This window comes from Leptolyngbya boryana PCC 6306 (assembly GCF_000353285.1).
Taxonomy (GTDB): domain Bacteria; phylum Cyanobacteriota; class Cyanobacteriia; order Leptolyngbyales; family Leptolyngbyaceae; genus Leptolyngbya; species Leptolyngbya boryana.
Map to the genome: position 1 here is coordinate 4076749 of NZ_KB731324.1, position 115343 is coordinate 4192091.

Here is a 115343-nt window from a genome sequence, read left to right on the forward strand (position 1 = left end):
TGGGGAATATGCAGAAGCCCTTGAAAACTATGAAGAAGCACTGAAACTCGAAGAAGATTCTAACGATCGTAGCTACATTCTCTACAACATGGGCTTGATCTACGCCAGCAATGGGGATCACGACAGAGCTTTGACCCTATACCACGAAGCGATTGATGAAAATCCTCGCCTGCCTCAAGCTTTGAATAACATTGCAGTGATTTATCACTATTTGGGCGAGAAAGCCAAAGAAGAAGGCAACGACGACGAAGGCGACAAATTCTTTGATCAAGCCGCAGACTACTGGAAGCGGGCAATTCTACAAGCTCCGAACAACTATATCGAAGCTCAGAACTGGCTAAAAACAACCGGTCGATCGGGGATGGATGTATACTTCTAAGCGATTTAGTTTGAGAGAGTTTGTATGATCGATCGCGAACAGGTTCAAAAAGTCGCGCATTTAGCTCGCCTAGAATTGACTCCTGAAGAAGAGGGGAAATTTACAACCCAGTTGAACGATATTCTCGACTACTTTGAGCAGTTGAGTGAATTGGATGTCAGTGATGTATCACCCACCACACGCGCGATCGATGTCTCGAATGTCGTTCGAGTCGATCGGCTTCAACCCTATACTGATCGCGAAACCATTCTCGAAGGTGCACCCGATCGCGATGGCGATTTCTTCAAAGTGCCAAAGATTGTCACTGGAGACTGAATCTTCTTAAAGATTTGATTCACGTCACTTTCCATTTAGACAGATTAGTGCTTTCCTTACAAGGATAGATTGCCCTTGTGAAGTCCTAGGAGAAATCATGTCGCGTCCAATCATTCTCGGCATTGTGGGAGATAGTGCAGCAGGCAAAACCACACTGACACGCGGGATTGCTCAGGTGTTGGGTGAGGAAAACGTAACGACAATTTGTACGGACGACTATCACAAGTACGATCGTACCCAACGTGCCCAGATTGGAATTACAGCCTTGCATCCTGACTGTAATCACTTGGATATCATGCAGCAGCATTTATCGCTGCTGCGATCAGGGCAGCCGATTCTGAAGCCGAATTACAGCCATAAGACGGGAACCTTTGAAGCCCCAACTTATATCAAGCCGAGCAAGTTTGTCATTGTAGAAGGACTGCTTGGATATTCAACTCGGGTGGCAAGAGACGCTTACGATGTGAAAGTTTATCTTGCTCCACCCGAAACGTTACGAGCACAGTGGAAAGTTAAGCGAGATACGCAAAAGCGGGGCTACACAGAAGAACAGGTTTTAGAAGAGTTGCAGAAGCGAGAGCCAGATTCTGAAGCTTACATTCGTCCGCAGCGAAGCTGGTCAGATTTAGTCGTGAGTTTTTGCCCATCGACAACGGATTCAAATGGACAATTGGATGTGAAATTAGTGCTGCGTCCGACGATCCCTCATCCTGAGTTAACGCGGGTCGTTGGAGAAGATTCTCCCACGCAATCGGCGATTCGGCTAGGACTCGATCGCGATATGGGTAAGCCTGTCGATGTCTTGGAAATCGATGGACATGCCACGAAGGATCAAGTTGTGCATCTAGAGCGCTTTATCTGTGATGAGCTGCCAGCATTATCGAATGTTTGTAATCCGACAAGCGATACGGAATTAGGAAAAGTTTCAGGAACAACAGGGGAGATGATTCAGAGCTACCCGTTAGCTATGACACAGTTGTTGATTGTGTATCACATGCTGAAAGCAACGAAAGCGATCTAGAGTAGTGAGTCTGTTTTTGGGCGTTCGATTTCGCCTTCGCTATAGCCCAAGTCATAAAAACTAGCAGCCTGTGGATCATGCTCAGGGGGCTGCTTTGAGCGCCCTGACCAAGCATCTTCTTTGCCTCGATCGAACCATTCCTGGTGCGGGTGTGGGGAAGTGTTGCTTTCCATCAGAAAATTCACTCCGAAGCGATCTGATGCCCTCATTCTAATGATTCAATTGGCTGTAGAGTCCGGATTCTGTACAAATTGCATTTAACGGCTGATCCCACTCATCGATCGCGAACTCATCCACAACTGCAAAATCAAATAGAATGCCGATCGCCTTTTTCTCGCGCCATTCTGGTTGACTGAATAGGCGATCGTAAAATCCCCCACCATATCCCAATCGGTAGCCCTTTCGATCGCACATCACACAAGGGACAAGGATTAAATCTACTTCTGAAACATTAATTTGAGGACTATCGGGATCAGGTTCCTGAATGCCAAACTTGCCCGATCGTAGATTGCCAGCAACATGCCAAAAGAGAGACTGATCCACACAGCGCGGGAGTCCCCAAATTTTCGGCAGCGTCAGCAATTCGCTTAAATCAGGTTCTTGGCGGAAGCTGCAATACGAGAGAATCGTTTGGCTCGATCGCACTAGCTCTGAAATTTTGAGATGTTCAACGATCTCGTGACTTTTTGATTTCCACTCCACTTGAGAGAGAGAAAGACGCTTCTGAAGATAGATTTTTCTTAAGTCTGATTTATTCATTTTTACGCTTTCTTGCTATTTTCACTGTGCCTTAATCTCAGTAGATATGATCGCGAGTATCAGCTTGATCGCGAATTGTGCGCCATGAACATGCTTGACCCAACCCTTGAATTTCAGAAGTTACAGAATCAGTTGCGCGATCGCTGGCGCAATGTAGTTGAGTTTGACACGAGTGATGCGGATATCATCGTCATTCCGTCGCTAAGTATTGATCAGCATGAACTGCTCAAAATTGAAGGTTTTTTGCATTATGAAGAACGACTGCTCTTTTCGCTGATTCGATTGCGAAATCCTCGGACTCGGTTGGTTTATGTGACTTCGCAACCGATTCATCCGAGTGTCGTCGATTATTATCTTCAGCTATTACCTGGTATTCCATTTTCCCATGCGCGCGATCGCTTGCTGTTGCTTTCGACTTATGATTCATCAACGAAACCTCTGACTGAGAAAATTCTGGATCGACCGCGTTTACTCGATCGGATTCGACAAGCAGTAAACCCAGAGCGGGCATACATGATTTGCTACAACTCGACAGCGTGTGAGAGGGATTTGTCGGTGCAGTTAGGCATTCCGTTGTATGCACTTGATCCGACCCTTCTGCACTGGGGAACCAAGAGCGGCAGTCGGCAGATTTTTGCCGAAAGTGGCATTCCTTTTCCAGACGGCAGTGATTTAGTTTGGAATGCAAAAGATCTAGCGGTTGCCACCGCTGAGTTATGGGAACGCAATCCCGAATTAAAACGAGTTGTGATTAAGCTGAATGAAGGATTTTCAGGAGAAGGAAATGCAATTTTAGATCTGCGACAATTAGGAGAAGTGAAGCCTGGAACCATTTCGCATCAGCAGCGAGTGGCAAAGATTTACGATCACTTTGCTCATCTCAAATTCGAGGCGAAGTCGGAAACTTGGGAAAATTATGGGGGTCGAATTTCAGAACTCGGCGCGATCGCAGAAGCCTTTATCGAAGGAGACCATAAGTTTTCGCCAAGTGTGCAGGGTCGCGTCACACCCGATGGAGAAATCGAAATCCTCTCGACTCACGACCAGATTTTGAATGGACAAATCTATCTCGGCTGTCGTTTTCCGGCAGATGAAGCGTACCGAATGAGCATTCAGGATTTGAGCTTGCACGTGGGGCGGACGTTAGCCGCAAAAGGAGCACTGGAGCGATTCGGCGTGGATTTTGTCGCAGTACGCGAGGAAGAAGGATGGAAAGTTTATGCGATCGAGATCAATCTCCGAAAAGGCGGTACAACTCACCCATTCATGACGCTGAAATTTTTGACCAACGGGCGTTATGACCTTTCAAGTGGCTTATTTTATAGCCAACAGGGACGACCCAAATACTATATGGCAACGGATAATTTACAGAAATCGCAATACCGGGGATTATTACCCAATGATTTGATGGATATCATTGCGTATCACGAATTGCACTTCGATACGAGTACAGAAACGGGAACAGTGTTTCACCTGATGGGATGTCTGTCTGAATTTGGGAAATTGGGGTTGACCAGCATTGGCAATTCTCCGCAGCAGGCAGAGGATTTGTATCGACGAGTCGTGAAAGCGATCGACGATGAAACGAAAACCTCAGACTATTCCCATCTCACCTCATCGTCGATCGCTTCAATGCGTTGGAATAGCGGCTATTGAAGCATTTTCGCACTTCAGAAATTCGGTGAGTTTGTTGAGAAACAAGATGCCACGATAACAATGCTGCACATTACTCAAAAATCAGGGTCGTGAGACTTTCACTGACTCTTTCCAAAGCTAGCTATGATCTGTAGAACACAGGAGTGGTATTTCACGTCATGACGATGGAGCCAGTTACAACAGCACCAATCGCTTTGCAGACACAACCCATTGCGGAACTGTTGCAAGCGCGTCTGAGAGTAGAGGTGTTAGAGATTAAAGCATTGTGCGATCGTCACCGCATTGCAGAATTTGGGGTGTTTGGATCGGTACTGCGAGATGACTTTCGAGTGACAGGCAACGATCCGAGTGATGTCGATGTTTTAGTGGTGTTTGAAAGAGGTTATCGGCTGTCTTGGAGAGCTTGGCAGAATTTGCAAACTGAGTTGGAGCAGTTGTTTGGGCGGAAAGTGGATTTAGTCCGAAAAGAGCTTTTGACAAATCCTTATCGTCGAGCAGAAATTTTACGCACCTGTCAGATCATTTATGCAAAGTCATGATCGTGATGCTGCGGCACTTTGGGATATAGCTGAAGCAATTCGAGAGATTCAACAGTTTATGGCTGGAGTCTCTGAGATGGAATATCTAGAGACACTATGGTTACGTCGTGTAGTTGAGCGCAATTTTGAAATTTTAGGTGAGGCGGCTCGTCGGGTTTCACCTGAGTTTCAACGGGCACATCCTGACGTAGATTGGGGGAATATGATCGGATTACGGAATATTATTGCTCATCGCTACGAACAGGTTGATCATGAAATTCTGTGGGACATTATGAATACGGTCTTGCCGGAGGTTCTTGTAAACGTAGAGCGTTTTTTGTCGGAATTGCCGGGGCAGTCATCTTAAAGTTTTCTATTGCATTTTTGCGATCGTACGCAAAATCTAGCCTTGTAATTGCACTTTAGCTTTTAACATTTAGTGAACAAACTGATTTGATAGCCGCTACTCAGCAGCAATGTGCCACAATTCTCCTGTATACCTGTGGGGCGAGGACTCTTAGGATGTCGATCTCAAAAATGATGCAGTCTAAAATCACTCGATCGCTGATTACATCGACAGTGATTGGAACTTTAATCGCATTAGCATCACCTGTCAAAGCAGGCGTGCTGGATGACGTATTCATTCGTCCCGGTGTTGATGAAGCCGATTTTGGAGCTTGTGCGCGGGATTTAACGCGTGGAAAAGTCGAAGCTCAAATTGCTGCGGATGCCTGTGCAAAAGCGATCCGTCCCAAAGATTTGGGGATTTGTGTCGATCGTATTACCCGCAATGAAGTGTCCGCCGAGGATGCACTCTCAGTCTGTCGGCAAGTCCGCCGCCCAGTAGAAGCTTCGACCTGTGTTGTCGATATTCGTCGTCGCGCGCCGCAAACTGCTTTGGTCAATGTCTTAAATGGCTGCCGTCAAAGTTTGCTCCCTGCTCGGTTTTCTAATTGTGTCGTCGATTTGAGTCGAGACTTGAAATTGACCACCGAGCAATCGATCTCGGCTTGCATCAGCGCGAGTGATATTACCCGCGATTTGCAGCCGACCGTTTTACCCGGTGCAACGAATACTTCGCCAGTCACATTACCTGCACCCGTTACTCCCTCTCCGGCGCAGCCCTCTCCTGGCGGCAGTACGCCTGCTCCACCCGCAACAACTCCGGGAACTGTGACACCTCAGCGATTCTAAGGTACACTCGGAACTCAGCAGAATTTTTAGCGTGGGTTCCGAGATAATGAATATCCCTCAACTTCTGGCAGAAGAACTCTCACTGCGATCGTTTCAGATTAGCAATGCACTCGAACTGTTTGCAGAAGGGGCAACGGTTCCGTTTATTGCACGGTATCGCAAAGAGCGAACTGGCGAAATGGACGAGGTGCAGTTGCGGGATTTGTTCGATCGCTTTACCTATCTCACCGAATTAGAAGAGCGCAAGAAAACCATTCTCGACTCGATCGAGTCTCAAGGCAAACTCACGGAAGAATTGAAGCTCAAGATCGAAGCCTGTTTGCAGAAGAATGAACTAGAAGATTTGTATCTGCCATATCGTCCGAAGCGCAGAACAAGAGCGACGATCGCACGCGAGAAAGGCTTAGGTGAGTTGGCTGTTTTTATCGCTGCTTTGAATCAGCCCAACGCATCTGTCGCATCCTTAGAAGACGAAGCAAAGCGGTATTTATCTGAAGAAAAAGGCGTTAAAACCATCGAGGAAGCTTTGCAAGGAGCTTCGGATATCTTGGCGGAAGAAGTTGCCGAGAAGGCTGAATTTCGGGCGTATCTGCGCGAGTTTTTCTTGGAGTCTGGAATCTTTGTGTCGCGGATCAAAGATGACTATCCTGAGGGCAGTACAAAGTTTGAAATGTACCGCAACTATCAAGCGAAGATTACTAAGATTGCACCTCATAACCTACTCGCTCTATACCGTGGAGAGGCAGAAGGAATTCTGAGCTTTGATCTCAGCTTTGATGAGGATTCGGTACAGCAGTATCTAGAGTCAGAAACGATTCGGACAAAGGCAAAACCTGTTCGAGAATTTTATCAATCGATGCTCAAAGATGCGTTCAATCGCTTGATGAAAACTTCGATCATTTCAGAAGTACGATCGCAGAAAAAACAAGAAGCCGATATCGAATCGATTAAAACCTTTGAAACTAATTTGCGCGAGTTACTGCTTTCGGCTCCGGCTGGAATGAAGCCAACGCTCGCCGTCGATCCGGGTTTCCGAACAGGCTGCAAAGTTTCAGTCCTGGATCAAACGGGTCAATTTCTCAAATACGAAGCAATCTTTCCACACACTGGGGCTGAGAAGCGCAAGCAAGCAGCCGTGTCTTTGAAGAAGTTGATTGAGCAATATCAAATTGAACTCATTGCGATCGGAAATGGAACTGCGAGCCGCGAAACTGATGAATTTGTCGCAGAAGTTTTAACGACTTTAGAACGCAAGCCGATTAAAGTGATTGTGAATGAATCCGGTGCTTCAATTTATTCAGCAAGTCCAGTTGCGATCGCAGAGTTTCCCGAACTTGATATCACCGTCAGAGGCGCAATTAGCATTGGACGGCGTTTACAAGATCCGTTAGCAGAATTAGTCAAGATTGATCCAAAATCGATCGGAGTCGGACAGTATCAACATGATGTGGATCAAAAGCTACTGAAGAAAAAGCTAGATGAAACGGTTGAAAGTTGCGTAAACTATGTCGGAGTTGACCTCAATACAGCATCGAAAGAGCTATTAATGTTTGTTTCTGGTGTGAGTTCAACGGTTGCAAATAATATTGTGAACTATCGCAATCAGAATGGTGCGTTCAAAGATCGTAAATCATTGCTCAAAGTCCCAAAATTGGGTGCAAAAACCTTTGAACAAGCTGCGGGTTTTCTGAGAATTCGCGACGGTAAAAATCCATTAGACAATACTGCCGTTCACCCAGAAAGCTACGCAATTTTAGAAGCGATCGCTAAAGATCTCAACGTCCCTCTGACTCAAACGGCGCAGATCGCAGCGCAACTTAAAGCGAATTTAAAGAAGTATGTGACAGACGCGATCGGAGAACCGACACTGCGCGACATCGTTGCAGAACTAGAAAAACCTGGACGTGATCCGCGTGCTGAATTTAAGTACGCAACCTTCAAAGAAGGCATCAAAGAAATTTCAGATCTCCGAGTCGGCATGGAACTCGAAGGAATTGTCACCAATGTGGCGAATTTTGGAGCATTTGTTGATATCGGTGTGCATCAGGACGGCTTGATTCACGTGTCGCAAATGAGCGATCGCTTTGTCAGCGATCCGAATCAAATTGTGAAAGTTGGACAGGTTGTAAAAGTGCGCGTTTTAGAAGTGAATGAAGCACTGAAACGAATCAGTTTATCAATGAAGTCAGAAGAACAATCGGGTTCAAAAGCCTCTCAAGCAGTGAAGACCTCAGGACAGAAACAACCCGAACGAAGAACCCCAGAAAAATCGAAATCGCAGCAAAAGCCAGCGTCGTTAGATGATTTGAAGTCAAAGTTTGGTAAGAAGGCTTAGAGAATATTTTGCAGGTAATCGTTGAGACCCATTCACCCATACCGAAATGGGATGCTAGGGCTAACCGTGCGGAGCCTTTTGGAAAAGACTGGATCGCTCAAATCTCTGTTTAGTCTGGTTTATCTGTATATCTGAGATTTTTGAATGCCAAGACATCATGCGTCGCAATTAAGACATGATTTGGCATTCAGATTCGCCGATCGCAATTTCCGGGTCATCTGAGAGTCCGTCAGTATAATATGTTGTCATTTTAACTTCTGTCATGGAGGTTTCTATTGAGATACAGCGATGCGAATCTCACGCTTCATCATCTCGTTGCAGTTCAAGCGGAATGTCAGCCTAGCTCAATCGCGCTTCGATCTGTCTACGAACCTCCGCAATCTGGCTTAACCTATGAAGCCCTCCACAGTCAGATTACAAAAGTTACCCACATCCTCACAGCTCACGGGATTCAGCCCAACGATCGGATTGCAGTTGTGCTACCCAATGGGACGGAAATGGCAGTTGTTTTTCTCGCGATCGCGAGTTGTGCTACCTGTGCGCCGCTGAATCCAAATTATCAACGTGCAGAATTTGATTTCTATTTAGACGACTTGCAAGCAAAAGCACTGATCATTCTCGCCGGACAACCCTCACCCGCACGTTCGAGCGCCCAGGCTCGCAACATTCCAATTCTCGACCTCATTCCAACCTCAGCAGGACAATTTGAGATAGAAGGTCACGCAGTGTGTGATGGACATCCTGAGTTTGCAAAACCTGATGATGTCGCACTGATCCTGCACACCTCAGGCACAACCTCTCGTCCAAAAATGGTTCCTCTCACCCATCGCAACCTATGGACTTCTGCCAACAATGTGGCGACAACTTTGGAATTAACGCCAAGTGATCGCTGTCTGAGTTTAATGCCCCTGTTTCACATTCATGGATTGGTCGGCGTATTACTTGCGTCGATCGCAGCAGGTGGGCAAGTGATTTGTACACCGGGATTTCAAGCCACTCGATTTTTTGACTGGTTTGAAACTTTTCAGCCGACTTGGTACAGTGCAGTTCCTACTATTCATCAAGCCATTTTGGCTCAAGCCGAACAACAGCGCGATCGACTTGAGCATTCGGCTCTGCGTTTGATTCGTTCTTCTTCTGCTGCACTCCCCACTCAGGTCAAAAATTTACTAGAAACAACCTTTCAGGTTCCTGTCATCGAAGCGTATGGCATGACCGAAGCAGCCCATCAAATGACCAGTAATCTGCTGTCACCTAGCGATCGTAAAGCTGGCTCGGTCGGAAAAGCGATCGGGCTAGAGGTTGCGATCATGGATGAAACAGGACAATTGCTTCAACCGAGTGCGATCGGGGAAGTTGTGATTCGAGGTGCAAATGTCACATCTGGATATGAACAGAATCCAGATGCGACAGCAAAAGCATTTACGCAGGGATGGTTTAGAACTGGAGATCAAGGATACTTCGACTCTGATGGTTTTTTATTCCTGCAAGGACGCTTAAAAGAAATCATCAATCGCGGCGGAGAAAAGATTGCACCCTTAGAAATTGATGCCGTGCTGATGGACATTCCAGAAGTCTTTCAAGCTGTGACATTTGCAGTTCCGCATCCGACTCTGGGTGAAGATGTTGCAGCCGCAGTCGTCCTACATCCGGGAGCCAATTTGAGTGCAGTAGAGATTCGCAAAATCTTGTTCCAAAAGGTTGCAGATTTCAAAGTTCCAAGTCAAGTCGTGATGGTCGATGCTATTCCTACAGGCGCAACTGGAAAGCTACAACGGATCGGGTTGTTTGAAAAGCTCGTTGATCAATTGAAACCTGTGTTTGTCGCTCCTCAAACTGAGTCTGAGCAGAAACTTGCTGCTATTTGGGCTGAAGTTTTAGGAACGGACTGTAACATCGGACGACACGACAATTTCTTTGCCTTAGGAGGAGATTCACTCAAAGCAACTCAAATCATCGTGCGGATTACTCAGATCTTCGAGATTGAGATGCCATTGGTCGCCTTATTTCAATCTCCAACTCTCATGGAGCAAGCGGAAAGAATTGATGCCTTATGTGCGGAGTCTAGCACGCTAATGTCGCTGTTCAATCAATTGCAGGATCGACCAGAAGCGGAACGCCTAGCACTAATCGAGAACCTATCATTGTAAAAGTCCCAGACCTATGAAAGATCTTGCCCAACGCCTTGCCAACCTATCTCCCGCACAGCGCACGCTCCTGCAACAAAAACTTCAGCAACAGGAACAGAGCGCTAAACCTGCAACTATTCCCCATCGCGATCCAGCACAGCCCATTCCACTTTCGTTCACACAGCAGCGATTGTGGTTCTTGGCACAGTTAGAGCCAGAGAGTCCGGTATATAACATTGCTGATGCGGTGCGAGTGCAAGGACAGTTGAACGTTGAGGTGTTGCAACAGGCATTAAGCGCGATCGCACAACGGCACGAAATTCTACGAACCACAATTGGACTGAACAATGGCGAACCTGTGCAGATTGTATGCGACCCCGCGATCGAGTTTGCTGAAATTGATTTGCGATCTCAGCTTGAGTCTGAGCGGGAAATTGCCTGCCAACAGCACATTCAGCAAGTGATCTGCCAACCGTTTGATCTGGCTGAAAAACCGTTATGGCGAATGGTTTTACTGCGGCTCGATCAAGCTGAATCTGTGCTTTTACTTGTTCAGCATCATTTGATCTCTGATGGGTGGTCAGTCGGGATTTTTTGGCAAGAGTTGGGTGAACTCTACGAAGCACTTTTACATCAATATCCCTCATCGCTTGCTGAATTACCGATTCAGTATGGAGATTTTGCAGTCTGGCAACACCAGCAATTTGAAACGGGAAAATTGCGATCGCAGTTTGAGTATTGGACAAAGCAATTGGGTGGAACAATTCCAATGTTGGAGCTACCCACAGATCACGCCCGTCCAGCCGTGCAAACCTTCACAGGCGCACACTACCGTTTCACAGTGCCAGAGGCGTTAACCACAACATTGATTCAACTCGCGCAGCAAGAGCAAGCCACTTTGTTTATGGTACTCTTAGCAGCGTTTAACACGTTACTTTATCGCTATACGCAGCAAGAAGACCTTTGGATTGGAACCCCGATCGCGAATCGAAATCGGATCGAGACTGAACCCTTGATTGGTTTTTTTGCCAATACGCTCGTGCTGAGATCAGATCTGAGTGGGCAACCGACGTTTCGCACTTTGGTCAAACGCGTGCGAGACATGGCATTAGATGCTTACAGCCATCAGAATTTTCCGTTTGAGAAACTAGTACAAGCTTTGCAGCCTGAGCGGAGTCTAAGTCAAAATCCTCTGTTCCAAACGATGTTTGCACTGCGAAACCTACCCGAAAAAGTGCAACCTCTTTCTGGACTGGAATTGCACCCCATGTCTCTAGACAGAGAGATCGCTAAGTTTGATCTGACATTGGAAATGAGCCAAGTCGATCGACAGTTACAGGCAAAGTTTGAGTACAACACAGACTTATTTGCGCCAGAAACGATCGAGCGCATGAGCGGGCATTTACTCACATTACTTTCCGGGATTGTTCAGAATTGCGATCGCACGTTATCAGAACTGCCTTTACTCACAGAAACCGAACGGTATCAGTCTTTAATCGAATGGAATAAGACTGAGAGCGATTATCCAGATTGTTGTATCCATCAATTATTTGAAGCTCAAGTTGAGAAAACACCCGATGCGATCGCCGTTGAATTTGAAGCTCAAACTCTGACCTATCGAGAACTCAATCAACGCGCCAATCAACTTGCCCATCACTTGCAACTCTTGGGAGTGGTTCCGAATCAATTTGTCGGATTGTGTGTCGATCGCTCACTCGACATGATTGTTGGAATGCTAGGAATTCTCAAAGCAGGGGGAGCTTATGTGCCGCTCGATCCAACTTATCCGCGATCGCGACTCGCTTTAATGTTAGAGGACGCACAACTCTCGATTTTAGTCACGCAATCTTGGCACGTTGAAGCTTTTGATGCGTATCCCGTTCACCTTATTTGCCTCGATCAACCCCGTGAGATTCTGAGTTCAGACAATCTTAGAGTCACGACAGCCACAGCTGATCGAGCCTACCTCCTCTATACATCTGGCTCAACTGGAAAGCCTAAAGGAGCCGTTATTGCTCATCAATCTCTGGTCAATGCAGTTTGGGCAGGACAGAGATTTTTTTCCCTCACTCCCAACGATACTTGGGTCGCAGTTGCGTCTTTTTGCTTTGATGTAGCTGCTTTTGAACTGTACTCGCCTTTAATTGCAGGCGCAAAACTCGTCATTGCTGCACAAGATGTCGTGCGAGATGGCAAGCGTCTTGCTGCATTAATGCAGTCGAGCGGGGCAACGATCGCAAATTTTACGCCTGCAACCTGGCAAATCTTACTTGGATCTCAATGGCAGAGCCAGCCTCACTTGAAAATCCTCTGTGGTGGAGAAGCCTTATCTAAAGATCTCGCGAGTCGTCTTCTCGCTCAGAGTGATTGTGTTTGGAATCTCTACGGCCCAACCGAAACCACCATTTATTCCACCCTCTATCGAGTGAGAACGGCTGAAAAATCACCTGCAATTGGTCGCCCGATCGCGAATACGCAGCTCTATGTTCTTGATCGACATTTACAACCGTTGCCGATTGGCGTTCCTGGTGAACTGCACATTGGTGGGGATGGCTTAGCGATCGCTTATCTTAATCGTCCAGATCTCACCACGGAACGGTTTATTCCCATTCCACCCAGTTTGCAAGACATTGCCAAAGGAACCCGATTATACAAAACGGGCGATCTAGTGCGGTACCTCCCGGACGGCAATGTTGAGTACTTAGGTCGGATCGATCATCAGGTGAAAATTCGCGGATTTCGGATCGAGCTAGGTGAGATTGAATCTGTACTCATGGAGCAAGACGCAGTACAAATCGCTGTCGCAATCGTACGAGAAGATCAAGCTCACGAAAAAACGCTCGTTGCCTACGTCGGACTTGCTCAGCCTGTGGATGTCGCTGAGTTGCGATCGTTTCTGAAATCAAAGTTACCGGATTACATGATCCCGAACGCGATCGTGGTTCTCGACACCTTGCCGCTCACTCCGACGGGGAAAATTGATCGGCGATCGCTTCCGGCTCCAACGAAGCAGCTAGAGAGTGATGCCGCTTTACCACGCACGCCGATCGAAGCCAAGCTTGCAGAGATCTGGCAACAGGTACTTGGACTCAGAGAAATCAGCGTCAATGATAATTTCTTTGAGTTAGGAGGACACTCCTTGATGGCGACTCGAATCATCACCCGCATTGATGCTGAGTTGCAAATCAATTTGCCGCTCCGTTGCTTGTTTGAATCACCGACGATCGCAGAGCTAGCGATCGCCATCACTCAACAGCAGCTTGAAACATTAGAGGACGAAGAGTTACTTCAACTGCTCAATCTACTTGAGGACGGATCTGATGCGGTCAACTGATTTACTCAACCAGCGATTGGCGCAACTCTCGCCCGAAAAACGTGCCTTACTTGAAGCACAGCTTCTCAAAAAACAGCAAAAACCTGCGAGTCCTCAAATTCCAAAGCGATCGCAGCAATCCCCCTGTGCGCTTTCTTTTGCTCAACAACGGCTCTGGTTTCTCGCGCAACTGCAACCGGAGAGTGCGATTTACAATATTCCGATCGCACTTCACTTTCCATCTGAACTAGATCTTTCTGCCCTACAGCAAGCGCTCAATACGATCGTGGAGCGTCATGAAGTCCTCCGTACCACATTTGATCTGATTGCAGATGAACCTGTTCAGGTGATTCATCCGCCGCGTCCTGTAAATCTCGTCATCATTGATTTGGAGCAGAAAAGTGAACTTCAGCGATCGTTGACTCGAGCGGCTCAGCAATCATTTGATCTGCGTCAGGATTTGATGCTCAAAGTTACGCTATTTCGTCTTCCCGATGGTGAACAAGCTTTACTCTTATTGCTCCATCACATTGCTTCAGATGGTTGGTCAGGGAACATTCTCCTGCGCGAAATCGATGCCTACTATACTGCGTTTACAGCGGGTAATCCGATCTCACTCCCTAGACTGCCGATCCAATATGCTGATTTTGCTCAATGGCAAAGACAATGGCTCAGCGGCGACGTTTTAACCCAACAGCTTGATTACTGGAAGCAACGCTTAGCCGGAGAATTGCCCGTTCTAGAACTTTCCAACTGTTTTACAAAGGCAACCCCAAGTTGTTCAACAGTTCAAACTGATGCAGGTGAAAGATATTCTCTAACTCTCTCCAAAACACTCACTCAAGCCATTCAGCAATTCGCGCAGCAAGAAAAAGTAACTCTATTTATGATGTTACTAACTGCTTTCAAAACATTGCTATACCGCTATACTCAGCAAGAAGATATGCTGATTGGCTCTGCGATCGCGAATCGGAAATGGGTTGATGTTGAAGGCTTAATTGGTTTTTTCGTCAATACACTTGTCCTTCGGACAGATTTGAGCGGTCAACCCACATTTCGATCGCTCTTGAGTCGAGTGCGTGATGTTGTTCTCTCTGCTTACGAACATCAAGATTTGCCCTTTGAGAAGCTCGTTGAAGAACTGCAACCAGAACGCCGCTTGAATCAGAATCCTTTAGTTCAAGTCATGTTTGTGCTGCAAAATGCATCTGATTCGTCTCTGAGCATTGCCAATTCAACTCCGATTTTGATCGACACGGCAACGGCTAAATTCGATCTGGTGCTGTCTTGTACCGAAAACACTCAAGGATTAAAAGTTTCATGGCTCTATCGCACAGAGGTTTTTGAACGCAGCACGATCGAACAAATAAGCCAGCACTTTGAAATTCTTCTCAATGGAATCATCGAAGCACCGGATCAGTCGATCGCAACACTCCCAATTCTTACACTTTCTGAAAAACAGCAGTTCCTAGACTGGAATCAAACCCATACAGACTATCCTCGAACGACTTGCATTCATCAACAGTTTGAAGCTCAAGTCGAACAAACTCCTGACGCGATCGCACTCGTCATGGACGAGCAGCGCTACAGCTATCGCGAACTTAATCAGCAAGCGAATCAACTTGCACACTATTTGAGAACTTTAGACGTTCAACCTAATCAAGCGATCGCAGTTCACTTAGAGCGATCGCCCAAGCTGATCATTGCGCTGCTGGCAATTCTCAAAGCAGGAGGGGCTTATCTCCCACTCGATCCCACTTATCCAGTCGATCGCCTGAGCTACATGCTCGAAGATACCCAAGCTCGCATTCTTCTGCATGAGAGTAAATCAATCTTTCCGGCAGCATTCTCGAACTGCCAAGTGATCAATCTTGATGCGCTCCAGCTAGAGAACATTCCGGAGAATCTCGCTCCTGTCAATACTGCACAGGATTTGGCTTACATCCTTTACACCTCTGGTTCTACTGGCAATCCCAAAGGTGTGATGGTTCCACATCGTGCAGTCATGCGATTAGTCCTGAATACGAATTATGTCGATTTACAAGCTTCAGATGTGATCGCTCAGGTTTCAAATTGTTCGTTTGATGCCGCTACGTTTGAAATCTGGGGTGCTTTACTCAATGGCACAACCCTCGCGATCGTACCCAAAGCTGTTCTTCTCTCGCCTAACGAATTTGCAGCAGCATTGCAGACTCACTCGATTCGAGTGTTGTTTCTCACCACTGCATTGTTTCATCAACTCGCTCAGCATGTTCCTACTGCATTCCAAACTCTGCGATATCTACTTGTAGGTGGAGAAGTAACTGATCCACAGTGGGTCAATCAAGTGTTCGAGTGCGGCGCACCTGAGCAATTTTTACATGTGTATGGACCGACGGAAAACACGACTTTTTCTTCCTGGTATCGCGTTGAGCAAGTTTCCTCAACGCTGCCAATTGGTCGCCCGATCGCAAATACGCAAATCTTTTTACTCGATCGCCATCTTCAACCCGTTCCAGTTGGGATTCCCGGTGAAATTTGTCTCGCGGGAGATGGATTAGCATTGGGCTATCTCCATCGTCCCGATGCTTCACAGTTTGTTTCGACTCAAATTGATGGAGTTCCAGCCCAACTGTATCGAACGGGCGATCGAGCGCGCTATCTGCCGAATGGCAATCTAGACTTTTTAGGACGATTCGACCATCAAATTAAGCTGCGGGGATTTCGGATCGAGTTGGGGGAAATTGAGACAGCACTCAGACAGCATCCTGATGTGCAAGATGCGATCGTTGTCATCGAGCACACTGACACTCAAGACAAATCCTTGCAGGCTTATCTCACATCTACGCAAGTGATTGCTCCGAAAGCATTACGGCAGTTTCTTCAACAAACTCTGCCCGATTATATGCTGCCACAGGCATTCCATGTTCTAGAAGCTTTCCCACTCACCCCCAATGGTAAAGTCGATCGCGCGAAACTCCACCATTTCAAGTCATCTGAAAACCTTTCTGATAGTGCAAATCCGAATTTAGTCACCAGTCCTTTAGAAACACAACTGCTCCAGATTTGGCAGAGCGTTTCAGGAATGCAGTCACTTAGCACAGATGATAATTTCTTTGAGATTGGCGGTCACTCGCTCTTAGCTGTGCGGCTTCAAAGCGCGATCGAACAACTGATCGGCAGAAAACTCCCCTTATTTGCCGTATTTCAAGCGCCAACAGTCAAGCAAATGGCGCAGCGATTAGAGCAAGAGCAAATCAAGCTTGATGCTGCCCAAACTCAACTGCGATCGCTATTTTGGTATTCTCAGCATCCGACTGAAGCCGCTGCACTCACTCAGCATCTTGGAGCAGATCAACCTTTGATTTATCTAGATACTGGACTATTGGAGGTTCTAGAACCTGCCGAACACATTCGCGATCGAGCAAAGCTTTGTCTTGCGGAACTCAAAAGACTTCAGCCTCAAGGCCCCTATCTACTAGGGGGGTTTTGTATGGGCGGGTTGGTCGCGTTTGAAACAGCCCTCCAACTTCAAGCTCAAGGCGAGGAAGTTGCATTCCTCGCGTTAGCAGAAAGCTGGTTAGCTTCACAGATGCAACGCCAGAGACCCAAACCTCTCCCAGAACTGCCTGTGATTCGGACGCTGTACTTCCATTCTCAGAAATTAATCGGGTTGAAGCCGTCTGATCGGCTCGACTATGTTGTGAACGAGATTAAGCGAGTTCCTTCTCTCATCGATCGCCTGCTTGCCTCAATCAAGCGGGTGTTCAAGCCAGAGTCGCCAGCACAGCAGGCACAACGAGAATGGATGTTTCGAGGAGGGGAGGCTGTTCACAGTTATATTCCATCCTGCGCTTATCCGGGTCGGATCTATTTCTACTTCAGTCAGATCACAGATGAATCTAAGTCACTGATTGAACAATCTGGGTGGGAAAAGTTTGTCTCTGATCAGATTGAAGTTGAGGTGTTTGCCGGAGATCATCATAGTATTATGCGAGAACCTGATGTGCAAAGGCTGGCAGAAGCGATTAAAGCGACGATCGATTCACTCGAGCTTACTTAGAGGGTTTTATACTCTTGAAACATCCTCTTAAAAGATCTTTTAAAGGTATAAATTGAGTATTGATAGGCTTTTCGACTGCTATCAATACTCAATTTCCCTCGGTCAGGATCAAGTTGAAAACCCCTCTCAAGAAAGATTTACCCTCTATCTTGGGAGGATGAATCTTTTTGTTCAAATCAATCATGATGAGAGCGAAAATAGTTGATTCAGAGAAATACATGCAGGGCAGTTTAGTTACGCCTCCGTCGGCGCAAGTGTTACTACCAGACGAGATCGAGGCAGATGTCAAAAGCAATCCATACTATAAAGCTGAAAAGACGTTAAGCAATTTGATCGAAGTTGAGAACTTAGATCAACGATTGAACTTATTTGATTCTCAAGTTCGGTACTTTGAAACTGCGCTCAATTCAGCAATCAAAGAAGCCTATCAGCAATCACAAAGTAGCGATGCGGCGCATCTATTTTTGCAGCGCGTTCTCTATCGAATTAATCGCTTAAATTTATTCTGGTATGACGACTTAACGCATTATACAAACGAGCGATCGCTCTATCTCCAAAAAATTCGCAATCAGATCGAAACGGCTTGGCAAGACTGGGAATTAGCACACCTTAGTGTTGAGGCGTACCACGATATTGATATCAAACAGGCATTGCTCGATCGCTATGCTGCCGATCTCGATCCGACCTTATCAGAAGATGCACTCTACCTGCGTAAGCACATGCCCTTTGAAGGGTATCGCTATCTCCTAGCGATCACTTCTTTTGATGGCTTAGTCGAAGCAAGTCGGCTCTCCCGGATTCTTGGGGGTGCTGCCAACGAAGTGCAAGCAACTTTAACCAAGGTATTACTGGAAGAGTACGGGAATGGTCGTCTCGCTCGCAAGCATTCGACTTTCTTTGCACAAATGATGACTGAGTTGCGCTTGAGTACTCAGCCTGAAGTTTACTTTGATCTCGTTCCGTGGCAAGCACTCGCAACCACGAATCACAACTTTCTCCTGACCGAGTGTAAGCGGCATTTTCTCAGATACAACGGTGGATTAGCCTACTTTGAAGTAGCAGGTCCTTCAGCGTATCGAAACTATCTCGCAGCAGCACAGCGGTTAGAGCTATCCGATGGTGCAATGGGATATTGGGATCTCCATATCCGAGAAGATGAACGGCACGGACGCTGGATGATCGAAAACGTGACGTTGCCGCTTGTAGACATGTACCCCGAACAAGCATGGCAGCTAGTCTTGGGATACGACCAAGAGAAATTGATGGGCGATCGAGCGGGAGCAGCGATCGTCAACACAATTCGCCATGGGGTTCAAACAGCGTCACTTCCCACCATTTGATAGGGAGCGGATCTAGGAGTTAGTCAAATTGAGAAAGATAGAGGGATAGGGAGATAGGGAGATGGGAAGCAAGAACCACTTCTACCTTTCTCCCTATGCCCCTATTCCCCTATCTCCCCACCATTTTTCACAGCAATTTGCAACAAACGAGGATAATATCTTGACTGGAACACTTATACGCAATATCACAGCACCCGAAGTCTTCTTCTGTCCTGAAGAGTCTCATTTTTATTCGCATTGTCTAGAGCGATTGGTTTTTTCTCAATGTACAGACTGCGATTTGATTGTTGAATTTGGTGCAGGTGATGGCAGTCCGGTAATTAATTCATTGATGCGATCGCACTTCCAGAGTGAGATTCATGGGTTTGAATTAAACTCAGCAGCTTATGAGGTTGCCAAATCTAGAGTTGATCAATGTAACTTGCAGGACAAGTACATTTTGCACAATCAGTCTTTCTTTGACTTTGCTTCAACAGATGCAAACTATTTGATTGCGAACCCGCCTTACATCCCCGCTCCTGACAACAAGATTCGGATGCCTTTACTGCATGGCGGAACAGATGGTGCAACCATTACCAATCGATTGCTCACTTTAGACTATCCAAACGTGATGCTATTGATATCGAGCTATTCAAACCCAATCGAAACATTACAATGGGCAGCAGGCCAAGGCTATACCGTTGCAGATTTTATGGTCACTCCGTTAAAGTTTGGCTGCTATAGTTCTGAGCCAAAAGTGAAAAAGTGGATTGGACAACTACGCGAGCAAGGACAAGCCTTCTATTCTCAAAATATTTACTTCCTCGCAGGCGTATTGTTCAAGCATTCCAGCTTTGGAACTCCCGATCTCTCCAACGAACTCATGCAAGTCATGACCGCGCTCTAACCATCACGGCGATTTAAACAGCAAAAAACTCCGAGTTTTGGAAGAGACCCGGAGTTTCTTACTGTTCTGAACCAAACCTAGAAGCCAGCAAAGTTATAGCCAACTCCAAGCATAATGCCAACGGCTGCTTGTCCTGTTACAGAAGCATTCACTGCAGCAGTCGCTGTGAACTGAGAAGAAATGGGAACATCAACCCCACCCGTCAACAGCAGTCCAACACTGCCGCGATCGCCTGTTGAAATTGCTGCACCCACACCCAAATAAGGAGCCGCTGAAAATCCTAATCCCTCTGTCGGACCCTCGCCAAAGCTAAAGTCATAGGTCACAGGAATCAAAATTGCAACATCATCATTAAACAGGACAGAGGGGCGAACTGAGAAATTGCGAGTCAAGCCAATTTTGCTAATGACAGCAAAGCTTCCTTGCCCTAGCGAAATATCACCATCGCCAATCCCAATGTTGCCACCAACTCCAACATAGCTCGAACCTGAGCGAGTCGCTCGACCCGGAACGAATTCTTGAGTCGGAATCGTAGTGGGTGTTGGTGTTGTCGTTCCTGGCGTACTATCCGGCGTAATCGGGGTTGTACCGGGGGTTGTGCTAGGGGTTGTCGTATCTGGCGTAACTGGGGTTGTGCCAGGGGTGAAGGTATCTGGCGTAGTCGGGGTTGTCGTGTTCGGTGTGATCGGGGTTGTATTTTGCGGAGTGACAGGCGTTGTATTGCTCGGTGTCACATCTGCGGGGTTGGTTTCAGTCCCAGAAGGTGTACTTCCGGGCACTGCACGACCCGGAGCGATTTCACTGGGAGTAGAAGGTGTCGTTTGAGCGACGGTGAGTCGCCCCGTTTGTAGATCCGCCAATTCATTCACGTCGATCGACGGTTGACCTAAGAGAGCAGCCCCGTTCGAGGTGACCGGCTTTTCATTAGCATTCGCCTTGAGTTCGCCTGAAAAAAATGCGATCGAGATAAACGTCAGTGGTAAAAGCAGTTTGAGTTTTAAGGAAGTCATAGTCGAATGGAAACATCTATATGTGTGTTCAGGCAGTATCTATGCCTGCCATTCGAGCGTAATCATTGCACTATGAAATCACGTCCTTCTCAAGGCTCAGGGAGTCTCTATCTGAGGTGCGATTTTTCTGTTGTCACGATTTTAGGCGAGTTGCAAAGTTTTGCGATCGCGTTGGTGATAAAGTTCGAGCTTTCAGAATTGCCGCTGCCAAAAACGCATAGGACAACATTCCAACTAACGCTAATAAAATCTCACTCACGCTTCCCATGACATTCCAAAGTGCATGTAGCGCCGAAGCCGTGAAATATCCAATCAATAAAATCAGCCCACTCTGCCGAGGCTTCAATACCGCAAGTCCAATAAAATAGCCGAAATATCCGCTATACGCCATATGCCCCGAAATCGAACCGAGCAATCTTGGGATCAAAACTTGTAAGCCTCGAAGCTGATCCCATCCGCCTTCTTGTCCGAGTTGCAGAGAGGTCGATTCGATCATTCCGGGCACATACTGCCCTAACGTTTCTACCAGGGTAAATCCAACTGCCGAAGCCGCCCCTAAAAGAATTCCATCCAATGGCTCCCAAATTCCAACGCGATCGTTCCAAGGCGCAGGCAAAAATCGCCCGATCGCAAACAAAACTGCGATCGGAATCACTTTCAGCAATTCTTCCATCAACCCTGCACCAAAGAACATGCGGATAAACAGCGTCAACGGATTAATCAATTCTCCAGGCGCGGTCACTTGTCCAGGTAAGACCGATCTAAAAAATTCTGCAAACAGTAGCAGCACTGGACTCCGCAGTAAGAAGTAAGTGCCCATTGCCGCAATCACCATCACCCACCACGGTTTTCGCTTTCCACATAGTCGATAGACGAAGTACAGTCCAACGAGTGCAATGTATCCCGCTAACAAGCGATTGAACAAAATCGGTTGTCCAACAGCAACAAATAGCGACACCACAAATCCGATTGTGACAATACCCGGAACTAAGAACGCCTTGCTGGTTAAATCTCGTCCGGTTGAAACAATTGGGAAAAGCTGCGTCAACGTGACTGATTCACGAGCGGGCGGGACGACTGCACCGCGTTCCGTTACCGCCGCACGACTAGTATTGAAATCTGCTAGATATTCAAAAATATATTCAGGTCCATCGTTTCCCAATGAAATACGATCGCCCGATCGCAAAATTTGGCATCCCCGCAATCGCTTGCCGTTCAGGTAAGTTCCATTCGAGCTATTGAGATCGCAGACCCACCAGGTCGGGCGGTCTGCATCTTCGATTTGTTCTGAAGGACGAACCTCTGCATGACGACGCGAGACCGACCCAAATAAAACTGGATCGACGGCAATTTGGCAACGAGGATCGCGTCCGATCACAGTCGTGTCGTCGATCGACAAAGCGTGAACAATTAATTTTGGATCAGAACTATTGCCGATCGACAGTTGTCGGAGGCAAGCTATGGGACTAATTTCGCCCGTCATAGAAGGGAGTGGAACAAGGGGTGTTCGCTAGAGAAAAATAGGAGATAAATGAAATTGTAGGTAGAACTCTAGCGCAACATTCTATACCTATCTTCAGGGATCTATCACGTTTAGCTAGAACAAACAGGAAATCCCTAAAAATCTTTAAAATTACTGATTATTTGCTCTCGCATCTGCGACCGCTGCTAGAAAGCAAATGACAGTTAACGGCGCACTGACTGCCAAAATGATACCTGTAACCAGCGTGCCGTATTCAGGATTACCTGAAGTCAGTTCAAAAACGCAGCCCACTGCTGCGATCGCCGCAACACAAGAACCGCCTAGCAGAATGCCGCTCTTAGGAGTCATGATCATAATATCAATTCCTTAAATGATTAAAAAACCGCCAGAATTGACTGACGGTAACAACCATTATCCGATGTGGCGGACATCGCTTGCCGAGAAGCCGCGTTTTTTCAATTCTTGATTCAGCGCAATTTGATTTTCCACGCGATCGACAAACAATACGCCATTCAAGTGATCGATTTCATGTTGAATCGCGCGAGACAATAATCCATCCGCTTGCAAGGTTCGCATCCGACCCGTTTCATCTTTGAAAGACACTTCGATCATTTCAGAACGTTCGACATCCAGATAAACACCCGGAATGCTGAGACAGCCTTCTTGACCAGAACAGGTTTCTTTACCGAATTTCTTAATCACCGGATTAATCAAGACCAGCGGCACAGCTTCAGGTTTATCGGGGTCGATATCAATGACAACGATTTGCTTGTGGATACCAACTTGCGGTGCAGCCAACCCGATCCCATCCTCGCTATACATCGTTTGCAGCATTTGGCGCACGATCGTACGGATTTCATCGTCTACCTTAGCGACTCGTTTTGCAGGCTGACGCAACACGCGATCGCCCATATGGTGCATCTGTAAGGGCGGATTTTCTAACTTTTTCTTCTCAACTAGAACTGAGGAGGGCATGGGATGTTTCACCTAAAAATCTGATCGAAGGTCGGAGTGATTCCGTGTTGGTTCTATTTTAGCGTCAGTTTGATGAATTTGCTGGCTTGGGTGTGCGCAAGTTCATCTCGCTAAAATCCCCCAAAACTAGGAAGTTTCAGTTGAAAACATCTCGCATCCCACGGCAATTTCGGATGCCCGATTCAATTGAGCAGGCTACAAGGGTCTTCGCACTGAAAGAGAGACATGGCGCGATGCGGTTCTTCACAAAGTTAGAGTATTTGCTGCGGGAAACGTTTTTAGGATTGCGACGTGGAGGCTGGATGAATTGGGCAGCGGTCAGTATGGTGACTGTGCTGCTGTTTTTGTTCGGAATGAGTTTACAGGCTTCTTGGCAACTAGAGAGTTTATTAACTCAGTTTGGTAGCCAGCTTGAAGTGTCAGCCTATCTCGAAACCGGGGTGTCAGCAGATGTGTTGCGATCGACTGTTGAGAGATTTCCTGAAGTTGCGTCAGTTGAGGATGTGACGAAGGAAGAAGCTTGGAGCCGATTGGTAAAAGAACTCGGCTTATCGAATTTGCGAGATGCAACGCAGCAGCTTGAAGGCAACCCACTGGTCGATGAATTGAAAGTGAAAGCGAGATCGTCGGACGTGGTTCCGGTTCTAGCCGAGAAATTAAAAAAAGTTCGCGGAGTCGATGAAGTGCAGTACGTGAGTGAAGCCGTGCAGCGGATTGCTCAACTCAACACCGGATTTAATCGAGTCAGTACGGCGATCGTGGGACTACTCACTGCAACTGCGATCGCCGTGATCAATACGACGATTCGATTTATCGTGGTCGCACGTCGGAAAGAAATCGAGATTATGCAATTAGTTGGCGCAACTCGAAGCTGGATTTATTTGCCATTTTTGGCGCAGGGAGTCGCATTTGGGATTTTTGGCTCGGCGATCGCATTTGCTCTAATTCAAGCCATTCAAAAACTGATTCGCAATCAACTGAGTGGACAAGCTGAGTTTGTCCAATTTCTGACGACGGGAGCCACTCGACCGATCGATTTAATTGCGCTACCTTTAATTTTGCTGACGTTTGGTGGACTCGTTGGACTCCTAGGTAGTATCTTCGCGGTGCGGCGATTTGCAAAAATTTAGGAGCGATTGAATGAAGTCTCAATGGGACTGTTTGCTGGAAAATCTAGGCAGTTGGCATGGATCATTTACTAGATTTTCGCCATCTGGGGAGTTGATTGAAGACGTTCCTTCGATCGTGTCTTTCACGGGACTCAATGACAATCAAACGATGCGGCAAATTGTCCGCCTAGAGCCAGCAAACCAGCCCGTGAGCGAGAAAGTTCTGGAATACAGTTCTCTCGGTCGAAATATTCTGTTCTTTGAGAACGGAGCGTTTTCGCTCGGCTCCATTCAGCGCGCGCCCTTTTCCGAATTTGGGGCAGAGTTGGGATTGATTCATGGCGATCGTCGATTGCGCTTAGTTCAACTCTTTGACAAACAATCGCAGCTTTCTGGACTGACGCTGATTCGCGAAAAGCTTGCAGAATCCGAGACTCCAGAACGTCCGCCCCTTCAAGTTGAAGATTTGATCGGAACTTGGAAAGGCGAAGCAACGACGATTTATCCAGATTGGCGATCTCCTGATACTTACACAACAGATTTGAAGGTTTGGCGAGACGGCGATCGCTTGAATCAAGAATTACAGTTCGGGCGCACGATCACAACCAGTGCCTTAATTGAAGGAACGATTCTCAAGTTTGACAGTGGCAGTCAGATTGTCATGCTCCCTGATGGAGCTTCTTCCAATTGCCCAACCGAAGTGAAGTCAGGATATCCCTTTGTTTTAGAAGTAGGTTGGTTATTGCAGCCCGATCTGCGTCAGCGTTTGATGCGAAGCTACAGCCATAAAGGGGAATGGGTCAGCCTCACCTTAGTCACAGAGCAGAAAATTAGCTGATAATTGAAGAAACTCTAAAAACAGTTATGGCACTTACCGTTAAGGATTTAGAAGTACTCCAGAAGCACTGCCCTGACTATCGAATGGAGCTAGTGAATGGAGAAATTATTGTTATGAGTCCTTCAGGTTACGAATCTGATGAAGTTGCAGCCGAAATGATCCGGCAGCTTGGCAATTGGGTCAGACCCAGAAAACTCGGAAGAGTTACAGCTTCGAGTGCGGGTTTTACCCTGCCGAATTCTGACACCCGCGCTCCAGACGCTTCATTTGTTCAAGCCGAGCGATTACGCCGCAGTCCTCAGAAATTTGCTGAAATCACTCCCGATCTCACCGTCGAAGTCAAATCGCCAAGTGATAGTGTTTCAGGACTCAGAAAAAAAATCGATGACTTTCTCAACCTCGGAACTAGAGTCGGACTCTTGATCAATCCCGAAAAAGAATGGGTTGAAATTCGTCGCAGTAATCAAGAAGCGATCGTCCTTCACAATGGCGATATCATCACCGTCCCCGAACTTCTCCCCGGTTGGGAAGTCAAAGTCGAAGATCTTTGGTCACCCAAATTTGATTAAATCGCTGGATTAAATCAGCGAACACTCTCTCTCCAAAGCCTGCCGCAACAGATCCTTGTAGCCGCGATTATTAATCACATAAGCGCCAAATCGTTCTAGATGCGGATTCATCATCTGAGCATCAAATAACACAAAATTCCGCGCTCTCAAGTGTTCAACCAGCTTCACCATCGCCACTTTCGAGCCATCTGGAATCCGAAAAAACATCGACTCCCCAATAAACGCCCCTCTCAGAGCTAAGCCTAAAATTCCGCCTGCTAACTTGCCATCTTGCCAAGTTTCAAAGCTATGCGCCCATCCCTCCTGATGGAGCGTCCAATAGATTTCTTTCAAATCATTAGAAATCCAAGTCGTTTCGCGATTGGCACATCCCTCTACGACTTCCATAAATGCTTTGTTAATCTCAACTGTGAAGCGATTCTGATTCAATACCCGCCGCAGCGACTTGGGATATCTAAATTGATCGTCGAGGGGAATTAGAGTCCGTTCGCGGCTGGTATACCAAGCTAAATCTTTACCTGACTCATCAGACATTAAAAAATAGCCTTGAGCATAGCCTTCGAGAATCGAGGACACATCGACTTGCATAACCTGGCTCCGGGGAGGCTTTGAAATAAAGAATCTACGATATAGTTTGAATTATCTTGTTAGTCTGGGGAACGCACAATGGTCGAACCCATTCCACCAATCACATTACCGCCTGCAAAACATCCGGAGCAGGAGGCGGTTTGGCTACAAGCGAAATTGCAACAGTGGCTCGATGAAGAGTTTCTTCCAGAACCCGCAAATCATCGAATTGCAGAACGCGCCGCTCAAATTTATATGCGTCAACGCATGGAAGACGAAAACGATCTCGGATCGCTGGTGATCGCGATTATTTCAGAGATGCAGGCGTATGATTTTTCTGACAGTTTTTATGGTGAATTTGCGATCGCCAACGCAGTGAGTGATCTGTTAATGGATAGCTTAGGCATCGATCGCTGTTGCGGACAATAGAATTTCGGATTTTGGACTGCAAGCCTGTGATCTTACGACATCCAAAATCCAAACTCTAAACTCGTCTTACCAACTTGACTTAACCACACCCGGCAACAATCCCGCGTGTGCCATTTCGCGAATGCAGTGGCGTGACAGCCCGAAATCACGATAAACGCCTCTCGGACGACCGGTTGCCCAGCAGCGATTCCGCACCCGAACTTTTGCACTGTTGCGGGGAAGCTGTTGAATTTTGCGGTGAATCTCCAGCTTTTCAGATTGAGACGTAGCTGCCGCAAACTGCTCTTTCAAAGCTGCACGCTTTTCGGCGTACTTCTCAACGAGACGTTCGCGCTTTCTCTCGCGCTCAACCATGCTCTTCTTAGCCATGAATGAATTTTGAACCCTTTGATAAAAGACACTATTTTTGATTCTACTCAATAATGCTCGTTTCTAGTGAGTCAATTTCTAGATAAATTCGCAACCTTCTTCGCGGGCTGCCCAACATGGGCGGAAGGGCAGATATCGACGAGAACACAGCGATCGCATTGCGGACTGCGCGCATTACAAACGGCACGCCCATGATAAACCAAGCGGATCGACCAATTCTCCCAATCGGGTTGGGGTAATAGTTTCATCAAATCCTGCTCAATTTTGACGGGTTCTGTATGTTTGGTTAACCCGAATCGATACGATAATCGCTTCACGTGGGTATCGACCGTTACGCCCAGATTTACACCAAAGGCATGAGCCGAAACCACGTTTGCCGTTTTGCGGGCAACCCCAGGCAGGCTCGTCAAATCTTTCATGGAGCGCGGAACTTCTCCCCCGAATTTTTCCATGATCATTTGACAAGCTGCTTGGATATTTTTGGCTTTGTTGCGATAAAAGCCCGTCGATCGCACTAAGGTTTCTAACTCAGAAACGTCAGCGCCTGCCAATGCCGCCGCATCAGGAAAACGGCGAAACAAGGCAGGCGTTACGGTATTGACTCGTTCATCGGTGCATTGAGCCGCAAGGATCGTTGCTACCATCAGTTGAACCGGAGTTTCATAATCTAAAGTACAAGGAGCTTCTGGGTAAAGCTGTTTGAGCCGCGCCAGAATTTCTAAGGCTCGTTGTTTTTTTGCGGAAATTCGACTTGTCACTGTGGAATGAGATTCACCGTGTCACGGATGATCAGAAAAACGCCTAATCCCAGTAATAGCACTAATCCGGTCTGCATTACGCCGTCTTGGATTTTGGAAGGAACGGGTTTTCCTCGCAGTCCTTCGACGAGCAGAAACGCCAGTTGACCGCCATCTAATGCAGGCAGAGGCAAGATGTTAATAATCGCCAAGTTAATGCTGATCAGAGCCGTGAAGTTGAACAAACTCGCAAAATCGGTTTGGGCAATTCTCGCTCCGGTTGCCACGATCGCGACTGGTCCTGCGACTTGCTCAGCGGTATTTCTAAAATTGCTCAGGAGTTGTCCAAATCCGCCAACGGTCAAGACCACAATGCGCTGAAACTCATTTGATGCCATTGTGAAAACCGCGATCGGGTTAGACGGATGTTTGTAATAAACAACCTTCCCGTTCGGCTGCGTCTTGAAATGCGGCTGTAATTTGACTCCAATTTTGCCTTTCCCGCTTTCATCTTTGGGAGTCAAAGTGACGTTAACGGGCTGTCCTTTCCGCTCGATCGAGAGTTGCAGTGGTGTTCCTGGACTCGATTCGATCGTTTGCCGCAACGTATTCATTGCCGTTTCCGATGCACCGAGAGGCTTGCCATTAATAGCGGTGACGACATCCCCGTTTTGCACACCTGCTGCGGCTGCAACACCTTCAGCGATCGCTTCTGGCACGATTACGCCAGGATTGTAGTCGATCGTCGGCAGTCCGACGAATGCCATCTGTCCGACCAGGATGAAATACGCAAAAACGAGGTTTGCGATTACCCCTGCGCTGATCACAATTGCGCGATCGAGCACCGGACGATTTTTTAACAAATTCGGATCATTGGGCGGAATAGTGCTGTCTGGATCATCATCGGGAAAGCCAACAAATCCGCCCAGTGGCAAAGCCCTGAGTGCATATTCTGTCTGCTCGCCTTGATATTTCCACAGAATCGGACCAAATCCGATCGAGAATCGATTCGCGTAGATACCTTGAAGTCTTGCTGCAAGGAAGTGACCGAGTTCATGAACAAAAATCAGAACCGCTAAAAGAAGGATTACCGCCAGAACAGACATAAGCAGTGAGATTAAGCCACGATGAGATACGTTCTCTCTATTCTAAAGGGTTAATCTTGTCGTCATGGAGTCTGCGTCAAGAAATCCGATAAAAGGAGTAGATGAGTCATGCAAAAGAATCGCGATCGTACGTCTCCCCCATCTCCCCACTCCCCGCAAAATCAATAATCCCCCCTTCTCAACACCCTGCCTTCCGACCATCCGGCATCGTTGCTTGGCAGAAGTTGGTAAACTCAAGCTGAATGCCGTTCAGTCGCACCTTGTCTAGATTTGCTTGGGAAAAATTGGTTCGAGTGAGATTTGCATAACTGAGATTTCCATCACTGAGATCGGCTTTGGTTAAGTTTGCCTCCGTCAGGTTCGCATGAGTGAGATTTGCACCCTTCAGATTGGCTTCACTTAGGTTGGCTCGATTCAAGACCGCATGACTTAGGTCTGCACCGCTGAAGTCAATGCCTTGCAAATTTAATCCGCTTAAATTGACTCCTTTGAGATTGACTCCACGTAATTTCAATCCTTGCATTTGGATGCTTTGGAAGTTACTGTGTGCGAGATCGGCTCGACTCAGATCCGCTCCGCGTAGATTCGCTCCTGTTAGCTCTACGCCGATCAGTTTGGCATCGCGAAGATCAGCCATGAATAGGTTACTTCCTCGCAATTGACTTTGCTCAATGCGGCTATGGGTCAGCGTCGATCGCATTAAATTCGCTGCATTCAAATTACTTTCAGTCAAACGAATGCCGCTGAGGTAAGCATGACTTAAATCCGCTTGGCTGAGATTTGTTTTTTGAAAAATAGCGTTACGTAAATCCGTTGCTCGAAGATTCGATCGCTGTAAGTTTGCTGCGACAAAACTCGCATTCTTCAAATCACTGATGAAAAAGCTGGTTCGATTTAACTGTGCTGAATCTAAGATTGCATCCGTGATCAGTGCATCTTCCAGCGTCGCTCGTTCTAGATTGGCTCCAGTAAGATTTGCATTTCTCAAATCTGCTCCATTGAGATTTGCGCCTGCTAAATCTACTTTTTGTAAATCCGTAACTTCTCTAGGACGATTGATCAATTGATGTACTAACCGCCATTTCTCAGCTAAGACCGTACGATCGCTAAATCTAACTTGCTTAAGCTGCGCACCTTCGAGATGAGCCTTATCTAAATCAGCATCTTCTAAGTTGGCACCTCGCAGGTCAGCATTCGTGAGATTTGCTTGATTGAGAAATGCACCCCGAAGATCGCCATCCCGTAAATTCGCACCTCGGAGATTTGCCCCTTGTAACTGTGCGCCTCGCAGATAAAAGCCTCGTAAATCCGCATTTTCTAGGTTGCATCCAGCACATTGCCGAGTTTCTTTTAACTGTTTGATATGTTCTGGTTTTGCTGCCATAGCGGATGTACAGAGCATTGCAAAACCAATCAGAGCCAGGAGCATTGTTTTCATCGTATATTTACTCAAAAATGCTTGAATTTGAGTGCCCAGAGCTACCATGTTACTGTGGATAAACTTGACCAGAACAAAGTTCTAAAAACTGATCATGCAGGATATTCTTCGCCTTCTTAGTGCTGGTTTGTGGATGGCTGCGATGCAGGTCGCCTTGTCTTTTCCGGCAATTGCACTTCAAGATAAACTGAAAGACTTTGATTACTGGTCAAATCTATGTGGGTTACTTGCCGATTCAGAAAAGTATGAGGAAGCTTTAGCTGCTTGTGAACAAGCGATCGTACTCCGTCCAAAAGATGCTGGAATTTGGGCAGAGCATAGCAATGTCTTGTTAAAGCTGAAAAAATATCCTGATGCGATCGCATCTGCCGATCGCGCTTTAAAGTTTGACCCAAAAATATCCCTCGCGATGACCTATCGATGTATGGCGTTTTCAGCGTTAAATCGCCAGGATGAAGGACTTGATAACTGTAACCAAGCGCTCAAAGTCGATGGAAACTGGGGACGCAAATCACCTTATCTAGCTTGGTTAAATCGCGGCATGATTTTGAGCAAGCAAGGGCAATTTGAGCAAGCTCTGAATGCTTACGATCGCACATTACTGCTAGAAGAAAAAGATTCAATTACTTTGGCATATCGCTGTGAAACATTAACGCAGTTGAAACGCTACGAAGATGCGGTTATCTCTTGTCAAACTGCTTTAGCTGGAAATGGACGTTGGGGAGATAAGAGTCCTGCATTTGCTTGGTATCATGCGGGAAATGCCTATCGGTTATCGAATCAGTTGACTTCTGCGATCGCGGCTTTTGATCAAGCGATTAAGTTTGATGCAAATGATGCCTTAACTTGGAATGCTCAAGCTCTGGTTTTAGAAGAGTTAGATCGAACTGCTGAAGCACTCACATCTTACAATCGAGCGATTCAACTGAAAGAGAAATTATCAGTGGCATTGGTCGGACGCTGTGCCATGTTGAATCGCTTGCGACAGTTTAAAGAAGCATTGACAGCCTGTGATCAAGCGATTCAGGGAGATGGACGGTGGGGACGATGGGGCGCAGCTCAAGCTTGGGATCAGCGTGGACAAGCTTTGTTGAATTTAGGACAAGCAGAAGAAGCATTAGCATCAGCAAATCGAGCCGTTGGGATTGCTCCAACCTATGCAGAAGCTTGGAGCAATCGTAGTGTTGCACTGTGGGTTCTACAGCGATATCCAGAAGCGATCGCGGCGACTCAAGAAGCGATTCGGCTCGATCCAACTTATGTCTCGGCTTGGTTTAATCGAGCAACGATTCTCAGAGCAACCAAAAATTATGCAGATGCCGTCATAGCATACGATCAAGTTTTGAAATTAAATCCGCGCCACGTTTCTGCTTGGGCAAATCGAAGTGCCGTACTCTGGCATTTGAGACAGTATGAACAAGCTTTAGATTCAGCCGATCGCGCGATCGCATTAGATTCGCAATTCATTCCATCTTGGTTTAATCGTGCGATCGCACTTACTGCGATGAACAAGTACAGAGATGCAATTGTAGCTTACGACCGAGTGTTGAAGCTCAATCCGAAAAGTGCAGAAGCAATGACGGGGAAAGGTGTTGCATTGTGGAATTTGAAACAATATCCAGAGGCACAGGCAACTTTGCAAGCTTCGTTGAAATTAAATCCGAATCAAGCGATCGCGCAATCGACTTTAAAGTTGGTGATTGCAGAAGAGCAACGAGCTAAGCAACCGAAAGTTTGTGTTGATAAAAGTAAACCTTGCGAGCCAAATCAAGCTCTTGATCCGTCATTGCCGAAGTTCTCTTCTCCGTAACTTCTTCGTGACAAGAAATCTTTCGTCTTCAAGATTTTTGGAATCTAACGGAATTTTCAGTTCTCAATCAACTCGGCAGATCGATATTTCGATCGCGAAATTTAAGTATAAATAAGAACACTCATAATTTACGGCAGTAACCAGTAGGCTTAGGAAGCATTTCCTAGAAATTGCGAGTTCTTAAGAGCTTACATGACTTGGGGGTATTTACAATTTAGTAACAACCTAATCATCATGCTACCAACGTTTTATTCTCTCTGGCATAGGCTGAAGGTATGTAATCTTAGCTTACTTATTATTATTGCTATTGCTATCAGTTTAGTATCATACCCCTCAGCAGCTTGGGCTTGGAAGCCAACAACTCACGTCTATCTGGGCAAACAAGCACTGGATGATGCATTAGATGACGGCAAAGTTACAATTCCTCGCGTGGACTATAATAACGGGCAAGTGACTGGAGAAGTCGGAACTTACCAAGTTGATCCCACAATTCTTGCTGCTCTCCGGAGCAATGCACCTCAATACCGAGCTGGAATTTTGGGTCCTGATGCCTATCCCGATATTTTGACCGGACAGCAAGTGATCCACCCATCGGCTTCAGAGACAAAAATTGCAGGAGGACCTAATGCATGGTTAGCCTACTTATGGGGTCGAGCCAATACTGCAAATACTTCAGCAATCCGAGCATTTACAGTCGGCTATCTCACTCATGCAGCAGGAGATATGTTCGGACATACCTTTGTGAATAATTTCTCAGGCGGCTCCTTTGCCATCACGCCGCCTGAGGGACCTGCTAATGCAGTAAAGCATATTGTCGTAGAGGGCTACACTGACAAACGAGTCGATGCCCGCGCAATGGATCGCAATTTTTTCAATGTCAGCATTGATGGAGTCAGCGATTTCATTTATCAAAACATGATCGACGCTCGACCAGGGACAGTTCTCGATGGTCAGTTGCTACGAGCCGGAGGAACAGGTACAGATCTGTCTGTACCTCGAATTTATTCAACGCTGCGGGCTAATCTTCAGCGCGATATCAGTGCTTACTATGCCAAGAAGGCAGACTACGATCGCCGCGCCGACGCCTGCAAACCTCTGGATTTTAGCTGTAGCCGAGTTGCGATCCTGGCTGAAAAAGGTACTTACGTTGCGACGAACGGAATTCAAGTCACGTACAAAGAAGCTTGGCGAGATGATATTGATAGTGGTCTGAAAGCTTGGCCTGGGGTCAGCCATGAAGTTGCAAAAGCATTATTTTTTAATCCTTCGCGATCGGCAGATACGCAGCGAGCTGAAGCAGTGTTACAGAAATATGTCACTGATCATTTGCTCTCCATGTCGGGAGCGCCTGATTTTGTGGGTTTGACGGCTAATGCCATCAGCAGTATCGTCGATGCGATTACACCAGACTTTCTCTTAGAACCGATCCGTAAACTGAAGGAAGATCTGCTGAATACAATGCTGAAATCTGCGATCGGGATGACCAAGCAAGAACTGAAGGAGTATCTCACAAGTCCAGACAAATACTTTGATCAGGTGTTAGGTCGTGGATCTGGAGAAAATACCAACTTGAAAAGCTTCAACGCCAATTACCTAAAAATCAAGGATACAGGTTACACCAACCCGAGCGAATCCTTCAATGCCAATGTCGTTCCTGCGGCTTACAATACGATCGTGATGAGCAAACTCATCCTACTGGGTCAAAGCGAAGTGAATCGCCTACTCAGCGATTTGAAGAGTTCCGCGCGCCTTCAGCAACCTAATGTCATGCTCGGCTTTATTAGTACTTTGGATGGGGACAATCAGTGGTCAAGCGGAATGGTCTTTGCCCAAGATTGCAATGCTTATCGTCAGATCTTTATGAAACAACCTGGTGAAAAAGGCGCTTGTGCTGGCAATGCATCTGTAAATCCTCCGACTACACCTCAAAAGGTAAGCTTACGAGGAATCGTGCATCTGCAAAATATCGGTGATGTCCCATTTCAGAATGATGCTTTTGCGGGAACAAGAGGTGAATCACGACGCTTAGAAGGCTTCTCTCTGCAAATTTCTGATTCAATCCCGGGTCTGGGCATTGAGTATATGGCGCACATCCAGGATGTAGGAGATACACCTTGGGTAGGAAGTGGTCAATTCGTTGGAACAAGAGGCAAGTCTCAAAGGTTAGAAGGCTTTGCTATTCGGTTAACGGGTTCTGCCGCTGCAAACTATAACGTCAATTACTTCTGCCACTTACAGGATATTGGCGATACCCCTGTGCGATCGAATGGTCAATTTTGTGGCACGCGAGGTGAATCGCGCAGACTTGAGGGTTTACAAGTTTGGATACAAAAGAAGTAAAACGTTCCTGATTCCGTTATCACTTGCGATTTTCATCTTGACCGCGTGACATTAGAGTTTGCGAGTCATATGTTTGTGGGTCAAAAAGAGCAAATTGATAACTTGCAAACAACTACACTCTTCTACTTTCAAAGCAACTCTCCTATCGCCAAATTGTTGCCCGACTGCAAATGGTTTTCTACCTGCAATCGGGCAACAATTTTAATCTTGTAATGGCACTAGACCCGTTTGAGCAAGTAATTTCTGTCCTTCTTGAGTCTTCAGAATTTCCGCAAATTTTGCGCCTATCTTTGATCGATCGTTGTCTTTCGAGTAAATCACCACGATTGGATAAGTCAGCGGATACTGTTGCGATCGCATCACTTCGCGATTTGCCGAATAGCTTCCCTTTTGATTGCACAAATCCGTACTTGGACGAATTGGCTCTTGAGGAAGCTTGAGCAATTGGATCGCTTTGTGCTCTTTGGTTTGAATAGCTAAAGGATAAACCGCACATTGTCCAAATACTTTACTCAAAGGCGCAAATCCAATTCCTCCAGTTCTGCCTTCCTCAAAATCCCGGAGAATCGATCGCAACATTGGAAAATGCGACTGTTGAGTTACGCCTTGACCCGAAATTGCGTCTTGGCTCGGAAGTTTTTTACCTTGCAACACTCGATTTTCAAAAAGCTGAACGGCTTCTACATCGGTTGGAGCATAGAGTTTAATCGGTAAGGCAGATCCGCCAAGCTCCTGCCAGTTACTCACTCTCGCTTGATAAATCTGTTTTAACTGATCAAGATGAAGCTGCCCGTTTAATTGACTGGGTAGTCCTTGCTGACGTTCAACATAGCTAAAAGCAACGACGACCGCTAATCCGTCATAAGCGATCGCTTGATACTCTAAGTCTGCGGATTGGTTCGGAGGAAGAGGCGCGATCGCAAAATCTACTGTTCTTGCCTGAACTTTTTGAACTGCTTGATCGATCGAATCGGATAGCTCTAATGCTAATTGCAATTTAGGTTGAGCAGCTTTTAATTTTGCTTCTAGCGTTTGACCCTGCTCAATCAGATCAGGCTGTTGCAGGACATAGCTCCAAGTTCCATTTTTGACTGCGGTATATTTGAACTGTCCTTGTGGGATGCTAACCGCATTGATACAGCAAGGAGCAGGCGCTTCAGGAGACTGAGTTGCCGCTGATTCTGCTTTGGGCAAAAATCGCCAAGCCATCACACCTAGCGCCATCACGCCCACCAGTCCAAGCAGAGGAAGCACCCATTTTGGCATTCGATCTTTTGGCTCAGGAGCAAGTTGAGCCGAAGCTTTGGCAATCTGCTGTTCTGAAGCTAAATCCAGTAGAGCTTGACGAGCGATCGCAGCACTTTCAAACGGAGATTCAATTTCGAGCGATCGTAATAGCCAGTGCTTAAAAGCTGGCTCTACATTCATCCAATGCTCTGGAGAACGAGGATCAAATGGCTTTCCGGCGGCATCAAACTGTCCACCGAGAAGAAGATAAAATCCGATTTGTCCAACTGCAACTAAGTCACTCGCAACCGTTCGAGGCGGAAGCTTAATGAATGGCGGAACGCTCAAATCTTCCCATAATGCTAGGTCTGAAAGATAGAGAAACAGTGTGGGAGATGCGTGTGCAGTAGGGGGTATCAACCCGAGTGAATCGTCTTGCTGAGCAACTCGAATAGTATCGAGCCGTAAATTACCATGAGCCATTCCAGCTTGAAGTTGTCCAGCCGGAAGACGAAATCGTTGTACATGAAGCAATTCCAGCGTTTGTAGAATCTGATTCAGGATTTGCTGTACTAACTTTGCAGGCATGGCACCTGTTTCTGATAAATACGCTTTTAGCGTTGGGAAATGATAGCGATCGTCGAAAATTAAATAACAGCGTTCGGTCGTTGGGTCAGCAATTGTTTCAATCGGGCAGAGTAATCGAGCATCTTGGGAGCGGCCATCTGCTAGAGTTAATCCTGACAGCCGTTTGAAAGTATCTTTCTGACGGTAGCGATCTGTTGAATTGAAGTATTGATCGGGGAAAATATATTCTTTTAATGCGATCGCCTGCTTCGTCTCAGTTTGGGTAGCAGCATAGACTCTCGCCATGCCTTGTCGATCGATCCAATGTTCGATTTGATATTGACCCAATTGACCTGCAATACGGGATTGTTGAGGCAGTTGAGTGGGGAATTTACAGGTTTCGCAGTGTAAGGTTTTGGAGGTTTCTCGACAGCGGAGCGGATCACCTTGAGTGCAGTGATACTGTTGATAAATTGAATCAAAAATCGAATGACTGCTAGATTTATCCAGTTCAGGTTGAACGGATTCGGGCGGGAACCATTGCGATCGAATTGCATCGAGATCAGGGCGGAACAGAGCCACTGTGTAGAGCCGATCAAATCTAGCTTGGCGGAGTTCAGCGGGAGACTGCCGGAAGTAGGAATTGAAAATTCGTTGTTGGATAGAAGAAATGATCGGCAGCATTCGCCCGATACCTACTTAAGAAGAAACATACAATCTCGATCTGAAGGGTAGATGTATGTTGAAAGATCATCAACGATAGCATTACGGAGAAAAAGTTTGTTGCAGTTTTGGATTGCTGAAATAAGATTGTCAAAGCACTCGATCGAGAACAATCCGTGCAGTTTTAGCAAATGGAGTCAATCATGGCAAAGGAACAAGTAGTCAAGCTATTTCGGGCAGCGCAAATGAATCCAAGTTTGCGAGATGAGTTGAATACAGCACCGGATGTCGATACCTTTGTCAAACTTGCGGGTGAGCGAGGTTATGAATTTACGACTGAGGAATGGCAAGAAGTCGTGCGCTTTTCAGTAGAAGAATTGAAAAGCCACGTCTCAGAAATTCCTGGAATCTAGTCAACCTATTGCGTTGATGCTTCTGGTGGAATTTGGAGCGATACAAATTCCACCAGAAGCTAAGTTTTTACTGCCCAAACTCAGGCGGAGCTTCTAAAGGAGAGAGTATATCAGGCACAGAAGGAACGGGAAGCAAGCTATTTCCTCCGTTCTCATCCGACGTACCCGCTTCCGCCTGCTTTGCAGATAAGGCGGCTGTCGCTGCTGCTGCTGCCACTGCTGCTGGATCTTGTGCATTCGGATCGAACATCTCAACTTGGATCGCTCTGACAACCTGCTGCCCCGTCGGGCTAGTAACCTGCAATGTGAACATCAGATTTCCGGGTTTAGCTGCCAGTGGCAAAGTCACCGATCCTTCCGGTGGAATACTACCAGGTGTAGGCAGGAGTTCGACTTTACTGCCCGCGCTCGTATCAATTTTCCAAGCCAGAGACACCATTAAATTCGGCTGACCTAGAACGATCGCAACAACATATTTCGGCTGTGCTTCCTGTCCATTAAGCTTCAAACTCAGAATTCGAGGGGGCTTCGGTAGAATTTTAACCAATTCACTTTTACGGGGCTGAGAAACTTCTCCCGTCTTAGAAATCGTCGTTAGTTCAAAAATATAGTCTCCAGGCTTGCCCAATCCCGTTTTAACTGCCTGACAGACTAACTGAGCATCCAGCTTACAAAAAGGTTTCAGCGGCTCAGGCACACCTTGACTAAAATCAAAAGATTGAGCTGGACTCACCACGGCTCCATCTGCCGTACGTCCAATCCATTGCAGCGTTTGCAATTGAGCAGGATTCGCGATCGCCCAATTTAACCGCACTTCAGCAGGCTCTAACTTGGGTTGATTTTTAACTTTTGGATCGCTTGGATCAAATTTCGGAACCTCCTGATAGATCGGCTGTGTCGAAGCAAAACTTACAATCTGAGCCGTCGGCATCGGTTCAATCTTGACAGGAGGCGTTTTCTTACTCTCTCCAGTCGCATTGCGAAACGGTTTCGGCTCGATCGTCAACTCAAACACATACTCTCCTGCTTTGCGCGCATTTGTGCGAACATTCCGGCAGACTAACCAATCCACTTGCATCGTACAGACTGGTTTCAGCACATCGGGCAGCCCACGGCTAAAATCATAAACCGTTGGCAGTGTTGCAGGCTTGCCATCAGTAGTTAAGCCGACGAGCTTGAGCGATTGAATTCGATGCGGTTCACGAATTCGCCAAGTGAGGTGCACGACATCGCTGCTCAGGGCTGCGTACTGTGTATCTTCTGGAGCAAAGTCTACGATTTTTGGAGATTCGGGAGTGCGGATGAGAAAAAACCAGAGAAGATATGCGATCGCTCCAACCCCTAAGACTCCTGCCAAAATCAGAGGTAAAATTTGCCAAAATGGGCGAGCTTCCCAAATCACCAGCCCAGGAGCCGTTTCGGGCATGATCGGATGTTTCTGCTCATCCTGAAAGTTGACGTTAAAATTGATGACCTGCCCGCCACCGACCAAAGGTCTGCGCCACCCTTGTTTAGGCTGGACTCGCAAATCTAACGTTGCCGTACTATGAGCCGCTAGCTCAATGGTTGGAGAGTCTAAAATATAGTTACAGACTGCTTGCGCGTCAACTTCTTGGGCATGAATCGTAAGCTGACGTTGAGTATTTCCTTGATTCGTTAAGCGAACCTGGAACAATCCATTTTGTTGCTTAATGCGATTGCTCAGTGTTCGCAGTTCAGCCTGAAGTGAGTAGACAGGCGTAATCTGCAAGTAGAGCAGATCAACGAATGAAAGATCGGAATAGTTATCAGATTTGATTTGCAGCGTTGGAATATAATTGCCTGCGGTTGCAGTCAGCGGCGGAGTCACGATCAGTAGAATTTGATCTTGCTCGCCTGGATTTAGATTGAGGCAGTCTGATTCTAAAAGAAATCCAGAAAGTTGAACTGCCTGCGGATAAATGACTTTCCACCAGGCTTGCGGCAAGTCATTGCAGACAAATCGAAACCGATCGACGCGATCAGAGCGATTTTGCACCATGATTTGCACTTGCAGTGCCGCGCCAGGCTGTACGATCGCAGGCTGAGTTACACTCGTCGCAGGTTGAATTGCAAAGGTCGGATCACTCGCACTCGCGCTTGCTTGAACTGCTGCTAAGACTTCTAGCTTCTGCTGGCACTGAATCGCTGGAAACTCTGGATAATGCTGAAGTGCATCAACCACGATCGTATAACTATACGTCGCTGGAAATGCTGCCGCCGGAATGTGAAATTCAAAAGACACATCTCCTGCCTGCTGTGCCCCGAGTGCTAGAGATTCTTGCGGACTGAGACACCACGCTGCAAGTTCTGGAGCCATCTCTTCTAGAGACACATCAATGATGGCATGATGATCGCCTTGGTTGCGAATGCTGACATCTAGCATAAAAGAGGTGCCGGGAATGACCGTATCGTGACCCGACGAATTGACGATCGCAACTAATGGCTTAGAGATCGGTAGATTTTGATCAGTATGAGCATCCTGATCGCGAATAGGTTGCAAATTAGAACTATACAGAGATTGACCTGCAAAACGGGTTTCTTGCAAAAATCCCTGTGCAATCAGAGCCTCTAACTCTTGCTGAATTTCAGCCCGCTGCCCTCCCAAAGCTGTGGCAATTTCCGAGAGTGTCGAACCCGAATGACGCATCAGCCAATTCACTAGGCGACGTTGGTGAATGGGCAACTGCAAGAGTTCTTCTAAGCTAGGATGTTTCGCAGCACTAATCACGATCGCACTCCAAATTCTTAAATCGGTTCACTTGATCCATCTGCACCTGAGTATCTGCACCTCCACTCAGCACCAACACCTGATCTTTCACAATCGCCACATCCACACTCTCAATCCCGGCGGTCGATCGCAACGACTTTTGGATGACTTTGCCAGAGTCAGGATGTTCAGCCCGATGACCATTCGGCGAAAGTGCCCATAGCTTTGCTGTGCCATCTGCACCAGCACTCGCAAGATAGCAACCATTGGGACTCAAGGCGACACTGCGGACTGGTTGCCCACCATGCCCATCTGACCACTGTTCGATGACTTGACAGGGCTGCTGCGAATCAAGGCATTCCTTCAGGTTCCAAAGCGTAATCGTTCCTTGATTATCGGCAGATGCCATGAGATTAGGTTTTGCTTTCGCGCTTGCTAGGCTTTGAATATATTGGTTTTGCCCCCCTGCAACCGGGTAGCGAATGGGCTTGTGTTGTTTACGGCTCCAATTCCAAAGTTCTAAGCGATTGAATCGTCCCGCGATCGCTAATTGCTGGTCTCCGACTAAAGCTAAAGCAGAAACCGCAAAATTGACCGTTAAGGTTTGTTCGGGCTTGGTATTCAGACTCGCACTACTCAGTTTCCATTGTGCAACGGCTCCACTGCCATGACCACTGAATAGGTATTGAGAATCGTTGCTAAATCTCAGATCAAAAACGCGATCGCCCGCTCCTAGCCTAAAGATACTATCGGGCGCAGAATTCTGTTTGAGCAGATTGATCAGTTGAATCTCCCCGTTTTCTAGACCTGCGGCAATGCGATTATTGTCGATCGGTTGATAGCGGATCACTCGAACTGCCTGGCTGGTTTTTGAAACAATGCCCATTTCTTGGGACACAAGCGGATTAAAGAATCCGGCAGTCAACCAGCGCCTGAGCGATTGATCAGTCGAGCCTGAAATCGCCTGTTCTGCAGTGCCATTAAACTGAACTGAGGCAACGGCTCCTGAATGCCCACAGTGCGGATTGTGGGGATTGTAACAAGAGGAAATCCAGAGCGGAACAGGGATTGTAAAAAATGCGATCGCAGAAAGCCACCATACCGAAATCATCGGAGCAACTTTCAACTCCAAAGCTTGCAATTCGTTTTGAGTTCTAATCCGAGCGTCTGAGCACACTGCTCGAACAGATAGCATTCCAGATTGAGTTCGTCCGATCCACGATCGACGTTTTTTAACTATCAGTTGAAACTGCTGAGTTTCATAGGGATGAAGTTCAGCTAGCTTTGGAAGAACTTCAATCTCATCAGAAGTAACAAAGCCAGAATCTACTTCAATATGGGCATCTTGAGACACATTCGTTGCATTTTCTAGCTCTAGCCGATAAGTCGCAGTTCCAGTCCGTTGGAAAAATTCGAGGAAGTGTAAGGGAATCTTTTGCTGACGAACTGTACAGCGAAAATCAGCCGCACCTGTCGGTAAAATCTCAAGCGTGCCTGAATCGCTGCTACTCACACCATTTTCGATCTCCGCTTCGACCTGGAACGGATACACCTGACTTTGAGCAGTTTCGACCGGAGGCTGACAGAGAAAGATAGATTCTAATGTCCGTCCAGGCTGGACTTGAATGGTTTGCTCCACGCCATGAGCAAACCATTCTGGAGCTAATCCGTGCAAGCGCAGCGTCGCACGGACAGGCACCTGCCCAGGATTATCCGTGCGGACTAAAAGCTCAATTAAATCACCCGAATAAGTTTGAATCTTGTTTAAAAGCAGATCAACCACCAAGGGGACAGCTTCAGAACCTTGTTCTAGAGTCAAGCGTATTGATTGTTTCGTCTCGGTTGCCAGATCGAGCGAGAAAACCCGAACTGTAAGATTCACTTGTCCAACAAATCCTGGAATCGGATTTTTGAGAATTTTGACTTGGAAAACTGTGCGATCGCCGGGTGGTGTTTTACTACAAACCTCTGGCGACAACCGATACCAGTGATGATCGACTTCATCCACCCCTGCTGCTAGTATTTCCAGTTGAAAAGTCGCAAACTGGGAACTATGATTCAACACACTGACTTCAAAAGCAACTGGATCACCACCCGGCTTAAAGGCAATTTCTTTCGTGGAAACCTGAGTTTTAATCAGTTCTTTTAACATGAGTTAGGGCGGATAGGTTAGGACTGAGAATGGGTTGAATTGACCTTGAGCGCAGACCGAATCACTTTTGCTTTTGCCAGCAATGCCTGAACTTGTGATTGAGTTCCGACGGTTTCATCTGGCGATCGAGCATTGAGAACTTCCTGATGGAGCATTTCGAGCTGCTGTTTTAGAGAAGTTTCTCGCGCCCAGATCGACGTGGCTAAATGTCGAAATGAGCGGGCTAATTGCCCCATTTCATCCCTACGCTGAATAAAACGATTGAGTTTCTGTAAATCTTCGTCTTTGATATCAGCATTTTCCTGATTGAGTGCATTCGCAATTTTGGCGATCGGATGCAACGGCTGAATCACTGATCGTGTCAGCAGCAGATTCAACACCAAAATGATCAGCGCAAAAATCCCAACAAAAGCACCAAACGCGATCAAAAATTGGTGCTGATAACTTTGCACAATGCGATCGCTCGGCATGTAGAGGGTCTGCGCTGCGACGACATCGTTCAATTTCCAGTTAAATCCACGCTCATTCCCGTAAGTTTTGAGGTGACTTTTCGGAGCAGCCTCAGGTGTACTATGACACCGCAAGCAACTTGGATCAGTCATTCTCAGAGGTCGTGAGACATAGAATAGCTGCTTGCCTGCGATGGTTTGAAACCCAAACAGTTTTGGAATGTCTTGCTGCTGGCGAAACCGCTCAACTAATGAGGTTTCAAATTCATTCGCGAGATCGCGAAGATTCGTCGGATTCAAAGCTGCTTCTTTGTAGAAAAAGTCCTCGTAACCCATCTTCTGTCGCAATCTCTCAAACACTTCGCGGGCTGAATAAGCCGGAACCGATTCTGCGACAAATTCCTCTTTTGTTTCAATTTTCTCAGCCAGAAGGGGCTGGATTTTCTGCGAGGTGTAATCCCGCACCGAGCTAATAGTCTCCATTAAGGTCATGGCTCGATCGACAACTTGCTGAGAGGCACGGTCTTGAACTTGCCCTGAGATCAATAAGGCACTTAAGCCAGTACTTGCCAGAAACAGAACACTCAGCAACAGCGTAAATTTAAATTGAAGTCGGAATTTATTAAGCATAAGTTTGCACGAATTGAGAAGATTGCTCTGGAGCGGCGGTACTTGCCTGTAATGTAGTTCGCTGCTTCCTTTGCCAAGCAAAATGCAACACGTTAATTCCTAATTCTTGCGAAGTTCGCACGGCTTCCCTGGAAAATGGCACTTCGCCATCCCAAGCCACACTTAAGTCACCTAGTAGATGAATCAATCCTTGTGAATTTAACAGCGTAATCGGCTGTTGTCTTAGCGTCGGAAACTGAGAAAATAAGAAAGGTTCTGTCTTCAACGGATGACGGGATGAAAGCAATTCTACCTGACTGATTGCAATCCCCAACTGATGGCAGTGAAAGCTTAGTTCTGCGTGCTGCTGCTGTAAATATTCCTGAAGTTGCTCTGTAACAGCAGACAGTTCGCATTGTACTGCTAGATAGGTTTCCTCAGATTCAGAAGTTTCCAGCAAAGCATCCGTGAGTTGTTGCCGAACCGTCTGTAATTCGGCGATCGCTGATCCTTTCAACGATTCCGCTACTATGATTGTTGTGCCTTGCGCGATCGCGCTTAGCAATCCACGCATCGAAGCCTCATCTAACGCAAGAAATTGAGCTTTTGTCAGATACAACAGATGGTATTTTGTCACAGAGGAATTGAGGGGAAAGGTCAGATGTTCAACCCGTCCAGCCATTTTGGGATAAAGTGCGATCGCGCTTTGCAGTAAGGCTCGAAACTGCGCGGTTGCGGAAGCAGAAAAGCATCCCACCTCGACCCATTCTGTTTGCCGGACGTGCGCCGCAGGACGGAAGCGCAAGTCAAGTTCATTCAACCCAGGAAACATCACATTTTCTGCTGGTTTGAGTTGATGACGACCCGGAGCTAAGCAAATTCGACAGAGTTCAATCTCATCGACTTGCGGCAGAGTCACTGTTTCATCAATCCGAAACGTTTCTTGAATCGTTTCTTGTTCCGGTAGCGCTTGTAATTTATCAGGATCGACATAGCGTAACATCAGAAAGACTTCAACAGGTTGCTTAGCAGAAGCCTCTGAAGCAATACGAAACTCGATCGGCGCAGGTACAACAATCGGATTGCCAAAATTGTCGATCGCTAGCCCCGGCTGAATTTGTACCCAACGACCATCGCGGTATTGTGACGAGATCGTCTCCGGCGCACGAATCACAGAAACTCCGAGTCCCCAAACAATCCCAGGACTATGCACAGATTGATGGAGGAGATTTTGCCGCTGACGATGATAGGAATGCGCCTGCTGCCAGCGTTTTGCCGTGATTAACAATCCATCTGAAATTTGCAGCCGCTCAAAGGGTTGTAGCGATCGTTGAAGAAAAGGCATCGTCATGGGTCTGGCTCCGGGGTTCAATCCAAAAATCGTAGGTGCAAAACGCAGGTTTTTCTTGCTCAATCACCCGTCTTACTAGCGCTTCATCGATCGGAAAATCTGGGTCTGGACGCAATTTGACACAGAAATGAAACGGACGACCTCCTCCAAGAATGGCATCTTCGGTTAAATGCGTTGTACCCAACACAAATCCCCGCTGATAAAGCTCAAAGATACTAATGTGCTTTGCCTCTTCAGCGAGATGCTCATCGAGTGGTAAGCCTGTAGCGAGGTGTAAATAAAACCTTAATCCTCGTCTTGTGCCTCGCCATCGGTAGATCTGCATTGCATTCCGAATCAATCGCCGCTGCTGATCTAAGCTCATCTGAGATTCTGCTGACCAAGCAACCCAGTGCGAGAGAAAAGGCAGCAGAGCTTTTGGAGCCGTCAGCGGATCGAGGTAAGCCCAGAGCGCATCTAGGCTCTGTACCGCAGGTTCAAAGGTTTCTTCAAAGATTTTGAGAAAGCGCCCCACAAAATCGATTTCTCGATAAATCGCAGGCAAAAAATCAAGGTACAAACTTCGAGGACGCAGAAAAAGCTGAAATTCTGCGGTTTCAATCTCTGAAGCATGAACGCAGATTCTACCTTGGTAATTGATGTTGAGATGAGGTCGATCGCGCAATGCTTCAGCAGCTTCAAAAAAGTCCGCAGGCACTCGAAAATAAAGCACGGCATCCATCGTTTGATGCGGCAAGATCTCTGAGCCTTCCATTCCTACCCAGCACCAGTCTTGCGGAAAATTCCCTTCCACCTGTAGAGAGACTTGCATCGGCTCTGAGCCAGTATTTCTGACTTGTACAACTAGCTCACTCGGCTCACCTGGGCGAAGGAGCAACTGAGGAATTGAGCCTTGCGATCGCGCCGAATCTGGCGTTTGCATGGGAGTGAGATTGACACTGAGAGTTGAACTAGAACGCATCTAACATCCTCCCTCAATTCATAAAGCTAATCGCATGGCTCGATCGCAGCCGAGGATCTGCCCAAGAGCAAATCAATCCTGTCTTGCCTGGATCAATCATGCCGTCTTGCGCTAGGGTGCGTATCCAGCCTGAACCTTGCCGCCGCAGTTCAAACAACAAGACTGCTCCCAAATACCGCACCCCCACAATCGATTGGAACAAACTCACAATGTCCGAAACATAAACCGGACAGCCAAACTCCCACCCGCATCGATCCACGCCACCGATGAGCGGGTTCAAAAATCGATATAGTTCAACTTGTAATCGTCGAAGAATCGTTTGCTGTGCTTGGGTATTTTGATATTCAGGCAGTAATCCAACTTCGACTTGCACAGACACGCCTACATATTCTGGCTCTTGCAGTCTCACTTGCACACCAAGCAATCGTCGCTCATCCAAATAGCTGAGGATTTGCGTTTTCAAAGGTAGAGTCAGACTGAATTGGCTCGGTGCGATGCCGATCGCTGCGTCAATTCCATCTAGGTTTGCTTTAGGAACAATCAGCAAATCGACGACTCCAGGCGTTGTGTCTTGAGTCGAGCGAATTGGACATAAAGCGCGCGCGACTGATCCTTGTCCTGCCTGCACGGCTAGCGTTTCAAAATCTTCTGGAGTCACGGCGCGATCGCGCGTTCTCAAGATCTGCGGCACTCGGATCACTGCATCTTCTAGCGATTCTGCATCGGCTCCATGATGCGCAGAGCGATGATTGATCACGCGATCGATATAAGGCACAGCAGATTTCGCAATTTGAATTGTTCCGGCTTGTACATTGCCTTTGCGTCCGCCTCCAGTTCGGTAGGCTGCCATCCGAATTGTTGCCCCGCGTGCGGGAACCGCTCCATATTGCCGCTCCATTTGCTGACGAGTTTCTGAGTAACTTGGGGGTGCTGAGTTGCCAAGTGTAAGCTGATTGCGGCTGCGGACATTCGTTTGGGTTTTGAGTTGTCCAGGTTCTCGAATCAAAGGACCGAACTGAATCTGTCCGGTCAAAGACTCGATCGTATAGTGCAAATCCTCTGAACCAGAATCTGCAAAATCATTCACTTCTCGCCAAATTTGAGGCAATCCTCCTGGCGGAGTTACGATTAAGTGCTCGCCTTCTCGACGCGGCAAAATCGAGCCACTTTGAAGCTGAAAAGTCTGCCCAGGCGTGCCGTTGCTTTCTCCGAGTAATTCATCTCGAATCAGCGTACATTGATGAACCTCGATCGTCCCCCCAATCGTTCGAGCCGACATTCCTAGCAGTTCTGGGGCGCGTGCATATCCAGACTGTCCCATTTGCGGTTGAGTATATACACACCGCAACCAGCGCCCCTGATATGCGCCAAAATACGACACTGGAAAAACCAGCGGTAAATGCAGCGTGACATCGGCTTCTCGAATGGCATTCCGAACCGCTTGCCCTGCTTCTCGAAAGCTAAATCCATACGTTGCGTCATCGTCTTCTTGCAGCAAAATGGGCTGCCAAGATGAACCATTCCAAGCTTCCCAATGGCGCGGAGGTTGGTTGGGATTAATCCCAACTGAGCTAGCGACTTCACCTTTGAGCGTCAACGCTAGCACATTGCCTTCAATCTCAGAGCGAGGATCAAACACAATGTAAAAGCAATTTCCAGGCTGAGGACGCTCGTTGAAAATAAACTGTGCTTGTCCTTCCCACTGCCCATCTTCTTCCGTCCAAAAGTTCGTTAAGCGATCGCGTAACATGACGGGCGCAGCATCGGCAGTCTCAGAAGTCAGAAAATGCGTAATCCGAGGCGTACCAATCGTTAAGGGTCGATCGGTACTAAATACGATCGCGTCTTGGGATTCAGTCCGAACCGTTGCAACTTCTGTACCCGGTGAAATTTGATACGTGCTTGGCAAAGCAGCCGTCAGGTAAAAAGTAACTTCAGTCTGAGCAGGAGTAGGAGGTAAAAGACGAATGCCTAGTAACTCTAAGAATGCAACATAATTACGGCGTGGAACTTGATTGAACCGAACCAGCATCTGGTCAGTTAACCAGGAGAAAAGCTCAATCATCGTAATGCCAGGATCGCCCGGATTAAAATTTGTCCATTCGGGACAGTACCGAGGAATCCTGAGAATACATTCATTCACCAGATCTTCAAAGGTGCGATCGTCCAGATCTGATTTGGGTAACTTAGGCAGAAACTCAAATTCCATATCCATAAAATTGCGATCGCAAATCAGAGTAAATAGCGATGAGCTAAGTCAATTTAACACTGAAACAAATAAGTGAATCACCGGATTTAGCGATGCCGTAATTTTACGGATTAGCTTGCAGGCAGCAGGTAAAATGGATAGACCAGACTGCGGCGATCGTGCGTTTCTTTCGGGTGATATTCCACGAGAATGTCTATTCTTCCCCGAATCGGATCTGGCTCAGTGCGAATGCTATCCACGACAATCCGCGGCTCCCATTTTTCCAATGCTTCTTGCACATAGACTCGGGTGAGCAACAGTGTTTGAGTGTTCAGTGGTGCAAAAGTTAACTCCGACAATCGCGACCCAAAATCAGGACGATACACTCTCTCTCCCAGTTCTGTGCCTAAGATAATTCGGATCGATTCTTCAATATTTTGATAGGTTGCACTCAGATGTAACCCACCTTGAACGCTCACCTGTAGCGGGAACGCCCAACCTTGACCCAAATGGTTTGCAGAAATCATAACCTGATGAATATTTTTGAGATGATTATTTCACTGCGATCGTGAAACTACTTCCGTAGCCCTACGGTTTCATCCGTTTTGGAATTTAGAGATAAGAGCAGGTGTGTGCGTTTGCAAATCTCTCTACGATGACTTCTCTAACTTCCTGGGCTGAACTCAATCAACAGTATTTGCAAACCGCGATCGCGCATGTTCGGCAGCAGCTTAAACAAGATCCGACATTGTTTGAACCTGTCGCATTCTCTCCAGAAGCCCCACCTGCGCTTGTGACACTCTGCCGAATGTTCAGACTGTCTGAATATGAGCGCGATCTCTTAGTCCTCTGTGCAGGCATGGAGTTCGATGGCGAATGGGCAACGCTCTGTGCCACTGTTCAAAACGATGCACAAAAGCCTTATCCAACATTGAGCTTAGCACTAGCTACGCTCGCAGATCCGCATTGGAGTGCTTTAGCACCAGATTCACCTTTGCGGTACTGGCATTTAATTGAGATTGGAGCAGGTAATGCGCTCACTCAAAGCCCCATCCGAATTGATGAGCGCATTCTCCATTATTTAATCGGGCTACCTCAACAAGATGAAAGATTAGCAGGATGTATTACACCAGTCGCTTCTGATGCGATCGCGCTTGTAGAATCACACCAACGGATTGTCAAACAGAGCTATCAATCCTGGATACAATTTGCGCAGAAACAATCCTTAAAGCAACTTCCGGTCATTCAACTCTGTGGACAAGATCGCATCAGCTTACAAGCGATCGCACTTGCGATTGCGGCGCGATCTCAGCTCAATCTTTTTGAGATCGCGATTGATACCCTTCCGACCGACATCGCGCAATTTCATCTCTTGATGCGTCTATGTGAACGAGAATATCTGCTCAGTCAAGCTGCATTTTGGATCGACTGCACCTTAGAATCCGATCTCAATTCTACTCAAGCAAGTCTGCTCTCTCGTTTGATTGATCAACTCGCTGCCCCCGTCATCGTGGCGACTTCTGATCGTCGTCGTCAACGTCAGCGTCGTTACCTTAGCTTTGATGTGGATCTACCCTCTCCTGCTGAACAGCGATCGCTGTGGCATCAGCATTTACCAAATCTCACAAATCAACTAGCTCCTTTGGTTTCGCAGTTTAATCTCTCTCCTGATGCGATCGAGACAGCTTGTCTGCAAGTTCAATCTCTGCCCATCACCTCGAGTGATGAGTTAGCAAGCAACCTTTGGCAAACTTGCCGAGAACAAGCCCGCCCGCGTTTAGATGAACTAGCTCAGCGCATTTCAAGTTCGATGGGTTGGGAAGATCTAGTACTTCCCGACAAAGAACAGCAAACCTTGCACGAGTTAATTGCTCATGTGAAACAGCGATCGCGTGTTTATGAAACTTGGGGATTCGGCAGTAAAAGTGCGCGCGGCTTAGGAATTACTGCCTTGTTTTCTGGAGCCAGTGGAACAGGTAAAACAACAGCCGCAGAAGTCATTGCTCACGAATTGCAGCTTGATCTCTATCGAATTGACCTCAGTACGATTGTGAGTAAATACATTGGCGAAACTGAGAAAAACTTGCGCCGTATTTTTGATGCGGCTGAAGCAGGGGGCGTAGTTTTGCTGTTTGATGAGGCAGATTCATTATTTGGCAAGCGGAGTGAAGTCAAAGATAGCCGCGATCGCTATGCGAACTTAGAAGTTAGCTACCTTTTGCAACGCATGGAATCATATCGCGGACTAGCAATTTTGACGACGAACTTGAAAGCCTCGATCGATCCTGCTTTCTTACGGCGCATTCGATTTGTAGTTCCGTTTTCTTTTCCAGATCAGCAACAGCGAACAGAAATTTGGCGCAGAGTTTTTCCTAAAGATACACCGACTGAAAATCTAGATTTCGACAAGCTCGCCCGCTTAGGAGTCGCAGGTGGAAACATTCGCAATATTGCCGTTAATGCAGCCTTTATTGCAGCAGATGCAGATGAGGCAGTACAAATGAAGCACATTCTGGCAGCGGCTCGCAACGAATATGTCAAACTAGAGCGACCTTTAACCGATGCAGAAACACGGGGATGGGTGTGAAGGCTGAAAAGATTTCCCAACCAGCCCTGAGCAAATGCCTTTCTTTGCCCAGGAAACTACTCTAGCAAGTTTCAACTTCGACGAGCCAGCTTGGGAAATCTCCTCACAACTGCCGCTGTGAGCAAGATTTGCGATCTTGATCCGATCGCGGTTCCTGCCAAGAATAAGCAAAGTGGCTAATCGAAGTAATTCGCGGCGAAAGCGACTTCAATGCCTGCATTTGTACTTCTAACGGCGGACGATTACTCACAGACATCTGCCAAATTCCAGCCAGTACAGGTTTCACCTCTGTCCCCGCAGGTGTTAGCGACAATACGCGCTGCACTTGTTTCACAACACAATCCGCCTTGCCACAAGTCGCATACGACATTGGATGCCAAGCAATATTTTTGGGAAACCGATCCCAAGGCTGTAACCGCGAATCATATCCCAACCCAACCATCTGATTGCCTTCTGGAAAAAATACAGCCCCCGCAGGCAGTCCTACTTGCTGAACCGGATAAGTTGCAACATTGAGAAAATCGACCACTCCCTGCATCGCATGAGCCACACTCAACCGCCACAGATCCATCTGCAAAATTCTTGCCCGCTGCGCGACAGACCCACGAGTATCGATCGCTGCCGAGGTGCGCCCCTGCCACATCGGAACTTTCTCTCTCGGAAAGAGCTTATCGACTGCTGCCACATCACTTGCATTGATCGCACCACGATCGAGATACCGTTTAATCAGTTCTCGTCCCTTATTATTCAACCCACGATCGACTAACGCTTTCCGGGACGCATCTCCAAACACCCAAAGATCTCGAACCTTCGTGGCAATCGATGCTGTCCCTTGACTGCGCGGATAGCGAATGTAATCGAACAACACCCCATCCGGTTTACGTTTTAGGACTGCTTGCATCATCCGGTAATAGTCTTGTTTGGCAGGCAAGCTATACGGATCGATAAACGCTTCATTCGGATTCAAACTTCCCAGTTCTGTGCTTAACCCTGCCAATGTATTTGCCGTCAAACTGGTCTGCCCGCGCCCATTTCGTAACAGTGAAACTTGCTTTTCTGGCTGATTTGCATAGCTATTCCCGAAGTTCATGCTAAACATCCAGGCATAAACTTTTAAGCCGCGCGCGCGACCCTTCTGAATAATCTGTGCCAGTAGATCTACATTACTTGGAGACTGAAGCATCGACTGCCAAGCCGTCGGATTGTCCGACGTTGGTAGTAAAACCATGCCATTAAAAAATGTCTCGACATACACTTCGTTATAGCCTCGATCGACAATGCGATCGAGGACTTCATCAATTCCTCCAGGCCTTGCATCACAGGCATACAAGCGCAACCAAATGCCCTGAGTTTTCAGCCAGTTTTGATTCCGACATTGCCGTAACTGATTAGCCTGTTGCGTGAGAATTTGCTGATATTTCTGCTGAGCTTCTGCTCCGCCCTTGAGTGCTGCCCGACGCGCCGCATCTTTTTGTGCGATCGTCGCTGAAGTTTGCTGACAGTATGGGAGAAAATCTGCCTTTGCAACCGTACGCCAAACCCCTTGGGCAAGCAGACTGGTTGTGACGATCGCAAACACGAATCCCAGTTGAAACCGACGAAAAGAACTCACGCGCATAGATGAATTTAGAGGAACTCGACAAGTTCAGCACAATCTCAGAGTGTATCTGCTCTTATTCAAAATGCAGCACCAAAATTGCCCTGTCTTTTAGGATCGTGAATTGGAGTTCAACGTTCCCAACGAAATTGTCGATCGGATTCTTGAATGGGTAAATCATTAATACTGGCTTCTCGTCGTCGCATCAGCCCATTTTCTGCAAACTCCCATTGCTCATTGCCATAAGAGCGATACCATTGCCCAGAATCGTCATGCCATTCGTAGGCGAATTTGACAGAGATACGATTTTCGGTGAAGCTCCACAGTTCTTTTTTCAGCCGATAGTCCAATTCTTTGTTCCATTTGCGTCTGAGAAACGCTCGAATTTCTTCTCGTCCGCTCAAAAATTCTGCTCGATTCCGCCATTGCGAATCTTCAGTATAAGCCAGTGCAACGCGATCGGGGTCGCGGGTATTCCAAGCATCCTCCGCCGCTTGAATTTTTGCTTTTGCAGTTTCTAAGGTGAAAGGAGGTAAAGGCGGTTTCATTTCCATGTCTCGCATCCAAAATTGTCGCCATCGCATCTTAGAAGGTTTGCGGCAATTGACAAGGAACGAAAATCTTAAAAATTGTCAGAGGATAAAGCAGTACAATTGATCGAGTCTTATCAAAGCTCGACATGCGGCGCGATCCCCTTTTCTACAAACTGTTTCAGCAATCTCCAGTCCTATTATTTGAGTTGCTTGAGACTCGACCCGCGAATGCAGCAGAGTATCGATTTGATTCTGTTGCAGTCAAAGAGCCGAAATTTGAAATTGATGGCGTATTTCTGCCGCCTGAATCTGATGAATCTGGCATTGTCTATTTCTGCGAAATTCAATTCCAGAAAGACGAGAAACTCTATGAACGCCTATTTAGCGAATCGTCGCTGTATTTTTATCAAAACAGTTCTCGCTTCTCAGATTGGCAAGCGGTGGTGATTTATCCCTCACGAAGTTTAGAGCAAAGCAAGCAGTATCCTCACCGTTCCCTCTTAAACGGCGAGCAAGTTCATCGCATTTACCTTGATGAATTAGGCGATGTGCAATCTTTGCCGCTGCTCGTTGCCGCCTTGGTTCTGACGATCAAACCAGAAGCCGAAGCTCCTCAATTTGCTCGAAACTTATTAGTTCGAGCCGAGCAAGAACCACTAACGCTGAGCGAGAGAAACGACATAATAGATATCGTGACCGCGATCATGGTTTACAAGTTTTCAACCTTAAGTCGAGCAGAGGTCAGAGCAATGATCGGAATCAATTTATCTGAAGAACCCCGTGCGATTCGAGAAGCGAAAGAAGAAGGGCGCGAAGAGCAGACGATCGCGCTTGTTTCCCGACAATTAACCCGACGACTCCAGCAAGAGCTTCCTGAATCAGTTCGCTCTCAACTCACAACGCTCCCGCTCCCCATTCTTGAAGACCTGAGTGAAGCCTTACTCGATTTCACAAGCTTGGCAGATTTAGAGAATTGGCTCTCAGAACATTGCGCCTAGTGCCGAATTGGAGCAGTAGACCATTTCTCCCCCTGCACGATCGTATGCACTTGCCATTCACTCAAAGTATCGGGAAAGTCCGATCGATAATGTCCGCCCCGACTTTCCGTTCTCAAGTGGGCACTTTTCAAAATCAAATGCGCGACATCGAGTAAGTTGTATAACTCTCCCCAATCCCGCAATTCTGATGCTGAAACCTGGAGTTTCACTGCCTGTTGCGGTTTGAGATGGATTAAGACTTGACTCAGCGGAAGCTGCAAAAAGTCATGCTGCCAGAGTTCGATTTGAGCGATCGCGCTTTCTAAAGTCTTCTGGTCTCGCGAAATGCCTGCACTCTGCCACACTAATCGCGGCAAGGCAGCCCGAAGTTGCTCGATCGAGGTAAATTCTACATCTGCGATCGAGTCGATCTCTGCAACGGTCTGGGCTGAGATTGGTTCGAGTTGGAGCGATCGAAATTGTGCGCCAAACACCAAACACTCTAGCAGCGAATTACTGGCTAAACGATTTGCGCCATGAACTCCAGTACTGGCAGTTTCACCCACTGCATATAAATTCTCGATCGAGGTTCGATTCTCCACATCCGTCCCAATGCCGCCCATCCAATAATGCGCCGCCGGAGCAACCGGAATCGGTTCTTTGAAAACATCTACCCCCCATTTTTGGCAGACTTGAATGATATTTGGAAAGCGATGCTGAATCGTTTCAACGGGAATGGGACGCAAATCGAGAAATACATTGGCACTCGCCGGATCAGATTCCGTTTTCTGAATGTGATTAAAAATCGCCCGGCTCACCACATCGCGCGGCGCTAATTCCCCGGCTGGATGGTAATCAAACGCAAATCGATGTCCTGTTCGATCGACTAAATGCGCTCCTTCGCCTCGCACCGCTTCGCTAATCAAAAATCTTGGTGCGCCTGGTTTCGTCAAAGCCGTCGGATGAAATTGCACAAATTCTAGATCGCGCAGCAGCGCTCCGGCTCGATGCGCGATCGCCACTCCATCGCCTGTACTGACTGCCGGATTTGTCGTCTGAGCAAAAACCTGTCCACCTCCGCCTGTTGCCAAAATCACAGCCTGAGCGCGAATCCAATGCACTTGTGAATGGTGAATCAAGCAAACGCCCTGACAGCGATTTTGCTCATCCAACCAAATATCTAAAACAAACGTTTGATCCAAGGTCTGAATATTTTCGCGTTCCAGCACTCGCTCTGCCAAAACGCTCACCACCGCACGACCCGTTGTATCTGCGGCATGTAGCACTCGCCGTCGAGAATGTGCCGCCTCTAACGTCAGCGCCAACTGATTGTGATGTCGATCGAATGCCACCCCCAAATCCACCAAATTGTGAATACAGTCTGCTGCGTGCTCCACCAGAAACGTCACGGCATCGACATCACACAGCCCTGCCCCTGCCGAGAGCGTATCCGCAATGTGCAAATCGGTTGAATCTTGAGGATCGATCACCGCCGCAATGCCGCCTTGTGCCCAATCACTCGCCGAGCGTGCTACCGAATCTTTGGTAATCAGCCCCACCCGATATTGAGACGGCAAACAGAGCGCCGTATATAAACCAGCCGCCCCCGCTCCAACCACCAGCACATCATACGCAGACTGCAACATACGCTTCCTATATAAAAAAATCGCTCCCACAGACATTGAATTCTGTAGAGAGCGTCGAGTTGACAAGTTTCTCGATCGTCAATTAGCGATAAATGCCATTGTTATAGCGATCGCCGCCTTCAACGAGTTCTTTAGACACTTCGGTCACAACGAAATTATCCAAATTCGATTGCAGCACTTCTTTCTGCTTGTCGTTCAGTCCTGGAATATCCAAAACATCTTCCACAGATTCATACGGCGCATATTTAATAATCAATCCCGCCAAAGTCGGATATAGCCCTGGCAATTCGCGGAAAGCCCGAACGTTTGTATTGTTCAGGTCAAGTTTCTTACCGAATTCGGTTGCCATCTTATCTTCGACCACATTGCGGTACTCAGCCGCCAACACGGTGACTCCATTCAAGTTTGCTGCGACTGCCGCTTGGGAAAACCAGCCCAGACAGCCCACCACCAAACTCACCATCGCCAAAACGCGAATCAAACGTTTCATTGTTAATCCCTCCCAACTGGATCGAGCAAACGCAATACACAGCTTTTATTAGAGCCTATCATTTTGCGACCGCGATTGAGAATCTTTTAGATGAGGTGGGAAGTCCCCTACTCCCCACTCCCCACTCTCCCCAAAAGCAAATTAACTTACCGCAGGGTTTTGAATGAGTGTGTCAAAATGATGATTTAGTTCCAAATCGGGTGACTTTGTGATTGAGGTAGAAGTCCATCAACAACTCCGCGCCTTTCTCAGAGAACAAGGCGAATTGTACTGGTCGCACCATTTGACGATGGCGCGTCTGGTCGCGCGGGCGCTTCGGATTGGACGGAGTGCCTTGATTCAAACCGGGACACCGGGTGATCTTCAGGGACGGTATCGCCTCAGTTATCTTGTGCCCTTGCTGATGTGGCAAGAACCAGTGGTTCTGGTCGTGCCGGAAGCGATTCAGCAACGGATTTTAAGAGTCGAGATTCCCCGATTGCGGCAGTGGATTGAGTATCCCAAACCGATTCAAACGGGCGATCGCTGGCCGGCTCCCGATTACAAAGGCATTTTGATTACAACGCCTGAAGCTTGGTTGAGCGATCGCTTAAATTCCGAGGGCAGATTTCCGACTGGAATTCCGACAATTATTGACGGAGTGGATGATCTCGAATCTTGGACGCGCGATCTGTTAACCGTGCAACTCGATTCAGCCGATTGGGAAGCGCTGATGCTGGCTTGTCCAGCGCAAGCCGATTTGATTCGAGATTCTCGGATTCAACTGATTCGAGCAATTTTTCAACATCCTGCTAATCCTTACGAATGCTATTTGATTGAGCAAGCTGAACGCGATATTTTACTCGAACTCAAATTTTACTTAACTGAGACATTGCCGCCAAATTGGGCGCATTTTTTTGAGCAGTTACAGCAAAACGATCGCTTAGTTTGGGTGACGATTTTACGGCAAGCTGGACAGTTTTCGCTGCATTGCACTCCGGTGAAGATTGCTTCGTTTCTAGAGCCGATTTGGACACAGCAGCCGACGGTTCTGATCGGGGGCGCGTTGGATCTCGATACAGATGCAGAGATTTATCGATCAAATGTGGGCTTAGATGACGATTTGACCTGTTTGAAATTCGCCCTCGATCGCCAAGAAGATCTGATTCAGCTTTATCAGCCCGAAGGAATTCCGCTGCCTAATACGCCTCAGTTTCAAGGAGCGTTGCTGAAAGAATTGCGATCGTTGCTGAGTCTGTCCGCCTCGGTTCAGCGATTAACCGTGATTTTGGTCGGGGATACGCCGCTGCGATCGCAAGTGGGATCAATTTTGGCGGCTGAGTTTGGGTCGAGAGTGCAAGTTGAGCGCACATGTTTGGAAGAAAACGGGATTTTAGTCACAGGTTGGGAGTTTTGGCGAGAGCATCAGGGAGTTTTGCCTGCACCATATGTGTTCGCGATCGCGACTTTACCGATTCCTTCGCTCGAACATCCGCTGGTTGCAGGTCGCGTTGCCTATTACAAACAGCATCGTCAAGATTGGTTTCGGCTGTATCTCCTACCAGAAGCGCTAAGTGAGCTACAGCGATCGATTGCTCCGGTGCGAGAATGTCAAGGGTTTGTCGCAATCTTAGATAGCCGCGTTTTACACCGAAGCTATGGTGCTCAAGTTTTGACCGCACTCAGCCCATTTGCGCGGATTTCTTATTTGGATTCGAGCTTGTTCAACCCTGTAGACGAATAAGCATTCGCGATATGATCAGAATCAATACACTCAAACATTTTTTTCAACCTTATGGGAGAAGCAAAACGTCGTAAAGAAGCGCTGGGTGAAGAGTATGGCAAAGAGCAAAAGATTGCTCCCTGGCTGCCAGTCACAAAGACTCAAACCCAAAAATTTATGAATTGGACAACGACGGGGGCATGGACTGGAATTATCCTGCTCGTTGTGGCGTGGCTCGTGATTCGATTTGTCGGTCCGGCAGCAGGCTGGTGGGCCGTGAATTAAGTTAAGAGAATTGACTTTGAAAGGGGACCAACTTGATCCCCTTTTTTGTTGTGATCGCTTTCTAGCGCTATACAATTCATCCAGCAATCGTTTTATCCGAATTCAGATCACCAGCCATTAAGCCTCGTTGAACAGAAAGTGATCCAAGTCTTTGGGCGCAAAGTAATCTCATAGCTGCATAGTAGCTTTTAGACATCGTTGGCAATGCTTACCTTGAACTGATTCTGGGAATATTGAAACTGCTCGGCTCAGTCTCCATTCAGTCTACTAGTCAACTGTGTCTATCACTAAGATTCAATGAACTCTATCGCAGCCCCTAAGCCCTCTGCATTCATTTATCGACTAGTCGGAACCGCATTAGTCTACTACATTACAGCCAAATTGGGGCAATATCTCGCCATTCCACCTGGCTTTATTACGCCTGTTTACGCCCCCTCTGGCATTGCCGTTGCAGTGCTGTTGTGCTGGGGGGATCAGCTTGCAGTCGGGATATGGATTGCTGCATTAATCGCAGCAGCGTGGCCTCTGTGGGTGAATACGGGCAATGGGGCAATGTCGATGGTGTCAGGATTAGGCATTGCAACGGGTTCTGTTTTGCAAGCATTAGTAGGAGCATGGTTACTTCGCCGCTGGGTTGGAGCAGACCTATTGTTTCAAAAAGCTCAGAACGTCTTCAAGTTTGCGGGAATTGAACTATTCAGCTGCATGATTAGCCCCACCCTTGGAGCCGGAACGATGCTCTTGTGTGGACTCATTTCACCGAATAACTTTCTCAATAGCTGGATCACGTTCTGGCTTGGAGACTACATTGGAGTCTTGGTGATTGCGCCGCTCCTCATTTTGATGTGGCTCGATCGCATTGCAACCTGGCAATGGTTAGGACAAACTTTCAAATCAGCGCAAAAGAATGCATTGGATATTGCATCTATTGCTCGCCTGCTGGTGCACCCAGATCATTCTCCTGAAACTTCTCGACAATTTAAGCAGTTGCGAGAAGTTGGGATTTGGTTAGTGCTGATCTCGATCGTCGGGATTATTGCTTTTGGCATGGCATATCCGATCGAGTATATGGTCGTTCCCTTACTGGTTTGGGCAGCACTACGATTTGGGCAGCGGTTCACAAATTACTCGATTCTCCTAGTTGCTGGACTTGCACTCGCAGGAACAATTCACGGAACTAGTTCTTTTAATCGCAGCACGCTGAACGAGACATTGTTGTTGCTGCAAGCCTTTATTGGTGCAATCACCTTGATGATGCTAGTGCTCTCTGCTGTGATCATAGAACGAGAACAAGCAAAAACTAGCCTTGAACAAGCAAATGCCGACCTCGAATCTAAAATTGAGGCTCGAACAGCAGAACTACAATTAGCAAAACATTATCTCGAAGAGCAAGTCCAAGAACGTACAGCCAGTCTGAGCCAAGCATTAGCCGAACTGACTCATACGCACGAAAGTCTCAAGCAAGCTCAATTACAGCTCGTGCAAACCGAGAAGATGTCTTCTCTCGGTCAATTGGTTGCTGGAGTCGCCCACGAGATTAATAATCCGATTGGTTTCATCTTCGGCAACATTACTTACACGACCGCTTATACACAAGATTTACTCGATCTGTTGGAGCTTTACCAGACGACTTATGATCAACCGACACCCGCGATTCAAGCCAAACTTGAAGAGGTCGATCTAGAATTTCTCAAAGCTGATCTCCCCAAAACGTTCTCATCAATGCGAGCTGGGGCAGACCGAGTTAAGCAGATTGTTCTGTCTTTGCGTAACTTCTCCCGTTTAGACGAAGCAGCTTTCAAACCCGCTAATATTCATGAAGGCATCGATAATGCGCTCGTCATTCTAGACCATCAATTAAAAGCAACAAATCATCGCTCTGCGATTCAAGTCGTCAAGACTTACGGACAGATTCCCCTCATCGAGTGCTATGTCGGTCAACTCAACCAGGTCTTCATGAATATCTTGGTCAACGCGATCGAAGCAATTGCACCTGATAAGCAAGCAACTCGCACCAACACATCTTGTCATGCACTCGCAGCACGGACAGACAGACCAGGCACGAAGCTATTCGATATACTCCAGACTTATTCTGTTCCAACCATTCACATCGATACGGAACTGCAAGAAAAGTCTGTTGTCATTCGCATCGCTGATAACGGACCAGGGATGACGGAAGAAACCCTCAAAAATATCTTTAATCCATTTTTCACGACTAAACCTGTGGGTCAAGGCACTGGCTTAGGTCTATCGATTAGCTATCAAATCATTACCGAACGGCATCAGGGCACTTTGCAATGCCATTCGGTGCTGGATTATGGGACAGAGTTTATCATTCAGATTCCGCGCTAAAGTTCTACACAGCCGAATTTAATACTTCCGCTCTTGTGGCTCGAATTGATTAATCACCACGGGTAGATAGTTAATATCAATGCCTGCTGCTGAATAGTAAGCTAATGTGTGTTTGAGGAATGCAGCATCGTCTCGCTGCTGATAGTCTTCGCGAAAATGGGAGCCTCGGCTCTCTTTGCGATTGATCGCCGAGAACAGAATCATCTCACCGACGACAAAGAGCGATCGCAGTTCCAACGCTTCGATCAATTCCGTGTTCCAGCTTGTTCCCCGATCGTCGAGGCGAATCTGACTATACTTTTGCTGCAATTCCCGCAGTTGGAGTAATCCAGCTTGCATGACTTCATCAGTCCGGAACACACCGCAATGCTCGGTCATACAGTCTTGATAAGCTTGGCGAATTTCGTGAATCCGGTACTGTCCAGATTGATTAAATAAGCCTTGAATTTGGGCTTGTGCTTCTGTGATATAGTGATCGGCATTCAGATCCGGAGCTTTCCGACCTTGGACAAATTTCGCGATCGAGGCTCCGGTTCGCCGCCCATACACGACGCATTCTAACAGCGAGTTACTGCCTAATCGATTCGCCCCATGCACCGAGACGCAAGACGTTTCGCCTGCTGCAAAAAATCCATCGACTAGCTCGTCGGCACTCGCTCGAACTCGTCCATCTGTATTGACGGGAATACCGCCCATGCAATAATGCACCGTTGGGCGAACTGGCATTGGCTCCGTCACTGCATCGACCCCGACTAAGCGATGGGCTTCTTCCCAGCAGAAGGGGACGCGACTCATGATTTTCTCTTTGCCCATATGTCGCAAATCGAGATAAACATAAGGCCCACCCGGACTTCCATCGGGTTTAACGCCACGTCCGGCTCGCACCTCAGACACGATCGCACGGGAGGTAATATCGCGTGGGGCAAGCTCCATCCGACTCGGAGCGTAGTTTGCCATAAAGCGATCGCCATCGCTGTTAATCAGATACGCCCCTTCACCCCGAACAGCTTCAGAAATTAACACCCCAACCGGATACAAACCCGTCGGATGAAACTGAACAAATTCCATGTCTTCGAGCGGCAATCCTGCCATCGCAGTCATCGCTAACCCGTCACCTGTCGAAGCGTAATCGTTAGACGTGGTGTTGTAAACCCGTCCATAGCCTCCCGTTGCAAACATCACGGCTTTGGCGCGAACGACTTCGATATGTCCGCTGAGCAAGTGATACATCACCACCCCTTTCGCCTGACCGTCTTCTAAGATCAGACGCATCACGTACCATTCTTCGTAGATCTTGACTCCGTACTTCATCAAGTTACAAATCAATTCATGCAAAATCGCATGTCCTGTTTTATCGGCTGCGTAACAGGTGCGATTGTGAGAATGTCCGCCGAATGCGCGTTGAGCAATTCGACCATCCGCCAGTCGCGAGAACAGCACGCCCATATGCTCTAGATCGATCACGACATCTGGAGCTTCCTGCGTCAAAATTGCGACTGCATCCTGGTCAGCTAAATAGTCCGAACCTTTAACAGTATCAAAGGCATGTGCTTCCCAGGAGTCAGTATCATCGACGTTTTTAAGAGACGCTGCCATGCCACCTTGTGCGGCAACCGAGTGCGATCGAATCGGGTGGGTTTTGGCAACAACGGCGATGCTGAGACTAGGATTGGTGCGGACAATTTCCAGCGCTGCACGTGATCCAGCCAGCCCGCCCCCAACAATAATGACATCGTGATCAATCATGGGTCACATTCGGAAAATTCGGCATTTCTCATTGTGACTCGAATTTTGGGTTCTGCTATTTTTTAAGGGTTCTTTTTACAATCCAAGCGCCCGTTAAAAGCACGATCGCACTCAGTCCGACAGGCAAAACCCAATTCGTCTGTGGGGTGGTTTGAATCGGAGTTGCAGCGACAGGGCTAGATTGCGGTGCAGTTCCAGCTTGAACTGTCACCTCGTAAGCAAATTGAAATTCATTAAAGTCGTCTGCTTGCTTAGGAGTGCCGCTGATTTCCAGGGTATAAATTCCCGCTTTTGGAAACGTAATGTCTGCACCTGGAATGCCTTGATATTGCTCGGCTGAAATAGCTTTTAATTGCGGTTGTTTGAGGATTGTATTCTTAGAGATCACTTTGAGTTGACAGTTACAGCGATCGAGCGGAATGATTTCTCCACCCGCTTTAGTCAGTGCAAACCAAGCTTGTGAAACTTCACCGACTTTTGGATTATGGTTTGGCTCGATGTGAAAAGTCGCAGCAACATTGCCAGAAGTTTTAATATTATGAGCAATTAAATTATCGTTTAGATGCAGCATAGAACTTTTCTAAAGAGAAGAGCGACCAAAAAATTTGTAGTCGAATCAATAAGACTGTAATCACAAGAAAGATTAAAATTCCGACTCGGAAGCGATGAATAAAATCAGAGTTAATTTCACCCAGGTAATTCGATCCCGTAAGGCTTGTGTGAATCACAGCGAGAATTAAGACAGGAATGCTAACGAGATGGATTTTTCGCCATGCCGTGCCTAATTTAGCAACAGCAAAATCGAAACTTGTCAACGCTAGGGGAATCATCAACCCCAATGCAATTATCCCTGCCCACATTCCAATTTGTTGATTGGGAAGCAGAAATGCGATCGCATAAATATTCCAGTTAAACGTGTGATCCAAAAAATGTCCCATATGCGCACAGGACAGCACAAATGCACCCACGCCTAACGCTCGCCGATACCGCAACGGAGCCGCCCAAATCCGACTAATCGGTCGCGCAATCAGCGCGACCATTAAACAAATTAAAGCAGCATGTCCGGTGTAGTCCACCATATCGCTACTTCTAAACAAGGTCAAAAGACCGATCGTCAAAGTTATCCAACCCGCTAATTTAAACAGTTGACTTCGGCGATCGCGACTCAATGCCCCCGCAAATAATCCAGTGCTAATCATCATTGGCGCAGTTCCTCCGCCAAATGCCAGCATCGTCAGTGCGCCTTGTAAGGCATTGCCAGTTTCTGCGGCTTTAATCTGTGCCGCATAGAGAAATCCGCAGGGAATCAGCCCCCAAACTAGACCAAGGATTGCCGGAGTCCACCATTTTCGCGATCGTGAAAAGTCGCCCAAGCGTTGACTCAAGCGATCGTGCAATTTTCCCTGAATTGGATGCAGAATCGGAACTTGCGGCAGCCAAGTTGGATTGATATTCGCAAGACCAAACCAAATGAGCAGTAACCCGGTCACGATCGCGAGTCCTCGTCTCAAGGCACTATCAATCCCAGCCAGTTGTCCACCCGCGATCAGCACCGATCCAAGCGCCCCGATCGCGGCTCCGACTAGGGTGTAGCTCATCACCCGTCCAGCATTCAAGAGAAGATTGAATCTCAATTGCGCAAAGCGAGAAGTGCGATCGTTCGACAGCGAGAATGCAACGGTAAGCGGACTACACATGCCCAGACAATGCCCGAAGCTGCCCAAAAACCCAACACTAGCCATTAACAAGAGATCTAACATCCTCCAATGCTATCGCGATTTGAAATCGGGTTGGGTACTTGTGTTTTGGATTTTAGCGTTTGGAGCGAGGGGATATTACAGGTGTAGGTTTGTGATGAAGAGGTCAGTGCAGACTGATCTGGCTCGATAATGAAGGTCGTCCATCTTGGAGCGAAGGACGCTACGAGGCTCCTCCTTGAAACAATGGAACTGCATCCCAACAAGACCGTGAAGCAACTGCCGCATGGGGAGTGGCTATCGCAATCGCAGGTTGGTGATCATGGGTTTAATTAATTTGGATTCAGGCGTTTCATCACCCAGCTACTTAATCCACTAATTAATGCGCCTGCCATCAAAATTCCTAACGCAGGTTGAACCACTGGAGTCCAGAGTGAAAGCCAAAGATTCAGCCCCAAAGGAAACTTTGCCGCATTGCCAATGAGCGCGATCGCGAACCAGCCAAAACACAGCAGCACAAAAAATAAATTCAGCATCAAGGCTGTATTCAGCCACTTAAAAACCGTTTCTTTCATCACCCAACACAATGCATCAGCGATTCTAACCCTAACAAAAATCGGGTTGAAACTGAAGATAGCTCAACCCGATCGCACATTAAAAAAGTCAATACATTAGAGTTCATGAACCGATGGGAAATCCTTCTCGCGTGAAATTTGCAGATTCTCAGGATCGACGTAATGGCATACCGCATCATTCAAACAAATTACCGCCCAACCCGACTGGTGCATTTCCACTAATTGATATCCCGAAGCATGTTGTACGAAATAGCCTTTGTGATTGCGCGTTCCAGGTTTGACACCGACTCGATCGATAGACATGGTAATCCGCTCCTTAAGCTACAAGAAAATCGTCGATCGACACCCTAAAAAGCAATGAGAAAACGTGAGTTTAGTCTGCTAAACTAAACTCGCACACTGCGAAATAAAGCACGCAAGTTAATCTTTGACTTGCTCTCTGAAGTGACGAAAAGACTGTAAAAGACGAGGTATTTAACCTCGTCTTCAAATACTATCACTGTCTTTCTAAGTTTTCTATTAACTTATTTATGTTTGTATTACAACGATTAAAGTAATCTGTAGATTTTCAACTCAAAAATGCGACGAAATCGTTGCATTTATTCTGATGTTTGTAAATGCTCATTTACGAGCGCACAATTTCAATAAAAAAGAGCCAGAATTCACGTCTGACTCTACAAGAATGTGAAGAAAATTGAAGTAAATTAAGACTCAAATAGCCAGGCTTTGACGCGTTCCATACTTTTCCAACCTGGTTTTCTGGTCAATCCATCTTCAATATTTTGCTGAACTTCTTCGCGCAATTCTTCTACAGCAAAAACCAATTGCTGCGCCATTTCAACATGAGGTCTCACCCCAGGTTTAGACAAGTCCAACATTGCTAAGACTAAATTAATTCGAGCTTGAGCATCTTGTGGCACAAGTTTCACCGCTTTTTGCGCCGCAGGGAACGCTAAAGCGGGTTTATCTGCCAAAAGATAGAGCCATGCCAAGCAAGTCCAAGCTGCGCCCGTTTTACGAGAGCGATCGCAGATTTCTTTAAATACGGGAATCAACGTTTCAGGAGATTCCCCCGCTTTGTAGCGCTCTAATCCTTCATCGAAAAGGGTTTCAACCGTTTGAGTCATGACAATTTACAACCAATAACAAAGTGGTTAGCAGCATTGCCACTAACCCCTAAGATCTAACAATTTATTAGTTTAAGCTGAGAATGATTTGCCGCAACCACAAGTTTGGTCAGCGTTGGGATTCGTAAATTGGAAGCCACCCCCAATCAAGGCAGTGCTGTAATCCAATTGCAATCCATATAAATAGAGCAGACTTTTTGGATCACAGACGACTTTGAAGCCATCGTAATCGTAAACGTGATCGTCGTCTCGAATATTGCTGGGATCTTCAAAGTCCATTGTGTAGGACATGCCAGAACAGCCACCGCCCCGCACACCTACGCGCAGGCAAAGATCTTTTCCTTGCTGTTCTCGAAGCGTGAGGACATGTTTAAGTGCGGCATCGGTCATCAGAATGCCGCGTTGGGGAGTTTTGGTTTCAGTTGCTTGTGTCATGAGAAATGCGATCGCTCCTGTAGAAAGGTGGAGAGGTGAAGTCCTTTGACCATTCACTTTCATCTTAGCAACTCTATGCCCGACGCGCCTTGGCAATAAACATTGCGGAACCTTAAGCGAATCGGTGCTGAGACAAGAGGAACAGACTAAGATAAAATCTACTGCTTCACCGTGTTCACTGGTTTGGTTATGACTGGTCTCAACCCCTCTACTTATCGTCGGCTGTTAGAGTTACCCCAAATCCAATCGGTGTGGGAAGGCGATCGCCGTGCGCTCTCGTCTGGTGTGCCGATCGAGGCAAATTGGTCTGATTCCAGTACACCCAGTGATGGCGAATGTATTCTCTGGGTGGATGGCTCGCAAGGGGTCGTCAGAGCGATGGATGTCGTGCCGCCAGAGACCGGACATGAAGCGATCGTCCGAACGTTGTTGCGGGCAATGGAACATCCGCATAGTCCAGCCAAGCCTGCCCGACCGCAGAAAATTGTCGTGCGCGATCGCGAAATCCTCTTCTATTTAAGAGGTGTGCTTCAAGATCTCGACATCGCACTTGATTACGTTCCCGATTTGCCATTAATTGATGAGATTTTTCGCGGTTTTCAGGATGCAACGAATTCTCGTCCGCCCTCTATTCCACCCGAATTTGCCGAGGAATTGTTAGCGAAAGCAGATGTGATCTGGGAAGACGCGCCTTGGTCAGTCTTGCCCGACCATAAAATCATTGAAATTGAGTTAAATCGATGGGATTTGGGCTGCGTCTATGCCTCAGTCATGGGCATGTTGGGCATGGAGTATGGAATTTTGCTCTATCGATCGCTCGATTCTCTGCGCCAATTTCGTCAGCGTGTGCTTTCTAACGATTCGATGGAGCGGATGGAAGAGGCATTTTTAGCCCAGGATTGTTTGTTTCTCACCTATGAAACCGAGGATGAAGACGATTTTGAGGACGAAGACGATTTAGATTTAGATCGCTTTGAGCCAATCTTGCAGCCTGTGTTTGGCAATTTACATCCTTTAGAAGGCATTCGATCGTTTCTTTACGATGAAGAAGCGATGGCATTCATCACCGTTTTAGAAGCGCTGCATCGGTTTTTGAAACAGCATCGCCGGAAGTTGATGAACGAGGATTTCCCGGCGCTCAGCAGCAAATTTAAAATTCCCGCTCCTGATGGCGAGACAATTTCAGTCAAAGTGACAACGCTGCCAGAGGTTGCAGAAGAACTGTATGGAATGGTCGAGGACGAAGACGAGGATCTGAGCGCAATGCCAATCATTCGCGATGATCTCGTTCCTGAAAATTCGTTTCTCAGCTTAGGCGTTGTGCCGTGGGACATGGTGGAAATGATGCGATTGTCGGTTCAGCATTTCCAACTTGAAGCGCCAACTCAAGCCGGGGAAGGATTGCCGATTATTTTGATCCAAACGTCGCGTCCCAAAGCGAAACAGATGATCGAGGAAATTGAAGCCGCAGGTGGCTTGAACGGAATTTGCTTTAATCCTGGCTCTGATCCCTTTGTGGACGATCGCTATGATTTAGGGTTGCTGCAAACGCAGAATCAGGAACTTCATTTATTCGGCGAGTTTGAAGAAGACGATCCCACGCACGCCCAAGCCCGGAAAAAATGGGATCAGCGATGTAAGAAAACCAAGGGAATTTGTGGCTTGCTGATTGCTAAAGGTTTGACCGGAGGCAGCCGGGGCAATCCAGGGCTAAAAGACATGATGGCGCTCTATGAAGTGCGATCGCTGACCTCAGAAGATCTCGGCTTAGGTACGTTAGAACGCAAATTTGCAATTGATGGATTCTAAACTTATGGTTTCTGACATCAAAGCAGACCTAACTTACCCGGAAAGCGACGGCAAGCCAATGTCGGATAATACCAAGCAGTTTGAATGGATTGTTTTGATCAAAAAGAATCTCGATCTTCTATTTCAGAACTACCCGAATATTTTTGTTGCAGGCGATTTGCTCTGGTATCCAGTCGAAGGCAAAGCCAATATTCGAGTTGCACCGGATGCGATGGTTGTTTTTGGCAGACCGAAAGGTGATCCGTTTGGAGTCAAAGGGGCAGCACGGGGCGCTTATGTCCAGCACCGAGAAGGCAACATTCCGCCTCAAGTGGTGTTCGAGATTTTGTCTCCAAGCAACACACAGAAGGAGATGGATCAAAAATTATTGTTCTACGATCGCTATGGAGTTGAAGAATACTATCTCTACGATCCAGACACAAACCGATTGCGCGGTTGGCTCAGAACTGATATTTCGCTTGAAGAGATTGACGATTTTCCAAATTATGTCAGTCCTCGTTTAGGGATTTGGTTTGATGTCACGGTCAATCCGATGCAGATTTACCGCCCAAATGGTGAAAAGTTCTTAAGTTATGACGAACTCGATCGAGAACTTCAACAGGTTCGGCAACAGGCAGAACAAGCTCAGCAACAGGCAGAACAAGCTCAGCAACAGGCAGAACAAGCTCAGCAACAGGCAGAACAAGCTCAGCAACAGGCAGAACAAGCTCAGCAACAGGCAGAACAAGCTCAGCAACGAGCGAATCAACTCGCGGAACGATTGCGGCAGATGGGAGTTGACCCGGATCAGCTTTAAGAAGAGAGCTACTCGTCAACTGCATTTATTTTTCCGAGTAAGGAGATAGGAAATCGATCGCTGATTTGCCAATAAATTTTGCGCCGAGCTTGTCTCACGTGAGACTGAAACCTTGAGAATCAAGATCGCGCTCGATCGCTGATGAATATTGCAAAATCGTTAAACTTCAGCAACGTTTGATCAGGAAATCTGATTTTTTGGGTACAAATACTCAGCTAAAACTGAAAAAATAGAAAAAAGTTCCTAAAATCCATACAAATTAGTCGTTTCGGACGTTCACTTTTTTGAAACAGACTATAGAATGAGCAATTGAAATTTCGAGAGAATCGGAGTTTCAGCCGATCTGAATTCGATCTTCGGCATTCGACAAAACAGTCTCATTTGAGACAAACAAAACATTCATCACTCTCTGAGGAGAAAGGCTATGAACAAAGGTGAACTCGTTGATGCAGTGGCAGAAAAAGCAAGTGTCACGAAAAAGCAAGCTGATGCAGTCTTGTCCGCAGCGATCGAAACGATCGTTGAGGCAGTTTCGTCAGGTGATAAAGTGACCTTGGTTGGTTTTGGCTCGTTTGAATCCCGCGAACGGAAAGCGCGCGAAGGACGTAACCCCAAAACTGGCGATAAGATGGAAATCCCTGCAACTCGCGTGCCTGCATTTTCGGCAGGTAAACTGTTCAAAGAAAAAGTTGCTCCGGAATAAATTTCAATCCGATAGAAACAGGCAGGTAAAATCATTGGCTCGTCCAGCACATGGGGGAAATTTATCTTGGGCAGCACGTCTCGCTGACTGTTCCCCCAATGCAATTCTTGATTTTTCTGCCAGTATTAACCCGTTAGGAACACCGCGATCGGCAATTGAAGCGATCCAAGCTGCATTGCCTTTACTGCGGGATTATCCCGATCCAAATTATCAGCAGGTGCGATCGATGCTAGCTCAGATCCACCAGCTTTCCCCGGATTGGATTCTTCCCGGTAATGGTTCTGCTGAGTTGCTCACCTGGGCGTGTTGGGATTTAGCAGAATTGGCGAATACCGTTTTGTTTGTTCCAGCGTTTGGGGACTATTTCCGCGCATTGAAAGCCTTTGGTGCTGAGATAAAAACATGTCCAATTGGGGCAGATCTCCTAGGAAATGCAGGTCTATTGCTGAATAATCCACACAATCCCACAGGGAAATTGTTTGATCGATCGTGGATTTTAGAGAAGCTGCACCGATTTGAACTGGTGGTTGTCGATGAAGCCTTTATGGATTTCTTGCCGCCCGACCAATCGCAAAGTTTGATTGGAGACGTGCAAGAGTATCCAAATTTAGTGATTTTACGATCGCTGACAAAGTTTTACAGTTTGCCAGGATTACGATTTGGCTATGCAATTGCTCATCCGGATCGCTTGAAAACTTGGCAAGAGCGGCGTGATCCGTGGTCAGTGAATATTTTGGCAGCAAAAGCAGCAGAAGCCGTGCTCCAAGATATTGAGTTCCAGAAACAAACATTTGACTGGCTACAAGCAGCACGTCCACAGCTATTTGAAGGATTAAACCAAATTCCAGGCTTATCTCCACACCTCGGAGCCGCGAATTTCTATTTAGTCAAATCCGAGTGTTCAGTTTCACAACTACAGAAAGACCTGCTCGAACACGATAAGATGCTTATTCGAGATTGTCTTAGTTTTCCGGAATTAGGCGATCGCTATTTTCGAGTTGCAGTACGTCTCAGCTCGGAAAATCAACGATTGATCGATGGGCTAAGCACATGTCTGCTGAATATGATGTCGTAATCCTTGGATACTCAGAAACTGGAATTTATGCCGCGATCGCTGCTGCACGAAAGCGTGCCAGAGTCGCAATTGTGGCGCAAAATTGTCAGCCAAAATTCCCCCACGTGCATATTCTCTCCAACTTGACTAAGAAGTTGGATCAAGTGAATCGTTCCCGTTCTTTTTTTAATTCTGAGGTGCGATCGCTTTCGTTTGAATCGATCCAGCACTACATGAATGTGGTGGATCGATCGCATCAAGAATTCTATGACCCGGCAAAATTAGCTACTTTAGGGATTGAATTTATTCCAGGTGCAGGCGAGTTCTGTCGCAAGCCACAGACCGGATTTGTCGTAAATGGGAGACTTTTGAGATCATCCGCCTATTTGATTGCAAAAGATTATCGATCTGCCATTCCTGATCCACCTGGCTTATCAAGTGTTAATTATCTGACGGCGGATCAGCTTTTACTCAGAGTGCCAGAATCGATCGCAATTATTGGCGATGATCCAATCGGGATAGAGTTTGCGCAACTCTATGCCCGATTGGGGTCGCGAGTCACGATGCTGCTGCGTCAACCTCACTTGTTGACTATGGCAGATCCAGAAGCTGCTTTCTTAGTTCAAGCGGCTCTAGAAGCTGAAGGGATTCGCATCATTAATGCGCTGCATATCAAGCAAATTCAGCAAGTGGGTACAAAAAAAGCGATCGAGATTGAGAACTATACAATCGAGGCAGATGAATTACTTGTCACGGTTGGTTGGCAACCTATGATCTCAGATCTGAATCTCGAAGCAATGGAGATTTACGAACCGATCCAACTCAACGATCGCTTACAAACCAATCATCCGCGAGTTTATTGGATCGCGCATCCAGTGCAGTCGATCGCCCGTTATCAAACGGATATTGTTCTGAAAAATCTGACGACTCTACCGATTTTCAAAGTGGATTACGATCGAGCAATTCAATCCGTGGCGACTGAACCTGAATGTGCATGGATTGGCTTAAACGAGTCGCAAGCGCATCGACGTTATCGTAAAGATGTTTTGGTCTTGCGGCAACCGTTTAGCCCCTTGATGCAGGCACAAATCACCGGAGAGACAACAGGGCTGTGTAAGTTGATTGTGCGGCGGAGTGGTGAGATTTTAGGGGCGCATATTGTCGGATCGGGAGCGATCGAGATGATCAATGCAATTTCCCTGGCAATGTCCGAGAATTTGAAGGTGCAATGCTTCGAGCGATTTTCTCCTGCGTCTCCTGCCATGTCAGAAGTATTGCGTAATGCGGCTCAAGAATGGCAAGCCTCAACCCGCAATCAGTTCTTACAGGATTTGCGAGAAAGTTATTTGGCTTGGCAGCGGGGACGGGTGAAGTAGTTGTCAATTTATTGTGTTCAACTACTAGACACGCCTATTTACACACCGAACAGGATTGACGAAAGTGTAAACCGGGCAAGGAATTGTCATAAGATATGTCAGGAATTAGCGCTAATCTCTGACTGCTAGGGAATTTCGCGAGTGAGTTAAACGGATCAAGTTTTGATATGAGTATTCAAGCGACTCGCGGAACGCGAGATATTTTGCCAGAAGAAATTAGTAATTGGCAGCGAGTAGAAGCGATCGCACGAGAGATTTTAGGGCGAGCAGCGTATCAAGAAATTCGCACCCCGATTTTTGAACAAACCGATCTGTTTGAACGTGGCATTGGTGAGACAACTGATGTTGTCGGAAAAGAGATGTACACCTTCAAAGACAGAGGCGATCGCTCAATTACCTTACGCCCCGAAGGAACAGCAGGTGTAGTGCGTAGCTATATCGAACATGGAATGCACACTCAAGGAGATGTGCAGCGTTTATGGTATTTAGGCGCGATGTTTCGGTATGAGCGTCCGCAAGCGGGTCGGCAACGGCAGTTTCATCAATTGGGCGTTGAGGTTTTAGGCAGTGCAGATGCAAGAGCAGATGCAGAAGCAATCGCGATCGCATCAGATATTCTGCAATCAGTTGGCTTAAAAAATCTCACCTTGCAGTTGAATTCGATCGGAGATGCGAACGATCGTCAAGCGTATCGAACCGCATTGATTGAATATCTCACTCCGCACCAAGAGAAACTTGATTCAGATTCTCAAAATCGGCTTACCAAGAATCCGTTGAGAATTCTGGACTCTAAAGACAAACAAACTCAAGAGATTTTGCAGGGTGCGCCGAGTATTTTGGATTATCTCAGTTCAGAATCGCAGCAAAGATTCGATCGCGTTCAAGCCTTACTCCAAGATTTAGGTATTGCTTGTAATATCAATGCTCGGCTTGTGCGTGGATTAGATTACTACACGCATACTGTGTTTGAAATTCAATCCGATGATTTGGGTGCACAAGCCACTGTCTGTGCGGGTGGAAGATATGACGGATTAGTTTCACAGTTAGGCGGAGCAGAAACGCCTGCGGTTGGTTGGGCAATGGGATTAGAGCGATTAGTGATCTTGTTGCAGCAAATTCAGCAATCTGTTGTAAATCCTGTTGATCTCTATGTTGTCTCGCGTGGCGAAAAAGCTGAAGCTCAAGCGTTGAACCTTGCTCACTCTTTGCGTCGTTCTGGCTTTACCGTGAAGTTAGACATGAGCGGCAGCGCCTTTGGAAAACAGTTTAAGCGTGCCGATCGATCGGGTGCGATCGCATGTTTGATTCTCGGAGATTCAGAAGCGGAAAATGGCACGGCTCAATTGAAATGGTTAAAATCTGGAGCGCAAAGCGAGATCACCCAATCTGAATTAATGAATAATCCTGCAACACTACGGCAACAATTCGAGGAAAACGCCTAGACTGAGACAGAGTACTTATTTAGGATTGCATGGTCGAAACCATTACGTTCTCACTGCCGAATCCAGAAAGTGCGATCGCGCTTTCTGGCAATCAAGAAGACAATTTGAAAACGCTAGCTCATCAGACTGGCGCAAAGCTGGTGATGCGCGGTCAAGATCTCCTGATTACGGGAACCAAAAATCAGGTCGATCTGGTCAAACGGCTGATCGAATCGCTGGCAGATACGTGGAGCAAAGGACAAGCGGTTTCTAGTGTCGATATTCTCACGGCTCGACATGCGCTCGATACGCATCAAGAAGGCGAATTGCAGACGATTCAGCAGGATGTGTTAGGTCGAACTCGACGCGGCGAAGCGATTCGAGCTAAAACATTTCGGCAACGGCAGTACATTCAAGCCATTCGATCGCATGATCTGACGTTTTGTATTGGACCTGCCGGAACAGGAAAAACTTATCTCGCAGCAGTCATGGCGATTCAAGCGCTCTTGTCGAATCAGTATGAGCGCTTGATTCTGACTCGTCCTGCTGTGGAAGCGGGGGAAAGATTAGGCTTCTTGCCCGGAGACTTGCAGCAGAAAATTGATCCATATCTGCGACCGCTTTATGATGCGCTTTATGAATTTGTCGAACCGGAGAAGATCGGCGGTTTGATGGAGCGCGGAATTATTGAAGTGGCTCCGATCGCTTATATGCGCGGTCGAACTCTAAACAATGCTTTTGTGATCATTGACGAAGCACAAAACACCACACCAGCGCAAATGAAAATGCTGCTGACTCGACTTGGATTTAAATCGAAAATGGTGGTCACAGGCGACCTGACTCAAACCGATTTGCCGATGCATCAAGAATCGGGTTTAGCAATGGCACAGAAGATTTTGAAACCGATCGAGTCGATCGCATTCTGTAATCTCTCGAAAGGAGATGTTGTGCGCCATTCACTTGTTCAAAAAATTGTCGAAGCTTATGAACGCTACGAAACTTGATACGCTGGCTGTGATTGTCAAAGTCATGGTCGCATCTTTAATCTTGTCGATCGTGATTAAATATCTCGCTCCATTTGCAGAGATTCCGCCCACGACATTGAATGTATTATTTGCAGTGTTATCTCCGACTGCAATTTTAGCGATCGTTCTTTTACTCAATCAACATGACTAGCCAGCAATTTCCAACCGGATTTCAGTGGGGAACCGCGACTGCTGCCTATCAGATTGAAGGCGCAGTCGATCGCGATGGACGTAAGCCCAGCGTTTGGGACACATTCAGCGCGACCAAAGGCAGAACGTTTCAAGGACAGACGGGCGCGATCGCTTGTGAACATTACGATCGCTATAAAGACGACATCAAACTGATGGCAGAACTGGGAGTCCAGACTTATCGGTTTAGTATTTCCTGGTGTCGAATTGTGCCTGACGGGCGCGGGACTGTAAATCAGGCAGGGCTTGATTTTTATCGCAGATTGGTCGATTGCTTGCTTGATTACGGCATTACTCCTTATGCCACGTTATTTCATTGGGACAGTCCTCAAGCCTTAGAGACAAAATACGGCTCCTGGCGCAGTCGAGAAATGGCGCAAGACTTTGCAGAGTATGTGAAAGTCGTGGTGTCGAACTTGGGCGATCGCATTACAAACTGGATGACGCTGAATGAGATCACCTGCTTTACCCACATGGGACATGGCGTAGGAAAAACGCCTCAACATGCTCCTGGAACTAAGGTGGGATCGAAAAAAGAAGTGTGGCAAACCTCGCATCATGCCTTACTTGCCCATGGATTAGCATGTCAGGCGATTCGTGCTAATTCTCCGAAATCTTGCTCGATCGGGCTAGTCGATAATTTTGGCGTAACGGTTCCGCTTTATGAATCTCCCGAACATATCGAAGCTGCCAAAAAAGCATTTCCTTACCACTGTGGCAATGGTGGAATTATCTATCCAGCATTAACAGGTGAATATAGTTCAGCGTTATTAGAACAATTGAAAAACGATGCTCCAGATATTCAAGAAGGTGATCTCAAAACGATTCATCAACCTCTCGATTTTTTAGGATTAAATATTTACACTGGGACTTACATCCGAGCTGCTGACAATTGGCAAGGCTGTGAATGGATTGATTTTCCGAAAAACTATCCAGCCTTGAATATGCCTTGGTTGCAGATTGTGCCAGAGTGTTTGTATTGGGGAATTCGCCATGTGAGCGAAACGTTGAATCGTCCTGATTTAGCGCTCTTTATTACAGAAAATGGATGTGCCGCTCAAGATGAACTGACCTCTCAGGGAGAAGTGTTTGATCTCGATCGTATTCTTTACCTGCGTCAGCATTTGCAAAGCGTTCATCGAGCCGCGATCGAAGGCTATCCGATTTTGGGCTACTTTATCTGGAGCTTTATGGACAATTTTGAATGGTCATACGGCTACGATAAACGCTTTGGAATCACCTATGTCGATTACAAGACTCAGCAGAGAATTCCGAAATCGAGTTATCACTGGTACGCTGAGTGTATTCGTCAAAATCGAGTGGTCTAATCCATGCTTGTGAGAAAGTTGCCTTGGCTTTCAGCATCGCTGCTCTTGATCGCTTATGCGATCTTTAGCAAATTGATCATCACAACTTCGCATCTTTGGTCGTCCATCATTTCTGCTGCAATTTTGGGCGTTTTCCTCGCACTGATGTTGATGAGTCCCCTCACAAACTCTGAAAAGATCCTGACCAAATGGTTTCGCTCGGACACGATCGCATTTCTGTCATTGCTCATGCTCGCAGCCTTTGCCTCGATCTTGCTCAACTGGTTTAAAATTTTCATCCCAGTGATTATGGTTCTGTGTGCAGAAGCATTAGTACGCATTGATCTCCAAACAGCAGAATTCAGCTATTTTTCATCTTTAGCAGTCCTGATCATTGTTACATGGATGGGACTGGGACTCGGTTGGGTCATGGCAATGTATATGTAGCATTGTTAGCGATCGTAAAACAATCTTGCATCCAAACTGCCGCGATCGCGCAAATACTGAACGACCTGTTCTGCCTCGCTGCGATTGGCAAAAGGACCGACTGCGAGATGCAAGCCGCGAGGACGATCGCGCAATTGCAAGATAGATTGCGTCACTCCTAAACGCACAGCACGCTCTCGATATTCCTCAACTTCACTGCGATTCCCAGGCACAATCGCATAGTAACCGCGCTGAGGTGCCGAGGGTTCAAAGTTTGATTGCGGCGATCGCGTTGAGATTCGAGCTTCAAGTCCCTGGGCTGCGAATCTTGAAAGCTGCTGACGAGCTTTCATTTCATCCGTAAACAGTCCTGCTTGAATCACCCGTCGCCCTGCAAGGTTCTGAAAAAAAGCATCCGGCTGAATCATCCTTGCCTGCTGCAAGATGAATGGACTGGCGCTATCGATGTAGATCCGGAACTGACCCCTGATCGGCTGCACTGAGTTGATGCGAGGAGCATAGACTCGATCATTGGGTGCTGGAGGACTATCAGGTATCCGAGGGGGGACAATGATCGGTGCAGGATTGACAGAGGGTAAAGGCGCACTGGGAGGAAAGACAGGAACATTTGGGGGGGGTGGTAAGGTCTGGGATTGCACCTGTACCTCAGATGCGGCAAAAAATCCGCCTAACAATCCAATTACAACAAGATTCCCAGCGAGCCTAAATTGAACTTGCATAGATGCCGACTGTCACTACGAATTGTTGGTCAGTGTACCATGCAGATTCTCGATCAAGAAAGATTTTAACTACTCTGAGGTTGCACAAACCTCAGAGTAGGTTGCTTTATTTTGCAGCTTTTTCCAGCATCAACTTCGATCGCTTAATCGTCTCCGGAATCGCGATCGGATAGTCTCCGGTAAAACACGCTGAACAGAATTCCTCCGGGTTCTCGCGGGTTGCAGTTAACATCCCTTCCCAACTGAGATACTGCAATGAATCGACTTCGATCTGCTTCGCAATTTCCTCGATCGATTTTGTTGCTGCAATCAGATGATCCTGACTGTCAGTATCAATGCCATAGAAGCAAGGATGCGTCACAGGCGGCGAAGAAATCCGCATATGTACCTCGATCGCTCCTGCATCGCGCAAGGTTCTCACAATCTTGCGGCTGGTGGTTCCGCGCACGATCGAATCATCGACAATGATCACCCGCTTTCCAGCAAGTACATCTTTGAGCGGATTGAGCTTCATGCGAATTCCGGCTTCTCGCATCCCTTGAGTCGGTTGAATGAAAGTCCGACCAACATAGCGATTTTTGATCAAACCTTCTGCATAAGGAATTCCAGACGTTTGAGAAAAACCGATCGCAGCAGGAACGCCCGAATCCGGCACAGCAATCACAATGTCAGCATCAACATTCGATTCTGTTGCTAATTGCCGCCCGATCCGCAACCGATAGCTATACAAAGTTTCATCGTGCATCACACTATCGGGACGCGCAAAGTAGATCATTTCAAAAATGCACAACTTGCGCACAGGCTGTTCTGCCCACATAATCGACTCAATGCCATTTTCGGTAATCCAGACCAGTTCACCGGGTTGAACATCTCGAACGTAATCGGCTCCAATAATATCGAGTCCGCAAGTTTCTGAAGCCAGCACATATCGCAAGGGCTGATCGTGAGATTCTTGTGCCAATGTTCCTAACACTAGCGGGCGCACCCCATTGGGATCACGAGTGCCAATCATGCCGTCTGGAGTCCCGATCGCTAAACTAAATGCACCTTGACAGCGTTTGAACGCATTGATTGCTCCCTTCACCCAATCGTTTCCTCGATTCACTTCTTCAGCGATCGCTAATGCAATTGCTTCTGAATCGGTTGTGGTGATGAAGTCATGATTCGTCTCAGCTAGCTCGGCTCTGAGTTCGCTGGTGTTCACCAAATTTCCATTGTGTGCTAACGCTAGCGTTCCTAACCGCGATTTTGCGAGCGCAGGCTGAGCATTGACTACTCGGCTTGATCCCGTTGTCGAATAGCGTGTATGCCCGATCGCTAAATATCCTGGCAAATCCTTGAGTTTGGTTTCATTAAAGACTTGCGAAACCAACCCCATATCCTTGTGGAGATGAATTACATCTCCTTCCTCAAACGTAGCAATTCCGGCAGATTCCTGACCGCGATGCTGTAGCGCAAACAGCCCAAAATAGGCAAGATTTGCGACAGGCTCGCCTGGAGCAAAAACCCCAAACACCCCGCAAGCTTCTTCCGGTTTGTCGGGACGTTGCTCAGCAGGATCTACAGAAAACGTGTCATCAGGCAACATAGGCTTGGTTTTGCGTAGTTAGACAGCAATCGGAACGCTAAGAATTTTCCCAATCCTTAACATTGTCTTAAATATCTCACACAACGGTTCGGACTATTCGTTAGGGTCAAGTCCGTTCTCGATCGCACTTGACCATTCTGCGAATAGTTCTGAGATCCTAGCGTCGATAACTAGGTTTTGGGCGATCGATATTTTCAAGGAATCCCCACCTACAGTTCCTAGTTTTCGCCAATGGTCGCCGACTTCTTTCTGAAGAACCACTTCCCATTCTGCAACCGAGTCAGCTTGAACCGAAACTAAAATTCTCGCTCCTCCTTCTCCAAATAAGACTTGATCCAGTCGCGCGTCGGTTGCAGCAAGGTCGATCGTGGCTCCGAGTTGATTGCCAAAGCACGATTCAGCAAGTGCGATCGCGATTCCTCCTTCGGCACAGTCATGTGCGGATTGAATCAAACCGCTGCGAATCCCTGATCTCACAACGGCTTGCACTTTTCGCTCTAAGTCAAAATCCACGATCGGGGGCTTTCCGGCAATGGTTTGATGCACGATCGCTAAATATTCTGATCCACCCAACGTCAACGCATCGGAACCGAGTAAGTAAATGACATCGCCGTTTTGTTTCCAGCTTTGTCCAGCAATGCGATCGAGGTTGGGAATAAATCCGACCATTCCCACAACGGGAGTCGGATAAATTGGCTCGGGGTTGCCCTGAGAATCGAGGGTCTCGTTGTATAGCGAAACGTTGCCGCCAGTGACGGGAGTTTCAAATTCTCGGCAGGCTTCGGACAATCCGCGACACGCTTCTGCCAGTTGCCAATATCCGATCGGCTTTTCTGGACTACCAAAATTTAAGTTGTCGGTAATTGCGATCGGATCTGCACCGACACAACTCAGATTTCTCGCTGCTTCTGCAACTGCCGCTTTTGCACCTTCATAAGGATGCAAGTAAACATAGCGAGGATTGCAATCAACGGTTGCTGCAACGCCCTTCGTGAGTGCAGCCGGATTCGGTGTCACCGATGAGGACGTGGAATCTGCTAACGGTCGAACTCTGACGACTGCGGCATCTGCGCCACCAGGAAGTAAAACGGTATTGTTTTGAACTTGGTGATCGTATTGGCGATAGACCCACTGTTTCGATGCGATCGTTGGTGACTTCAAAACTTTTCCCAAAACCTCATTCCAACTGTGACCCAGAATGCCTTGAGATGTAGCATCCGGCAAACTCTCAACTGTCCAAGCCCAAGCTTTTTGAGCATATTCAGGCGGTTCGCTGAGCAATTCGCGATGGTAAATCGGCGTATTGTCGGCAAGAGCGGTTGCGGGAATTTCGGCAGCAATTTCACCTTGAAAGAGAATTCTGACGATCGATTCTTCGATCACTTTCCCCGCGACAACTGCATGTAGTCCCCACTTCTCGAAAATATCAATCAGTTCTTGTTCTCTTCCTTTCTCTGCAACAAACAGCATTCGCTCTTGCGATTCAGAAAGTAAATACTCATACGGAACCATTCCGGTTTCTCGAACTGGGATCAAATCGAGATCCAATTCGATGCCCACTCCCCCTTTTGCCGCCATTTCGGAAGTTGAACAGGTAATTCCTGCGGCTCCCATATCTTGAGCTGCAACGACTGCACCTGTTTTAAATGCTTCTAGGCAAGCTTCAATCAAAGACTTCTCTAAGAACGGATCTCCAACTTGCACAGCGGGTCGATCGTCCATCGATTCATCACTCAACTCGGCACTCGCAAAGCTTGCTCCACCCATGCCATCGCGTCCGGTCGTCGATCCCACATATAAAACTGGATTTCCCAAACCCTTCGCACCTGATTTGACGATCTCAGTCGTTTCCATCAATCCCAATGCCATCACGTTGACTAAGGGATTTCCTGAATAAGCTCGATCGAAGTAAACTTCTCCGCCGACCGTGGGAACCCCGACGCAATTGCCGTAATGGGAGATCCCCGCGACGACACCATTGACGATTCGACGGGTGCGAGCATCGTCTAACGTTCCAAATCTCAGCGAATTTAAAAGCGCGATCGGCCGTGCCCCCATCGTAAAAATATCTCGCAGAATCCCGCCTACCCCGGTTGCTGCGCCTTGAAAAGGTTCGACTGCCGATGGGTGATTATGCGACTCAATCTTAAATGCCAACTGCAACCCGTCGCCCAAATCAACGACTCCTGCATTCTCACCGGGGCCGACTAAAACTCGTGCTCCTTCCGTCGGAAACTGCTTCAACAATGGACGCGAATTTTTATAGCAACAATGCTCCGACCACATCACCCCGAACATTCCCAGTTCAGCTTTATTTGGATGGCGACCGAGCCGACGCACAATCTCTTCATACTCTTCGGGCTGAATCCCTTCAGATGCAATTTCGGCAGCGGAGAACGGCGCAGATGACAGGACAGACATAAACCCTAGCCTGGAAAGAACAGGTACTTATTCTATGGCAAGGCAGACGAGTTTGCGTGAATTCTCGATCGAGTTAAAGATTGACAAAGGGATCACAAAATTCCGATCAACTGCTATCTTTAGTTGGACACAACTACGACAAAAAATAAATACATGGGAGTCACGTATCGGCGGATTCTGCTGAAGCTTAGCGGGGAAGCTCTAATGGGAGAGCTTTCATATGGGGTTGATCCTGCCGTAGTTCATGGTATCGCTGAGGAAGTGGCAGAACTCGTAAACGAAGGCATTGAAGTTGCGATCGTGGTCGGCGGTGGAAATATTTTTCGAGGCATGATGGGTGCAGCAGCCGGGATGGAGCGCGCCACCGCAGACTATATCGGAATGATTGCAACGGTAATGAATGCAATGACGCTGCAAGATGCGTTAGAACGAATTGGCATTCCAACCCGTGTGCAGACTGCGATCGCGATGCAAGAAGTCGCGGAACCGTATATTCGTCGCCGCGCGATTCGACATTTGGAAAAAGGAAGAGTCGTGGTCTTTGGAGCCGGATCAGGAAATCCGTTCTTTACGACGGATACTACTGCATCACTGAGAGCCGCAGAGATTAATGCAGAAGTGCTGTTTAAAGCTACAAAGGTAGATGGGGTGTACGATTCTGACCCGAAAAAGAATCCAGACGCGAAGCGGTTTAAGAGTTTGACTTATTCGCATGTTTTGCAACAGGATCTAAAGGTGATGGACAGTACCGCGATCGCGTTGTGCAAAGATAACGATATTCCTATCATTGTCTTTGACCTGTCTGTGCGGGGCAACATCAAGCGGGCGGTCGCAGGAGAATCTATCGGAACGATTGTCGGAGGTTTTTGTGAAGTTTGCTGATGTAGAAGACCATATGAAAAAGGCGATCGATGCGGTGCGTCGCGATTTTAATACAATCCGCACGGGTCGCGCGAATTCAAGCCTGCTGGATAAGATTACGGTCGAGTACTACGGATCGGAAACGCCGCTCAAGCAGTTGGCAAATATTTCGACTCCCGATGCGACGACGATTCAAATTCAGCCGTACGATCGCAGCAGTATGAATGCGATCGAGAAGGCGATTTCGCTCTCAGATATTGGATTGACTCCGAATAATGATGGTCAATCCATTCGATTGAATATCCCACCTTTGACGAGCGATCGACGCAAGGAATTGGTGAAGCTGGCGGCAAAATACGCGGAGGCAGGCAAAGTCTCAATTCGCAATATTCGCCGCGATGGAGTCGATACGGTGAAGAAACAGGAGAAAGAAAAAGAAATCTCTGAAGATCAAGCCCGTGATACTCAAGATAAGATTCAAAAGCTGACGGACAAATATATTGCTGAAGTCGATAAGGTTTTAGCAGAGAAAGAAAAAGATATTACGACCGTTTAGTGAGAATTTTGTGATGTAAGTCGCGATCGTCGAGAAATTTGGCGATCGCGACTTTTTTATTGAAATCCGTGAGTTTGGAAAACGTTTCAGATCCTCTCTTCTTGTTTCTTGAATCAAGGGAGTCAAACTCTAAATCAATAAAAAACGACCGCATACTATCCAATCTCTACTTCTGGATAGAGTTCATCTTTCTCATGATTTATATCAGTCGATTGACGGCAAGAAATGAACCAGAAAATACACTAAGAACATCTGGCTTAATCGGCTTGAAGCTTGCTTTTTATTGAATCCATCATCTTTCAAACTATAACAATGCCACGTCTTATTGGGAAACGTTCAAATCCAACTCCAGCGATCGCCTTGATTGCAATTCTTGCTGCGGCTGTGGCAGTTTCACTCGAATATTTTGGCTATATCAATCTCGTACCAGGTTTTGGGCGCACAACTCCCTCTCCCATGATTAGCCAGATGGAAGAACCCTCTGAAATTTAAAAGGAAATCATGAGAAAAGGTAGCGACATTCTAAATAAAAGCGTGATTGCTTTTGATACAGGCAAGCGAGTGGCATGGGTTCAAGATCTAATTTTTGATCAAGAAACCAATCACTTATTAGGTGTACTGGTAGAAGAATCGGGATTATTTCGCTCGGCAAAAGTGATCGAGTTGAGATCACTGCGAGCGATTGGAACAGATACGTTAATTATTTCAAGTCGAGATGACATTATTTCTGCAAAACATAGTGAGCAGATTCATCGAGTTCTCGATCGCAATATTATTCTTAAAGGCACGCGAATTGTCACAACCGATGGGCAGTTCCTTGGTTCGGTTGTCGATTTCTTCTTTGATGAGCAAACTGGTGCGATCGAGGGGTATGAAGCCTCGGGTGGGATTTTTGCGGATGCTTATTCCGGTCGATCATTTATTCCTGCTCCCCAAACGCTGCGGATCGGCGAAGATGTGACGTTTGTTCCGCCTGAAACGGCGGCATTAATGGAAGAGCAAGTCGGTGGAATTCGAGGCGCAATGCAAACCGCATCGACTCGCGTGCAAGAATCGTCTGAACTTGCAGGGCAAAGAATTCAAGCAGCAGCACAAGCCGCAAATCAACAAATTCAACAAGGCTCAGAAGCAGCCCAGTTGAGACTGCAATCTGCAACGCAAGAATTGCGCGATCGCTTCATTGATCCAGATGAACAATTCGCATACATCATTGGCAAAACCGTCGATCGAGACGTTTTTACAGATCAAGGACAATTGCTCGTTGCGAAAGATCAGGTGATTACGATCGACATTGCAGAACATGCTCGTCTCGCGGATGCCTTAGACGACCTTTATCGGGCGACGGGTGGCAGTTTGACCCCTGATTTCAATCGTCGATTTCAGGATGTGAATGAGCGCGTCGGTACCGGATTTCAAGAGATTAGCGATCGTGTCAACACCGGGTTTCAGAGCCTTAGTCAGAGAGCGAATGAAAGCCTCTCAAGTTTCACAGCGCGATTGGGACTTGAGCAAGCGAAAGGACGACGTGCCGATCGCATGATTCGCTCCGACACGGGTGCAATCATCGTCGCTCCGGGGCAAATCGTCACCGATATTGTGATTCAAAGAGCGACCGCCGCAGGGCAAGAAGTCACGCTTCTCGATGCGGTAGGATTGCAGCCAACAGAAGCTCTACGCGGCAATACGAACCAATCTTTGACCTTAGCAAAACACCAATTTCAGCGAGAGGCATCGTTGGCGACCAGTCAATTTCAGCAAGAAGCTGCGATCGCAGGTGAAAATCTCAGAACGCTTTGGAATAACACCAAAGAAAAATTTGCAGAGTATCAAGGGCGCAGTCAGAAAGCGATTCATCGCAATCGAGTTGAACAGGCTTTAGGTCGTCCTGTCAATCGCGTGATTTTAGATGCGCAAGACAATGTGATTTTGAATGTGGGTGAAATTATTACTCACAAGGCGATTCGGCAAGCCGAAGACAGTGGAGTGATTAACATTCTGCTGAGTTCGGTCTACACCAAAGAGCCGACTATTCGTGAAGAGGAACTCCGCGCCCCAGAGGTCGGCATCGCATCGCTAGAGCGAGAACATGCCCGTTCCGGTAATGGCGTTCCCCAAGTGAATTAGCGATCGCATCAAAGTCGGAGTTTGACCAAACTCCGACTTCTCGCTGCCCGTAAAATTTTGCATTTCAAAAAAGTCGATCTTTTTGATTGAAATCTTAAAACAATGTGCTATTCTAGCTAAGGTTGAGCAACAAGCGGGTCGCTAGCTCAGCGGTAGAGCATTCGGCTTTTAACCGACTGGTCTCGGGTTCGAATCCCGGGCGACCCATAATCCTTAAAGCCTGCATGAAAAGAGGATAAAACTTTTCAGTCTGGTTTTTGGATACTTAATTTAGAAAAGCGTCAGCAAGATTCAGAGAATTGATGTGCTGGCGCTTTTTTAATTTCGTATAGGTTTAGTTTTGTATAGGGCAGCGCTTCTAAATCGGTGTGGAAGAAACTTTGATTTCTGAGCGATCGCGCTACTCATCCCGTTTTTATCCCAACATAGCAAAATTTTTACAAATGTTAGAACGGGATGCAGGAGTGGAATTCTTGGCTGGGAAGGAAACCGCTGTCGCGGTCATTGCAACTCCATTTCGTCCATTTAGGCTACAGCGAAGCGTCAACCTGATCAAAAACTGGGGCTTGGTCTGACAAAGCTCATCTTGTAGAGATAGAGTTGCTCTCTCTGCTTGAGTAGAACTGAGTCTAATTGAGATGTTCCTGCTCTGATTAGGGCGCTCGTTCGTTGTCAATCAAGCCAATCGCTAAGGAAGCATTAAAACCCAGCGGTATGATGAAGTCTCCTCCGATCCGGTTCCTCAATAAGTTGAAGCTGCGTGAGAAAACCCTACTGGTTTTGAGCTTCACACTTGCGAGCTTAACCGGAGTCGTCTACTTCGCCTCATCTACCATCCTGTTGGGTAGCCTCAAGATTGCTGAAGAACAAAGTGCTCGGGAATCGCTCCAAGGCGTTCTCAATGTCTTCGCCAAAGACCAAGAAGCCTTCACAGTGCGCTACAGTGATTGGTCGGCTTGGGATGATACCTACCAGTTTATTCAAGACCACAATGACGCTTACCTCAAATCCAACCTAATTCCTGAGCAATTGGCGAACTTGAAGGTTAACTTGGTGCTATTTATAAACACGCGAGGTCGAACTGTCTACGGGACAGGGTTCGATCTGAAGACCAAGCACTTCCAACCCATCCCCGCAGGACTGCCCAAACTGTTTACGAATCAGTTACTTCTCGAGCAGGCTCAGACAAAAGGAGCTATGACCGGGATTCTTGTGCTGCCAGAAGGTCTGATGCTAATCACATGTCAGCCGATTCTAACTTCCGAGAGGAAAGGTCCTGTACGAGGCGCGCTTATCTTCGGTCGCTACATTGATGCAGAAGCCATTACCAATTTATCTAAAATCACTCGCTTTCCCCTCCAGATCTACTCCCTTCAGAGTTCAAATCTCCCAGCCGATGCGGCGGCGGCTCGTTCCGCGCTCTCCGCACAGAATCCCATTCTTATTCATCCGTTGACTGAAACAACGCTTGTCGGCTACGGGCGAGTAACGGATTTGCGTAACCAACCTGCGCTTCTCCTTCAGGTTAAGATTCCTCGCAAGCTCTATCAGGAAGCAGCAAAAAGCCAACAGCAGCTAATGATCGCGATCGTTCTCCTTGGGATTACGTTCGGGGGCATCACCATCTTTCTCTCGGAACAGTTAGTCTTGTCTCGCCTACTTCGTTTAAGTAGCGGTGTCAATAGTATTCGCATCAGTCAAAACTTGGCTCACCGACTGACCGGAGCAGGACAGGATGAAATCTCGAGTTTGACCCAGAACATCAATGAACTGCTGGAAACGCTGGAGCAAGCCCAAGGAGAAACAAAATCAGCACTCGATCAAGTCACACAGACCAATGGGGAACTACAAACGGTCGTGGAACAGTTGCAGGGCGAGATCTGGGAGCGACAGCGAGTCGAGGACGCACTGCGACAATCCGAAGAGCAATTGAGACACCAGACGCACTCTTTAGAGCAAATGCTATCGGAGTTGCAGCAGATGCAGATGCAGTTAGTGCAGAGTGAAAAAATGTCCAGCTTGGGGCAGCTCGTCGCTGGCATTGCCCATGAAATTAACAATCCCGTTAGTTTCATCTACGGCAACCTCGAGCATACCAAAAATTACGTTGACGACCTCTTGCAGATATTGCGCTTATATCAACAGGAGTATTCCACTCCTCCCTCATCTTTGCAATCTGCGATCGAATCGCTCGATCTAGAATTCGTGATCACCGACTTGCCCAAAGCCTTCACCTCGATGAAAACCGGAGCCGAGCGAATTCAAGAGATTGTGACATCACTCAGAACGTTCTCACGGCTAGATGAAGCGACAGTCAAAGTAGTTGATATCCATACCAGTATTGATAGTATTTTGTTGCTCTTACAGAGCCGATTGACCGTGAAGGGGAGCAATTCATCGATTCAAATTGTGAAGGATTACGGGCAACTGCCCTTGGTTGAATGTTACGCTGGGCAGTTGAATCAAGCCTTTATGAACATTCTGGCGAATGCGATCGATGCCATTGAGGAGGCAAGCGGCGCTAGACAAGCGATCGCCGCTCAATCGAATGAGGCTTCATCATTGAAAACTCATAATCCCGCTGGCACGATTACGATCCGCACCCGTTGCCAAAACAATGACAAGATCGAGATTGCTATTAGAGACACGGGTGTGGGCTTGTCCGAAGCAGTCCGAAGTCGAATCTTCGATCCGTTTTTTACCACGAAACCTGTAGGGCGAGGAACTGGGTTAGGTCTATCTTTGAGTTATCAAATTATTGTCGAACAGCATGACGGAACGTTAGCGTGTGACTCAACGCTTGGGCAGGGCACGACCTTTATCATCGGACTTCCCAAATGCTTGCCCCCGAACTCTGCCGTCTGAGATGTTGGGTAGTCCTGCGTCTCGCGCTAGTGTCTGCCTTAAATAAGCTTGGTGGACGATGACTTCTTATGCTGAGGACGAACCGAGTTCGATGCTTCAGAAGTCATCGCCATCTTAGTTTTTGAAGGTTCTAACTCTCTTCTGATCCGCTAGTTTGATCCAGCAAGTTTTTCTTAGACTCCTTTAGCTGATGCCATAATTCTTTGATCTGCTTATAAGCGTCTCCTGGAGGAATCTTGCCTGAAGTTTCCAAACCACAGAGTAACGATACGCGCTGAGCAAATTCCTGTAAGTTTGCGTTAAATGCGAGGCGTTCAGGTGTGAACTCTCCTCGATAGTGTGCGGTTGGATAAAAGAACTCTTCTTTTCTTTGGTCTGGATTGTTCGTCACGATTCAGCCCTACACGATAGAGGTGCACCCCTATCCTAATGTCTACCCTAGTAGGCGAAAAGTAGGACACGATTATTTTTGTGTAGAGAGAATCACTTTCAGTTGTTCCAGCGCGATCGCGGCTGTTTCTGCAATGCTGACTAAATTTGGATTGAGCGATCGAAAAAATTCCCGCGCCTGCAAATCTTCTGTGATTAAAATCACACGCTTACGCGCTTTAATCGCCAAAGCAACCTCTGAAGCTGTTCCCGCTCCCATTCCACAGGCGACAATTGCGTGACTCGACAGCACATTAATATTGTTTCGCGCGTTGCCCATATCCGTGATGATCGGAATGTCGATCGCGTCTGACATCGCAGAATTGATCCGAGGCAAAATCCCGATCGTCAATCCATCACGACTTTTTGCCCCACGGCTGACTGCATCCATCACCCCTACATTGCGCCCCCCACTCAGCACGATCCAACCTGCTTCAGCAATGCGCTGACCCAGTTCGTAAGCATTTTGCAGGTCGAGCGGAGTTGCATGTTCGCCCGCTCCCATTACCCCAATGATTGTTTTGGGCATGTTGACATCAGAATCGAATTCTGAGAACTCGGCATGAGCTTTTTACCCTTTGTTTCTGTGATTGTGCCAATTTATAACGGTGAAGCAGACTTACCGCCGCTCCTCGCCTGCTTGCAAGCGCAGACGTACGCGAATTTTGAGTGTTTATTGGTGGATAACAATAGCAACGATCGTACGGCAGAATTATTAAATGAGATTGAAGATCCAAGACTACGATCGCTCAAGCAATCCGAAATTCAAAGCTCCTACGCCGCAAGAAACCTCGGAATTCAAAACGCCAAAGGTGAAATTCTTGCCTTTACGGATGCAGATTGCCGTCCCGAACCCAATTGGCTAGAAGATTTGATTCAGCCATTTTGCGATCCCGCTGTCGGACTCGTTGCAGGCGAAATCAAAGCATTACCCGGCAATACATTATTAGAACAATACGCCGATCGACAAGAAACCCTGTCTCAAAAACACACGCTCAATCATCCTTTCTGCGCTTACGGACAAACTGCAAATCTTGCCATTCGCGCCGCAGCATTCAAAGAAGTTGGATTATTCCGCCCCTACCTGACAACGGGTGGCGATGCCGATATCTGTTGGCGCATTCTGCGCGAGACGGCTTGGCAACTGCGCTTTGCTGAAACTGCGATCGTTCGTCACCGTCATCGTACGACGTTCTCCGAACTGCAAAGCCAATGGCGTAGATATGGACGTTCAAATCGCTATCTGCATGACTTACATGGCATCGATTTAATGCGCGAACCCCAGTTTGGAGAATATCGATATCGATTGCTGCGTTGGATTTTGAAAGAATTTCCGATCGCAACGCTGAATTTAATCAAAGGCAAAGCGGCGTTTGTCGATTTGATTAACACTCCGATCGGATTGTTCTGTCTTCATGCCCGTGCCCAAGGGCAGCGACAAGCAACCCTCTCACCACAAGCACACACAATCGAGCCATTGATACAACAGCCCCAAAATTCGTTAAATTAAAAAGCGAACGTGTCAGAGGGATCAACAATGCCGGAGCAACTCGTATTAGTCGATGATGAGCCTGGACTCAGAGAAGCAGTGCAAGCCTATCTCGAAGACAGTGGCTACACCGTGCATACTGCCAGTAATGCCCGTGAGGGCTGGGACACTGTTCAGCGTGTGATGCCCGATCTCGTAATCACTGACATTATGATGCCGCAGGTCAGTGGCTTGGAATTCCTGAAGCAACTCCGCGACGATCCCAGATTTGAAACCTTACCTGTGATCTTTCTGACGGCGCGGGGGATGACCAACGATCGCATTCAAGGCTATGACGCAGGCTGTGATGCGTATTTACCCAAACCGTTTGATCCAGATGAGCTAGTTGCGATCGTCACTCGAATTCTCAAACAACGCGCAGCCGCGAAAGTCTCCAGTGGCGATAGTGATGCAGATATTGCAGAACTCTCGCGCCAGATTGCAGAAATTCGAGCAATTTTGATGCAGCGGGGCGCGATCGCGCAAACGCCCGCGCCGATGAAACTTGACTTTACTCCGAGAGAGCAGAGCGTTTTGGATCTCGTCGTCGATGGTTTGATGAACAAAGAAATCGCCCGTCGGCTCGACACCAGCGTTCGTAATGTCGAGAAATACGTCAGCCGTCTTTTTAGCAAAACGGGAACAAATAGCCGCACCGAATTAGTCAGATTCGCATTAGAACACGGGCTTACGACTCCTGCAAGTCATTAGCACTAAATCGAACGGCAATCATCGTATTCGGAATGCGGCTGACGGTGAGAATGCCGTCGATTTGCTGTACAAGTGAATTAATCAACTGAAAACCCAGTGATCGCGGCGACATCAAATCTAAGTCGGTTGGAAACCGCTCCCCGCTATCGCTGACAATCAGTGTGATCTGAGCATCTGTAATTCGCAATGAAACGGTAATTTCTCCAAATTCCCCCGCTAAGCCATGTTTCAGAGCGTTGGAAACAAGCTCATTCAAAATTAACCCGACCGGAACGGCTCGATTTGAGGAGAGTTCAATCTCTCCTTGAATTTCAGTCCGGAAGGTAATGCGATTTGGTTCGATCGCATAGATTCGCACTAGAATTGCCGTCAAGCTCTGAATGTATTCGCCTAAATTGATTCGAGTTATCTGACTCGACTGAGAAAGCCGTTCGTGAACGAGCGCGATCGATCGAATCCGGCTCTGATTATTTCGCAAGATCGTTTGCACAGTCGGATCTTGTGTTCGCATTGCTTGCAGATCGAGCAAACTCGAAACGACTTGCAAATTGTTTTTCACCCGATGGTGAATCTCACGCAGTAAAATCTCTTTTTCTCGCACAGACGCTCGAAGTTGAGCAACGTCTAAACTCGTTTCTGCTTGCTGAATCACCGTCTGAGCACTTTCGAGCACGTTGAGCGCAGACTGGAACTCTTCGTGAATCTCACTGGACAGACTTAAATTAGACTGCGACAACACTCGATCTCGAATGACAGCAATACGTTGCCGAATGGCATCTAACTGCTGGGAAAACCCATTATTACTCGGACTAGAAATCATTCACGTTTTCAGGGAACTCAACCAAAATCAGCCGATTTGCCGTTGCGAGGGCGGATTGAGGGGGCGGATCAATTAGCCGACGCAGAGACTTCGGATAGGGTGCGAAATGTTCGCAACTTGCTTACCGAAGTACTCTCGCGGACAGGAACTTACACATCAATAAATGCAACTAGGGGGATTGTGTATGCAATCTACCATTGAATGTACATGGGCTGAAATCCCTTCTGTGACAGTTTTTTGATGAGAGTAATCAATGACATCAGTTATACTCAATGACTTAGGTATCGATTACTGAAACGTTTTTTTAAGCTGTACATTACATTAGATATAGTCCCGTAACCTGCCAGTAATGTTTGAGGCGATTTATGGCTGCTTATCTTGCTCCCGGTTCGATTGTAGACGTTCCAGCCGCGCAAGATGCGGTGGCTCTCAGAAAGGTGTTTGCTTCGTTGACAGCGGAAAGCTGTCCGCGTACTTATAACTTCCATATGCATACCAAGCATTCAGATGGGCAGTTAGTTCCTGAAGCGTTGGCGCAACAGGCGATCGATTTGTCTCTCCAAGGGTTTGCAATTACGGATCACCATCAGATCTCTGGAAATCAAGCGGCTCAGCGTTATTTGAAGGCGCAGCAGGCTTTGGGATTTGCGGTTCCCCAGTTATGGACGGGAACGGAAATTACGGCTAGATTGCTCGATACGGAAGTTCATATTTTAGGGTTTGCGTTTAATCCAGGGCATTCTGCGATCGCATCTTATTTTACGGGGGTTGCTCCCCAAGGCGATCGTGCTCATGCAGTGAATGTGGTTGGGGCAATTCAACAAGCAGGCGGCATCGCAGTTTTGGCGCATCCAGCTCGATATCGTCGATCGGCAGATGAATTAATTCCGGCGGCGGCAATGATTGGCATCGATGGCGTGGAAACGTTCTACGCCTACAACAATCCAAAGCCTTGGACTCCTAGCCCGAAGGAAACTTACCGAGTTGCAAAGCTGCAATCTCAGTATCAGTTGCTCAGTACCTGTGGGACAGATACACATGGCATGAGCTTATTGCAGAGATTGTAGGCTTAAAGACTGCGAAGGGCAAAAGCAACTTGAAAATGCTTCTGCCCGTTAAATTATGAGAAATATTGCTAGAAAATTCTAGAAAATTAATGAAGATCAAGACTTGTGATGTTGAAATGCAGCGCTTCAGGTTTGCAAGAACTTAGCCCATGCGAGACATAAACGTAACCAGCATCATACAAGCCATAGCAAACAACACAGCCATTCCCACAGATTGACCCAAGTGCTTCTTAGAAGTCTGCATATTTGTTTTCCTGTGTCTTAACGAGTTCTTTAACAGTATCAGGATCGCTATGGTCGCAATTAAAAAGTAATCTAAGTTACCAATTCGATATGAATCTTTATGTAAGGTTCAGTTGTAACTCAGTTTTTCATTGACTTTTCATTGCCACTTTGATTGGTAACCGAGCAATCAGGACACAGGAATTTCAGTGGGATTTCAGCGATGTTTCATGTCAGAAATCGCTGCTTTAGGAAGCTACTTCAGAGTTTGTAGAATGTTCAGCTTCTGGAATGTTGTCGATTCCTTCATCACTGGGATGGAAGTATTGATAGATTTGCTTTGCGATCGCCATCCCAATTCCTGGAACCGTGGCTAATTGCTCAGGGCTTGCTTCGCGAATGTAATCAATTGATCGAAATTCCGCTAAAAGTAGCTTTTGCCGATGATGACCTAAGCCGGGAATTTCATCTAAGCTCGATCGCCGCATTCGAGTTGTGCGTTGCTGACGATGGAAGCTGACTGCAAATCGGTGTGCTTCATCTCGTAATCGTCGAAGTAACTGCACTCCAGGCTGTTCTGCTTCTGTTTCTAAGGGCAAAGATTCACCCGGCAAGAAAATCTCTTCTCGCTGTTTCGCCAAGCTAATCACTTTGATGTCTTCGAGCAGGTTCATCTCGCGCAGCACTTTGACGACCGCTGAAAGTTGACCTTTTCCGCCATCAATCATCACAACATCAGGAAAATCAGCCAGTGCAGAGGTTTGAGATTTCAATGCAGAGGTTTGAGACGCAGCCACGATCTCTTCACCTCTCGCTTTTGCCGTCGCGTACTTCTTAAATCGACGAGAAATCACTTCCGCCATACTGGCAAAGTCATCGGAACGACCCGATCGCACTTCTGGATTCTTGATTTTGTAGTGTCGATAATGCTGTTTCGCAGGTTGCCCATCGATGAAGACAACCTGGGATGCCACTGCATCTGACCCTTGAATATGCGAAATGTCATAGCCTTCGATTCGGCGCGGCAACTCTGGGAGATCCAGGATTTCAGCCAGATCTTGCATCGATTGAGTATTACGATCGGCAAATTTTTGCGTTCGTGCCAACTCAAACCCCGCATTGCGCTCAACCATTTCAATCAGTTCTGCTTTGGTTTGACGTTGAGGAGCCACGATCGAGATTTTTCGCCCTTTCGCTTGGCTCAAAAACTCCGCCAACATCTCACCATCGGGTAATTCATGTTGAACGAGAATTTCCGCCGGAATCTCAACCGGATCGACCGTTTGGTAATGTTCTTCTAACACGCGCTGCAAGATTGCACCCGGTTCAGCATGAGCATCCGCAAAGAATCCTAATCGCCCAACCAAGCGGCCTGCCCGGATTTGGAAAAGTTGGATGCAGGCGTGCTGATCGTCAGCCGCAAGCGCGATCGCATCTCGTGAAATCGTGTCATCGGGTAACGCAACTTTTTGCTCTGCACTCAAGCTTTTCAAGCCTGCAATCTGATCTCGCAGTCGTGCCGCATGTTCAAAGTTCAAATTCTCTGCGGCAACTTCCATTTGAGCCATCAGAGATTCTTCCAGTTCGCGAGTTCGGCCCTGGAAAATCATGGCGACTTTCTGAACTGTTTTCCGGTAATCCTCAGACGAGATTAAAGCCTGACAAACGCCCGGACAGCGCCCAATATCGTAATTGAGACAAGGACGATCTTTGAATAAAGGTTGGGGACGTTGGCGCAGCGGAAAGATGCGTTTCACCAAATGCAACGTGGTTCGCAGCGTGCGGCTATCCACATAAGGTCCATAATAGCGATCGCGTTCTTTCGCCATGCGCCGCTTGCGCGTAATGAAAATCCGAGGATACGGCTCTGACCAGGTGATACAAAGGTAGGGATATTTCTTGTCATCTTTCAACAACACATTAAAGTGCGGCTGATGTTGACGAATCAGGTTTGCCTCTAATGCTAAAGCTTCTGCTTCAGTATCGGTCACAATCACTTCGATTTCGACCACTTGGCGCATCATCAGCGCGATTCGGGGTCGAGTATCATGACCATTGAAATAAGACCGGAGCCGCGATCGCAGTCGTTTCGATTTACCAATGTAGAGAATTTGATCCGTACGATCGCGCATGTAATACACACCCGGCTCTTGCGGAATTTCTTTTAGCCGAGTCTCTAAACGTTCGAGATCATCGATTAGTAACGGAGTTTCAGGGTGATCAGTCACTTAAAACTTTATCTAAGAGGGGATTGTTTAAATTTTAAATCAATCCTCAAGGATAAGGGTGACGATCACCGAACCTGAGTGACTATAGTGCGAGATATCAGTCTTGACTTGCCACAACCCCTATGAATCTACAAGAGTTTGAGAGCCAAACTCGCAACAACATTGAACGAGCGCTCACCCAATTGCAGACCGCAACTCTCTTACTGTCTGCTCTCGAAATTCAGATTTTAGAATCCGGCGATACCGTGAAGAATTTAAGTTTGACGATCGAACAATTTATCAATACGCAGCAGGACAGCGAAACGACGATCGTCTAAAGGTTTTTGATTGCAGCGATCGGGAGCGAGAAATTCATGTCGCCCCCGATTTTTGCTTATCCAAGCACGGATCGAATCACCTCAAGCAATTCTAAGAGTCGAATCGGTTTGACTAAATATCGTTGTGCTCCTAAACCTAGCGCTCGGCGCTGATCTGCGATAAATGCACGAGCCGAGACCACAATCACGGGAATCTCCCGCCAGTCTGGAGACTCCTGCATGCGCTCTAAAATGTCACATCCATCCATGTCTGGTAGCTTCAAATCTAGCAGGACAATTTGAGGTTTGAAGTCCGTCAATGCGCGTTCAAAGCCTGTTCCCGTTGCCAACGATTGCACTTCAAAGCCCTGGTAGACCAGATAATCTTCGAGTAATCGTCGGTTTGGCTCATTGTCCTCAATGAGTAGAATTCGGATCGAATCGATCGCTCCTGTTTCTTGATCAGTTGTCATCTCGTATGCACCCTTGTTGACTCTATTTTCGGTCAACGTGGAGAAATAGCGAGAGTAATTCGCCAATTCATAGGCTTAAATCTGGGGAATAAATTACCCGAAACAGTCCTTTATGTATCAAATTTCACATGGCTGTCTCAGCAAATCAAGTCTAATCGGCAAACTTTAGAAAAATTAGAGATTAATTTAAGATCCGTATGAACTTAGGCGTTGGGGAGCAAGAGCGGGCGATCGACAACTTCAGGCTCATCGAATAAAATCATCGAGCATTGGATTTGTACTGAAATTTGGGAGACGAGATTACCCAAAATCAATCCTCCGGCTGTATTGGGAGTCTGAGACGACCGTAAAATCAGTAGGTCAAAAGATTTTGAGGCAGCAACGATCGCTCGTCCGATATCGTCCTCGGGGATAATCACAATTTCGGTGGCGATCTGCTCGACTTGGGGAGCTAGCTTTTCAACGAGGAGGTCGAGTTGGGATCTGATCCAGGCAATTTTGCTTGCAGAAGTAGTTCGACCACAGACATGCATCAGCGTCATTTGTCCGTTTGTCGCAGTTGCAATGTTCAGCGCAAATTGGAGAGCAGAAATCGATCGTAATGTCAGATTTTCTATCGGGATCAGAATTTTCTGAAATTGACTCGGCGATTTGAGCAAACGCGCCACGGCAACAGGGCAAGGAGCAGCATACAAGACATCGCTGACGATCGTTCTAAATAATCGTTCTCCAAATCGGCTTTGTCGTCCCCAGCCCATGATGATTAGATTCGCGTGATGTTCTCGGCTCGCACGAGTGATGCCTTGAGCGATGCGATCATCAATGCGAAGAATCGGTGAGACTTCAACATCAAACGATTGCGCGAATTGAGTTGCCCGTTCGAGCAGTAATTCACTGCGATCGAGGCGTTCTTGCATCTGTGAGGAGTTAAGATGCGATTGAGAAAATGCGACGGCAAATGGAATTAATCGCCCCGAATGCGATCGGGCAATTAACGCAGCTAATTCTAGCAAGTTCGCTTCGGTATTCGGGTTGTACACCGGGACTAAGACGGTCATTTGACTGATCCAAACTGGATCAGCAAGCGTGGGGGGTAAATCTTCGACGGTTTCGGCTTGAAGTTCGGTGGCGAATCGGGCAGTCAGAATCGGACCGAGTGTCGAAGTGACTAACATCAGCACAATCACACTGTTGAGAACGCCTTCTGTCAGTAATCCAGCCCGATAGCCAACTAAGGTAGCAGCAAGTGTGGCAGCAACTTGAGGCAGAGACAGCGATCCCATCACCATCATCTCTGTCCAACTGTAGCGATATGCCAGTTTTGCCAGAACTGCCGCCGCCATTTTGCTGAAAATTAGACCGACCACGATCGCGATCGTCAGTCCTAGTAATTTCGGATCGCTCAAACTTTGAATAAACACCGGAACCCGAATCAGCAATCCCATGTCCACAAAGAAAATCGGAATAAACAAAACACTGCCGACAAAGACAACTTTCTCTTTGACCGGGCTATCGCCGACCACCCGATTGACGGCAAGCCCCGACAGAAACGCACCGACAATCTTTTCAACGCCAATCAGTTGTGCTCCAACTGATGCGAGAAATACGGCGAGTAGCACAAAAAGAAATTGATTGCCTTCTTCATCGCCAGAGCGTTTAAAGAATTCACGTCCTGCTTTGTCAAACCCGACAAGAATCACGATCGTATAAATCCCTAACGATCCCAAGAGTGTGAACAGCTTGAAGACTGTGAAATCTCCTGCATGAATTCCGATACAGATTGCTAAAACCAGCAGCGCGCCAATATCAGTAAAAATCGTTGCGCCAATCGTGACGGTCACGGCTTCATTATTGACGATACCTAGCCGACTGACGATCGGATAAGCAAGTAAGGTGTGAGACGCAAACAAAGAACCTATCAAAATAGCAGGGTTCCAATCAAATCCAAACAATCGACCCACGATCGTTCCGACGATTAATGGAACTAAAAAAGTAAAAGTCCCAAATCCAATCGAGCGGTTTCGAGTGCGTGTAAATTGGTCAATATCAATTTCTAGTCCTGCCACAAACATCAAATAAATCAGTCCGATGTCCGAGAGTAGATTCATTGTTTCAGACTCGGTCTGAAAAATATTCAGACCATTGGGTCCTAATGCGACTCCTGCGGCAAGTAAGCCGACTAATCCTGGCAGGCGTAATCGCTCAAATATCAAAGGAACGACGAGAATAACCGCCAGCAGAATCACGAAGGCAACAATCGGTTCTTGAAACAAGCCAGCGGTTAGCAATAACATAGATTCATGTGCATAAACTTAATGTGTATCGATCCAGATGCCTGCCAAACTCTATCTAGAGGTGAATTTGGCTGAGAATGACTCTGAGGCGATCGTAATCATCTTTTAACAATAAGCTGAGCATTCGCCCGGCCTGTACCAGCCAAGCACGATCGGCTTTTCGCAACTGATAAATTTCGCGAATTGCTGCCGCTGTTAAAGCATCGACCGGAGCGCTTCCAACTTGTAGCAAGGTTCTGAGAAAATCAAGTTCGTTACTAAATTCAATAATCTCATCTGAATCGCAAGCATAAACGGCTTGATGAATCTGAGGGGGACGAGGGGGAAGATGTTGATAAAGCGTTCCGCCTTTTGAGCCGTTCTTTTTATTTCCGCCTGCTTGATAACCGACGATCGCGGATCGAAATTCCGTTCTGAGCATGGCAAAAATCTGCGGCTGTTGTTCGCGCAGTTCTTGCATGGACATCCCTAATGCACGCGCGCGGTGAACGGTGTCGATCGGGCTAGTGGTGGCATGATAGACCACCGCATAAATGAGATTATTCGATTCTTCATCGATCGCTTTTACCCAACTTCCAAACGGAGGCATCACCGGAAAAGCAAGATCGTCTGGTTCAAGACACTGAGCGAGAAATTCAGTGGTTGCTGTCTCGATCACTTCTGCAATGTGGTTTGCAGGGCGATTTTGAGCAGAAAATTGAGGAAGAGGAAGCCGCATAGATGCTCACGAATTCAGCGTGTCTTGAGCATAGCAGGTCTGTTTGTTTACGATCCAATACGCGGCTAGATCCGGCTTAAGCTGAGAAGTCAGAGTTTTTTGAAGACTCTGACTTCTGCTGCGATCGAGCTAAGCTTGGGTTCCAGCTAGTTCCATGCCGGGTAAGAAAGTGGCGAGATACTTTTCGACCCCTTTTGGGTCTTGTAAAAGTTGTCCTGAAACTTGAGTCGCTTGCTCACCTGGATAAACATCTTCGAGTTGTTCTTCAACTGCTCGAATTGCAGCCTGGGCAACCTCTGCGGGAGAAACTTTCGGATCGGGCCAGTCTTTTGCTAAATCTGTATCGACTGTTCCTGGCATGACTGCTACCACTAAAGTTCCTTGACTGCCTAGCTCTGCCCGAATACAGTGAGTTGCTGAGAGTGCTGCGGCTTTTGAAGCACTGTATGAGCCACTGAAGGGAAGATTGACTTTTGCAAGTAAAGAAAGAACATTCACGATCGTCCCTCCGCCATTTGCTTTCAAAACGGGAGCAAAGGCTCGACACATATGGCACAGTCCGAAGTAGTTTACTTCGAGTTCTGCACGCGCGCTGTCTAGATTATCAGCGGCAATGATGCCTTGATTTAAAGAAGTGCCAGCATTGTTAATCAATAGAGTGACATCAGAACATTGTGCGGCAGCCGCCTGTACAGATTCGGGGTTCGTCACTTCCAGTTCGATTGGAACAATGCGATCGGGATCGAGCGCGACCAGTGACTCTAATTTTGCAATGCTGCGAGCGCAAACATAAATTTTTGCCGCATCAGCGGTTCTCAATGTCTCGACAAAATGCCGTCCAATTCCACCATTTGCTCCAGTGACCAGCGCGATCGCACCTTGAACTTTCATGAGTCTTTATCTCCTGGAAATTTCTCGCACAGTCTAACAATCTTGAACTCTCATTGACAAAGGATTGTTCAGATGCGATGACACGAAGAATTTCGGAATTTTACGATCGCAATTAATTCTTAATCTCTTTAGGTTCTCATGACTTGGTAGGCTAAAAATTATAGTCTGCGGAGTTGGTTATGTCCTCCCTATTTGCTGACGCTTCACAACGATTACAGCAAGCTTTGAAGCATACAACATTGTCAGAAGACGCGATCGAGTCTTTGAAATATCCGAAAGCTTCTCTTTCTGTGTCGATTCCTGTGCGAATGGACAATGGCTCATTGCGAGTGTTTCAGGGGCATCGAGTTCGGTATGACGACTCACGTGGAGCCGGAAAAGGTGGGGTGCGATACCATCCGAATGTAACGCTCGATGAAGTACAGTCTTTAGCATTTTGGATGACGTTTAAGTGTGCGGTGTTAAATTTGCCGTTCGGAGGAGCAAAGGGCGGGATTGCTGTGAATCCCAAAGAGATGTCGCGGTTGGAATTAGAGCGATTGAGCCGTGGATATATTGATGCGATCGCAGATTTTATTGGACCTGATGTGGATATTCTGGCTCCTGATGTCTACACGAATGCGATGGTGATGGGCTGGATGATGGATCAGTACAGCATCATTCGGCGGCAGAATGTGCCTGGAGTGGTGACTGGAAAACCGATCACAATGGGGGGGAGTTTGGGACGAGATGCGGCAACTGCATTGGGAGCCTGGTTTACGATCGAGGCAATGTTACCGAAGTTCGATATGCGCCCAACCGAAACAACGGTAGCAGTGCAAGGATTTGGCAATGCGGGAGCAACGATCGCTGAATTAGCGTACCGTGCAGGCTGTAAGGTCGTCGCGGTGAGTGATTCTAAGGGAGCAATTTACTCGAAAGACGGACTTGATATTCCGAGCATTCGCCAACATAAGAATTCGACCCGTGAAATTCAAGCGGTTTACTGTCAGGGCAGTGTGTGCAACATTGCAGAACACGAGCGTATTACGAATGAAGAATTACTAGAGCTAGAGGTCGATATTCTCTTACCTGCTGCCTTAGAAAATCAGATTACAGAGGTGAATGCACACAATATCAAAGCAAAGCTCATTTTTGAGCTAGCAAATGGTCCGATTAACTCTGCTGCGGATGCTATTTTGGAGCAGAAAGGGATTTATGTATTCCCTGATATTCTGGTCAATGCGGGGGGTGTGACGGTGAGCTACTTTGAGTGGGTGCAGAACCGGAATGGACTGTACTGGACATTAGGTGAGGTGAATCAGTCACTTCAGCAAAAAATGGTAGCAGAGGCGCAGCAGATTTGGGAAATTGCCAAAGAGCTTTCGATTTCAATCCGTACTGCCGCTTATGTTCATGCTTTGCGACGATTGGGAGAAGCGATCGATGCAAAAGGAACTCGCCACTATTACACCAGTGATTGAAGTAGAATTCTGGTTAGGCTTCGCGCTCAACGAGGATGACATTTTCGGTGACTTTCTCGAATGTATCGTCGTGGCTAATCACAAAAAGCTGTCGGAAGGATTTGATATTCGCGATCGCTTCTGCTAGGCTCTCTCTCCTTGGGCGATCCATATTAGTTGTCGGCTCATCGAAGAATGCGATATCGATGTCTGCTAGTACTTTGAGTAGAGCTAAACGAACTGCTAAAGCAGCACACATCTGCTCACCCCCTGAGAGATTGATAAATCTCCGAGAATGTGCGCCTTCTTGAACCATAATTTCGTAGTCGCGTGTCCATTCGAGAGCGACATTGGGACGATTGAGCAATTCACGGAATAAGCGATCGGCTTCATGGGAAATGCTTTGAACATAGCGCTCTGTAATCCGTGGAGCCGCTTCTTTGTAGAATTTTCGAGCGGCTTTGATGAAGCGTTCGGTTTTTTGCTTTTGTTTGAGTTGAGCCTGGGTTTCTGTGCGCTTTTGCTGAATGGTTTTGAGTTTAGAAAGCCGGGTTTCACATTCTTCTAAACGCTGAGATTCTATCGGTAATCGAGTACTCAGCGAAATCCGCTGATTGTTTGCTGCTTCATACTCAGTTTTGATTGCTTTAACTTGTTCAGGATCGTAAGTTTCAGCCAGTTGAGCTTTCTGATTTGTGAATTCTGCTTGCTTTTCTTCTAGCTGTTTGAGTTGCGCGATCGCGTCTTCGTACTGTGTTTTACGACCTTTGAAGCTGTTTGCCGATTGCTGATGTTCGAGATAAATTTGATAGTCTTCTTTGTACTGATCACGTCGAAGCTGCTGTTCCCGAATTTGATCAGCTAAGTTCTCAAAGGCTTTCAAAGCATCGTCGATCGTTTTGATTTCGTCTTCTGCTTGCTTCAGATCAGCTTGAGCTTTCAGGAGTTCTGAATCAAGCTGAGTCAGCGTTTTGAGTTCCTTTTGTAAAATACTGCTTCGTCCGCGAGGATTTTCTAATGTTTGAAGCTGTCCCGCGAGATGAGCAAGTTGTTCTCTCAGTTCTGGCTCTGCTGCTAATTGAGATTGATGTTCGGTGATCAGCGATCGCAGTTCTGCAATTTCACTATCGAGCTTTTCTTCTTCGTCAAACTTTGCCTCAAGCTTACGATATTGTGATTCCTGTTCTCGAATTGTTTTGAGTTGAGTTTGAACTTCACCTAAGCGTTGCTTTAAGCGATCGGCAAGTAGCTGTTCAGATAAATCATCTAAAATGCCTTGCAGATCGCGCATAAGATGATTGTTTAGCTTGGAGCTATTTGCGATCGTAGCGAGAACACTTTCAATTCGAGGCTGCCAGGATGGGGCTGCCTGCTGTAGCTCTTGTAAGGTTAAAGTTGCTGTCTGAATATGATTCGCTTGAATTCCTTCGCGATGTTGAGCCTGCGCCAGAATTTGACGCAGATCAGAATCAAATTGAGTCGCAGCTTCGATCCGACTCAGTTGCTGCTGATAGCGGCTTTGTTGTTCTTCAAGTTGAGGAATTTGTTTGACGATCGCACCTAAGCCTTCTAGTCGCTCAATCTCTTCTCCTAACTGCTTTTGGCGCTGCTGAAGTTGTGCGAGTCGTTTCTCATCGCGTTGAATGGTTTGCTTCCAGCTTTGACAGGATTGCAGCTTTTCATTGAGTTGGCTTTGCTCTTGCTCAAGCTGAGATTGTTGCTCAATTAAAGGTTCGAGTTGTTTGAGTTCAGTTTCAATCTGAGATCGCCGCTCTCCCTTCTGCGCTAGAACAGCAAGCTTCGTCTGATAGGCTCCCAAAGACTCAGCTAGCTTTTGCCGTTCTTTGAGTAGCTTTTCTTGCTGCGATCGACTTCGATCAAATTCTTGTAATGCTTGATCAGCTTGTGTGTAAGCTTGATAGCTATCCCGCCGCTCTGTGCAGAGAGCCACAGATTTCTCAGCACGGTCTAGTTCTGTTTTTAAGCGATCGACATTCAACTGCTCGGCTCGAATCTGCCCCGAAACCGTTTCGAGCTGTAAAGTAACTTGCTGAACTTGCGATTCAATTTCGCTCCATTTAGCTTGCTCATCTTTTAACTCTTCATGGCGCTGCTGCCAGTGGTTCAAATCCGTCTGAATCTGCAAAATGGTTTGCGTCAGTCCCTGTTGAGTCGCGGTAAGTTCATCCCATTCTTGCAAGGATTCGTCATACTGCTGAATATCGCGCTCTAAGCTTTCAGACTGTGCTTTTGCGAACTTCTCTAAGTCGCCTAACTCTTTGAATACTTTCTTGTATTCTTCGACTTTGAGAATCGGATCAAAGACTTTTTTGCGCTCCTCAGCCGTGCCAAGAAAGTCGATCGTAAATGTCCCTTGCGGAACCCCGATTGTATTGCGAAACAATTGCCCTAAATTCGTTCCGGCTGGTACTCCTAGATGTTCTCTTAACCAAGGTAAAACGTCTTCTTTCTTGGTATAGTCCAGCCGTTCATTTAGTTCTGGATCGTAAATCGTATAGCTCGATCGAGTACAGCGCGTGACGGTATAAGTTCGCTGATCCCGACTGGAAACAAAATTGACTGCAGCTTGGGCACTATTAGAACCATTGCGAATCAAATCATCTTTGGTATACGCGCCCGAATAGTCGAATAGCACCCAAGCGATCGCTTCGAGAATGCTTGTTTTACCCGCACCATTTTCGCCACAAATTGCATTCGTTCCCGGTTGAAACGAAAAGGAGCGATCGCTGTGAAACTTGAAGTTTTTGAGGCTAACCGAGAGAATTTCCATAGCTATGATTCTACGGCAGATCAGATGTTCTGATCTAAAAATGGCAATGGAATAGATTCTAACGTCGATCGCGAAATTGTCGATCGCGCAAATCTAAAACATCTCAGAATTTTGAGGACGATCTGAGAAAAAATGCCTCTGATAATTTTGCTCAGTACGAGGGAGAAATAAGACAGATCATATTGTCTTCACCAATCCCAAGTATTGAGAAAATGAGCAAGTTAGTTCTGCTAGTTGATTATGAGAATGTCCAGAATATTGATCTATCACTGATCCAAGATCAAGACTTTCAGATCAAGATCTTTGTTGGACAATCCCAGAGCAAGCTTCCCCTAGAGCTTGTTCAATCAACTCAGCGATTCGGCAATTCTCTAGAGTGGATCAAAATTGAAGGCAGCGGCAACAATTCTCTAGATTTCCATATTGCTTTTTATTTAGGACAATTGAGCCGAGAAAATCCAAATCTCTCGCTTGTGATCCTCTCCAAGGACAAAGGCTACGATCCTCTGATTGGCTATCTGCATAAGCGTAAAATTTCTTGCCGAAGAGTTGAAAACTTAACTGCCCTATCTAAACAAAAACAGAGTGATACTTCTTTGCAACCCAACCTCATGGAAGAAGTCATCGTAAAACTCTCGAAACTGGAGAAAAAATGCCGTCCTAAAAGTCGTAGTGCTTTATCTCAGCATATTAAATCACTACTACAGCCAAAGAAGATCAGCCAGCAAGAGCTTGATCTGCTGATTAATCACTTGTTTTTACAAAAGAAAGTGACTGAAGCGAATAATCGAATTACTTACAATTTTTAGCGATCGAGATTGTCGAGGTAGAGACAATCAGTCGCCAATTTTTCTAGGCGCTCTTGTCGTTTTGAGAGGTACAAGTTTTGTTCATGTTCTTACAAATTAACTCTTAGCATCAATAATTCAGATGGGATTTTCCCTGCGAAATCTACTCATCTCGGCTGAACTCATTCTCTACATGCTCAATTAATTCTAAAATGCTGCGAGATTGTCCTGGCTCAACGTTAGATTCCGAACCAATATGAACATGATGAGGAAAATTAGGCAAATCTGGAAAATGTTTGACACTATCCCAACGCTTTCTAAGAATCTGCTTTGTGCTATCCATCCACTGATAGCGATAGTCTAACGTCGCGACTTGATCATTCTGAGCCATGAAGGATTCTGCAATCTCCAGAAAATCTTCGTTACTCAGCGTTAATCTTGCACGAAAGTAACCTCGATCGAATAACACGCGCTCATCCACAATTTCGATCGACGAAATGATTGAACTTGCATTCAGCTTTGCTTTAATACTCGCAATGTACTGATGTAAGTCCATCTTTAAGAAGCTTGCAATTGCGCTGAGCGATACATTTCGTAGTAAGTATTCCACTCAAAAAAGTCGATCGAGTCCCCAAGTTCACCAGCCTGAAACTTTTGATAGAACCGCTCTGAAGACATCTGATAGGTTTCCTCAAACCTCTTCAATCGTTCACCAATTTCTTTTACTTCTTTTGCAATTGGAGATTGAATGGATTCCTCTAGAAGTTGTCTCTCTTCAGCAGACAGAGAGAGGATGATCTGTGCCAGTGATTCGACTAATTTCTGATTCATGCTGTCTCTTCTGGGCATCCTGAAAAAACATTTTATGCCGATACATTACCCTGAATCTTGTTGAAATCTGTCAAAGCAATGCGATTGATGATGCTTAGAATTTCGATTTCAACGAGGCGATCGCGATCGTCAAAATTCAACCTCACTTCCTGATACAGTCAAATACTAAGCTCCAGCCTGAACAAGCTGTTCAACTGTGAGAGTTAATTCTGAAAAAGTGGGTGACTCGATTCTCTCACTTCCCCGAAACTGCTTGACTTGATACTCGCCATCAATCAATTGATAAACCGAAACCGTTGGCATTTTCGGAGATCCGATAAAGCGTTTTCCGCCTAAGCCCAGATAATCTACAATCCAGTACTCAGCAATTCCAAGGCTCTCATATTCTTCCAGTCTCCTGGCATAATCATCAGCCCAGTTTGTGCTGACAACTTCAACGATCAGACGAACAGAGCTTCCCTGTGTAATGACAGATTCTTTATCCCATCGAGGATCATCTGCGATCGCATTCTCATCCAAAACAATCACATCTGGTTTGTAACCCGATCGCGCATCGGAGGATCGCACAACGCATTCTGTAGGAATAAAGTAAGGTAGACCCAAGCGAGCAATTTCTAGAATCAGCTTACTTAAGACAAATCCTGCAACTTTTGAATGCTTGCCTGTTGGATTTGGCATCTCAACAATCTCACCATCATGCAATTCATATCGAGTGGTCGAGTTTTCCGGATACCACTCGATGAAATCATCAAATGTAAAGTCGGTTGCTATCGTTACAGAAACCATCGTTACCTCAATTGATCATCTTTTCACGATTCGATCTCTCGATTGGGAATTAATGCGATCGTACAACACTTTTTCTGACCCCATAGCCATTCCATAGCTGATTCCTTTGTGAGCGATCGCCTCTTCAAAATTCAAAATGTATCAAGAATCTAGACCAAGCCAGAATTTTACTGCTTCTTCAACTTGTGCTAATTGCTCGTTTGAAAGTGCCCCCAACTTCCTAATCAACTTTGCCTCTGAAGCAGTGACGAGATTCTGCCCATCAAAAACACCCGGACGCAAAAATCTTGCCTGAATATCAACTTCAAACCTTGATCCTCTTGGGCGAGTGGTATGAGGGACTAAACTGACTAAAGCTCAATCGATATCTTCAATCGGAATATTCATCACAAGACAGAGGCGCACTTTCGCGACATAGCCCAAATCTACTAACCAAACTTCACCGCGATTCGGTGTACTGCTGCTCATTCTCAGCCTCAAATTCGTCCAGGCTTAAGAATACTGCCTCTGCACATAAATTTAACTCTTCATCCAAAAGTGGAGGCAGATCCAGACTCATTGTTCGCCGCAAAATTTCTGCCGCAACTTGTTGCTTTTCTATTTCCGATAATTGTTCAAAGGATGCTAAGAGTTGCTGTGTGCTATTCACGATTCGATCTCCCGATTGGAATTATTGCGATCGTAAACAATTCTCTTACTTCACAGCCGCTTCGTTGCCGCTCTCAGCCGCTAATTGCTCTAATCGCTCTTGCTGATCTTGAGAGATGCAAGTTTCGATTACGTCTTCGAGATCGCCTTCTAGCACAGGGTTCAACGCAAAGTTTTGCCCTAATCGATGATCAGTTACACGGTTATCTTTGTAATTGTAAGTCCGAATCTTCTCTGATCGCTCTCCTGTCCCAACCTGCGATCGCCGCATCGAAGTAATCGCATCTTGCTGCTCTCGCAACTTGATCTCATACAACTTCGCTCGCAGAATTTGCATCGCGCGTTCCCGGTTCTGAAGCTGCGATCGCTCCTCGGTACAAAACACCCGAATTCCCGTCGGCTTGTGAATCAAATCGACCGCAGTTTCAACTTTGTTGACGTTCTGACCACCCGCACCACCGGATCGTGCCGTCTTCATTTCAATGTCTTTCGGGTCGATGTGAATTTCCACATCATCCACTTCCGGCATAATTGCGACGGTTGCAGTTGAAGTATGAACTCGTCCAGAAGCTTCAGTGACCGGAACGCGCTGCACCCGGTGAACACCTGCCTCAAACTTCAATTTGCTATAGACGCGATCGCCTTGAATTTCCATAATCGCTTCTTTGAATCCGCCCAAACCTTCAGCCAGGGATTCACTCGCCATTTTGATGCGCCAGCCTTGACGCTCCGCATACCGCGAGTACATTCTCACCAAATCCCCGGCCCAAATGCTGGCTTCATCTCCACCTGTGCCCGCCCGAATTTCCAACATGATATTCTTGTCATCATTTGGATCACTGGGAAGCAGCAAAATCTTTAATCGAGTTTCTAACTCTTGCAGCTTTTCTTGGAGTTCTTCCGCCTCCATTGCCGCCATTTGTTGCAGTTCAATATCGCCGCCTGATTCTTTGACGATCTGACGTGCGCCTGCTAAATCTTGCTCAGTCTTGCGCCAAAGCTCATAGGTGTTGACCGTTTCCTCTAACGCCGATCGCGATTTTGCGACCCGCTGAAACTCGCCCGGATCTCGGGCGATATCCGGGTCAGCAAGTTTCCGCGTCAATTCGTTAAAGGTCTGCTCAACGGAATTTAATTTGTCAATCAAATATGCTTCAGCCATAGTAGCCTCGGAAAAAAGTAGAAAAAATTTAGGCGAAAAGACAATCGCGGCAACTCAAAACGCGATCGTCACATCAATCAACCTAAATCTCGCTACTTCTGTTCGTCGCTCATGCCATACTTCCGCAAGAAGCGCTCCACACGACCCTCAGTGTCAATGATCTTCTGAGTTCCCGTGAAGAACGGGTGATTGCCAGACCACACATCCACGTGTAGTTCAGGCTTGGTCGAACCCACAACCGCTACAACTTCACCATTGCAGTAAACCTTTGCTTCGGGATACCACGTCGGATGAATACCTGGTTTTGCCATTGCCTTATCTCCAAATCCGCTTCAAATACAGTGTAACAATTAGCGTTTCGAGTATTGAGGAGCTTTCCGAGCTTTGCGCAAGCCGTACTTTCTCCGCTCTTTCGCTCTCGGATCGCGAGTCAAATAGCCTTCGACTTTCAACGGCTTCCGGTTCTCAGGGTCGAGTTGGCACAGTGCGCGTGCAACACCCATGCGGATTGCGTCCGCTTGTCCAGTTAAACCACCACCATGAGCGTTGACGAGAATATCGTATTCCGCTTCTAAGCCCAAGGTTTCCAGGGGAGCTTTTGCACCCGAGATGTACTCTTGGTTGAATTGGAGATAGAGATCTCCAGGCTTGCCGTTGACGACGATGTTGCCTTCGCCGGGAACGAGACGGACACGAGCGATCGCAGATTTGCGACGACCCGTTCCTTGATACATCACTCTTCCTTCAGTTGCTTGCATGGATTACTTTTCTCCCGGAATCGTTTTGATGTCTAAAACTTTGGGTTGCTGTGCGGCATGGGGATGCTCTGCACCTGCATACACTTTCATTTTGGTGAACAGCTGGCGACCCAAGGAATTCTTCGGTAGCATTCCTTTCACCGCTTGCTCAATGATGCGCTCTGGCAAACGAGCTTGCAGCTTTTCAAAAGATTCAGTCTTCATTCCACCCGGACGACCGGAGTGACGACGATACAGCTTTTGGCTGCGTTTCTTACCAGTCACGTCAATTTTGTCAGCGTTGATCACGATGACAAAATCGCCTGTGTCTAAGTGAGGCGTGTAAGTCGGTTTATTTTTGCCGCGAAGTACCATCGCGATTTCAGTCGCTAATCGACCCAAGCGTTGACCCGCTGCATCCACAACGTACCAGTCGCGTTGAATCTCAGCGATAGCAGGAAGGTAGGTTTTGTTTTCCATGACCGTGAGTTTGTTTACAAAGAAGGTTCGAGCGTCATCCGAGATAAATTCAGTTTCGGCTGTGCATCAAACCAGAGTTCTGGGGGAAATGGCATGTCGGGATAGCCTACTCTTAAGAGGCACAACCCTTGCGGGGGAGCCGCATACCGCACTTCATGACGTCGCTCGTTTTGCCACAACTGAGTGAAGCTCTCAACCGAACGATCACCGCGTCCCACTTCTACCAATAATCCGACGAGCAGTCGCATCATTCCATACAGAAATCCGCTTGCCTGCACTTCAATATAGAGAAATGAATCTTGTCGAACACATTCCGCAAATTGAAGGTCTACCCAGGCATGGGGACGGCTAGAGTTCGCTCTCTGAAAGGCTGACATATGATGGCGACCAATCATGGGAGCTAAAGCCTGCTGCATTTTGGACTCATCCAGCGGAGCGTGGTAGTAGTGCCAAGACAACGATCGAGCAAATAAGTTCGGGCGTGCCTCAGTGTAGATCGTGTATCGGTAGCGTCTCCAAGAAGCTGAGAATCGGGCGTGCCAGTCGGCTGGAACCTGAGCCGAAGCCCGAATCAGAACATCATCGGGAAGCCGAGCATTGATCACATCTGCCCATCGGTGTGCTGGGATCAGCGTCATCACATCGAAATGTGCCACCTGAGCCGCTGCATGAACGCCTGTATCCGTTCGCCCTGCGGCATGAATCACCACTGGATAACCAACTACAGACGCGATCGCAGTTTCGATCTCTTCTTGAACGCTCCGATGATTCGGCTGCCGCTGCCACCCATAAAATCGAGTGCCCAAGTACTGAATCAGGAGGGCAATTCGCTGCAAGGACGGCTGAGCAGGTGCCATCTTAGGTCAATTCGATAATTGCCATTTCAGCGTTGTCACCGCGACGACGTACCGTTCTCAAGATGCGGGTATATCCGCCTTGGCGATCGGCATAACGCTCAGGAGCATTCTCGAACAAGGCATGAACGAGCTGCTTGTCGTAGATGTATCCCATTGCCTGACGACGTGCCGCAAGCGAACCGTCTTTTGCCAAAGTGATCATCTTTTCAGCTTCCGATCGCACTGCTTGAGCGCGAATCTTGGTCGTTTTGATTCGACCGTTGCGGATGAGTTCAGTGGTCAGCGCTCGGAGGAGTGCTTTACGCTGATCCGCAGGTTTTCCCAACAAGGGGACTTTACAACCGTGACGCATAGCTACTCTTAGGATTTAGATTTTTCTTGCGGCAGGGTGATCCCCAACCGTTGTTGTAAGGCTTCGACGACTTCCTCGGCAGACTTGGCTCCAAAATTTTTGATTTCGAGCAGGTCTTCTTGGCTGTAGTCGAGCAAGTCCGCGACCGAGTTGATTTGCGCGCGTTTCAGACAGTTGTATGCCCGAACTGATAGCTGCAATTCTTCGATCGGGATTTGATTTTCGATCCGCTCATCGCTCATGCCATCATCATCCGAAGGCTCGAATGTGATGTCTTTCAGCGGATTAAACAGATCAACGAGGATATTTGCGGCTTGGCTCAGCGCTTCTTGCGGAGTCAAACTGCCATTTGTCCAGATTTCCATGATCAAACGGTCTTTTTCAGCCGTTCCACCTTGGCGAGCATCTTCAACGCTGTATTGCACCTTACGCACCGGCATGAATACAGAGTCAATCTGTAAAAAGTCGAGTGCAGTATCATCGGTGAATTTGCCAGCGCCGCGATAGCCTTTGCCTTTCTCAATTTTGAATTCCATCTCTAACGTTGCGTTAGGAGATAGGGTTGCAATGTACTGAGTCGGGTCAACCAGCTCAACTTCTGAAGGCAGGTCAAAGTTTTCAGCCGTCACGGTGGACTGACCTTGAACTAAGAGCCGACCAATCTGAGGCTGAGACGAGTAAGTTCTAAAGACGAGCTTTTTCATGTTCAGCAAGATGTCCAAAACGTCTTCTCGAACGCCTGGAATCGTTGCGAATTCATGGGTCACGCCTGCAATTCTCACAGCAGTCACGGCAGCGCCTTCTAAGTTCGACAGTAACACCCGCCGCAATGCGTTGCCAACGGTGGTTCCTTGTCCTCGCTCTAGCGGTTCTAATACGAACTTGCTGTACTGACTTTGGTCTTCCTCAGTACTCGTATCAATACATTCAACCTGAAACTGTGCCACGGAGTAGCCCTCCTTCTTCCTTGCTGATGACATCCATACCGTTTTGTGCTGCCCATTATAAGCAGCAATCTGCGCGATCGTCGTTTTATTAAACGCGACGACGTTTCGGCGGACGGCAACCGTTGTGAGGAATGGGAGTGACATCCCGGATCAGGGTAATTTCTAGCCCTGTTCCTTGAAGTGCACGGATCGCGGTTTCCCGTCCAGCACCCGGTCCACTGACCATCACTTCAAGCTGACGCATTCCTTGGTCGATCGCACGACGAGCGGCTGCTTCGGCAGCGGTTTGTGCCGCAAAGGGAGTTCCCTTCTTTGCACCTTTGAAACCACTCGATCCAGCCGATGCCCAGGAGATAACCTCACCTTGAGTATCGGAGATCGTCACGATCGTGTTGTTGAAGGTCGATTGAATGTGAGCGACGCCGCTCGGAATATTCTTTTTCGCCTTGCGCGGACCCGTTTTCCGCTGCGGTTGTCTTGCCATGTCAAATTCTCAATCAGTTAAGCTGCTACGTTCCTACAAGCCATTGCCCACAAGTAATTTACCTGGAGGCAAATCACGCTATTTCTTACCGGGAGCTTTTTTCTTCCCAGCGACAGTTCGACGACCGCCTCGACGGGTGCGTGCATTGGTTCGAGTGCGTTGACCGCGAACGGGCAAGCCCATCCGATGTCTCCGACCCCGATAGCAACCGATATCCATCAATCGTTTGATTGACATCGATTCAAATCGCCGCAAATCCCCTTCAATCTGATAGCCGCCTTCCACTGCTTCCCGCAGTGCTGCGACATCTGCTTCGCTGAGATCTTTGACGCGAGTGTCAGGATTGACTCCTGTTTTCGCGATGATCTCTTTAGACCGGGTGGGTCCAATTCCGTAAATATATCGAAGACCGATTTCCACTCGCTTGTCACGAGGGAGGTCTACGCCCGCAATCCGCGCCACGTTGAGTTCTCCTGAACGTTATTGATAAACAGTCGAAAAGTCTGCCAGCGAGCTAGAAACTGTCTAACTGCGGCAGACTCGTACACGAGCATCTTGTTAACCCTGGCGTTGTTTGTGCTTCGGGTTTTCACAGATCACCATGACGCGCCCTTTCCGACGAATGACGCGGCATTTTTCGCAAATTCGTTTCACTGACGCACGTACTTTCATGCCCAAGTCTCGGCAACATTACAAACACAATATCCTAACAATTTCTTATAACAATTGTCAAAGTGATCTTTATAGCGCAATCCTAACGCCCTTTATTTTTGAGTCGATAGGTAATTCTGCCTTTGGTCAGGTCGTACGGAGTGAGTTCGACTTTGACGCGATCGCCGGGAAGAATTTTGATGTAGTTGCGGCGGATTTTGCCCGAAATATGTGCGAGTACGTTGAATCCATTGTCGAGGTCTACGCGAAACATTGCGTTCGGTAGTGAATCGACGACAGTCCCTTCCATTTCAATCAAGTCTTGTTTAGACAAGCGGTGCTTTCCTCCAAAAGATAGTCGGGGTCAAATTTTACCCTATTTGAGTGTAGATCATTTAATTAATTTTCGGCATTTCTGCGGTTACATCGGGAAAATTTTTAAGGAATTGGCTCGACTTTAACAAAGTTTTGCTTTATAGTAAGAAACGCATCGCGGGATGTAGCGCAGCTTGGTAGCGCACCTCGTTCGGGACGAGGGGGTCGTAGGTTCAAATCCTATCATCCCGATTTAAAAGAGATAGTCAAGAGTTCTCATCTGACGAATTCTGCTGTTGACTCGCGAGTTAGAGAATTTAGTCTTGCTTTGGTTGCGGCTTCTTACGGTTTAGCCAAATCGTCTAATTCTGCATAGCTAGGCAAGGTGGTGTCGATCGCTTTCCCATTCCGCAAAACAATGCGATCGTGCTGCGATCGCGATAACAGTTCTCCATAATTTCGAGCTTTGAATAGCACCAAATCTGCGGGGAGTCCGACTCCAATCCGCCCGACATTCGGCAAGCCCATTAAATCCGCGGGGGTAGACGTAATTGCATTTGCCCAATCCCCAAAGGGACGATCGAGTTGAGCAATCTTTACCGATTGGCTGAACACTTCTAATGCATCATGATCGCCATAGGCATGGAAGGGATCCCGGCAATTGTCTGATGCGATCGCCACTGGAACCTTTGCTTGTTTCAATTCGTGCAGAAGCGTCACACCGCGCCAGCGGGGAGTTCGATTAGGGGTGCGGTCTTGCAAGTATAGATTGCACATGGGCAGGCTCACGACACCGATTCCAGCTTTTTTGACTAAAGCGATCGTGGTTTCTGCTTCTGCTGCATCTTGGACTGCCAGACTACAACAATGTCCACAGACTGTTTTATTGCGGTATCGATGTCGAATCGCGGCTTCAGCGATTCGTCGCAAAGTATTCGAGTCGGGATCATTATTTTCATCTACATGGAAATCCAGATTGAGTTTGCGATCTTTCGCCATTGAAAAAATGCGATCGATCTGTTGATCAATGTCAGGATTAATAAATGAAACGCCACCTAAAATTCCATCTGACTCTGCAACTAGATCAGCTAATTTCTCTCCTTCAGGTGTTAGAAAATAATCCAAAGAGACAAGACAAACCGCCTGTAAAATAATTCGATCCGCCCATTGATCTCTCAATGCTCGAAATATCTCAAAGCTCATCTCACCGAGTTTTCCGGCTGAATCTAAATGCGTCCGAATCGCTTTTGTTCCATGAGCATAACTACATTTCAGACCAAACTCCATTCGACGATAAATATCATCTGGATTCCAATTTTTCTGAGCATCTACTCTAACTGTATTCAGCGCACTTTCAAAGGTTCCATCCGGATTTGGAGCGCGATTCCAGATGTGACCTTTATCTAAATGCGTATGTAAATCTGCAAAACACGCCCAGATCATTCCCCCCTGTAAATCGATCGACGGATACACATAATTCTGATAAGTTCCTGCTGCTAGAATCGCGCTGATCACACCTTCAACAATTTCTAGATCGACATGCAGCAAATGATCGGTGGGTGGCTTACGGGTTGCCCATTTATTCCCATTCACCACCAGGGAAGCGGGCACATGAGCATTTCTGATCCAGTAGTGATGCGCATCAAAAATCATAAGTTTGGGGAATTTCGCTATAGATGATTCTGCCATGCAAATTATCGAAATCCGAGTACACTGAAAAAGCTCGAAAGTTAATGTATTAAAAGCGACATACTTATGGAGTGGCATCCCACAGACGCGCAGAGTTTAGCCCTGATCGATCGAGAAGTTGGCGATCACATGCTTTCTCCTGCTGAATACGAAATTGTCCGACGGGTTATCTATGCAACGGCTGATTTCGACTACAAATCCCTGATTCACTTCTCTGATCTTGCCTTGCAGTCTGGTGCGGCTGCCCTTGCTGCGCGCACGACTATTATTGTTGATGTGCCAATGGTGCAGGTTGGCATTAATACGAATATCCAAAATACGTTCGCTAATCCCATCTACTGCAGTATGGAAGCGATCACCCGTCCCCAAAAAGAGAAAACCCGCGCTGCTTGGGGGATCGAAACGCTTGCTAGACGTTACCCAGAAGGTATTTTTGTCGTTGGGCAATCTCAGACGGCTCTGATTACACTGGCTGCGTTAATTCAGAAAGAAGAAATCAAACCTACCCTTGTGATTGCCACGCCTTCTGGGTTTCTCGATATTGAAGCCGCGAAAGCCAGATTGAGTAATGCCTTAGTTCCAAACATTTGTACTCAAGGAAGAAAAGGCAATGCAGTGGTTGCAGCCGCGATCGTCAACAGTCTAGTAGATCTGGCATGGCAAGCTTACGGGGGGGATAATGCAGTTTAATCCCAATCGGACGATCGCCGCTTGGATTTAGGAATGCGTTTTCTAGGACGAGGCTCGTCATATTCTTCGTCCCAACGCCGCTCATTCCGTTTCGATCGCGGCGGTTCACGGTAATCATCTTCAGGCTCGATCGTATTAATTTGCCGACTGACCGCCTCAAATTCGTCCCGCCGCAGATAAGGATAATCGCTCACCCAAACTCCGACTCGGCTCACGAAAATATCACTCACTTTAGCAATCCGCCCTAAATCAGGACGATCCGAAAGTGCCAACATTTCAGCCGTATCTCCAATTCGGATTGCCTGATGTTCTCGTTTTAGGGGGACTTGAATCCGAGTCTCAAACCCTGTTTCATCTCCCACGACGACATTGATTCGCCGTTCCCGATTCTCAGTGACAACTAATTCTCCTCGGTTATTCACGCTTTCTTCTGTCCCGACGAGTTCATCGGTCACGAACACATCCAGAACTTCGCCGCGCAAGAACCCTGCATATTTATATCGGCGATAACCTGCATTCCGAACTGCCGCCTGAATAGCAGGACTCCACAACCAATAAACCAGCGCCAGGATAATCAGAAAAAACGTGACTGCCTGCACTACATCCTGCAATTCCCCGGTTGCAAAGAAGGCGCGAATCAGCAAGGCTCCTGCTACCGCAGAAATCGAGATCAGAACCCGTCTCAGAACGTCAGAAAGCTTTCCCCAATAATATTTGTACTGTGCGCCAGTTCCGACTAATGGAATCAGGTCTTCAAACTTTTTGCGACTTAGAGGGACTAGCATAGTGGACACAAAAATCGAAATATTTTCAATTTTATCCGGTCTATCTGGACTTCGCCGACTTAGACTTTGGTTGAATTGATTTTAAGTGAAGTGTGCAGGGAAAATTTACGGAACCGTCTGGATATTCGACTTTAGTCTGAGATAAAAATCGGTACTTTTTGCGAGGGGATTCGACCTGCTTGTCACTGAGAATAGATTCAAATCTGAGGAACGCACTCGGAAAAGCTAAGCAACTAGGGGGCAACT

At 47.1% G+C, this 115343-nt stretch carries 107 protein-coding genes and 2 tRNA genes (1 of these 109 running past the window's edge); 50 read left to right on the forward strand and 59 right to left on the reverse strand.

Going from position 1 to position 115343, the window contains the following annotated elements:
• The 3 genes from LEPBO_RS0120370 to LEPBO_RS0120380 all read left to right on the forward strand — a co-directional run.
• Positions 1–379 carry the 3' portion of a photosystem I assembly protein Ycf3 gene (locus LEPBO_RS0120370; protein WP_017289419.1) on the forward strand. It extends 143 nt beyond the left edge of the window, so only the last 379 of its 522 coding nucleotides appear in the window; its start codon lies beyond the left edge, outside the window; it ends in the stop codon at positions 377–379.
• 24 nt (positions 380–403) lie between these two features.
• On the forward strand, positions 404–694 hold the full coding sequence (gene gatC / locus LEPBO_RS0120375; protein ID WP_017289420.1) for an Asp-tRNA(Asn)/Glu-tRNA(Gln) amidotransferase subunit GatC: 291 nt from the start codon (positions 404–406) through the stop codon (positions 692–694).
• Between the two features lie 97 nt (positions 695–791).
• Positions 792–1715: a phosphoribulokinase gene (locus tag LEPBO_RS0120380; RefSeq protein ID WP_017289421.1), complete on the forward strand. Its 924-nt coding sequence runs from the start codon at positions 792–794 to the stop codon at positions 1713–1715.
• On the opposite strand, the gene LEPBO_RS43385 is transcribed toward LEPBO_RS0120380, so the two are convergent.
• On the reverse strand, positions 1712–1888 hold the full coding sequence (locus LEPBO_RS43385; RefSeq protein WP_172410456.1) for a hypothetical protein: 177 nt from the start codon (positions 1886–1888) through the stop codon (positions 1712–1714). The two genes, LEPBO_RS0120380 and LEPBO_RS43385, sit on opposite strands and share 4 nt — an antisense overlap.
• 37 nt (positions 1889–1925) lie before the next feature.
• On the reverse strand, positions 1926–2474 hold the full coding sequence (locus LEPBO_RS0120390; RefSeq protein WP_017289423.1) for a 5-formyltetrahydrofolate cyclo-ligase: 549 nt from the start codon (positions 2472–2474) through the stop codon (positions 1926–1928).
• A 90-nt stretch (positions 2475–2564) separates the two neighbouring features.
• Here LEPBO_RS0120390 and LEPBO_RS0120395 point away from each other — a divergent pair, with 90 nt between their 5' ends.
• The 10 genes from LEPBO_RS0120395 (at position 2565) to LEPBO_RS0120445 (ending at position 19887) form a co-directional block, all read left to right on the forward strand.
• On the forward strand, positions 2565–4130 hold the full coding sequence (locus tag LEPBO_RS0120395) for a peptide ligase PGM1-related protein (RefSeq protein WP_017289424.1): 1566 nt from the start codon (positions 2565–2567) through the stop codon (positions 4128–4130).
• Between the two features lie 194 nt (positions 4131–4324).
• Complete coding sequence (locus LEPBO_RS0120400) at positions 4325–4669, forward strand: nucleotidyltransferase family protein (RefSeq protein ID WP_225903963.1); 345 nt, start codon at positions 4325–4327, stop codon at positions 4667–4669.
• Positions 4656–5015, forward strand: coding sequence for a HepT-like ribonuclease domain-containing protein (locus LEPBO_RS0120405; protein ID WP_017289426.1), 360 nt, complete (start codon positions 4656–4658; stop codon positions 5013–5015). The genes LEPBO_RS0120400 and LEPBO_RS0120405 overlap by 14 nt, the downstream gene beginning before the upstream one ends.
• A 155-nt stretch (positions 5016–5170) precedes the next feature.
• Positions 5171–5842, forward strand: coding sequence for a hypothetical protein (locus LEPBO_RS37695; RefSeq protein WP_017289427.1), 672 nt, complete (start codon positions 5171–5173; stop codon positions 5840–5842).
• A 46-nt stretch (positions 5843–5888) separates the two neighbouring features.
• Positions 5889–8177, forward strand: a complete 2289-nt coding sequence (locus LEPBO_RS0120415) for a Tex family protein (RefSeq protein ID WP_017289428.1) — start codon at positions 5889–5891, stop codon at positions 8175–8177.
• 275 nt (positions 8178–8452) lie between these two features.
• Positions 8453–10327, forward strand: a complete 1875-nt coding sequence (locus tag LEPBO_RS0120420; RefSeq protein WP_017289429.1) for an AMP-binding protein — start codon at positions 8453–8455, stop codon at positions 10325–10327.
• Positions 10328–10340: 13 nt separating this feature from the next.
• The gene (locus tag LEPBO_RS37700; RefSeq protein ID WP_017289430.1) at positions 10341–13640 is read left to right on the forward strand and encodes a non-ribosomal peptide synthetase; all 3300 of its coding nucleotides are present in this window, start codon (positions 10341–10343) and stop codon (positions 13638–13640) included.
• The gene (locus tag LEPBO_RS37705) at positions 13627–17661 is read left to right on the forward strand and encodes a non-ribosomal peptide synthetase (RefSeq protein WP_017289431.1); all 4035 of its coding nucleotides are present in this window, start codon (positions 13627–13629) and stop codon (positions 17659–17661) included. The genes LEPBO_RS37700 and LEPBO_RS37705 overlap by 14 nt, the downstream gene beginning before the upstream one ends.
• Before the next feature lie 182 nt (positions 17662–17843).
• Positions 17844–19001, forward strand: coding sequence for an iron-containing redox enzyme family protein (locus tag LEPBO_RS0120440; protein ID WP_239741191.1), 1158 nt, complete (start codon positions 17844–17846; stop codon positions 18999–19001).
• Positions 19002–19161: 160 nt separating this feature from the next.
• Positions 19162–19887 carry an SAM-dependent methyltransferase gene (locus LEPBO_RS0120445; RefSeq protein ID WP_199323791.1) on the forward strand — a complete coding sequence of 242 codons (726 nt, stop codon included), beginning with the start codon at positions 19162–19164 and terminating at the stop codon, positions 19885–19887.
• Positions 19888–19964: 77 nt separating this feature from the next.
• Here the strand turns inward: LEPBO_RS0120445 and LEPBO_RS42980 are convergent, their stop codons facing one another.
• From LEPBO_RS42980 to def, 4 genes are all read right to left on the reverse strand, one after another.
• On the reverse strand, positions 19965–20897 hold the full coding sequence (locus tag LEPBO_RS42980; protein WP_017289435.1) for a hypothetical protein: 933 nt from the start codon (positions 20895–20897) through the stop codon (positions 19965–19967).
• A 133-nt stretch (positions 20898–21030) separates the two neighbouring features.
• Positions 21031–22380 carry a PrsW family glutamic-type intramembrane protease gene (locus LEPBO_RS0120455; protein ID WP_017289436.1) on the reverse strand — a complete coding sequence of 450 codons (1350 nt, stop codon included), beginning with the start codon at positions 22378–22380 and terminating at the stop codon, positions 21031–21033.
• 150 nt (positions 22381–22530) lie between these two features.
• Positions 22531–22734 (reverse strand): hypothetical protein, encoded by a 204-nt coding sequence (locus LEPBO_RS0120460; protein WP_017289437.1) that lies wholly within the window; start codon positions 22732–22734, stop codon positions 22531–22533.
• A 57-nt stretch (positions 22735–22791) separates the two neighbouring features.
• Positions 22792–23355: a peptide deformylase gene (def, locus tag LEPBO_RS0120465; protein ID WP_017289438.1), complete on the reverse strand. Its 564-nt coding sequence runs from the start codon at positions 23353–23355 to the stop codon at positions 22792–22794.
• A gap of 173 nt (positions 23356–23528) precedes the next feature.
• Between def and LEPBO_RS0120470 the strand changes: the two genes are divergently transcribed.
• The 3 genes from LEPBO_RS0120470 to LEPBO_RS0120480 are packed head-to-tail and all read left to right on the forward strand — an operon-like array spanning position 23529 to position 25871.
• Complete coding sequence (locus tag LEPBO_RS0120470; protein WP_017289439.1) at positions 23529–24485, forward strand: cell division protein FtsX; 957 nt, start codon at positions 23529–23531, stop codon at positions 24483–24485.
• A gap of 10 nt (positions 24486–24495) precedes the next feature.
• Positions 24496–25302 (forward strand): DUF3598 family protein, encoded by an 807-nt coding sequence (locus LEPBO_RS0120475; protein ID WP_017289440.1) that lies wholly within the window; start codon positions 24496–24498, stop codon positions 25300–25302.
• A 26-nt stretch (positions 25303–25328) separates the two neighbouring features.
• Entirely contained in the window at positions 25329–25871 is a 543-nt protein-coding gene (locus tag LEPBO_RS0120480) for a Uma2 family endonuclease (protein ID WP_026148788.1), read from the forward strand.
• Positions 25872–25880: 9 nt separating this feature from the next.
• Here the strand turns inward: LEPBO_RS0120480 and aat are convergent, their stop codons facing one another.
• Positions 25881–26459: a leucyl/phenylalanyl-tRNA--protein transferase gene (aat, locus tag LEPBO_RS0120485; protein WP_017289442.1), complete on the reverse strand. Its 579-nt coding sequence runs from the start codon at positions 26457–26459 to the stop codon at positions 25881–25883.
• Positions 26460–26537: 78 nt separating this feature from the next.
• On the opposite strand from aat, the gene LEPBO_RS0120490 reads away from it, so the two are divergent.
• Entirely contained in the window at positions 26538–26867 is a 330-nt protein-coding gene (locus LEPBO_RS0120490) for a hypothetical protein (protein ID WP_017289443.1), read from the forward strand.
• Between the two features lie 66 nt (positions 26868–26933).
• On the opposite strand, the gene rpsN is transcribed toward LEPBO_RS0120490, so the two are convergent.
• The 4 genes from rpsN to LEPBO_RS0120510 form a co-directional block, all read right to left on the reverse strand.
• The gene (gene rpsN / locus LEPBO_RS0120495; RefSeq protein ID WP_026148789.1) at positions 26934–27236 is read right to left on the reverse strand and encodes a 30S ribosomal protein S14; all 303 of its coding nucleotides are present in this window, start codon (positions 27234–27236) and stop codon (positions 26934–26936) included.
• Positions 27237–27307: 71 nt separating this feature from the next.
• A complete protein-coding gene (nth, locus tag LEPBO_RS0120500; protein ID WP_017289445.1) occupies positions 27308–27994 on the reverse strand; it encodes an endonuclease III in 687 nt (228 codons plus the stop codon).
• Entirely contained in the window at positions 27991–29079 is a 1089-nt protein-coding gene (gene rseP / locus LEPBO_RS0120505; RefSeq protein ID WP_017289446.1) for an RIP metalloprotease RseP, read from the reverse strand. The genes nth and rseP overlap by 4 nt, the downstream gene beginning before the upstream one ends.
• A 178-nt stretch (positions 29080–29257) precedes the next feature.
• Positions 29258–30517, reverse strand: coding sequence for a pentapeptide repeat-containing protein (locus LEPBO_RS0120510; protein WP_036046300.1), 1260 nt, complete (start codon positions 30515–30517; stop codon positions 29258–29260).
• Positions 30518–30611: 94 nt separating this feature from the next.
• Here LEPBO_RS0120510 and LEPBO_RS37715 point away from each other — a divergent pair, with 94 nt between their 5' ends.
• Positions 30612–32327, forward strand: coding sequence for a tetratricopeptide repeat protein (locus tag LEPBO_RS37715; protein WP_017289448.1), 1716 nt, complete (start codon positions 30612–30614; stop codon positions 32325–32327).
• 234 nt (positions 32328–32561) lie between these two features.
• Positions 32562–34667 (forward strand): hypothetical protein, encoded by a 2106-nt coding sequence (locus LEPBO_RS37720; protein ID WP_017289449.1) that lies wholly within the window; start codon positions 32562–32564, stop codon positions 34665–34667.
• 201 nt (positions 34668–34868) lie between these two features.
• Here the strand turns inward: LEPBO_RS37720 and LEPBO_RS37730 are convergent, their stop codons facing one another.
• A complete protein-coding gene (locus tag LEPBO_RS37730; protein ID WP_017289451.1) occupies positions 34869–37145 on the reverse strand; it encodes a substrate-binding domain-containing protein in 2277 nt (758 codons plus the stop codon).
• A gap of 182 nt (positions 37146–37327) precedes the next feature.
• On the opposite strand from LEPBO_RS37730, the gene LEPBO_RS0120535 reads away from it, so the two are divergent.
• Positions 37328–37537 (forward strand): Nif11-like leader peptide family natural product precursor, encoded by a 210-nt coding sequence (locus LEPBO_RS0120535; protein ID WP_017289452.1) that lies wholly within the window; start codon positions 37328–37330, stop codon positions 37535–37537.
• A gap of 67 nt (positions 37538–37604) precedes the next feature.
• Here the strand turns inward: LEPBO_RS0120535 and LEPBO_RS0120540 are convergent, their stop codons facing one another.
• From LEPBO_RS0120540 to LEPBO_RS0120570, 7 genes are all read right to left on the reverse strand, one after another.
• Positions 37605–40286 (reverse strand): COG1470 family protein, encoded by a 2682-nt coding sequence (locus LEPBO_RS0120540; RefSeq protein ID WP_017289453.1) that lies wholly within the window; start codon positions 40284–40286, stop codon positions 37605–37607.
• Complete coding sequence (locus LEPBO_RS0120545) at positions 40279–42417, reverse strand: WD40 repeat domain-containing protein (protein WP_017289454.1); 2139 nt, start codon at positions 42415–42417, stop codon at positions 40279–40281. The genes LEPBO_RS0120540 and LEPBO_RS0120545 overlap by 8 nt, the downstream gene beginning before the upstream one ends.
• A 17-nt stretch (positions 42418–42434) precedes the next feature.
• The gene (locus tag LEPBO_RS0120550) at positions 42435–43496 is read right to left on the reverse strand and encodes a c-type heme family protein (protein WP_017289455.1); all 1062 of its coding nucleotides are present in this window, start codon (positions 43494–43496) and stop codon (positions 42435–42437) included.
• Positions 43489–44826 carry a hypothetical protein gene (locus tag LEPBO_RS37735; protein WP_051077812.1) on the reverse strand — a complete coding sequence of 446 codons (1338 nt, stop codon included), beginning with the start codon at positions 44824–44826 and terminating at the stop codon, positions 43489–43491. The genes LEPBO_RS0120550 and LEPBO_RS37735 overlap by 8 nt, the downstream gene beginning before the upstream one ends.
• Entirely contained in the window at positions 44786–45787 is a 1002-nt protein-coding gene (locus tag LEPBO_RS0120560; RefSeq protein ID WP_017289457.1) for a phage tail protein, read from the reverse strand. Before LEPBO_RS0120560 ends, LEPBO_RS37735 begins: the two co-directional genes overlap by 41 nt.
• Positions 45788–45800: 13 nt before the next feature.
• On the reverse strand, positions 45801–48002 hold the full coding sequence (locus LEPBO_RS0120565) for a putative baseplate assembly protein (protein WP_239741195.1): 2202 nt from the start codon (positions 48000–48002) through the stop codon (positions 45801–45803).
• Positions 48003–48106: 104 nt separating this feature from the next.
• On the reverse strand, positions 48107–48502 hold the full coding sequence (locus LEPBO_RS0120570; protein WP_017289459.1) for a GPW/gp25 family protein: 396 nt from the start codon (positions 48500–48502) through the stop codon (positions 48107–48109).
• 128 nt (positions 48503–48630) lie between these two features.
• Here LEPBO_RS0120570 and LEPBO_RS0120575 point away from each other — a divergent pair, with 128 nt between their 5' ends.
• Positions 48631–50562, forward strand: a complete 1932-nt coding sequence (locus LEPBO_RS0120575) for an ATP-binding protein (protein WP_017289460.1) — start codon at positions 48631–48633, stop codon at positions 50560–50562.
• Between the two features lie 103 nt (positions 50563–50665).
• Here LEPBO_RS0120575 and LEPBO_RS0120580 read toward each other — a convergent pair whose 3' ends face one another.
• Together LEPBO_RS0120580 and LEPBO_RS0120585 are read right to left on the reverse strand one after the other, a co-directional pair.
• Positions 50666–52180 (reverse strand): glycoside hydrolase family 10 protein, encoded by a 1515-nt coding sequence (locus LEPBO_RS0120580; protein WP_017289461.1) that lies wholly within the window; start codon positions 52178–52180, stop codon positions 50666–50668.
• Between the two features lie 110 nt (positions 52181–52290).
• Positions 52291–52713 (reverse strand): nuclear transport factor 2 family protein, encoded by a 423-nt coding sequence (locus tag LEPBO_RS0120585; RefSeq protein ID WP_026148792.1) that lies wholly within the window; start codon positions 52711–52713, stop codon positions 52291–52293.
• A 125-nt stretch (positions 52714–52838) separates the two neighbouring features.
• Between LEPBO_RS0120585 and LEPBO_RS0120595 the strand changes: the two genes are divergently transcribed.
• Entirely contained in the window at positions 52839–53690 is an 852-nt protein-coding gene (locus LEPBO_RS0120595; RefSeq protein ID WP_017289464.1) for an Rpn family recombination-promoting nuclease/putative transposase, read from the forward strand.
• Here LEPBO_RS0120595 and nadB read toward each other — a convergent pair.
• Both nadB and psbU read right to left on the reverse strand, forming a co-directional pair.
• The gene (nadB, locus tag LEPBO_RS0120600) at positions 53687–55315 is read right to left on the reverse strand and encodes an L-aspartate oxidase (RefSeq protein ID WP_017289465.1); all 1629 of its coding nucleotides are present in this window, start codon (positions 55313–55315) and stop codon (positions 53687–53689) included. The genes LEPBO_RS0120595 and nadB overlap by 4 nt on opposite strands.
• A gap of 82 nt (positions 55316–55397) precedes the next feature.
• A complete protein-coding gene (gene psbU / locus LEPBO_RS0120605) occupies positions 55398–55805 on the reverse strand; it encodes a photosystem II complex extrinsic protein PsbU (RefSeq protein WP_017289466.1) in 408 nt (135 codons plus the stop codon).
• Between the two features lie 208 nt (positions 55806–56013).
• On the opposite strand from psbU, the gene LEPBO_RS0120615 reads away from it, so the two are divergent.
• The 3 genes from LEPBO_RS0120615 to LEPBO_RS40210 all read left to right on the forward strand — a co-directional run bounded on the left by LEPBO_RS0120615 (position 56014) and on the right by LEPBO_RS40210 (position 60144).
• Positions 56014–57528 carry an ATP-dependent DNA helicase gene (locus LEPBO_RS0120615; RefSeq protein WP_017289468.1) on the forward strand — a complete coding sequence of 505 codons (1515 nt, stop codon included), beginning with the start codon at positions 56014–56016 and terminating at the stop codon, positions 57526–57528.
• A gap of 51 nt (positions 57529–57579) precedes the next feature.
• Positions 57580–57792 (forward strand): DUF2839 domain-containing protein, encoded by a 213-nt coding sequence (locus LEPBO_RS0120620; RefSeq protein ID WP_017289469.1) that lies wholly within the window; start codon positions 57580–57582, stop codon positions 57790–57792.
• A 297-nt stretch (positions 57793–58089) separates the two neighbouring features.
• Positions 58090–60144 carry an MASE1 domain-containing protein gene (locus LEPBO_RS40210; RefSeq protein WP_017289470.1) on the forward strand — a complete coding sequence of 685 codons (2055 nt, stop codon included), beginning with the start codon at positions 58090–58092 and terminating at the stop codon, positions 60142–60144.
• Between the two features lie 18 nt (positions 60145–60162).
• On the opposite strand, the gene LEPBO_RS0120630 is transcribed toward LEPBO_RS40210, so the two are convergent.
• From LEPBO_RS0120630 to LEPBO_RS0120665, 7 genes are all read right to left on the reverse strand, one after another.
• Positions 60163–61890 carry a succinate dehydrogenase/fumarate reductase flavoprotein subunit gene (locus LEPBO_RS0120630; protein WP_017289471.1) on the reverse strand — a complete coding sequence of 576 codons (1728 nt, stop codon included), beginning with the start codon at positions 61888–61890 and terminating at the stop codon, positions 60163–60165.
• Positions 61891–61945: 55 nt separating this feature from the next.
• On the reverse strand, positions 61946–62461 hold the full coding sequence (locus LEPBO_RS0120635) for a hypothetical protein (protein ID WP_017289472.1): 516 nt from the start codon (positions 62459–62461) through the stop codon (positions 61946–61948).
• Positions 62442–63650 carry an urease accessory protein UreH domain-containing protein gene (locus LEPBO_RS0120640; RefSeq protein ID WP_017289473.1) on the reverse strand — a complete coding sequence of 403 codons (1209 nt, stop codon included), beginning with the start codon at positions 63648–63650 and terminating at the stop codon, positions 62442–62444. Before LEPBO_RS0120640 ends, LEPBO_RS0120635 begins: the two co-directional genes overlap by 20 nt.
• Before the next feature lie 269 nt (positions 63651–63919).
• Positions 63920–64162, reverse strand: coding sequence for a hypothetical protein (locus LEPBO_RS0120650; protein WP_017289475.1), 243 nt, complete (start codon positions 64160–64162; stop codon positions 63920–63922).
• Positions 64163–64258: 96 nt separating this feature from the next.
• Entirely contained in the window at positions 64259–64465 is a 207-nt protein-coding gene (locus LEPBO_RS0120655; RefSeq protein ID WP_017289476.1) for a hypothetical protein, read from the reverse strand.
• A 401-nt stretch (positions 64466–64866) separates the two neighbouring features.
• On the reverse strand, positions 64867–65289 hold the full coding sequence (locus LEPBO_RS0120660; protein ID WP_017289477.1) for a tetratricopeptide repeat protein: 423 nt from the start codon (positions 65287–65289) through the stop codon (positions 64867–64869).
• Between the two features lie 72 nt (positions 65290–65361).
• Positions 65362–65787 (reverse strand): HesB/IscA family protein, encoded by a 426-nt coding sequence (locus LEPBO_RS0120665; protein ID WP_317135188.1) that lies wholly within the window; start codon positions 65785–65787, stop codon positions 65362–65364.
• Positions 65788–65913: 126 nt separating this feature from the next.
• On the opposite strand from LEPBO_RS0120665, the gene LEPBO_RS0120670 reads away from it, so the two are divergent.
• From LEPBO_RS0120670 to LEPBO_RS0120720, 10 genes are all read left to right on the forward strand, one after another.
• On the forward strand, positions 65914–67533 hold the full coding sequence (locus tag LEPBO_RS0120670) for a DUF6930 domain-containing protein (protein ID WP_017289479.1): 1620 nt from the start codon (positions 65914–65916) through the stop codon (positions 67531–67533).
• Between the two features lie 4 nt (positions 67534–67537).
• Positions 67538–68329, forward strand: a complete 792-nt coding sequence (locus LEPBO_RS0120675; RefSeq protein ID WP_026148793.1) for a Uma2 family endonuclease — start codon at positions 67538–67540, stop codon at positions 68327–68329.
• Positions 68330–68738: 409 nt separating this feature from the next.
• Complete coding sequence (locus tag LEPBO_RS0120685) at positions 68739–69032, forward strand: HU family DNA-binding protein (RefSeq protein WP_263970850.1); 294 nt, start codon at positions 68739–68741, stop codon at positions 69030–69032.
• Positions 69033–69066: 34 nt separating this feature from the next.
• Positions 69067–70107: a threonine-phosphate decarboxylase CobD gene (gene cobD, locus LEPBO_RS0120690; protein WP_017289483.1), complete on the forward strand. Its 1041-nt coding sequence runs from the start codon at positions 69067–69069 to the stop codon at positions 70105–70107.
• Positions 70083–71462: an FAD-dependent oxidoreductase gene (locus LEPBO_RS0120695; RefSeq protein WP_017289484.1), complete on the forward strand. Its 1380-nt coding sequence runs from the start codon at positions 70083–70085 to the stop codon at positions 71460–71462. Before cobD ends, LEPBO_RS0120695 begins: the two co-directional genes overlap by 25 nt.
• A 167-nt stretch (positions 71463–71629) precedes the next feature.
• On the forward strand, positions 71630–72904 hold the full coding sequence (gene hisS / locus LEPBO_RS0120700) for a histidine--tRNA ligase (protein WP_017289485.1): 1275 nt from the start codon (positions 71630–71632) through the stop codon (positions 72902–72904).
• 29 nt (positions 72905–72933) lie between these two features.
• Positions 72934–73887 carry a PhoH family protein gene (locus LEPBO_RS0120705; RefSeq protein ID WP_017289486.1) on the forward strand — a complete coding sequence of 318 codons (954 nt, stop codon included), beginning with the start codon at positions 72934–72936 and terminating at the stop codon, positions 73885–73887.
• Positions 73868–74059, forward strand: coding sequence for a hypothetical protein (locus LEPBO_RS0120710; RefSeq protein WP_017289487.1), 192 nt, complete (start codon positions 73868–73870; stop codon positions 74057–74059). The genes LEPBO_RS0120705 and LEPBO_RS0120710 overlap by 20 nt, the downstream gene beginning before the upstream one ends.
• Entirely contained in the window at positions 74052–75425 is a 1374-nt protein-coding gene (locus LEPBO_RS0120715) for a GH1 family beta-glucosidase (RefSeq protein ID WP_017289488.1), read from the forward strand. Before LEPBO_RS0120710 ends, LEPBO_RS0120715 begins: the two co-directional genes overlap by 8 nt.
• A gap of 3 nt (positions 75426–75428) precedes the next feature.
• Complete coding sequence (locus tag LEPBO_RS0120720) at positions 75429–75851, forward strand: hypothetical protein (RefSeq protein WP_017289489.1); 423 nt, start codon at positions 75429–75431, stop codon at positions 75849–75851.
• 5 nt (positions 75852–75856) lie between these two features.
• On the opposite strand, the gene LEPBO_RS0120725 is transcribed toward LEPBO_RS0120720, so the two are convergent.
• From LEPBO_RS0120725 to purL, 3 genes are all read right to left on the reverse strand, one after another.
• Positions 75857–76570, reverse strand: coding sequence for a hypothetical protein (locus tag LEPBO_RS0120725; protein WP_017289490.1), 714 nt, complete (start codon positions 76568–76570; stop codon positions 75857–75859).
• A 106-nt stretch (positions 76571–76676) separates the two neighbouring features.
• A complete protein-coding gene (gene purF / locus LEPBO_RS0120730) occupies positions 76677–78158 on the reverse strand; it encodes an amidophosphoribosyltransferase (protein ID WP_017289491.1) in 1482 nt (493 codons plus the stop codon).
• Between the two features lie 93 nt (positions 78159–78251).
• Positions 78252–80579, reverse strand: a complete 2328-nt coding sequence (gene purL / locus LEPBO_RS0120735; RefSeq protein WP_017289492.1) for a phosphoribosylformylglycinamidine synthase subunit PurL — start codon at positions 80577–80579, stop codon at positions 78252–78254.
• A 153-nt stretch (positions 80580–80732) separates the two neighbouring features.
• Between purL and pyrH the strand changes: the two genes are divergently transcribed.
• The 7 genes from pyrH (at position 80733) to LEPBO_RS40215 (ending at position 86985) form a co-directional block, all read left to right on the forward strand.
• Positions 80733–81461: a UMP kinase gene (gene pyrH / locus LEPBO_RS0120740; RefSeq protein WP_017289493.1), complete on the forward strand. Its 729-nt coding sequence runs from the start codon at positions 80733–80735 to the stop codon at positions 81459–81461.
• Positions 81448–81996: a ribosome recycling factor gene (gene frr / locus LEPBO_RS0120745; RefSeq protein ID WP_017289494.1), complete on the forward strand. Its 549-nt coding sequence runs from the start codon at positions 81448–81450 to the stop codon at positions 81994–81996. Before pyrH ends, frr begins: the two co-directional genes overlap by 14 nt.
• Positions 81997–82308: 312 nt before the next feature.
• The gene (locus tag LEPBO_RS0120755) at positions 82309–82488 is read left to right on the forward strand and encodes a hypothetical protein (protein ID WP_017289496.1); all 180 of its coding nucleotides are present in this window, start codon (positions 82309–82311) and stop codon (positions 82486–82488) included.
• A 9-nt stretch (positions 82489–82497) separates the two neighbouring features.
• Positions 82498–84120 carry a PRC-barrel domain-containing protein gene (locus tag LEPBO_RS37745; protein ID WP_017289497.1) on the forward strand — a complete coding sequence of 541 codons (1623 nt, stop codon included), beginning with the start codon at positions 82498–82500 and terminating at the stop codon, positions 84118–84120.
• Between the two features lie 135 nt (positions 84121–84255).
• Positions 84256–84327: transfer RNA gene (locus tag LEPBO_RS0120765), tRNA-Lys, on the forward strand.
• A gap of 161 nt (positions 84328–84488) precedes the next feature.
• On the forward strand, positions 84489–84695 hold the full coding sequence (locus LEPBO_RS0120770; protein ID WP_017289498.1) for a hypothetical protein: 207 nt from the start codon (positions 84489–84491) through the stop codon (positions 84693–84695).
• A gap of 139 nt (positions 84696–84834) precedes the next feature.
• Positions 84835–86985: a CHASE4 domain-containing protein gene (locus tag LEPBO_RS40215; RefSeq protein WP_017289499.1), complete on the forward strand. Its 2151-nt coding sequence runs from the start codon at positions 84835–84837 to the stop codon at positions 86983–86985.
• 130 nt (positions 86986–87115) lie between these two features.
• On the opposite strand, the gene LEPBO_RS0120780 is transcribed toward LEPBO_RS40215, so the two are convergent.
• Both LEPBO_RS0120780 and LEPBO_RS0120785 read right to left on the reverse strand, forming a co-directional pair.
• Positions 87116–87376 carry a DUF7219 family protein gene (locus LEPBO_RS0120780; RefSeq protein ID WP_017289500.1) on the reverse strand — a complete coding sequence of 87 codons (261 nt, stop codon included), beginning with the start codon at positions 87374–87376 and terminating at the stop codon, positions 87116–87118.
• Positions 87377–87448: 72 nt separating this feature from the next.
• Positions 87449–87943 (reverse strand): SLOG cluster 4 domain-containing protein, encoded by a 495-nt coding sequence (locus LEPBO_RS0120785; RefSeq protein ID WP_017289501.1) that lies wholly within the window; start codon positions 87941–87943, stop codon positions 87449–87451.
• A 33-nt stretch (positions 87944–87976) separates the two neighbouring features.
• On the opposite strand from LEPBO_RS0120785, the gene LEPBO_RS0120790 reads away from it, so the two are divergent.
• Positions 87977–88924, forward strand: coding sequence for a glycosyltransferase family 2 protein (locus LEPBO_RS0120790; protein WP_017289502.1), 948 nt, complete (start codon positions 87977–87979; stop codon positions 88922–88924).
• 27 nt (positions 88925–88951) lie between these two features.
• Entirely contained in the window at positions 88952–89653 is a 702-nt protein-coding gene (locus tag LEPBO_RS0120795; RefSeq protein WP_017289503.1) for a response regulator transcription factor, read from the forward strand.
• Here LEPBO_RS0120795 and LEPBO_RS37755 read toward each other — a convergent pair.
• Entirely contained in the window at positions 89631–90473 is an 843-nt protein-coding gene (locus LEPBO_RS37755; protein WP_017289504.1) for a sensor histidine kinase, read from the reverse strand. The two genes, LEPBO_RS0120795 and LEPBO_RS37755, sit on opposite strands and share 23 nt — an antisense overlap.
• Positions 90474–90838: 365 nt before the next feature.
• Between LEPBO_RS37755 and LEPBO_RS0120805 the strand changes: the two genes are divergently transcribed.
• Positions 90839–91540, forward strand: a complete 702-nt coding sequence (locus LEPBO_RS0120805) for a PHP domain-containing protein (protein WP_017289505.1) — start codon at positions 90839–90841, stop codon at positions 91538–91540.
• A 470-nt stretch (positions 91541–92010) separates the two neighbouring features.
• Here LEPBO_RS0120805 and uvrC read toward each other — a convergent pair whose 3' ends face one another.
• The gene (uvrC, locus tag LEPBO_RS0120810; RefSeq protein ID WP_017289506.1) at positions 92011–93990 is read right to left on the reverse strand and encodes an excinuclease ABC subunit UvrC; all 1980 of its coding nucleotides are present in this window, start codon (positions 93988–93990) and stop codon (positions 92011–92013) included.
• A gap of 122 nt (positions 93991–94112) precedes the next feature.
• On the opposite strand from uvrC, the gene LEPBO_RS0120815 reads away from it, so the two are divergent.
• Positions 94113–94307, forward strand: coding sequence for a hypothetical protein (locus LEPBO_RS0120815; protein WP_017289507.1), 195 nt, complete (start codon positions 94113–94115; stop codon positions 94305–94307).
• A 56-nt stretch (positions 94308–94363) separates the two neighbouring features.
• Here the strand turns inward: LEPBO_RS0120815 and LEPBO_RS0120820 are convergent, their stop codons facing one another.
• The 4 genes from LEPBO_RS0120820 to LEPBO_RS0120835 all read right to left on the reverse strand — a co-directional run bounded on the left by LEPBO_RS0120820 (position 94364) and on the right by LEPBO_RS0120835 (position 98662).
• On the reverse strand, positions 94364–94759 hold the full coding sequence (locus LEPBO_RS0120820) for a response regulator (RefSeq protein ID WP_017289508.1): 396 nt from the start codon (positions 94757–94759) through the stop codon (positions 94364–94366).
• Between the two features lie 203 nt (positions 94760–94962).
• The gene (locus LEPBO_RS0120825; RefSeq protein ID WP_017289509.1) at positions 94963–97053 is read right to left on the reverse strand and encodes a cation:proton antiporter domain-containing protein; all 2091 of its coding nucleotides are present in this window, start codon (positions 97051–97053) and stop codon (positions 94963–94965) included.
• 55 nt (positions 97054–97108) lie between these two features.
• On the reverse strand, positions 97109–97771 hold the full coding sequence (locus tag LEPBO_RS0120830) for an HAS-barrel domain-containing protein (protein ID WP_017289510.1): 663 nt from the start codon (positions 97769–97771) through the stop codon (positions 97109–97111).
• Between the two features lie 129 nt (positions 97772–97900).
• Positions 97901–98662 (reverse strand): SDR family oxidoreductase, encoded by a 762-nt coding sequence (locus LEPBO_RS0120835; protein ID WP_017289511.1) that lies wholly within the window; start codon positions 98660–98662, stop codon positions 97901–97903.
• A 179-nt stretch (positions 98663–98841) separates the two neighbouring features.
• On the opposite strand from LEPBO_RS0120835, the gene LEPBO_RS0120840 reads away from it, so the two are divergent.
• Positions 98842–100125 (forward strand): Glu/Leu/Phe/Val family dehydrogenase, encoded by a 1284-nt coding sequence (locus LEPBO_RS0120840; RefSeq protein ID WP_017289512.1) that lies wholly within the window; start codon positions 98842–98844, stop codon positions 100123–100125.
• 13 nt (positions 100126–100138) lie between these two features.
• Here the strand turns inward: LEPBO_RS0120840 and LEPBO_RS0120845 are convergent, their stop codons facing one another.
• Entirely contained in the window at positions 100139–102895 is a 2757-nt protein-coding gene (locus LEPBO_RS0120845; RefSeq protein ID WP_017289513.1) for an AAA family ATPase, read from the reverse strand.
• A 212-nt stretch (positions 102896–103107) separates the two neighbouring features.
• Between LEPBO_RS0120845 and LEPBO_RS0120850 the strand changes: the two genes are divergently transcribed.
• Positions 103108–103704, forward strand: a complete 597-nt coding sequence (locus LEPBO_RS0120850; protein WP_017289514.1) for a PIN domain-containing protein — start codon at positions 103108–103110, stop codon at positions 103702–103704.
• 142 nt (positions 103705–103846) lie between these two features.
• Here the strand turns inward: LEPBO_RS0120850 and LEPBO_RS0120855 are convergent, their stop codons facing one another.
• The 15 genes from LEPBO_RS0120855 to infA form a co-directional block, all read right to left on the reverse strand.
• Complete coding sequence (locus LEPBO_RS0120855) at positions 103847–104239, reverse strand: toxin-antitoxin system TumE family protein (RefSeq protein ID WP_017289515.1); 393 nt, start codon at positions 104237–104239, stop codon at positions 103847–103849.
• 2 nt (positions 104240–104241) lie between these two features.
• Positions 104242–104514, reverse strand: a complete 273-nt coding sequence (locus tag LEPBO_RS0120860; RefSeq protein WP_017289516.1) for a hypothetical protein — start codon at positions 104512–104514, stop codon at positions 104242–104244.
• A gap of 165 nt (positions 104515–104679) precedes the next feature.
• Positions 104680–105300, reverse strand: a complete 621-nt coding sequence (locus LEPBO_RS0120870) for a Uma2 family endonuclease (protein WP_017289518.1) — start codon at positions 105298–105300, stop codon at positions 104680–104682.
• Between the two features lie 439 nt (positions 105301–105739).
• Positions 105740–105949 (reverse strand): hypothetical protein, encoded by a 210-nt coding sequence (locus tag LEPBO_RS0120880; RefSeq protein ID WP_017289519.1) that lies wholly within the window; start codon positions 105947–105949, stop codon positions 105740–105742.
• Between the two features lie 45 nt (positions 105950–105994).
• The gene (gene prfA / locus LEPBO_RS0120885; RefSeq protein ID WP_017289520.1) at positions 105995–107110 is read right to left on the reverse strand and encodes a peptide chain release factor 1; all 1116 of its coding nucleotides are present in this window, start codon (positions 107108–107110) and stop codon (positions 105995–105997) included.
• A 92-nt stretch (positions 107111–107202) separates the two neighbouring features.
• Positions 107203–107421 (reverse strand): 50S ribosomal protein L31, encoded by a 219-nt coding sequence (gene rpmE, locus LEPBO_RS0120890; RefSeq protein WP_017289521.1) that lies wholly within the window; start codon positions 107419–107421, stop codon positions 107203–107205.
• 39 nt (positions 107422–107460) lie between these two features.
• Positions 107461–107868 (reverse strand): 30S ribosomal protein S9, encoded by a 408-nt coding sequence (rpsI, locus tag LEPBO_RS0120895; RefSeq protein WP_017289522.1) that lies wholly within the window; start codon positions 107866–107868, stop codon positions 107461–107463.
• 3 nt (positions 107869–107871) lie between these two features.
• The gene (gene rplM, locus LEPBO_RS0120900) at positions 107872–108327 is read right to left on the reverse strand and encodes a 50S ribosomal protein L13 (RefSeq protein WP_017289523.1); all 456 of its coding nucleotides are present in this window, start codon (positions 108325–108327) and stop codon (positions 107872–107874) included.
• Between the two features lie 14 nt (positions 108328–108341).
• Positions 108342–109184: a tRNA pseudouridine(38-40) synthase TruA gene (gene truA / locus LEPBO_RS0120905; RefSeq protein WP_017289524.1), complete on the reverse strand. Its 843-nt coding sequence runs from the start codon at positions 109182–109184 to the stop codon at positions 108342–108344.
• 1 nt (position 109185) lies between these two features.
• Entirely contained in the window at positions 109186–109536 is a 351-nt protein-coding gene (gene rplQ, locus LEPBO_RS0120910) for a 50S ribosomal protein L17 (RefSeq protein ID WP_017289525.1), read from the reverse strand.
• A gap of 8 nt (positions 109537–109544) precedes the next feature.
• Positions 109545–110627, reverse strand: coding sequence for a DNA-directed RNA polymerase subunit alpha (locus tag LEPBO_RS0120915; protein WP_317135189.1), 1083 nt, complete (start codon positions 110625–110627; stop codon positions 109545–109547).
• Entirely contained in the window at positions 110572–110967 is a 396-nt protein-coding gene (rpsK, locus tag LEPBO_RS0120920; RefSeq protein WP_017289527.1) for a 30S ribosomal protein S11, read from the reverse strand. The genes LEPBO_RS0120915 and rpsK overlap by 56 nt, the downstream gene beginning before the upstream one ends.
• A 78-nt stretch (positions 110968–111045) precedes the next feature.
• Complete coding sequence (rpsM, locus tag LEPBO_RS0120925) at positions 111046–111429, reverse strand: 30S ribosomal protein S13 (RefSeq protein WP_017289528.1); 384 nt, start codon at positions 111427–111429, stop codon at positions 111046–111048.
• A 96-nt stretch (positions 111430–111525) separates the two neighbouring features.
• Positions 111526–111639: a 50S ribosomal protein L36 gene (gene rpmJ, locus LEPBO_RS41135; RefSeq protein WP_071596180.1), complete on the reverse strand. Its 114-nt coding sequence runs from the start codon at positions 111637–111639 to the stop codon at positions 111526–111528.
• Between the two features lie 82 nt (positions 111640–111721).
• Positions 111722–111952 (reverse strand): translation initiation factor IF-1, encoded by a 231-nt coding sequence (gene infA, locus LEPBO_RS0120930; protein ID WP_026148794.1) that lies wholly within the window; start codon positions 111950–111952, stop codon positions 111722–111724.
• 159 nt (positions 111953–112111) lie between these two features.
• Between infA and LEPBO_RS0120935 the strand changes: the two genes are divergently transcribed.
• Positions 112112–112185, forward strand: a tRNA-Pro gene (locus LEPBO_RS0120935).
• Positions 112186–112275: 90 nt separating this feature from the next.
• Here the strand turns inward: LEPBO_RS0120935 and LEPBO_RS0120940 are convergent.
• Positions 112276–113586 (reverse strand): cytosine deaminase, encoded by a 1311-nt coding sequence (locus tag LEPBO_RS0120940; protein ID WP_017289530.1) that lies wholly within the window; start codon positions 113584–113586, stop codon positions 112276–112278.
• A gap of 102 nt (positions 113587–113688) precedes the next feature.
• Between LEPBO_RS0120940 and LEPBO_RS0120945 the strand changes: the two genes are divergently transcribed.
• Positions 113689–114312 carry a precorrin-8X methylmutase gene (locus LEPBO_RS0120945; protein WP_017289531.1) on the forward strand — a complete coding sequence of 208 codons (624 nt, stop codon included), beginning with the start codon at positions 113689–113691 and terminating at the stop codon, positions 114310–114312.
• Here LEPBO_RS0120945 and LEPBO_RS0120950 read toward each other — a convergent pair.
• Positions 114309–115097 carry a hypothetical protein gene (locus LEPBO_RS0120950; RefSeq protein WP_017289532.1) on the reverse strand — a complete coding sequence of 263 codons (789 nt, stop codon included), beginning with the start codon at positions 115095–115097 and terminating at the stop codon, positions 114309–114311. The two genes, LEPBO_RS0120945 and LEPBO_RS0120950, sit on opposite strands and share 4 nt — an antisense overlap.
• Positions 115098–115343: the final 246 nt, after the last annotated feature.

What these genes read in the sequence shown, in the direction of transcription:
- gatC (WP_017289420.1), top strand. Translation starts at nt 404, where the DNA reads ATGATCGATCGCGAACAGGTTCAAAAAGTCGCGCATTTAGCTCGCCTA.
- LEPBO_RS0120380 (WP_017289421.1), top strand. Translation starts at nt 792, where the DNA reads ATGTCGCGTCCAATCATTCTCGGCATTGTGGGAGATAGTGCAGCAGGC.
- LEPBO_RS43385 (WP_172410456.1), bottom strand. Translation starts at nt 1,888, where the DNA reads ATGGAAAGCAACACTTCCCCACACCCGCACCAGGAATGGTTCGATCGA.
- LEPBO_RS0120390 (WP_017289423.1), bottom strand. Translation starts at nt 2,474, where the DNA reads ATGAATAAATCAGACTTAAGAAAAATCTATCTTCAGAAGCGTCTTTCT.
- LEPBO_RS0120395 (WP_017289424.1), top strand. Translation starts at nt 2,565, where the DNA reads ATGCTTGACCCAACCCTTGAATTTCAGAAGTTACAGAATCAGTTGCGC.
- LEPBO_RS0120405 (WP_017289426.1), top strand. Translation starts at nt 4,656, where the DNA reads ATGCAAAGTCATGATCGTGATGCTGCGGCACTTTGGGATATAGCTGAA.
- LEPBO_RS37695 (WP_017289427.1), top strand. Translation starts at nt 5,171, where the DNA reads ATGTCGATCTCAAAAATGATGCAGTCTAAAATCACTCGATCGCTGATT.
- LEPBO_RS0120415 (WP_017289428.1), top strand. Translation starts at nt 5,889, where the DNA reads ATGAATATCCCTCAACTTCTGGCAGAAGAACTCTCACTGCGATCGTTT.
- LEPBO_RS37700 (WP_017289430.1), top strand. Translation starts at nt 10,341, where the DNA reads ATGAAAGATCTTGCCCAACGCCTTGCCAACCTATCTCCCGCACAGCGC.
- LEPBO_RS37705 (WP_017289431.1), top strand. Translation starts at nt 13,627, where the DNA reads ATGCGGTCAACTGATTTACTCAACCAGCGATTGGCGCAACTCTCGCCC.
- LEPBO_RS0120440 (WP_239741191.1), top strand. Translation starts at nt 17,844, where the DNA reads ATGATGAGAGCGAAAATAGTTGATTCAGAGAAATACATGCAGGGCAGT.
- LEPBO_RS42980 (WP_017289435.1), bottom strand. Translation starts at nt 20,897, where the DNA reads ATGACTTCCTTAAAACTCAAACTGCTTTTACCACTGACGTTTATCTCG.
- LEPBO_RS0120455 (WP_017289436.1), bottom strand. Translation starts at nt 22,380, where the DNA reads ATGACGGGCGAAATTAGTCCCATAGCTTGCCTCCGACAACTGTCGATC.
- LEPBO_RS0120460 (WP_017289437.1), bottom strand. Translation starts at nt 22,734, where the DNA reads ATGATCATGACTCCTAAGAGCGGCATTCTGCTAGGCGGTTCTTGTGTT.
- def (WP_017289438.1), bottom strand. Translation starts at nt 23,355, where the DNA reads ATGCCCTCCTCAGTTCTAGTTGAGAAGAAAAAGTTAGAAAATCCGCCC.
- LEPBO_RS0120470 (WP_017289439.1), top strand. Translation starts at nt 23,529, where the DNA reads ATGCCCGATTCAATTGAGCAGGCTACAAGGGTCTTCGCACTGAAAGAG.
- LEPBO_RS0120475 (WP_017289440.1), top strand. Translation starts at nt 24,496, where the DNA reads ATGAAGTCTCAATGGGACTGTTTGCTGGAAAATCTAGGCAGTTGGCAT.
- LEPBO_RS0120480 (WP_026148788.1), top strand. Translation starts at nt 25,329, where the DNA reads ATGGCACTTACCGTTAAGGATTTAGAAGTACTCCAGAAGCACTGCCCT.
- aat (WP_017289442.1), bottom strand. Translation starts at nt 26,459, where the DNA reads ATGCAAGTCGATGTGTCCTCGATTCTCGAAGGCTATGCTCAAGGCTAT.
- LEPBO_RS0120490 (WP_017289443.1), top strand. Translation starts at nt 26,538, where the DNA reads ATGGTCGAACCCATTCCACCAATCACATTACCGCCTGCAAAACATCCG.
- rpsN (WP_026148789.1), bottom strand. Translation starts at nt 27,236, where the DNA reads ATGGCTAAGAAGAGCATGGTTGAGCGCGAGAGAAAGCGCGAACGTCTC.
- rseP (WP_017289446.1), bottom strand. Translation starts at nt 29,079, where the DNA reads ATGTCTGTTCTGGCGGTAATCCTTCTTTTAGCGGTTCTGATTTTTGTT.
- LEPBO_RS0120510 (WP_036046300.1), bottom strand. Translation starts at nt 30,517, where the DNA reads ATGAAAACAATGCTCCTGGCTCTGATTGGTTTTGCAATGCTCTGTACA.
- LEPBO_RS37715 (WP_017289448.1), top strand. Translation starts at nt 30,612, where the DNA reads ATGCAGGATATTCTTCGCCTTCTTAGTGCTGGTTTGTGGATGGCTGCG.
- LEPBO_RS37720 (WP_017289449.1), top strand. Translation starts at nt 32,562, where the DNA reads ATGCTACCAACGTTTTATTCTCTCTGGCATAGGCTGAAGGTATGTAAT.
- LEPBO_RS37730 (WP_017289451.1), bottom strand. Translation starts at nt 37,145, where the DNA reads ATGCTGCCGATCATTTCTTCTATCCAACAACGAATTTTCAATTCCTAC.
- LEPBO_RS0120535 (WP_017289452.1), top strand. Translation starts at nt 37,328, where the DNA reads ATGGCAAAGGAACAAGTAGTCAAGCTATTTCGGGCAGCGCAAATGAAT.
- LEPBO_RS0120545 (WP_017289454.1), bottom strand. Translation starts at nt 42,417, where the DNA reads ATGTTAAAAGAACTGATTAAAACTCAGGTTTCCACGAAAGAAATTGCC.
- LEPBO_RS0120550 (WP_017289455.1), bottom strand. Translation starts at nt 43,496, where the DNA reads ATGCTTAATAAATTCCGACTTCAATTTAAATTTACGCTGTTGCTGAGT.
- LEPBO_RS37735 (WP_051077812.1), bottom strand. Translation starts at nt 44,826, where the DNA reads ATGACGATGCCTTTTCTTCAACGATCGCTACAACCCTTTGAGCGGCTG.
- LEPBO_RS0120560 (WP_017289457.1), bottom strand. Translation starts at nt 45,787, where the DNA reads ATGCGTTCTAGTTCAACTCTCAGTGTCAATCTCACTCCCATGCAAACG.
- LEPBO_RS0120565 (WP_239741195.1), bottom strand. Translation starts at nt 48,002, where the DNA reads ATGGATATGGAATTTGAGTTTCTGCCTAAGTTACCCAAATCAGATCTG.
- LEPBO_RS0120570 (WP_017289459.1), bottom strand. Translation starts at nt 48,502, where the DNA reads ATGATTTCTGCAAACCATTTGGGTCAAGGTTGGGCGTTCCCGCTACAG.
- LEPBO_RS0120575 (WP_017289460.1), top strand. Translation starts at nt 48,631, where the DNA reads ATGACTTCTCTAACTTCCTGGGCTGAACTCAATCAACAGTATTTGCAA.
- LEPBO_RS0120580 (WP_017289461.1), bottom strand. Translation starts at nt 52,180, where the DNA reads ATGCGCGTGAGTTCTTTTCGTCGGTTTCAACTGGGATTCGTGTTTGCG.
- LEPBO_RS0120585 (WP_026148792.1), bottom strand. Translation starts at nt 52,713, where the DNA reads ATGGAAATGAAACCGCCTTTACCTCCTTTCACCTTAGAAACTGCAAAA.
- LEPBO_RS0120595 (WP_017289464.1), top strand. Translation starts at nt 52,839, where the DNA reads ATGCGGCGCGATCCCCTTTTCTACAAACTGTTTCAGCAATCTCCAGTC.
- nadB (WP_017289465.1), bottom strand. Translation starts at nt 55,315, where the DNA reads ATGTTGCAGTCTGCGTATGATGTGCTGGTGGTTGGAGCGGGGGCGGCT.
- psbU (WP_017289466.1), bottom strand. Translation starts at nt 55,805, where the DNA reads ATGAAACGTTTGATTCGCGTTTTGGCGATGGTGAGTTTGGTGGTGGGC.
- LEPBO_RS0120620 (WP_017289469.1), top strand. Translation starts at nt 57,580, where the DNA reads ATGGGAGAAGCAAAACGTCGTAAAGAAGCGCTGGGTGAAGAGTATGGC.
- LEPBO_RS40210 (WP_017289470.1), top strand. Translation starts at nt 58,090, where the DNA reads ATGAACTCTATCGCAGCCCCTAAGCCCTCTGCATTCATTTATCGACTA.
- LEPBO_RS0120630 (WP_017289471.1), bottom strand. Translation starts at nt 61,890, where the DNA reads ATGATTGATCACGATGTCATTATTGTTGGGGGCGGGCTGGCTGGATCA.
- LEPBO_RS0120635 (WP_017289472.1), bottom strand. Translation starts at nt 62,461, where the DNA reads ATGCTGCATCTAAACGATAATTTAATTGCTCATAATATTAAAACTTCT.
- LEPBO_RS0120640 (WP_017289473.1), bottom strand. Translation starts at nt 63,650, where the DNA reads ATGTTAGATCTCTTGTTAATGGCTAGTGTTGGGTTTTTGGGCAGCTTC.
- LEPBO_RS0120650 (WP_017289475.1), bottom strand. Translation starts at nt 64,162, where the DNA reads ATGAAAGAAACGGTTTTTAAGTGGCTGAATACAGCCTTGATGCTGAAT.
- LEPBO_RS0120655 (WP_017289476.1), bottom strand. Translation starts at nt 64,465, where the DNA reads ATGTCTATCGATCGAGTCGGTGTCAAACCTGGAACGCGCAATCACAAA.
- LEPBO_RS0120660 (WP_017289477.1), bottom strand. Translation starts at nt 65,289, where the DNA reads ATGACTCAAACGGTTGAAACCCTTTTCGATGAAGGATTAGAGCGCTAC.
- LEPBO_RS0120665 (WP_317135188.1), bottom strand. Translation starts at nt 65,787, where the DNA reads ATGAAAGTGAATGGTCAAAGGACTTCACCTCTCCACCTTTCTACAGGA.
- LEPBO_RS0120670 (WP_017289479.1), top strand. Translation starts at nt 65,914, where the DNA reads ATGACTGGTCTCAACCCCTCTACTTATCGTCGGCTGTTAGAGTTACCC.
- LEPBO_RS0120675 (WP_026148793.1), top strand. Translation starts at nt 67,538, where the DNA reads ATGGTTTCTGACATCAAAGCAGACCTAACTTACCCGGAAAGCGACGGC.
- LEPBO_RS0120695 (WP_017289484.1), top strand. Translation starts at nt 70,083, where the DNA reads ATGTCTGCTGAATATGATGTCGTAATCCTTGGATACTCAGAAACTGGA.
- hisS (WP_017289485.1), top strand. Translation starts at nt 71,630, where the DNA reads ATGAGTATTCAAGCGACTCGCGGAACGCGAGATATTTTGCCAGAAGAA.
- LEPBO_RS0120705 (WP_017289486.1), top strand. Translation starts at nt 72,934, where the DNA reads ATGGTCGAAACCATTACGTTCTCACTGCCGAATCCAGAAAGTGCGATC.
- LEPBO_RS0120710 (WP_017289487.1), top strand. Translation starts at nt 73,868, where the DNA reads ATGAACGCTACGAAACTTGATACGCTGGCTGTGATTGTCAAAGTCATG.
- LEPBO_RS0120715 (WP_017289488.1), top strand. Translation starts at nt 74,052, where the DNA reads ATGACTAGCCAGCAATTTCCAACCGGATTTCAGTGGGGAACCGCGACT.
- LEPBO_RS0120720 (WP_017289489.1), top strand. Translation starts at nt 75,429, where the DNA reads ATGCTTGTGAGAAAGTTGCCTTGGCTTTCAGCATCGCTGCTCTTGATC.
- LEPBO_RS0120725 (WP_017289490.1), bottom strand. Translation starts at nt 76,570, where the DNA reads ATGCAAGTTCAATTTAGGCTCGCTGGGAATCTTGTTGTAATTGGATTG.
- purF (WP_017289491.1), bottom strand. Translation starts at nt 78,158, where the DNA reads ATGTTGCCTGATGACACGTTTTCTGTAGATCCTGCTGAGCAACGTCCC.
- purL (WP_017289492.1), bottom strand. Translation starts at nt 80,579, where the DNA reads ATGTCTGTCCTGTCATCTGCGCCGTTCTCCGCTGCCGAAATTGCATCT.
- pyrH (WP_017289493.1), top strand. Translation starts at nt 80,733, where the DNA reads ATGGGAGTCACGTATCGGCGGATTCTGCTGAAGCTTAGCGGGGAAGCT.
- LEPBO_RS0120755 (WP_017289496.1), top strand. Translation starts at nt 82,309, where the DNA reads ATGCCACGTCTTATTGGGAAACGTTCAAATCCAACTCCAGCGATCGCC.
- LEPBO_RS37745 (WP_017289497.1), top strand. Translation starts at nt 82,498, where the DNA reads ATGAGAAAAGGTAGCGACATTCTAAATAAAAGCGTGATTGCTTTTGAT.
- LEPBO_RS40215 (WP_017289499.1), top strand. Translation starts at nt 84,835, where the DNA reads ATGATGAAGTCTCCTCCGATCCGGTTCCTCAATAAGTTGAAGCTGCGT.
- LEPBO_RS0120785 (WP_017289501.1), bottom strand. Translation starts at nt 87,943, where the DNA reads ATGCCCAAAACAATCATTGGGGTAATGGGAGCGGGCGAACATGCAACT.
- LEPBO_RS0120790 (WP_017289502.1), top strand. Translation starts at nt 87,977, where the DNA reads ATGAGCTTTTTACCCTTTGTTTCTGTGATTGTGCCAATTTATAACGGT.
- LEPBO_RS0120795 (WP_017289503.1), top strand. Translation starts at nt 88,952, where the DNA reads ATGCCGGAGCAACTCGTATTAGTCGATGATGAGCCTGGACTCAGAGAA.
- LEPBO_RS37755 (WP_017289504.1), bottom strand. Translation starts at nt 90,473, where the DNA reads ATGATTTCTAGTCCGAGTAATAATGGGTTTTCCCAGCAGTTAGATGCC.
- LEPBO_RS0120805 (WP_017289505.1), top strand. Translation starts at nt 90,839, where the DNA reads ATGGCTGCTTATCTTGCTCCCGGTTCGATTGTAGACGTTCCAGCCGCG.
- LEPBO_RS0120815 (WP_017289507.1), top strand. Translation starts at nt 94,113, where the DNA reads ATGAATCTACAAGAGTTTGAGAGCCAAACTCGCAACAACATTGAACGA.
- LEPBO_RS0120820 (WP_017289508.1), bottom strand. Translation starts at nt 94,759, where the DNA reads ATGACAACTGATCAAGAAACAGGAGCGATCGATTCGATCCGAATTCTA.
- LEPBO_RS0120825 (WP_017289509.1), bottom strand. Translation starts at nt 97,053, where the DNA reads ATGTTATTGCTAACCGCTGGCTTGTTTCAAGAACCGATTGTTGCCTTC.
- LEPBO_RS0120830 (WP_017289510.1), bottom strand. Translation starts at nt 97,771, where the DNA reads ATGCGGCTTCCTCTTCCTCAATTTTCTGCTCAAAATCGCCCTGCAAAC.
- LEPBO_RS0120835 (WP_017289511.1), bottom strand. Translation starts at nt 98,662, where the DNA reads ATGAAAGTTCAAGGTGCGATCGCGCTGGTCACTGGAGCAAATGGTGGA.
- LEPBO_RS0120840 (WP_017289512.1), top strand. Translation starts at nt 98,842, where the DNA reads ATGTCCTCCCTATTTGCTGACGCTTCACAACGATTACAGCAAGCTTTG.
- LEPBO_RS0120845 (WP_017289513.1), bottom strand. Translation starts at nt 102,895, where the DNA reads ATGGAAATTCTCTCGGTTAGCCTCAAAAACTTCAAGTTTCACAGCGAT.
- LEPBO_RS0120850 (WP_017289514.1), top strand. Translation starts at nt 103,108, where the DNA reads ATGAGCAAGTTAGTTCTGCTAGTTGATTATGAGAATGTCCAGAATATT.
- LEPBO_RS0120855 (WP_017289515.1), bottom strand. Translation starts at nt 104,239, where the DNA reads ATGGACTTACATCAGTACATTGCGAGTATTAAAGCAAAGCTGAATGCA.
- LEPBO_RS0120860 (WP_017289516.1), bottom strand. Translation starts at nt 104,514, where the DNA reads ATGAATCAGAAATTAGTCGAATCACTGGCACAGATCATCCTCTCTCTG.
- LEPBO_RS0120870 (WP_017289518.1), bottom strand. Translation starts at nt 105,300, where the DNA reads ATGGTTTCTGTAACGATAGCAACCGACTTTACATTTGATGATTTCATC.
- prfA (WP_017289520.1), bottom strand. Translation starts at nt 107,110, where the DNA reads ATGGCTGAAGCATATTTGATTGACAAATTAAATTCCGTTGAGCAGACC.
- rpmE (WP_017289521.1), bottom strand. Translation starts at nt 107,421, where the DNA reads ATGGCAAAACCAGGTATTCATCCGACGTGGTATCCCGAAGCAAAGGTT.
- rpsI (WP_017289522.1), bottom strand. Translation starts at nt 107,868, where the DNA reads ATGCAAGCAACTGAAGGAAGAGTGATGTATCAAGGAACGGGTCGTCGC.
- rplM (WP_017289523.1), bottom strand. Translation starts at nt 108,327, where the DNA reads ATGGAAAACAAAACCTACCTTCCTGCTATCGCTGAGATTCAACGCGAC.
- truA (WP_017289524.1), bottom strand. Translation starts at nt 109,184, where the DNA reads ATGGCACCTGCTCAGCCGTCCTTGCAGCGAATTGCCCTCCTGATTCAG.
- rplQ (WP_017289525.1), bottom strand. Translation starts at nt 109,536, where the DNA reads ATGCGTCACGGTTGTAAAGTCCCCTTGTTGGGAAAACCTGCGGATCAG.
- LEPBO_RS0120915 (WP_317135189.1), bottom strand. Translation starts at nt 110,627, where the DNA reads ATGTCACTCCCATTCCTCACAACGGTTGCCGTCCGCCGAAACGTCGTC.
- rpsK (WP_017289527.1), bottom strand. Translation starts at nt 110,967, where the DNA reads ATGGCAAGACAACCGCAGCGGAAAACGGGTCCGCGCAAGGCGAAAAAG.
- rpmJ (WP_071596180.1), bottom strand. Translation starts at nt 111,639, where the DNA reads ATGAAAGTACGTGCGTCAGTGAAACGAATTTGCGAAAAATGCCGCGTC.
- LEPBO_RS0120940 (WP_017289530.1), bottom strand. Translation starts at nt 113,586, where the DNA reads ATGATTTTTGATGCGCATCACTACTGGATCAGAAATGCTCATGTGCCC.
- LEPBO_RS0120945 (WP_017289531.1), top strand. Translation starts at nt 113,689, where the DNA reads ATGGAGTGGCATCCCACAGACGCGCAGAGTTTAGCCCTGATCGATCGA.
- LEPBO_RS0120950 (WP_017289532.1), bottom strand. Translation starts at nt 115,097, where the DNA reads ATGCTAGTCCCTCTAAGTCGCAAAAAGTTTGAAGACCTGATTCCATTA.